The sequence below is a fragment of the Moorella humiferrea genome (assembly GCF_039233145.1).
In the GTDB taxonomy this organism is placed as follows: Bacteria; Bacillota; DSM-521; order Neomoorellales; family Neomoorellaceae; genus Neomoorella; species Neomoorella humiferrea.
The window spans coordinates 2324232-2437964 of sequence record NZ_CP136419.1 but is presented as its reverse complement, the minus strand read 5'-3'; the positions used below and the strand labels follow the sequence as shown (position 1 = coordinate 2437964).

The following is a 113733-nucleotide window of genomic DNA, read 5'->3' as shown; positions in this document are numbered from 1 at the left end:
CGTCCGGGAAGAAACAGAGGCTCCGGAGCCGTCGGTAATCATCGTCCGCCGTCCCTGTGCTCTAATCGTAAAGGGAAAAAAAGGAAGTTATACAGTCTTACCGGACAACTGTCTGGGATGTCGTTATTGTCTAGACCTGGGCTGTCCCGCCCTATCATTCAATGGTATACACGCCGTAATCGACCCCATCCAGTGCAATGGGTGCGGCGTCTGCCGCCAGGTCTGTCCCAGCGAGGCCATCATAAAGGCGGGTGAGGAAGATGCATAACGGGGTGATCAACGTCCTGCTGGTCGGAGTTGGCGGCCAGGGAACGATACTTGCCGGCCGCGTGCTGTCCAGGGCCGCCATTTCCCTGGGAGGAGAAGTCAAAGTCTCCGACATCCACGGCATGGCTCAACGGGGTGGAAGCGTCGTAACCCAGGTCCGCTTCGGTACGCGGGTATATTCCCCTGTAATGGCGCCCGGCACAGCCGACTTTCTGGTGGCCTTTGAAAAGCTGGAAGCCCGGCGCTGGCTTCATTATTTGAAGAACGACGGCTGGCTCATTGTAAACGACCAGGAACTCCCCCCCCTCCCCGTCCTCACCGGGGCCGCTACTTATCCAGAAAACTTAATCGGGGAAATGGGGAAAAAGGTGTCCAATATGGTCGTCCTCGACGCCCTGGAACTAGCCCGCAGGGCCGGGAACGTCAAAGCCGTCAATATGGTTCTCATGGGGGCCCTGGCCAGGCGCTTACCCATGGAGCGCGAGGCCTGGGAAAAAGCCCTGGCGGAATCCGTACCGGAAAGGTTTTTAACGGTAAACAAAAATGCCTTCCAATTGGGCTGGGAGGAAGGACTTTAGGGCCCGGAGCTTATCCGGGCTTTTTTAATCCCTTTTTTAATGGGGAGTGGATATGATATGATGGGTTAAAAGAAGTGGAGGTTGTTTACATAAAATGAACATGCCGGATTTAATACGCCGTAAAAGGGATGGGGAAACTTTACGGCCGCCGGAGATTGAATGGATGATTCGTGAGTACACCGGCGGGGCGATTCCCGATTACCAGATGGCCGCCTTCCTCATGGCCGTTTACTTTCGCGGCCTGAATCGGGAAGAAACGGCCGCCTTAACCAGGGCCATGGTGGCCTCCGGCGAGGAAATGGACTGGAGCGCCATCCCCGGCGTCAAGGTTGACAAGCACAGCACCGGCGGCGTAGCCGATACCACAACCCTGGTCCTGGCGCCATTGGTGGCGGCCGCCGGAGTGCCGGTGGTCAAGATGTCCGGCCGGGGCCTTGGGCACACCGGCGGCACCATCGACAAGCTGGAAGCCATCCCCGGCTTCCGGGTGCACCTTTCCCGGGAAGAAATGGTCCGCCAGGTCAAGGAAATCGGGCTGGCCATCACCGCCCAAACTGGGAACCTGGTGCCGGCCGACGGCAAGCTTTACGCCCTGCGGGACGTGACGGCGACGGTGGAAAGCATCCCCCTTATCGCCAGCAGCGTCATGAGCAAAAAAATCGCTGCCGGCGCCGATGCCATAGTTCTCGATGTTAAGGTTGGCAGCGGTGCCTTTATGCCCGACCTGGCTTCGGCCCGGGAACTGGCCCGGACCATGGTGGATTTGGGCCGGGAGATGGGCCGGCGTACAGTGGCGGTTATTACCAATATGGACGAACCTCTGGGAATGATGGTGGGCAACGCCCTGGAGGTAAAGGAGGCTTTAGCGGTCCTACGCGGCGGCGGGCCAAAGGAACTGCGGGAGGTCTGCCTCACCCTGGGCGCTCGGATGCTTCTGCTTGCCGGTGCGGCCGGCAGTGAAGGGGAGGCCCGCCGGCGCTTGGAAGATCTCCTGGACGGCGGCGAGGCGCTGGCCAAATTCCGGCAGTTTATCGCCGCCCAGGGTGGCAACCCTGAAGTGGCGGACAGGCCGGAACTCCTGCCTGCAACCAGGGAGCAGATAACTATAACCTCACCTGCCGGCGGCTACATCAGCTCCGTCAGGGCGCGCTTGATAGGTGAAGCGGCCATGCTCCTGGGCGCCGGGCGGGCGATCAAGGAAAGCGTTATCGATCCGGCGGTGGGTATTGAATTGAAAAAACGGTACGGAGATTATGTTAACGCCAGCGAGCCCTTGGCCGTCTTCCACGTCAACGACCGAACCAACCTGGAGACGGCCCGGAAGAAGTTCCTGGCCGCCTATACCCTGGCGCCGGAACCGCCCTCCCCCCGGCCGCTGGTGTATGAGGTGATTGATTGAGGTTTTAGAGTATAGAGGTTAGCAAGGAGTACAGGCCGGTAGCAATCACGATTAAAGGTACGCTGTAATAAAAATGTTTTTGGGAAACGCGTGGAAAAAGATATATCCCCAGATAGCTGCCCAAGAAGGCCGGCGGTAGAAGGGAAATGGCGCTGAGAACGATGTGGGTATTGACGTTTCTAAAAAGAATTAGGAGTGCAAGACTGGCACCGTACAACAGGGTGAAGTAGGCGGAAGCCGTAGCGCGGAATTTGTCCTTCCTTAGATCCCGGTAATTTAAAAACAATACTACTGGAGGTCCGGCGATGCCGGTACTCGTACTCAAAAATCCAGAAAGGCTGCCGATAAGGCGTTCTGCCCAAGGGTTTTCTTCTTGGGTTATTTTTTTTATAGATTTTAGCTTGAAGATAACTAGGGCAAAGATAATAGTTAAAATGCTGATTAATATTTTGAGGTCCTTGACGTTAAAATGTGTAAAGACGTATAAACCGATGGGGATGCCCAAAAGGCTGCCTTTAAAGAGATTCATAAGGAGAGAGTGGATTATTTCCTTTCGTACCCGATAACTTAGGGCTAATTGGGTGCAAAAAGAGACGAGAAGGTTTAAAATCACTGCCGTGTGGGCGTCAAAAACCAATAACAATAATGGAACGGCGATCAAGGCGAAGCCAAAACCCGTAATTCCCTGGAGCAAAGCGGCCAGCAAAACGGCCAGGGATGCAGGTACCCATAACAAAAAGCCGGGCAAACTGTAGACCCCCTTTAATCAAATTGAAAAGGAAAAAAGAGGGCTGTGACGAATTATTACTAAGGTAATACAAAGTGAGGTGTATCCCGTGGACAGCCAGCTTCTCACTTTTGTAACCGTGGTCGAGAAGAAAAGTTTTTCCCTTGCTGCCCGGGAACTCCATTTAACGCAACCAGCGGTCACCGCCCAAATCCATAATATGGAAAAACATTATGGGGTTAAGTTATTCAATCGCGACAATAAATATGTCCGGCTTACGCCGGCCGGGCAGAAGCTCTATGAGTATGCGCGCCAGATTATTGATCTTTATAATCATGCCTATGCCGATATTAAAGAGTTGGGAGGTATTATCCATGGCCGTTTAAGCGTCGGCGCGACCTATACCATAGCAGAATATATATTACCACAGATTATCGGCTTTTTTAAGACAGAATATCCTGAAGTCGAAATAGCCATTTGCCTCGGTAATAGAGAAGAAATTTTTCGAGCCCTTAACGAAGAACGTTGCGATATTATTCTGGTAGCTGGGGACTGCCACAGCAAGAAAGTAATTTGCGAAAATTGGCTAACAGATACCCTGGTATTAGTTGTTAATAGCGATCATCCCTGGGCTGAACGGGGGAGGATTGCTCCTGATGAACTTTTTGAAGAAAGATTTATCCTCAGGGAGGTTGGTTCCAGTTCCCGGCAGCTTTGGGAAAACGCCTTGAGAGAAAAAGGCTTTGAACCGGCTAAGTTAAATGTCTTTTTGGAATTAAACAACCATGAAGCCATCAAAAAGTGGGTTGAGCTTAATTTCGGTGTTTCTGTGCTTTCTGAGTGGGTGATAATCAAAGAGGTAGAGTTAAAAACCCTTGCTAAAGTAAACATTGAAGGGCTATCTCTATGTCGCAACATCAACCTAATTTATCCCAAACACCGTCTGCACCCGGTTGCAGAAAAATTTCTTAGGTTTTGCCGGGTAAATAAGACTCGTTTTCTTAGTATGCTTTAAATCCGCATAAATAATAATATGAAAGGGGCATAGCAATGGCCACCATATTTACCGATTTTGATCAAAGCATAATTTGGCGTCATGAACAAGTGGCCGCCAGAGTAATAGAGGCATTAAAAAAGAGGGGCTTTCATGCGAGTTATTGTAAAACAGCCTTGGATGCCAGGGAACAGGTTTTAAACCTTATTCCTAGTGGCGCTACTGTTGGAATAGGTGGGTCGGTAACTATTCGCAAGATGGGGCTGATCGAAGAAATAAAAAACCGGGGACATGAAATATTTGATCATTGGATTCCCGGGATTTCTCAGGAAGAGGACCTGGCCATCCGTCGACGGCAGCTCACCTGCGACGTATTCTTGACCGGTTGCAATGCCATCACTTTGGATGGCCGGTTGATTAACATCGATTTTACCGGTAACCGGGTGGCGGCCATGATCTTTGGCCCTAAAAAGACTATATTGGTTGCCGGCATCAATAAAATCGTACGTGATGTAGAAGCAGGTCTGCGACGGATCAAAGATGTGGCTACCCCCTTGAATTCCCACCGTCGTCACTGGGGCAAGGCCTGTGCCGTGGCCGGTCATTGCGTTGAGTGTAATTTACCGGATAAATCGTGCCGGGTAACGACCATTATTGAGATGTGCCCTAAGGGGAACCCGGAGTTTTATATATTTTTAGTAGGAGAGGAATGCGGCTATTAGCTTATAAAGGATATTTATAGGTTAATAACTTTTATTGATTTGCTTGAAGAAAGAGTAAACGGTAAAATTCAAAATGAGGTATATTAAAATAACATCGGAAAGGGAATGTTACCTCAAGGAACATTGTGAAGGGGAGGGGATAAACCATTTATGCCAAAAGACGTGTAAGTGATTATAATAAGTGATTATAAAGAGAAATTTAGTGAGTTAAGGAGGGAAAAGTAATGACTTCTATTGGAAGACAAACAATGATTAATAAACAAGCGGTTAATAATCAATATACAAAAATTATTATATTTATTATTGCCATATTAGCGATGTTATTTATACATTTTATACCTTCTCCCCAACCCCTTGTGCGCAACGGTCAGGAAATTCCGCTTACAATGGCTGGTAAGACTGCTATTGGAATTTTAATATTTTGCATTATTCTATGGATGACAGAAGCCATTCCCTTCGCGGTAACTGTCTTAATTGCCAACTTGCTTTTACCTGTATATGGAATCTATGACTTTAAAAAAGCAATTCAAACAAGTTTCGGCGATACTCTTTTTGTCTTCTTCTTGGGTGTTTTAGCGCTGGGTGCGGCTTTTGTAAATTCCGGCTTGGGAAGGAGACTAACTTTAATTCTTTTAACAAAGATAGGGACTAAAACAGAACGAGTAGTGTTAGGTTTTATTTTGGTTGGAACTATTATTTCCATGTGGGTTACCGACGTCGCCGTGGCGGCCATGCTTACCCCCCTAGCCGTAGCTTTATTACAAGAAATTGATGCAAAACCCTTGCAAAGCAATTTCGGTCGGGCCCTTCTTATGGGGTGTGCCTGGGGAGCCCTTTTTGGCGGTATTGGGACACCGGTAGGTTGCGGTCCGAATGTAGTGGCTATGACTATGTTGAGGGAGATGACGGGGTATGTGCTCACCTTCCCCGGCTGGATGACAATAGGTGTACCTACTGCCCTCTTATTAGCTATAGTTGGTTGGGTTATTCTCATAAAAATTTATCCTCCAGAAATTAAAGAACTACCCTACGGCGTTCAACATATTAAAGAAGAACTTAACAAATTAGGTCCCCTCACCATAACTGAAAAAAAGACTTTAGTTATTTTTGGAATAGCTGTTTTACTGTGGATAACCCGTCCTTTTATTCAGCCGTATAAGTTTTTAGGCGGCTTTCCTTATGGAGATGAATATATAGCTATTTTGGCCGGAATACTGCTGTTTTTACCAGGCGTTGGTGTGATGAATTGGAAAGAGGCTGAAAAAGATATTTCGTGGGACAGCATTATTTTAATTGTAGGTGGCGTTTCTTTGGGAATGGCCATTTATGATACAGGTGCAGCACGTTGGTTAGCTTGGATTCTTTTAGGTCCGGCCTCGCAAATTAATCCCATTTTGAGAATCGGAGCAATCTCTTTGATAGTAGCCATTCTCCATATCGCTTTTTCGAGTAATAGTGTGACTGGTGTAATTATAATTCCACTAGTTATAACTTTAACTAAAGATCTGGGGGGCAATCCTTGGACACTTGTCGCTCCAGCCGCCTTTACAATGTCCTTGGCGTTTATTTTGGTAACAGAAACGCCTACCAATGTTATTCCATATAGTGCCGGTTACTTTACCATAAAAGAGTTTGCTAAAGTAGGTGTAATTATGACCATTGCAGCGGCTATATGTGTTATGTTAACAGTGGCTGTTATTGGTAGCCTGACTGGGATTTATAAACTATAAAAGAATAAAACCCATTAATATCATTATAAATACAATTTCATTTACAAAGCTTTAAACTAATGTTTAGAATGAAGACGGGAGGTGAAGACAGGTTTTATTAAAATAATCATTTCGTTTCCCTAAAAAATGACAAAGGCTTAAACGATAGAAAGGAGTTGGCAAGAGACTCATGGGAGATTTAAATTGTAAGCTAGCCCCGTGTAAGGAGGCCTGCCCGGCGGGCGTAGATGTACCGCGCTATGTCAGATATATCCGGCAGGGAGAACTTCAAAAGGCGCTGGAAGTCATTAAAGAAAGTATACCGTTTCCAGCTATCTGCGGTTATGCCTGCGTGCATCCTTGCGAAAGCAAGTGCGCTCGCAACCAATTGGATGCTCCGGTAGCCATAAGGTTGCTCAAGCGCTTTGCTGCTGAACAAGGAGCTGTTGAAGCCGGCTGCAAGGAAGGGGCAAACGCCAAGGCGGCAACAGGCAAAAAAGTGGCCGTCATCGGCGCCGGTCCCAGCGGGTTGACGGCAGCCTATTATCTGGCCCGTTGCGGCCATCAGGTTACGGTCTTTGAGGCCAAGCCTGAAGCGGGCGGTATGATGCGTTATGGCATTCCGGCTTACCGCCTGCCGCGGGAAATTTTAGATAAGGAAATTGCGGCTATCAAGGAAGCGGGCGTGGAGATCAGGGTTAACAGCCCGGTTACTTCCCTGGACGAGCTTAAAAAAGATTATGATGCCGTCCTGGTAGCCTGCGGCAGCTGGAAGACCAGTAAACTGGGCATCTCCGGTGAGGATTTGCCTGGTGTTAAGGACGGCCTGGCCTTCCTGGAGGAAGTCAACGGCGGTCAAGCGGTTTCCATTGGGAAAAAGGTTGCCGTTATTGGTGGTGGTAATACGGCCATCGACGCCGCCAGAACCGCCCGGCGCTTGGGGGCCAAGGAAGTAACCATATTCTACCGGCGTACGCGGGCGGAAATGCCGGCCAGTGAGGAAGAAATCAACGGTGCTTTAGAAGAAGGTGTGCGGATTGAGTTCCTGGCCGCTCCGGTTAGCATAGACCAGGTGGGCGGAAGTCTAAACCTTACCTGCCAGAGGATGGAGCTTAAGGGTAAGGACGCCAGCGGCAGGCCAAAACCTGTTCCGGTTGCCGGGAGTGAATTCAGCAACATATTCGATACGGTTATTGTGGCCATCGGTCAGGCTCCGGAAGTGCCGGCAACTTGGGGATTGGAAGTTGCCGAGGGCGGTCAGTTAAAGGCATGTGCAGAAACCCTGGCAACAAATAAAGAAGGTGTATTTGCCGCGGGCGATGTAGTAAGCGGTCCTGCCTCGATTATCGAAGCTATCGCCCAGGGCAAAAGGGCGGCCGTTAGCATCGATAAATTCCTCGGCGGCGAAGGCAAGATCAACGGATATGAATTAGAAAAGTCTGCCGCAAACGAACCGGAAGTAATTCTAACTCCTACCGCGCGGACATATGTACCTGTTATTCCCTTGGGGGATAGGTTGCACAGCTTTGCCGGTGTAGAACTGGGTTTTGATACCGTGGCGGCGCAAAAAGAAGCCAAAAGATGCCTGGCCTGCGATCTGCGTGAATTTTACGTTGAAGTGGATGGTAACGGTTGTAAAGAATGCGGCTATTGCGCCCACGTCTGTACATTGGGTGTCTTTGCACCGGCTAATTACTTTAACGACCGCGGTTATAAGCCCATGGTCGCAGTACACCCCGAGAAATGCATCGGCTGCCTGAAATGCTTCTTTGTTTGCCCTGACTTTTCCATTAGCATAGAGAAAAACGTATAGGGGGAAGGAATGACATGAGACGAACGTTAGATACTGGCAATGCCGCTATCACGGAAGGAGCTATTATAGCCGGGTGCAGGCTTTTCGCCGGTTACCCCATCACCCCGGCTACGGAAATCGCGGAAAATATGTCCCGGCGCTTACCCCAGGTGGGCGGGTATTACGTCCAGGCCGAAGACGAAATGACGGCCCTGCATATCTGTATCGGCGGTTCATTGGGTGGTTTAAAGACCATGACAGCCACCTCTGGGCCGGGTTTTATCCTCTATGCCGATCCCATGGGCTGGGCCCTGGGCAGCGAAATTCCGCTGGTAGTAGTCAATGCCCAGCGGGTCGGTCCTGTGAGCGGGATCACCGGAGCTCCGGGACAGGGCGAATTTTACATGAGCCGTTATCCTACCCAGGGCGGCAATTATGAGACAATTGTCCTGGCCCCCAATAGCGTCCAGGAGGCCTTTTCTATAACCGTCGAGGCCTTCTATCTGGCCGAACGTTTCCGTATGCCGGTTATTATCCTTGCCGATCAGCTGGTTACCGACGGCTGGGAGAGTTTGAGCATCCCGGAGACGCCGGAAGAAGTTGAAGCTATGGGTTTGAAAGTTGTTCCACGCCGTATTAATAAAGGACCGGAATTTTATCCCGCTACCGATGAAATTGACATTCCTCCGGTGGTTCTTGGCCACAACACGGGAGCGGCCTGTTCCGACTGGACACCGACGCCGGAAGGTTACGATACCGAAGAAGTAGATTTCCAACATAAGCATGCCTATCGCTTAATTTATAAAGTAAGAAACCATAAAGACCTAATTACCCGCTATGAATCTTATTTTGTCGACGATAACCCCGAACTAATCTTGGTGGCTTATGGTAGTCCCTCGCGGGTGGTTATCAGCGCCGTCAAACAGGCCCGGGAGAAAGGAATGAAGGTCGGAGCTTTGAGGCTTATCTCCTTGTGGCCCTTCCCGGACGAGATTTTTAAGGTGCAGGCCAAGTATTTAAGTGTGGAATTAAATTATGACGGCCAGCTGGTGCGGGAAGTGCAGCGGGCCATGCCCAAAGGCAGCGAAGTCCATTTCTTTGGTAAATGTGGCGAGTTGCCGACGGTGGCCGAACTGGAAGAAATGATGCAGGCGTTGCTAGCAGGTAAAGAAATTAAAGCGCGCAAATGGGAATGGGAGGCGTGGTAAAATGGATTATTTGGCCACTAAATATCTGCGACCCCGAAAAATACCCAGCACTGCCTGTAGTGGTTGCGGCCTGGGTCAGGCTCATAAAAAAGTCGTCAAGGCCATTGATGAGCTGGGCTTAGACATTGGCGATGTAATTTGGGGAACCGGCATCGGCTGCGCCGGTCGGCAGACCTTTAACACCTGGAAGGGTGACAATTTTGCCGGTACCCACGGTAGGGCCTACGCTATTGCCACAGGGCTCAGAATGGCCCTGCCGCCGGACAAAAAAATTATCATGACCGTCGGTGACGGTGACGCTTTTGGCATTGGGTTCCTTCACTTGCTAAACTGCGCCCGGCGTAATGTCGGCATGACCGTTATAGTTCTGGACAACCTGGGTTACCAGTCTACAGGCGGCCAATACGGATGGACGACGCCCCAGGGATACCGTACCGACAGCAGCCCCTATGGTAATCGCGAGCCCAACTGGACCCAGGAAGGCCGGGACGTGCTCAATATTTTACGCGAGGCCGGCGCTACATTTCTGGCCCGCTATACCAGCCTCCAGGGCCAGGAAGCGGTGGAGGCCATCAAAAAGGCCATCATGAACAACGGTTTTTCCCTGGTGCATATGCCGTATCCTTGCGTTACGAATTTTGCGGAACGGGCACTGGGAACGCGGAAACCGGTAGAGATTTATAAATGGTTTGAAGAGCATACCTGTAGCTTACACGAAAAGGGTCCTGAGGACTTTGCCTTCCGAACTGGAATTTACTATGATGCCAGCAATAGCCGTCCCGAGTTTTCCAATTATATGAGGACATGGGTCGCAGAGATCCAAAGGAGGTATAGCTGATGGCCAAACGGACGGAAGTGCTTGTGAGCGGTTTCGGCGGTCAGGGAGTGGTCCGCATTGGCCAGACCCTCAGCACGGCGGCCGTATACCAGGGTTTAAATACAACCATGCTTGTCAGCCACGGGACGGAAACCCGGGGCGGCTATGTCCGAACCCAGGTGGTTATGGCCTCGGACATTATCGATAGCCCGGTGGTGGAGAACCCGGATTATTTTGTCGCTCTTTCCAAGGCGGCCTATAATCGCTTTATTTCCCTGGTCAAAGAAGGTACGGTAATATACGACCCGGCTTACGTTGAGCCGGATGCTTCTCTGCCGATCAAACAAATACCCCTGGCGGCCCGGGATACCGCCGTAAAGGAGCTGGGGCGGGAACTCTATGCCAATGCCGTCGTTTTAGGTGCCATGGCCAGGATGATGACGGGGCTGGTTGATAAAGAGAATATCTTGAAGGCCATGCTGGAAAGAATACCCCGCTTCCATGAGGAGAACAAAAAGGCCTTTGAGTTAGGTTATGCCCTCATGTCAAAGGAGTAATGCCAAGATGAAATTGTATGAATACGAAGGCAAAGAGCTCTTTAAGAAAATGGGGATCCCTGTTCCCCGGGGAATGATGATAACTTCAGCTGAGGCGGCGGCAGAGGCCGCCGCACAGCTGGGGTCGGAAGTAGTAATTAAATCTCAAATTTTACAGGGAGGGCGGGGCAAGGCCGGCGGCATCAAGTTTGCCGCCACCCCCGAAGCGGCCAGGGAGGCCGCAGCGGCCATTCTGGGCAGCCAGCTCAAAGCCGAGACGGTAAGCAAACTTTTAGTTGAGGAAAAGCTGGCCATTGCCCGGGAACTCTATCTTGCCATTACCATCGACCCGGTTAAGGCTTCGCCCTTGATTATGGCCAGTGCGGCCGGGGGTATGGATATTGAAGAAGTGGCCCGGGAAACGCCGGAGAAAATTGTGCGGGAAACAGTTCCCATTTTCCGCGGCCTAATGCCCTTCCAGGCCCGCCGGATAGCTTACCGGCTTGGTTTGGAAGGCAAGGATGCCAACAATTTTACCGATATTCTCCTTAAACTTTACCGCGTATTCCGGTCCTTTGACGCGGAACTTGCAGAGATCAATCCTTTGGTCGTTACGGGCGACGGTAAGATGGTGGCGGCCGATGCCAAGGTAAATATCTATGATGGCGCCCTTTTCCGCCAGAAGGATATTGTTAAAGGGCCGGAGCGATATGATAACGAGCGGGAATATCGCGCGGCCCAGTACGGTCTGGGTTACGTAAAGCTGGACGGCAATATCGGCGTTCTTTGTACCGGTGCCGGCCTGACAATGACCGTTCTGGATTTGATTAACTATTATGGCGGCAAGCCGGCCAACTTCCTGGAATTCGGCGGCGCCACCTATAAAAATTCCTATTATGCCATGCAGCTCGTGTTAGAAGACCCCGATGTCAAGGTAATTCTGATCAACACCTTCGGGTTGGTGGCCCGGGCCGATGTAATCAGCCAGGGTCTGGCCCAGGCTATTAAAGAACTAAAACCCCCTCAACCGATCATAGCTTCGATACGCGGAACAGGGGAAGAAGAAGCCCGGGAGATTTTACGTAAAGAAGTGGGCCTCGAACCCTATACCAATGTGGAAGAGGCGGTCCGGGCAGCCGTAAAATTAGCAGGAGGTTAAAGAGATGGGAATCCTCTTGTCGAAGGAAACACGGGTTGTAGTGCAGGGCATAACAGGTAATGAAGGCACTTTTTGGACGGAACGGATGCTGGCAGCCGGTACTAACATTGTAGGCGGCGTTACCCCGGGAAAAGGCGGCGCCGTGGTACACGGCGTGCCGGTCTATAATACGGTACGCGAAGTAGTGGATAAACATGGCGCGGAAGCGTCGGTAATTTTCGTACCGCCGCCCTTTGCTAAAGATGCCACCTTTGAGGCCTTAGAGGCCGGTCTGAAGCTGGTGGTTTTATTGGTAGACGGCCTGCCGGTCCAGGACGCCATGGAAGTAAGGACCTATGCCAAGGAGACGGGGGCTTATGTCATCGGCCCCAACAATCCTGGTATGGCTACCATTGGGGAAGCCATGCTAGGTTTTATACCCGTATGGCTGTCTTATGTTTACCAACCCGGCAATATCGGTGTGGTCGCCCGTAGCGGCAGCTTGATTAACGAGGTATGCTCGCATATTGTGGCCGCCGGCCTGGGTATTAGCACGTGTATAGGTCTTGGCGGTGATCCAGTTCCCGGTACCACCCTTACCGAAGTCCTTGACCTTTTCCAGAAAGATGAACATACCAAGGGCATAGTGATTATAGGCGAGGTAGGCGGGAGCATGGAAGAAGATGCAGCCGAATTCATGAAGGCGGGCGGTTTTACCAAACCAGCAGTGGCCTTTATCGCCGGACGCTCGGCACCGCCCGGAAAAAAGATGGGCCATGCCGGCGCCATTATGACCCTGGGCCGCGGTTCGGTCCAGAGCAAAGAAAGTGCCTTAAGTTCAGCAGGCGTAAAAATTGCCCAGAGGCCCTCGGAAGTGGGGCGGCTGCTGCTGGAAGCTATGGCTTAAAATGGTAAGACGGCCCTTTCCCCCCTGGGGTCGAAATTCTTCTGCCAAGGAAGCAATTTTCTTTAGCTGCTTCCTTGGCTTTTTATTTTCCTTACCCGGATACACCGAACAGGTTAATCCAGGTGTGTTCATTATTGATTATCAACCGCTTTATTCTTTATTTAATGAGGAGATCAGTTTTTATGTAAAGCTCGGTTAAGATTACAATTTAATTTTAAGGTTCCATATACAGCCAGTTGCCATCGCCCTAAAATAATGCGATAATAATCTAAAAAAACATACGAGGTAGGGACGATGGAACTGCAGCCAATCAAAACGAAAAAAATTTATGAAGAAATAGTCGAGCAGGTCAAAAAGTCCCTGAGCGAAGGCAAGCTCATGCCCGGGGACCGTTTTTACTCGGAACGGGAGCTGTCGGAGAAGCTGGGGGTCAGCCGGGCCTCCGTCCGGGAGGCCATCCGTGCCCTGACTACCATGGGCGTTTTAGAGGTAAAACCCGGGGAAGGGACCTTCGTCCGTAAAGTGCAGAATTGCGATATAGTACAACCCCTGGTTATGGCCATGCTGCTGGAGGAACAGCAAACGATTTATTTGCTTGAAGCCAGGAAAATCTTAGAAAGGGAATTGGCGTACCTGGCGGCCCAGCGGGCCACGACCGAAGAAAAAGAAAAACTGGTGGAAATAGTTCAGCAGATGAACAGCGAACTGGTCAGGGGTTACCTTCAGGAGGATACGGATGTCAAATTCCACCTGACTATTGCCGGTATGTCCCATAATCCTATACTTTCCCGCCTAATGTACACCATTGCCGACACCATTACCCAGACTCTGGCCAACAAGCGTAATCGCCTTTACTCGGATCCGGAGAACGCCCGTCTTCTTTTTGAGCAGCACCGGGAGATTGTACAGGCCATCGTTTCCGGAGCCGCGGAATCGGCCCGCCGGGCAATGGGTAAGCACCTCAGTTTTGTGGCCAGGCAGTTGCGCTAGGAGGGCAATCTCCCCGCGTTGTAAGAAGAGCGCGGGGCGATTTTTTTGGGCAAAAAACGGCGCGGTATGTGAAGATTTGTCGATTAACCTGGGTATTTGTAAAAAGGGAAACGTTTACCATGTTTTAAAAAACATACGGAAAACGATTGCCAAAAGAAAAAGTTCACGTTTTGATATTTCTTGTTGACATAGGGGGCTAAACCATGATAAATTTAAAGACGAGGAAAACGTTTTCCGAAAGGGGGTAAAGGCCGATGGTGACGATAAAAGACGTAGCAAAACACGCCGGTGTTTCCGTGACAACTGTGTCCCGCGTCCTTAACAACAGCCGGCATCCTATCAGCCCCGAGACAAGGGAGCGCGTTCTGGCAGCCATCAAAGAACTTGGCTTTTACCCCAACGCCATGGCCCGTAGCCTGCAGCTGCATGAAACCAAGACCATCGGTTTAATCCTCCCGGACATTGCCAACCCTTACTATCCTGGGATCGTCCGGGGAGTGGAGGACGTAGCCCATGAAAAGGGCTATACGGTTATCCTATGCAATACCGACCGTTCCCGGGAACGGACGAAGGCGTATCTGCGCGTCCTTAGGGAAAAGAGGGTCGACGGCGTTATTTTTACCGGCGGCGGCGCCGTTGAAGACGCCAGCCGGGAGCACTTTTTCGATCATGGCCAGATAGCCACGGTGGTCATTGGCCGTCATAAAGCCGATCTGCCGGCGGTACAGGTAGACAACGTGCAGTCCGCCCAGGAAGCGGTTGAACATTTAATAAAGCTAGGTCACCGGCGGATTGCTACGATAACCGGACCCGCCGTTTCAACAACGGCCAGGGACCGCCTGGAAGGTTACCGTCGCGCTATGGAGGCCGAAGGAATAGCTATCGAATCCGCTTGGATTGTCGAAGGGGATTTTGAATTTAACAGCGGTTATCAGGCCGTAGGGAAGCTACCTTTGCAGGGGCCGGAAAAGATAACGGCAATTTTTGCGCATAATGATCTTATGGCTATCGGCGCAATTAAAGCCTTGCAGGAAAAAGGCCTAAAAGTACCGGAAGACGTCGCTGTGGTAGGTTTTGATAACATTCCCCTCGCCTCCTTTATAACGCCGGCTTTGTCTACAGTGGCAGTTCCAGTCTATGATCTGGGGGTGACCGCCATGCGGGTACTGGCCGAGCTCCTTGCCGGCCGGAAGGTGCCGCCGGTTACCGTTCTGGCGACCCACCTCGAGGTCAGAGAATCATCTTTATTAAAATAAATACTGGCAGGAGGTTTGCTAAAATGGCCAAACGACACAACCTCTTGGAATGCTCCTTTGTTGACGCCCAGGAATGGTTTAAGGAAACCGACACCGTTCTCGTACCGGTAGGCAGCTGTGAAAAGCACGGCGCCCACGTACCCCTGGGAACGGACAGCTTTACCACCATTTCCGTTACCGAGCGGGCGGCCAAGCTGGCCAATGTTCCTCATACTCCGCTGTTACCCTTCGGTTACTCTCCCCATCACATGGGTGAAGTCGGGGAAGGTTGCGGCACCATCACCCTTGCCGCCGAAACTTTCCGTCGCGTGCTCCATGATATCGCTCGCAGCTTGATTTTCCACGGCGCCAACAAGATCGTCTTTGTATCCCACCATGGTTCTAATACCAAACCCATCGATGAGCTCCTGCGCAAACTCCGTTACCACACCGGGGCTTTTGTAGCCTGGTACAAGACGCCCACCGAGAGGGAATGCGAAGTAGTTAAAGGCATTCTCGAAGGGCCTCCCGAGGAAACCCCGGGCTGGCACGCCGGTGAGATGGAGACGGCTCAGGTAATGGCCTACAACATCGAGCTGGTAGACATGAGCCGGGCGGTAAACGACCGCGCCCATGCCCCGCGGTGGATGGGACCTGAGTTCTCCAAGATCGACGGTACGGCAACCGTTAAGTTCCGCGGTTCCGAAAACATCATCGTCCCCATGGAACACCATGAATACTCCGACCACGCCACCATCGGCAACCCCTTCCGGGGTACTCCCGAGAAAGGCTTGAAACTCTTCGAGAAGGAAGCTGAACACCTGGCCGCGTTTATCGAGGAAGTTAAGAAATTCCCCTTCAAGGTGGAAAATCGCGATTTCCCCGAGAGGGCATAGTACTTGCGTAAACCCTTGGCTCAAGGTACAAGCCGGGCTGAAAGGCCGGCTTGTACCTGTGGGCAAGGTTGGGAGGAAAATAAAATGATTGATTTAGATGCAGTGGCCCGGCTGCGGGAGGAAATGGTACAGGTCGGCAGGCAGATTTTTGCCCGCGGACTTACGTCGGCTACCAGTGGCAACACCAGCGCCCGCGTTCCGGGGCATCCGGACCAAGTCCTTATTAAAACCAGCGGCAAATCCTTGGGCGATGTAGGTCCCGAAGATTTTGTTCTTGTTGATCTTGAAGGCAATATTCTGGCGGGTGAGGGCAAACCCTCAAAGGAAATACGCTTTCATCTGGGAATTATGAAAGTCCGTCCCGACGTTCAGGCCGTAGTCCACGGCCATTCGGCGTATGCAACGGCATATGTTACGGCGAGGGGAGAGCTGCCGGTGGTTACAGCGGCCGCCGAAATGGGCCTGAACCGGGTAGGGATTGTCGAATATGCTGAACCTGGTTCAATAGAGCTGGCGGAGATGGTCATTAACGCCTTTAAGGATAACGATCTCAAAGCCGCCGTCCTTAAGCGCCACGGATTTGTTACTGTCGGCAAGGACATCCATCACGCTTTTTATCTGGCTGATGTGTTAGAAGATAATGCCAAAGTTGCCTTTTTGTTATCCCAGTTAGGTTAAATTTTTTTGCTGGGGTTAGCCAGAATTCATCTACACTTTTGGCGAATGGTGAAAGTGGCGTAAATTTAAGGGGAGGTTAAAAAATGCGGGCTTCCATTTACGAGTTCATGAAGGTCGGGATTGTGCATTTTAAAGCTTTTCCCGAAGTAGTCAACGGTACCGGCCCGGTTGTTGAGACACTACGCCGCATCGCCGAAGACGACTTCTTTACCGCGGTGGAAGTCGGCTGGATCAAGGACATTAAACAGCGTACCGAAGCGGCCCATTTGTTAAAAATTGCCCATATGGAAGTATGTTATGCCTGTCAGCCGGCCATTTTTTCCCAGAAATTAAACCTGAACTCTTTCGATCCTGGCGAAAGGAAAAGGGCCATCAAGCAGGTCTTTAACTGTCTGAAGGAAGCCTCCGATTTAGGTGCTTCCGCTGTACGCATCCCCGCTGGTAAGGATCCCGGCCCGGAAAAGCGCGAGGAAGCCAAGAAGCTGCTAGTAGACTCCCTGGCACAGATCTGCGAGTATGCCAAAGAGATGGGTGACCCGGCCATCACCTTAAAGATTTTTGACCGGGATATTGACAAAGAATCCTTAATCGGCCATTTCAGGGATGCATTTGATATTGCTAAAGAACTCCGGCCCAGCTATCCTAAATTTGGGCTCCTGGCGGATCTGTCCCACTTCCCCCTGCTTCGGGAAAAGCCCGAGGAAGCCCTGCCCCTGGTAAAAGATTATGTAATGGCCTTCCACATCGGCAACTGCGTCATGAAGGACCGGCGACATCCCCTGTACGGCGATCTGCAGCCGCGCTTCGGTGTGGAAGACGGGGAAATAGACACCAAGGATGTCAGCGCCTATTTCCGCCTGCTGGCCAATATGGGCCTCATCGGTCCGGAGAAGCGACCGGTTTTAAGCGCCGAAGTGCGCCCGTTGCTTCCCGGTGAAACCTCAGAATTGATACTGGCCAATGCCAAGAGGGTCATTAAAGAAGCCTGGGCCCTGGCTTAAAACGTCCTGGAGGAGAATAGCGTGCCGCACAAGGCAATTGCCATAGTTGCTACCGTCGATACAAAAGAAGCAGAAACCCGATTTTTACAGGAATTCATCGCTTCCCGGGGATGGGAGGCGCCGGTGCTGGACGTCAGCACCTATCTTCCTCACAGCTTTAAAGCCACCTACCCCAGGGAAGAGATTTGCCGATTGGGCGGAGTGGAATATAAGGAACTTCCCTCATTGCGCCGCGATGCCATGATGCAGACCATGGGAATGGGAGCGGCGCGGGTGCTGCTCGATCTTTACAAGCAGGGCGAACTGGCGGGCGTTCTGGGCATCGGCGGCAACCAGGGCACGGCCATTGCGGCCATCGCCATGCGAGCCCTGCCCATCGGGCTGCCCAAGGTGATCGTCTCGACGGTCGCATCCGGCAACATCCGTCCCTATATCGAGTACAAGGACATCATCATGATGTTCTCGGTGGCCGATCTGCTGGGCGGCCCCAACACTGTCAGCCGGACCATTTTGAGCAACGCCGCGGGAGCGGTCATGGGCATGGCGTCCCACGGAGAACCCTTAAGGCCCGGTAAACAGACGGTTATTGCCACTACCGCCTTCGGCAATACCAATGCGGCGGTCGTCGCCGCCCGGGAAAATCTGGTGGATTTGGGCTACGAAGTCATTGCCTTCCATGCGTCTGGCGCGTGCGGTTCGGCCATGGAAGAGTTGATCGAAGCCGGGTTGATCCAAGGAGTATTAGATTTAACTACCCATGAACTGCTGGCCGAGGTTTTCCCTGAAGCGGGCGACATCTATACGCCCATGCGGCCGCGCCTGAAGGCGGCAGGTGAAAAGGGCATTCCCATGGTGATCTCCCTTGGGGGGCTGGATTACTTCTGTTTTGGCCCGGCGGAGAGCATCCCTCCGGCCTACCGGGGACGGCCGACCCACTACCATAACCCCTACAACACTAACGTCCGGGCTACCAAAGAAGAGTTGACCCGGGTGGGCGAAGAGCTGGCCGCCAGGTTGAACGCGGCCCGGGGACCGGTGGCCGTCATGGTACCCCTCAAGGGCTGGTCGGAAAACGGCCGCGCCGGCGGGCCCCTCCACGACCCGGCGGCCGACGCCGCCCTGGTTGCGGCCCTGGAGGCCAACCTGGAACCCAGGGTGAAGATAATGAAACTGGACGCCAATATCAACGACCCGGTCTTTTCTTCCAGCGCGGCAGCCGTGATGCATCAATTAATGGAAGTCTGGCTGGCAGGCGCGTAACTCTTGAGCGGCGGAGGGACATATCCCCAAGTAGCAGATACAATTTACGGCATAATCATTCGGAGGAGGTTATACGTTAAAATGGACTATAAAATCCCGGAAAAAATGAAGGCCCTGGTTCTATTCGGACCTAACGATGTGCGTTTGGTTGAAAAGCCAGTCCCCAAACCCGGACCGGGCGAGGTGCTGGTGAGGGTGGCGGCCTGCGGCATCTGCGGTACCGATGTGAAAATTATAACCAAAGGTATGCCCAAGATGCCGCCCTACGGCGAGTTTACCTTTGGTCATGAATGGGCCGGTACGGTAGTGGCCGTTGGTGACACGGTAGACGAGTTCAAAGTGGGCGATCGGGTGGCCATTGAGGCCCATAAAGGCTGCGGCCGTTGCGAAAACTGCATCGACGGCAAGTATACCGCCTGCTTGAATTACGGACGCCTGGACAAAGGGCACCGGGCCGCCGGCATGACGGTCGACGGCGGTTTCGCCGAGTACGCCGTCCAACACGTAAATTCTGTTTATAAAATTCCCGATAACATTTCTTTCAACGAGGCCACCTATGTGACGACAGCCGGCTGCGCTCTGTACGCCATCGATAAGAGTGGCGGCTACATCGCCGGCGATACGGTTCTGGTTATCGGTCCCGGTCCCATCGGTTTGTCTGTGGTCCAAGGGGCCCGTGCCTTAGGGGCGGAAAAGATCATCCTTATGGGTACCCGTGAAGACCGTTTAGCCAAGGGTCGCAAGCTCGGCGCAACCCATACCATCAACATCCGCGAGGTTGCCGATCCCGTTGCCGAAGTCATGGCCCTTACCGACGGCAAAGGGGCCGAAAGGGTATTCGAGTGCGGCGGCAATTCCCAGGCCTTTGAATACGGCATCAAGTCGACTAAAAAAGGCGGCGTCATGGTCCTGGTGTCCTTCTATAAAGAGCCTGTCACGGCCAATCTTGACTACGTCGTCATGAACCAGATCAGCCTGTTGACGGTACGCGGTGAAGGCAACCAGAACTGCAAGCGCGCCCTGTCCCTGATGGCCCAGGGCAAAATCGACGCCAAGCCCATCATGACCCACGCCTTCCCGTTAGAGGAGTTCCACAAGGGGTTGGATTACTTCGTCAACCGTAAAGACGGGGCCATGAAGGTAGTTATCAATCCTTAAATTTATCAGGAATGCTTCTGGCTGCCTGTTAACTGGTAGGAGATAAGGGGGGAGAGAAGTGGCTCCTCTCCTCCCCTCTCCATTATCCCGTGTGGCTGCAATAAATTACTATTAATGGAGCGGTGTGTTTATGGCTGTAGCACAACATGCAAATAAAATTCAGACCAAAGTTGCTGAAAAAAGTCTTGGTATCAACCTTGCTTATTTTATCGCAGGAATAGTGGTTCTTGTTTTCTTTCATTTTTTACCTGCTCCGGCGGGAATGAAGCCTGAGGCCATACGTACCTTGGGGGTCATGATCACCACCGTTTTTTGGTGGCTAACAGAGACGTTACCCATTCCGGTAACGGCATTAATGGTACCGGTAATGCTGCATGTAACCGGTATCCTCAGTTTGGACAAATCTATCGGCCAGAGTTTTGGCGACAGTTTTGTACCCTTTTTGATCGGTGTATTGGCCCTGTCGGTGGCCTTTACCAAATCGGGGTTAGGGAAAAGGATCACTTATTTGCTCCTTGCCCTTTCCGGCACCAAAGTAAGCAGGGTAATAGGGATTTACTTCCTAGTTTCATTTGTTATATCGATGTTTGTTACCGACGTCGCCGTGGTGGCTATGATGTTGCCCATTGTAATTGGACTGCTCCAGTCGGTAGATGCCAAACCGGGGGAGAGCAACCTTGGCCGGGGGTTGATGATGGCCATCATGTTCGGATCGACCCTGGGGGGCATCTGCACACCTTCGGGAGTCGCTTCCAACGTGATTACCATGAGTTTTCTTAACAAAGCCAAAATAGGGGTAACGTTTTTAGACTGGACGGCCATAGCTACCCCAATTTTTGCAGTAGTTAGCCTGATTTCCTGGTGGCTGATTCTTAAGCTGTTTCCACCTGAGATTAAAGAGTTGCCCTATGGAAAAGAAGTTATTAAAAAAGAACTCAAAGATATGGGCCCCTGGTCTACGGAAGAAATCACCACCCTGGCGGTTTTCCTGATAGCGGTAGTCCTTTGGCTTACCGGAACATGGAATAAATTACCGATAGCTCTGGTTTCCCTGCTTATACTAGGGCTCCTGGCAATGCCGGGCATCGGTGTGTTTAAAAAATGGAGCGACGTTGAGAAGCATTTGGAATGGGGCGCTTTGATGCTGGTGGTGGGCGGTTTTGCCCTGGGCCTGGCTGCCAGCCAGAGCGGACTGGCCCAGTGGGTGGCCGAACATGCTTTAAAACCCATGGCCAAACTACCACTGGCCTTACAGCCCTTTGCTGTAACCCTATTAGTGGCCGTAGATTCTTTGGGTTTTTCCAGCTTTACGGCGGCGGCATCGGTTAATGTACCCTTTATCATTGCCTATGCCCAGCAAAACGGCCTGCCGGTGCTTGCCTTGGCCATGGCCGCAGGGTTCGCTTCCTCGACCCATTTTATTCTGGTAACCGAGAGCCCTTCCTTTGTCCTGCCCTATGCTTACGGGTACTTCAGCTTTAAAGATCTTTTCAAAATCGGCGTGATATTAACCCTCGTTAGCGCAATAGCCATTGCGTTAGGGCTTATTGTAGCCGGAATGCCGGCGGGTGTACCGCTGCATTAATAAAAACATTATTTTAAGGAGGGTTATCATGAAAAGGTGGAGGTCAAAAGGCTTAGCTGCATTGCTGGTCACGATGCTGGTGCTCAGCCTCACCCTTACCGCCTGCGGCGGCACCAAGCAGACCCAGGAAGGCGCAAAAAGTAGTGGGCAAGGCGAGAACAAGGCGGCAGTCGACTATCCAAATAAACCCATCGAAATGACAGTTCTTTTTGGCGCGGGCAGCGGCGCCGATTTGCTGGCGCGCAAGGTGGCGGAAATAGCCGGTAAGGAATTAGGCCAGCCCATTTCCGTCGTCAACCGTACTGGCGCCGGCGGTGCCACGGGTTACACCTATGTCAAGAGTCAGAAGCCGGACGGCTACAGCATCGTCTGGAACTCCAATTCCATCAACACCGCCTATCATGCTGGCAATATGAATTTTGACTACAAGGCTTTCAGCGGCGTAGCCGAGCTGACCACCGAGCCGGTGAGCATTGCCGTCAGGGCCGATGCCCCCTGGAAAGACATCAATGAGTTCATCGAGTACGCCAAAAAGAATCCGGGTAAAGTAAGAATCGGTAATTCCGGCAACGGCAGCTTTACCCATCTCGTAGCCGTGGCTTTAGAAAACAAAACCGGGGCTAAATTTACCCATGTGCCCTTTGGCCAGGGTTTGGCCGTGTCCAGCCTTTTAGGCGGCCAGATTGAAGCCAGCTCCCAGCTGCCGGCGGAAATCATGTCCCAGGTCAAAGCCGGTCAGGTCAGGATCCTGGCGGTCACCAGCGAGCAGCGGCTGCAGGCCTTACCGGATGTACCCACTTTTAAAGAAAAGGGCATCGATTTGACCCTCTCCCTGTGGCGGGGCATCGCCGTGCCGGCCGGCACTCCGGAAGGCGTAATCAGCAAATTGGAAGCTGCCATGAAGAAAGTTACTGAAAACGAAGAGTTTAAGAAATTCGCCGCCGAAATGGGTGCCAATATCGAGTTCCGCAACGCCAAAGACTTTGATCAGTTTATAGCCAAGCAGGATCAGGAGTTGGCAGCCCTAATGGCCCAAATTAATATGAAAAAACAGTAAGCAGCAGTCTACGTAGCAGCTCAGTTCGTCCCGTGGAGTGCTCCAAGTACGCAGCACTCCACGGGCGGTTTTATAAGCCGTCAAGGAGGAGGAGCATGGCTAAAAAAGATGCTCTTAGCAGCTTAATACTGCTGGGAATAGGGTTATTTTTCTTACTTTATTCCCGCCAGTACGAGCTTGGTACTTTGACCGCACCGGGTGAAGCGGTTTTTCCCATGCTTATTGCAGTGGCCGTCATCGTCCTCGCCGGTTGGCTTTTTATAGTCAGTATATTTAAAACAAAATCACAGGAAGAGGAAAAAAGCGAAAACGCGGCGGAAAATAACATCAGGGTATTATTTTTAACTGTGTTAGTTATTGCCGCCCTCTTATTTATGGGAACTTTGGGCTTCTTTGTCACCAGCTTTCTTTTGATCCTTTTGTGCTGCAAACTGCTGGGTGTGACAGAATGGTCTAAGGCTGTTTTCATTGCCGCAGGTGCCGTACTTGGAGCTTATTTGATTTTCGGGTTTTGGCTTAAAGTATCTTTTCCGACGGGCCTTTTAATTTAGGAGGATGGACAATGCCTTTACTGGAAGGCTTGCAACTGGCTCTAACGCCTTTTAACCTTTTTGCCTGCCTAATCGGAGTTATTGTCGGAACCTTGACCGGTGTACTTCCCGGGTTAGGTCCGGCCGCTGCTATGGCCATGTTATTACCCCTGACGGTGAAAATGGGGCCGACAGCCGGACTTATTATGCTGGCCGGGATTTACTACGGCGCCATGTACGGCGGATCGACAACTTCAATTTTAGTCAACGTTCCCGGCGAACCGGCCAGCGTGGTAACCTGCCTGGAAGGATACAAATTGGCCCGGAAAGGACGGGCCGGGGCGGCCCTTGCCGTCAGCGCCCTGGGTTCGTTTGTTGCAGGAACCCTCGGCGTTATCCTCCTCCAGCTTTTCGCGCCGCCCCTGGCCAAGGTGGCTCTGAAATTCGGCCCGGCTGAATTTTTTGCACTGACTATTGTCAGTATAATCCTTTTATCAAATCTGTCGGGCAAAGGCGGCCTTAAGGCCTTCTTAATGATCGCCTTCGGGTTGTTACTCTCTACAGTAGGTTTGGACCCCCTGGGGGGCGTCAATCGTTTCACCTTTAACTATGCTGGCGCGGGTACTGGGCTGAGTTTCATTGCCATTGCCGCCGGCCTGTTCGGGGTGGGCGAGATTTTCTGGTTGGCCAGCCAGGTCGATCAACCAATGGAAGTAATGAAAGTGGGCCTGCGCGACCTTTACCCGACGAAAGAAGAGCTCCGGCGGGCCTTACCCCCTATATTACGCGGAAGTTTCCTGGGATTTTTAATTGGTCTGGTGCCGGGTCCCGCTTCTACCATAGCTTCCTTTGCTTCCTATAGCCTGGAAAAAGGCGTTTCCAAGCATAAAGAAGAGTTCGGCGAAGGCGCCATTGAGGGCGTGGCCGGGCCGGAATCGGCCAACAACGCCGCCAGCGCCGGTGCCATGGTACCGTTGTTATCCCTGGGGATACCCTTTTCGCCCGCCATTGCCGTCCTTTTAAGCGGCATGCTCTTAATGGGCGTGACGCCCGGTCCCCTTTTCCTGCGGGAGCATCCGGACGCCTTCTGGGGCGTCATAGGCAGCATGTACATCGGCAACATCATGCTGTTAATTTTAAATTTGCCCCTGGTCGGTATCTGGGCGAGCATAACTCGCATACCGCAGAAATACCTGATGCCGGTGGTCCTGCTCTTTTGTATGGTCGGGGCCTATGCAGACAATAACAATATATTTGACGTCTGGGTTATGCTGGGTGCCGGATTGGTTGGTTATTTGATGCGTAAATTTGAATACGACCCTGCCCCCTTGTTAATCGGTCTGGTAATGGGGCCGATAATGGAACGCTCTTTGCGCCAGGCCCTGATAATGGGCCGGGGTGAAATAAGCAGCTTATTTGCCACACCGATTTCTATTTCCCTGTATCTGATGGCTCTGGTTTTTTTGGTAATTACCATCATACGGAGCCTGCAGAAACATAAAAATAGCCAGGTGTGCTAAATGAGGACAAAATGTTCATTCATCAGGCCTTCCCCACGGGGAAGGCTTTTTTATTGCAAAAAATTTTATAGCCGATGCAGGAAATCTGCTATTCTATATCGAATAAAAAAGCATATAGTATAGCACATATATTTTATTTCTGGGTAAGGGGGTTCGTAACTGTGGGTGAAAGGATTACATTAAGCGTCATCAAAGCTGATATTGGCGGCTATGTAGGCCACTCCAGCGTGCACCCGCGCCTGTTAGAGACAGCGGAGCGCTGTCTTGCCGCCAGCAAGCTGCTTATAGATTACCGGGTTACCCATGTGGGCGACGACATCAACCTCATCATGACTCATAAATATGGCGTTGACTGCCCGGAAATTCATCACCTGGCCTGGAACGTTTTTCTGCAGTGCACCGAAGTGGCCCGGGAATTGAAGCTTTACGGTGCCGGTCAGGATCTCCTTTCTGATGCCTTCTCCGGCAACGTCAAGGGTATGGGGCCGGGAGTCGCCGAAATGGAGTTTGAGGAACGCAAGAGCGAGCCGGTAATCGTATTCGCCGCCGACAAGACGGAGCCCGGCGCCTGGAACTTTCCCCTCTACAAGATGTTTGCCGATCCCTTCAACACCATCGGTCTGGTCATCGATCCCAAGATGCACCAGGGATTCCGTTTCGAGGTTTACGACCTCATCAAAAATGAGCGGGTGGAGTTTTCTCTGCCAGAAGAGATGTACGACCTCCTTGTTTTCATCGGTGCGCCGGGGCGCTACTGCATCAAGGCCGTTTATTCTAAATCGACGGGTGAAATTGCCGCCGTGTCCAGCACCCAACGCTTGAACCTCATGGCCGGTCGCTATGTAGGCAAAGACGATCCGGTATGCATCGTCCGCTGCCAGAGCGGCCTGCCGGCCGTGGGCGAAGCCCTGGAGCCCTTCGCCAACCCCCATCTGGTGGCCGGCTGGATGCGCGGTTCCCACATCGGACCTTTAATGCCCGTAGGTTTGAATCAAGCGACGCCGACGCGGTTTGACGGCCCGCCGCGGGTGGTGGCCATGGGGTTCCAGCTGTCCGGTGGGCGCCTGGTGGGTCCCCAGGACCTCTTTGCCGATGTTGCCTTTGACAAAGCCCGGCAGACGGCCAACGAAATAGCCAACTACCTGCGTTCTCTGGGTCCCTTCGAGCCCCACCGCCTGCCCTTAGAGGATATGGAATACACGACAATGCCGGAAGTAATGACCAAGCTCAAGGGCCGTTTTGTAAAGATCGATAGGACCGAAAGGAAGAAAATCGCCGCCGAGCTGGGGGCGAAATAAAGCTTAAAACTTATGAGCCGTCGGTTGACGGCTCTTTGTATTTCCATGTAACCCGGTATGGCCTGCCCCCATAAAAATATAGAGAGAATTATGCTTGCAATACGACGTCATTTATGGTGTAATAAAATCTGTTGCAAGGCGAGATGGGGGGCGTTTGCCATGCTGGACCAAACCAGAACACCGGTGTTTACGGCCATCAAACAGTATATAGATGAAGGTGTCCTGCCCTTTCACGTACCAGGTCATAAACAGGGCCGGGCCCTGGCGGAATTGAAAGAATACGTCGGCGAGCGGGTCCTGGCCATGGACCTCACCTGTGTTCCCGGGTTGGATAATATCTGCAACCCCCGCGACGTTATCCGGGAAGCGGAGGCGCTGGCGGCCGACGCCTACGGGGCGGATTACGCCTTTTTCCTTGTCAACGGCACTACTTCCGGCATTCAGGCGATGATCATGGCCGTCTGCCAGCCGGGGGATAAAATCATCATTCCCCGCAATGCCCACCGTTCCGCCTTGGGCGGACTTATATTGAGCGGAGCCCATCCCGTTTATATTGAACCCGAGATTAACGAGGATTTTGGCATATCTATGGGTGTTACGCCAGAAAAGGTGGAGAGGGCCTTAAAAGAGCACCCCGACGCAAAGGCGGTATTTGTCATCAGCCCCAACTACTATGGCACCGTACCGCCCCTGAAAGAAATAGTGGAAGTGGCCCATAAGTATGACGTACCCGTGCTGGTTGATGAGGCCCATGGGGCCCACCTCCCATTTCACCCGGATCTGCCGCTGTCGGCCATGGCGGCCGGTGCCGATTTGGCCGCGGCGAGCGCCCATAAGTTGGCGGGCTCCATGACGCAAAGCTCTTTCCTTCTCCTGCAGGGAAAAAGGTTGGACCCTAAACACGTGAAGGCCGTTCTCAACCTCAGCCAGACGACGAGCCCCTCGTATATTTTACTGGCCTCCTTGGATGTGGCCAGAAAACAGATGGCCCTTAAAGGCCGGGAGCTCCTGGCGCGCACCCTGGAAATCAGCCGCTGGATTCGCAGGCAGCTTTCCCGTATTGAGGGGCTAAATATAATGGGTGAAGAAGCGGCAACACTACCTGGATGCGTGGCCATCGATCCCACCAAAATTACCGTCAACGTCCAGGGATTGGGCCTTTCGGGCTATGAAATGGAAGCCATCCTGCGCCGGGAGTACAAAATCCAGGTAGAGCTCTCCGATCTCTATAACGTTCTGCTCCTCGTATCTATCGGTGACGATTGGGAAACGGCCGGCCGTTTAGTTGCGGCCTTTGAGGATGTCGCGGGCCGGCATTCCTTGAAAAACGTAGTTAAGTTCTGTCCGCCCCTGCCGGCCATTCCCAGGATGGCCGTGCTGCCGCGGGCCGCTTTTTACAGCCAGACACGCAGTGTAGAGCTCGAGTATGCCGAAGGAGAAATCAGCGCCGAGGCCATTACGGCCTATCCTCCGGGGATTCCCCTTGTCTGCCCGGGAGAGGTTATTACCCGGGAGATTATAGATTATGTTAATCTATTGAAGAAAGAACATGCCGACCTGCAAGGCCCGGAAGACCCGGAGCTGAGATTCATCCGCATTTTAAAGGATACGGTAAGCCTTATCGAACACGAGAAAGTCAGCCGCGCCGGGCTGGCTTGAGGGTCAGTGTATGAGGGGGTGAAGGAAGTGATCTACGGGATCGTGATCCTCGGCGGTGCCCTGGCGGCCCTAATTTATTACCTCTACCGCCAGCAAAAGGATCCGGGTTACGGCATCTTCCCCCACAACCGGCAGGCTTATTAAAGGCGGGCCACCCTAAAGGGTGGTTTATTTTTTAAGATGGTAGATTTAGCGTCGATATTAAATAAAGGAGCCGCGGTTATAATTATTGCAAGATTAAGGGGCGACTGAAGAAGGGAAGTGCCGCCTGTGCGTAAAATAGCGGTCACCGCTTTAAAACCGGGTATGGTGGTGGCCCGGACCATTTATAATGCCGAAGGGCGAGTTTTGCTTAACAAAGGCGTGGTAATAAAACCCAGCTACATAGTGCGCTTAAAGGAGCTGGGCGTGCCGGCGGTATATATTCGCGACGATTTTCTAGAAGATGTGGAAGTAGAAGACATAGTGCGTGAAGAAACGCGCCTGGCTGCCGTCAAGGCAGTCAGGGAGCTTTTCGACAGCTGCCGGGAATGGGAAAGGGGCCACGTGCCGCTGCTGGTCGATTCGGGCCGCATCCAGCGCATTGTTGAGAGCCTCCTCGAAGATCTTTTAGATCGTAAAGAACTGATGGTCAACCTCACCGATATTCGCGCCCTGGATGATTATACCTTCGGCCATTCGGTGAACGTGTGTATTTTGGCTATGGTTACAGGATTAACCCTGCGTTACAGTCGGGAAGCCCTGCTGCTGCTCGGCATTGGCGCCCTGCTCCACGATATCGGTAAGACCTGCGTGCCCCTCCATATCTTGAACAAACCAGGCAAGCTAACGGTGGAGGAATATGAACTCGTATGTAAGCATGCCCGCCAAGGTTTTGAAATACTACGCATGCAGAAGGAAGTGAGCCTCGTTTCCGCACGGGTAGCTCTGGAACACCATGAGCGTTACAACGGCAGCGGCTATCCCCAGGGGCTAAAGGGTAATGAAATCCATGAATTTGCCAGAATTACCGGGGTGGTCGACGTTTACGACGCCTTAACCGCCGACCGGGTGTACCGCCGTGCCTATCCGCCCCACGAGGCTTATGAGATGCTGGCGGCTTCCGGCAATTTTACCCATGATTATGAGATTGTCAAAGCCTTTTTGACCAATGTTGCCGTCTACCCCGTCGGCACCTTGGTGCAGCTCAACAGCGGTGACGTTGGCGTGGTCACCGGGACAGCGTGGGGTCACGCCCTCCGCCCTCGGGTGCGGCTACTTTATTCTCCTTCCGGTGAACCTTATAAGGATAATCCCATCATCGATCTGGTGGAAGCCCTTGATTATTACGTCTGCCGGGTTCTTCCGCCAGACTATTTAACCCCTTCGTCCAGTACACTGAAGGTCGCCGAGGATGACAAAAAGGACTATAGGGTGTTATAATTTTGCCGAGGAAGGAGATGAAACTATGCCGACCTATGACTTTAAATGCAACGAGTGCGGACACCAGTTCAGCCAGTTCGTAGCCATTAAGGATAGAGAGAAAGTCCGCTGCCCTGAGTGCGGCGGTCAGGTCAGCCAGCGCTTTACCGGATTTTTATATGTTCGCAAAGGCGAACCGGGTACTTCTTCCGGCAGCAGCTGCAGCGGCGGCAGCTGCAGTACCTGCAGCGGCTGTCATTAAAAAAGCCCCTTCCCAGGGGCGCATGGCAGTTATAAACGTTTCAGCTCGGTTGCAAGGTTGAACCTTGGCCGAGTTACTTTTTTTTAAGGGCGAGGAGGTAGATATCCAGGTTGCCGGCGGTGTTGATCATCCTTTCCGTCTCCTGCAGCTTTTTTATTTGTTCATCACTTAACTGGGCGATTTCTAGCTCGTTTAATCTGGCCATAACAAAGCCTCCTTTCCACCTCGTGTTCTTTTTTATCATGTGCATAGATGTATCGTTTATGTACGGAAAAAAGTTATAGTAATCACAAGTTTAAAGGCAAATAAAAATTTTCTGCATGATTCAGCAGGAAAATTACATGGTTCGTTGAATATATTAATAATATCACGGTGTGGTCTAACCAGCAGGACATTGGTCCCGAAAAGAAACAACGGGAGGTGATAAAAGGGGAGGAGATCGTATGAACGAATTGTTTTATAAAAAGGGAGCTTTGAAAAATGAGAGGAGGGACTTATTTTGCAATACTTGCAGAATTATAACCCGCTGAATAACGTCTTTTTATCCACGGTTGTAGCCGCTCTGCCCATTGTCGTGTTGCTGTACCTGCTGGCCATCCACCCCCATAAGAACAAGTACGGGCGTATTGAGCGAGGTATATTCGCTCCTTATGCGGCCATTACCGCTGCGGTAGTTGGAATTCTGATTGCTGTGATGGTAATGAAGATGCCCGTTCCTTCGGCCATCAGCGCCTTTGTCATGGGCGCCATGTATGGCCTGCTGCCAATAGGCTGGATCGTTTTTTCGGCAATTTTTCTTTATACGATGACTCTGGTAACAGGGAAATTTGAGATCGTTAAGAACAGCGTGGCCAGCATCTCGCCAGACCGTCGTCTGCAGGCCCTGCTGGTGGCCTTCAGCTTCGGCGCCTTCATGGAAGGTGCGGCCGGTTTCGGCACCCCGGTAGCCGTGGCCGGTGCCCTAATGGTGGGATTGGGCTTCCGTCCCATAACCGCCGCCGTAATCTGCCTGATTGCCAACACAGCGCCGGTGGCGTGGGGTGCAATCGGTACGCCCATTCTCACCCTGGCCAACGTCAGCGGCATCCCCGCCGAGCTGATCACCAAGATGGCGGGGCGCCAGCTGCCCTTTTTCTCCATCATCGTTCCTTTCTGGTTGGTTGCCACTTTGGTCTTTATGGATAAAGGTAAATGGAAGGACGTTTGGGAGGTCTGGCCGGCCACCCTGGTCTGCGGCGCTTCCTTTGCCTTGACCCAGTACGCCATGTCTCAAGCCGGCAATGTCATGCTGGTGGACATCGCCAGCGGCATTGTCAGCATGGTGGTAACGGCCCTCTTCTTGAAGGTGTGGCAGCCCAAACACATTATTGCCACCGAAGACGCCCTTTCCGGCGAAGCGGCGGCGACCAGCGCCGTGGCGGTTAAAAAGCAGCAGCTCCCCAGGTACACCACCGGCGAACTGGTCCAGGCCTGGTTGCCCTGGGTGTTGCTGGCCGGCGCGGTCTTCCTCTGGGGCATGGGCGGTTGGAAGGCATTTTTAAATAGTATTTCTTGCCCTAAATTCAATATGCCTTATCTCCACGGCATAGTTTTCCGTACGCCGCCGGTGGCCCACGGCAATAAGCCCGAACTAGAAGCGGCGGTCTATACCTTTAACTGGCTGTCTGCCGCCGGGACCGGCATCATGGTGGCGGCGTTAATATCCGGCCTCTTTGTCCTGCGCCTTACACCGGCCCAGTGGTCAGAAACCATCCGGCGCACAGTAGTACGTATGAAGGTACCCATCACCGTTATCTCTACCGTCGTGGGCCTGGGTTATGTCACTCGTTATGCCGGTACTGACGCCATCCTGGGCCTGGCCTTTACCAAGACGGGAGCCGCATATCCCTTCTTCGCTTCCATGCTCGGCTGGCTGGGCGTCTTCCTGACCGGTAGCGATACCTCCTCCAACGCCATGTTCGGCAGCCTGCAGCGCATTACCGCCGAGCAGCTAGGCCTGAACCCTGTCCTCATAGTTACCGCCAACAGCACCGGTGGTGTTATGGGTAAGATGATCGACGCCCAGAGCATCGTGGTAGCCACGGTTGCCTGTTATGAGGACCATGAAGAGGGCATGGCGGCCGTCGGCCCAATTTTCCGCAACGTGGTCTGGCACAGCCTGGCCCTGGCCATCCTTTTAAGCGCCCTTATCTGGCTGCAGGCCTACGTCTTTACGGGCATGCAGGTGCCCTTTACACCATAAAAAACTTACTGTTTATCTTTCAGGCTACCCCAATTGCTGGGGGTGGCCTTTTTATTTTGATTAAGCCCGACCTGGTAATTTTTTAAAAATCCTTGACACTTAAATGGCGGTTATTTATACTGAAACTTAAACATATTTTGCGGCATTTGTCGCCCGGCCGCAAACTGCTGCCGACCGATAAAAAGAGGAGGAAGAAGCGTGGGGCTTATTATCTACCTTGACGGGCAGTATGTGGACGAAGAAGAGGCAAAGCTGTCTGTTTTCGATCACGGGCTACTCTATGGCGACGGCGTTTTCGAGGGGATACGCGCCTATCACGGGCGGGTTTTTCGCCTTAAGGCCCATATAGACCGCCTCTATGAATCCGCCCGTTCCATTAACCTCGATCCCGGGCTGACCAGAGAGGAAATGACCCAGGTTGTCCTGGAAACCTGCCGCCGCAATAACCTGCGGGATGCCTATATCCGCCTGGTTGTCACCAGGGGCAAAGGGGATTTGGGCCTTGATCCCCGCAAGTGCCCCCGGCCGTCGGTATTTTGCATCGCCGCGGCCATTGAACTCTACCCGGCGGAGTTATACGAAAAAGGCCTTGAACTGGTCACCGTGGGCACCCGTCGCAACCCTCCCGACGCCCTGGATCCGCGGATTAAATCCCTCAATTACCTGAACAACATCATGGCCAAGATGGAAGCCACGCGGGCTGGTGCCCCGGAAGGGCTGTTCCTCAATAAAGAGGGCTATGTGACCGAAGCAACGGGTGACAACATTTTTATTATCAAAAACGGTCAGTTGATTACCCCGCCCCCCTTTGTCGGGCTCTTGGAAGGCATTACCCGTAATGCCGTCATGGAGCTTGCGATGGAAGCGGGGATACCCGTATTTGAAAAAGTCTTCACCCGCCACGATGTTTACACCGCCGATGAATGCTTTTTAACAGGTACGGCGGCAGAGATCGTGCCGGTAGTTAAAGTGGACGAACGTATTATAGGGGACGGCCGACCTGGCCCCATCACCCGGGACCTCATCCACAGGTTCAGGGAACTGACCAAAGTCGACGGCCCGCAAATTTTTGTTTAGGGTGGGGAACGGAATATGCGCAGCGATGGCATGAAAAAAGGTCTGGCCCGGGCCCCGCACCGGTCGCTCCTTAAGGCCATGGGCCTTACCGATGCCGAAATAGAACGTCCGATCATCGGCATTGTTAACGCTCATAACGAACTCATTCCCGGTCATATCCATTTAAATACTTTGGCTGAAGCGGTCAAAGCGGGGGTACGCCTGGCCGGCGGGACGCCCCTGGAGTTTCCCACCATCGGCGTCTGCGACGGATTGGCCATGAACCATGTGGGGATGAAGTATTCCCTGGCCAGCAGAGAGCTAATAGCAGATATGATTGAAGTAATGGCCATGGCCCACCCCTTTGACGCCCTGGTCTTCATTCCTAACTGCGATAAAATCGTTCCGGGCATGCTCATGGCCGCGGCCCGTTTAAACCTGCCTTCAATTTTTGTTAGCGGCGGCCCCATGCTGGCCGGACGCTTCAAGGGACGCGACGTTTCCCTCAGCACCATGTTCGAGGCCGTAGGCGCCGCCCAGGCCGGCAGGATGACGGAAGCCGAAGTGGCCGAGCTGGAGGAGTGTGCCTGCCCGGGATGCGGTTCGTGCGCGGGGATGTTTACGGCCAACACCATGAACTGCATGACGGAAGCTTTAGGGATGGCCCTGCCGGGCAACGGTACCATCCCGGCCGTAAGCGCCGCCCGCATCCGCCTGGCGAAAGAGGCCGGCATGCGCATTATGGAATTGCTGAAGGAGAACATTCGCCCGCAGGATATAATGACGGCGGCCGCCTTCCACAATGCCGTGGCCGTCGATATGGCTCTGGGCGGTTCCACCAATACCTGCCTCCATTTGCCGGCAGTGGCCAGGGAAGCGGGGGTGGACCTCGATTTATCCACCTTCGACGCCGTAAGCAAGGGAACGCCCCAGATCTGCAAGTTGAGCCCGGCCGGCAGTCAGCACATTCAGGATTTAGATGAAGCCGGCGGCATCCCGGCGGTAATGCTGGAACTTTACCGCCACGGCCTCATCGACGGCAGCGCCCTGACGGTAACCGGTAAAACGGTGGCGGAAAACGTCGCCGGTCGGGAAGTACGGCGGCGGGACGTCATTCGGCCCGTCGAGGATCCCTACAGCCCCGAAGGAGGGCTGGCGGTCCTGTACGGGAATCTCGCCCCGGAAGGTGCAGTGGTAAAGAAGGGCGCCGTCCTGCCGGAGATGATGCGGCATAAAGGACCGGCCCGCGTTTTCAACAGCGAGGAAGAAGCCTTTGCGGCCATAATGGCCCAGAAGATAAAGCCGGGCGACGTTGTCGTCATCCGTTACGAAGGGCCCAAGGGCGGGCCGGGTATGCAGGAAATGCTCAGCCCCACGGCCGCCCTGGCGGGAATGGGCCTGGACAGCTCCGTGGCCCTCATTACCGACGGCCGCTTTTCCGGCGCCAGCCGCGGCGCCTCCATCGGCCACGTTTCACCCGAGGCGGCGGTAGGAGGGCCCATCGCCCTGGTTGAAGAAGGGGACATTATCTCCATCGACATCGAGGCCGGCAAGTTGGAGCTGGAGGTGCCGGAAGAAGAACTGGCCTGCCGCCGGGCCCAGTGGCAGGCGCCGCCGCCCAAAATTAACAGCGGTTACCTGGCCCGCTATGCCCGGATGGTGACTTCCGGGGCTAAAGGCGCGGTATTGGAGTAAATCTATCCCATGCGCAAAGGAGTGCTTAAACCATTGGGGATCGTGCGGAAACGAAAAAATTAACCGGATCGGAAATCATCATCAAAGCCCTGCAGGCAGAAGGCGTGGATACAGTATTTGGTATTCCCGGAGGGGCGGTTTTGCCCCTTTATCATGAACTGGCAGTATCCGGCCTCCGTCATATTTTGACCCGCCATGAGCAGGCGGCCGCCCATGCCGCCGAGGGCTATGCCCGGGCCACGGGTAAACCCGGCGTTTGTATAGCCACCTCCGGCCCCGGCGCTACCAACCTTGTGACGGGCATAGCCAACGCCTACATGGATTCCATTCCCATCGTTGCCATTACCGGACAGGTCGGTGTGGCTATGATCGGCCGGGATTCCTTCCAGGAAGCCGACATTACCGGTATTACCATGCCCATCACCAAAGCCAACTACCTGGTGAAAAACATCAGGGATCTGGCGGCCACCATCCACGAGGCCTTTTACGTGGCAACCACCGGCCGGCCGGGTCCGGTTCTTATAGATATCCCCAAAGACGTGACCACCCAGCGGGCGGCCTTTCAATATCCCCCCAAACTACGCCTTCCTGGTTATCGCAGCCGAGTAGAGCCCCATGTCCTGCAGGTGGCCCAGGCCGCCGCCGCCATTCAAGCCGCCGCCAGGCCCCTGTTGTTTGTCGGAGGTGGGGTGATTACCTCGGGGGCCCATGAAGAAGTGCGGCAGCTGGCCGAAGAACAGGATATTCCCGTCGTCATCAGCATGATGGGTAAAGGGGCTTTTCCGGAAAACCATCCCCTCTTCGTCGGCATGGTGGGAATGCACGGCACCGTAGCCGCCAACTACGCCGTTTGCGAGACGGATCTGATTATCGGCGTCGGCGTCCGCTTTGACGACAGGGTGACGGGGAAGATCGAGGCCTTTGCGCCCCAGGCAAAGATCATCCACATTGATATCGACGCCGCCGAAATCGGCAAGGTTGTCCCGGCCCACATTCCCATCGTCGCCGATGCCCGCCAGGCCCTCCAGGCCATTCTGGCGAAGCTCCCCGAGAGGAAAGAACATCCGGAATGGCGGCAAAGGATTTGGCGCTGGCAGGAAGAAAACCCCCTGCGCTATGATGAGTGTGGCCTCAAACCCCAGTATGTGATCGAAGAGTTGTATCGCTTAACTGAGGGAAGGGCCATCATCAGCACCGACGTCGGCCAGCACCAGATGTGGGCGGTGCAGTACTATCCCGTCGAGCGGCCGCGCTCTTTCCTTTCATCCTGCGGCCTGGGAACCATGGGCTTCGGCGTGCCCGCCGCCATGGGAGCGGCCGTTGCCAGGCCCGGGGAAACGGTGGTGGCCATCACAGGGGACGGCAGCTTTCAGATGAACATCCAGGAATTAGCTACTTTACGGCATTATAACATCCCTGTAAAGATCATCCTTCTCAACAACGGTTATCTGGGTATGGTGCGTCAGTGGCAGGAATTCTTCTTTGAACGGCGCTATGCCTATTCCGAACTCGGCGGCAACCCGGATTTTGTCAAGGTGGCCGAAGCTTATCGCCTACCGGCCCGGCGGGTGGCCAGCAGGGAGGAAGTGGTCCCGGCCCTCCAGGAAGCCCTGGAAACGGAAGGGCCTTTCCTGGTGGAATTCTTAATCGACCGGGAAGAAAATGTCTTCCCCATGGTGCCCCCGGGTGGTACCTTGAACAAGATGGTAACAGGAGGTAGGCAGCAGTGAAACGTACCCTTTCGGTTCTGGTGGAAAATCGCCCCGGAGTTTTGACCCGCGTGGCCGGCCTTTTCAGCCGCCGGGGTTATAACATCGACAGTCTGGCGGTAGGGCGTACGGAAAATCCCTCCATATCCCGCATGACCATAGTGGTGGACGGCGATGAGCAGATTATCGAGCAGGTCTGCAAGCAGTTAAATAAGCTCATCGACGTCATTAAACTCAGCGACATCACCGATGACCCCCATGTGGGGCGGGAACTGATGCTCATTAAGGTCAATGCCGAACCTGCGGTTCGCGGGGAGATCATGCAGATCGTTGACATCTTCCGGGCGCGGATTGTGGACATTGCCCGCAACAGCCTTATTATCGAAGCAACGGGCGACGCCGACAAAATCGACGCCCTGGAAAATGCCCTGCGTCCCTTCGGCATCAGGGAAGTAGTGCGCACGGGTAAAATCGCCATGCTCCGGGGGGCGAAAACGAAGGGAATGGAGGCCAGCGGTGATGGGACAGGAGACTAGGATGCGGACGGGTGCCAGGGCCGTTATGGAAGTGCTGGAAGCCGAAGGGGTGGAACTGGTATTCGGCTATCCCGGCGGCGCCGTCCTGCCCCTCTACCATGAGCTGGCCCAGACGTCCATCCGTCACGTCCTGGTCCGCCATGAACAGAACGCCGTCCACGCCGCCAGCGGTTACGCCCGCACCAGCGGCAGGACGGGCGTCTGTTTTGCCACCTCCGGTCCCGGCGCTACCAACCTGGTAACGGGCATTGCCACGGCGTATATGGATTCCGTACCGGTGGTAATTTTCACCGGCCAGGTGCCCACGAGCATGGTGGGCAGCGACGCCTTCCAGGAAACCGATATAACGGGAATCACTCTGCCCATAACCAAGCATAACTATCTGGTCAAGGATGTCGATGAACTGCCCCGCATTGTTAAAGAGGCCTTTTACATTGCCGGTACGGGCCGCCCCGGACCGGTGTTGATAGATATACCAAAGGATGTGGCCCTGGCTCCCTGTCAGACACCGATTCCGGAAAAGGTCGAATTACGGGGATACAAACCTACCTACCAGGGCCATCCCGGCCAGCTCCGCGCCCTGGCCAGGCTTCTTAAGGAAGCCCGGCGTCCGTTACTGTTTGCCGGCGGCGGAGTGATCGCCTCGGGGGCGGAAGGTTATCTGCGTGAACTGGCAGAAAAGATCCAAGCACCGGTGGCCACCTCCCTTACCGGGCTGGGGGCCTTTCCGGAGGACCATCCCTTATCTTTAGGGATGGTCGGTTTGCACGGCAAGCCGTGCGCCAACCATGCCGTTATGGAATGCGACCTGCTGGTGGGCCTGGGGGTGCGGTTTGACGACCGGGTGACGGGGGCCGTTGAAAAATTCGCGCCCCAGGCTAAAATAGCCCACGTCGACATTGACCCGGCGGAAATTGGCAAAAACGTGCGGGTTGATTTGCCCCTGGTGGGAGATATAGGCTGTGTGCTAAAGGAACTCCTGCCCCTGGTGGAGCCGGCCAGGCACCCGGTGTGGTTGGAGCGGATTAAAACCTTGCGCAATAATTACCCTCTCACCTACGGCCCGGGGGGTGAGGTGCGGCCCCAGTGGGTAATCGAGCGGCTGGGGGAAATGACCCGCGGCCGGGCGATTATCGCCACCGACGTCGGCCAGCACCAGATGTGGGCGGCCCTCTTTTACGGCTATACCGAGCCCCGGACCTTTATCTCTTCCTGCGGTCTGGGAACCATGGGCTACGGCCTGCCGGCGGCCATCGGCGCCGCCCTGGCCTGCCCCGACAAACAGGTGTGGCTGATTACCGGCGACGGTAGCTTCCAGATGGCCATGGCCGAGATTGGTACGGCCGTCGAGCAGGGATTACCTTTAAAAATTCTGTTATTTAACAACGAAAGTCTGGCCATGGTACGCCAGCTGCAGCATTTTTATTATGACAAACGCTACACAGCGGTAAAGTTTACCGGTAATCCCGACTTCGTCCGCTTGGTGGAGTGCTATGGCGCCAAGGGGTTGCGTATTACTAAACAGGAAGAAGTGGTACCGGTACTCGCTCAGGCCATGCAGGAAGAGTGCCTTGTCCTCATCGACTGCCGCATCAGCGAGGAGGAAATGGTTTATCCCATGGTTTTGAATGGCGCCGCTTTAAACGAAATGCTCCTCCCGGAATAGACTGGCCAAGGAAGGTTGATGGTTCGTGACGGAAACGAGCAGAAGGATTTATATCTTTGATACTACCCTGCGCGACGGCGAGCAGTCGCCGGGGGTAAGCCTTAATGTGGAAGAAAAGTTGAAGATCGCCCGCCAGCTGGCCCGCTTGGGGGTGGACGTTATTGAAGCCGGTTTTCCCATAGCCTCGCCCGGTGATTTTGAAGCCGTCAGGGCTATAGCCCGGGAAGTGGAAGGCCCGATCATTGCCGGATTGGCACGCATCAACGACCGGGACATCGACCGCGCCTGGGAAGCTCTGCAAGACGCCAAACGGCCGCGCATCCACGTCTTTATTGCCACCTCCGACATTCATTTAAAATACAAGCTGCGTATGACGCGGGAAGAGGTCCTGGCTGCCGTCCGCAAAGGGGTGGCCCGGGCCAAAAGTTACTGCCAGGACGTGGAGTTTTCCCCGGAGGACGCTTCCCGCAGCGACATCGACTTTCTCTGTCAGGTGCTGGCGACAGCCATCGAGTCCGGGGCCACCGTCCTCAACATCCCGGACACCGTCGGCTATGCCACTCCGGCCGAGTTCGGCCGCCTGATCGCCGAGATCCGCCGGCGGGTACCGGGTATTGACAGGGTGCAGATCAGCGTCCACTGCCACAACGATCTGGGGCTGGCCGTTGCCAATTCCCTGGCGGCCATTGAGAACGGCGCCCTTCAGGTCGAAGGGGCCATTAACGGCATCGGCGAGCGGGCTGGCAATACGGCCCTGGAAGAGTTGATTATGGCCCTCTACACCCGCCGCGATTATTACGGCTGCCATACGGGCATCGTCACCGAGGAGATCTACCGCACCAGCAGGCTGGTGAGCAGTTTGACGGGTATGCCCGTCCAGTACAACAAGGCCATCGTCGGCAAGAATGCCTTCGCCCACGAGGCCGGCATCCACCAGGACGGCGTCCTGAAGGAGCGCACCACCTACGAGATTATGAACCCGGCCATGATCGGCCTGGTGCAGAACAATATCGTCCTGGGCAAGCACTCCGGCCGCCACGCCCTGCGCACCCGCCTGGAAGAGCTGGGCTTCAAACTCAATGAAGCGGAACTGGACAAAGCCTTTGCCCGCTTCAAAGAGCTGGCCGACCGCAAGAAGGAGATCAGCGACCGCGACCTGGAAGCCATCGTCGAGCACGAGATTAAGCAGATACCTGAAAAATTCGTCCTGGAACATATCCATATTTCCACCGGCAACCGGGTCGTGCCCACGGCCACCATCGGCCTGCGGGTGGGCGAGGAATTAATGGAAGAGGCGGCTTGCGGCGAAGGCCCGGTGGACGCCGCCTTCAAGGCCATCGACAAGATCACACGCATACCCGTCTGCCTCAAATCCTACACTTTGAACGCTGTAACCGGCGGCAAAGATGCCGTGGGCGAGGTTACCGTCAAGGTCGAATACGCCGGCCGGGTCTTCATCGGGCGGGGCATTAGCACCGACGTTCTGGAAGCCAGTGCCCGCGCTTACGTGAACGCGATTAATAAAGTCGTCTACGAGATCGGGGAAGAAAACCTGCAGGTTATGGAAGCATGAAACAGTAAGTCTGAAGTCGGAACAGAGCGAACCATGATAGTGTGGGGGTGCATTTGTTTGTAGCGAGCGACTTGGTCTGAGCGGTGAAGCGGCCTTAGTGAAGCCGAGGAGCGAGGGCGGGGCCGAGGACAGGAGGTCCGAGGCCGGCCTTTGAGGCAAGGATGCCGAATAGGCCGGGAACCCCGCCCGAGCCCGAGGCTGAATTGTAGGCCGCTCCGCGAAGACCACGGAGCGAGCGCAAACATAGCCAGCCAAAGATAAGTTATTTTCGGAGGAAGAAGGTAGACTCCATGGGCATGACCATCACCGAAAAAATCCTGGCCGCCCACGCCGGCCTTGAACACGTGGAGCCAGGCCAGCTCATCAACGCCAAGGTAGACCTGGCCCTGGGGAACGACATCACCGCACCGCTAGCCATCCAGGAGTTCAAGAAACTCGGTCTAAAGCAAGTCTTCGATCCGGAACGGGTAGTCCTGGTGCCCGACCACTTCACCCCGGCCAAAGACATCAAATCCGCCGAGCAGGCGAAAATCTTGCGTGATTTCGCCCGGGAGCAGGGGCTTGCCCACTACTTCGAAATCGGCCGCATGGGCATCGAGCACTGCCTGTTGCCCGAGGCGGGGCTGGTCGGCCCCGGGGACCTGGTCATAGGGGCCGACTCCCACACCTGCACCTACGGGGCCCTGGGGGCCTTCGCCACCGGCGTCGGCTCCACGGACCTCGCCGCCGCCATGGCCACCGGCGAGCTGTGGTTTAAAGTACCCGAGACCATCCTCTTCCGCTACCATGGGAAGCTTAAGCCCTGGGTCGGCGGCAAGGACCTCATCCTCTACACCATAGGACAAATCGGCGTCGACGGTGCCCGCTACATGGCCATGGAATTCACCGGCGAAACTATAGCCGAACTATCCATGGACGGCCGCTTCACCATGGCCAACATGGCCATCGAAGCCGGGGCCAAGAACGGCATCTTCCACGTCGACGAAAAGACCATAGACTACATCCAGGGGCGGCTAAAACGGGACTACCACATCTATGAAAGCGACCCTGATGCCAGGTATGCCCGGGAAATAGACATCGACGTAACCGGCATCGAGCCCCAGGTAGCCCTGCCCCACCTGCCCGAGAACGCCAAAAGCGTCAAAGAAATAGGCGAAATAAAGATTGACCAGGTAGTCATCGGTAGCTGCACCAACGGGCGGCTGGAGGACTTAAGAATAGCGGCGCAAATTCTCAAAGGGCAAAAGGTCCATCCCGAAGTGCGCCTCATCATCATCCCCGGCACGCAAAAGATCTACGCCGACGCCCTGGCCGAAGGGCTCATCACCATCTTTATCGAAGCCGGGGCGGCGGTATCCACGCCCACCTGCGGTCCATGTTTAGGCGGGCACATGGGGATCCTGGCCAAAGGCGAGCGGGCCGTGTCCACCACCAACCGCAACTTTGTGGGCCGCATGGGCCATCCGGAAAGCGAAGTCTATCTTGCCGGCCCGGCGGTAGCCGCCGCCAGCGCCGTTAAAGGGCGCATCGCCGCTCCCGAGGAGGTAGTAAAATGATCATCCAGGGTAAATGCCACACCTTCGGCAACGACATCGACACCGACGCCATTATTCCGGCGCGTTACCTGAATACCTCCGACCCCGAAGAACTGGCCCGGCACTGCATGGAGGACGCTGATCCCACCTTTGCCGGGCGGGTGCAAAAAGGAGAGATAATTGTCGCCGGCAAAAACTTCGGCTGCGGCAGTTCTCGGGAACACGCGCCGGTGGCCATTAAGGCCGCCGGGGTGGCGGCGGTCATCGCCGCCTCCTTCGCCCGCATTTTCTACCGCAACGCCATCAACATCGGCCTGCCCATCTTTGAGTCCCCGGCCGCGGCGGCGGGGATAAAGGCGGGGGATGAAGTAAAGATCGATGCCGAGAAGGGCGAGATAGTCAACCTGACCAGGGGAGAAACCTACCCCGTGGCGCCCTTCCCGCCCTTTATGCAGGAACTCATCGCCGCCGGGGGGCTCATGCCCTACGTGGCCAGGAAGGTGAAGGTGCATGTATAAAATCGCCGTTTTGCCCGGTGACGGCATTGGTCCCGAGATTGTCCCCGAGGCCGTAAAGGTCCTGGAGGTCGTCGCAAGGCGTGCCGGAATTGAGTTTAAGTTTACCGAAGCCCTGGTAGGGGGGGCGGCCATTGACGCCTGTGGGCGCGCCCTGCCGCCGGAAACCCTGGAGCTCTGCCGGCAGAGCGATGCGGTGCTTTTGGGGGCCGTCGGCGGTCCAAAATGGGACGCCCTGCCGCCGGAGGAACGTCCGGAAACGGCCGCCCTCTTGCCCCTGCGTAAAGAACTCGGCCTTTATGCCAATTTAAGGCCGGCCTATCTTTTTGAACCCCTGGCCGATGCCTCGCCATTGAAGCGGGAGATAGTCAGCGGCACCGATCTCATCATAATCAGGGAGCTTACCGGTGGCCTCTACTTCGGTCCTAAAAAACGGGAAAAGACGGAAGACGGCGAAGTGGCCTACGACACCATGTTTTATACCCGGGCGGAAATTGAACGTATCGTGCGTCTGGCCTTCCAGATTGCCCGCAGCCGCCGCCGTCATTTAACCAGCGTCGATAAGGCCAACGTCCTTACTAGTTCGCGTTTATGGCGGGATACGGTGGAAAGCCTGAAAGGCGAGTTTCCCGACGTTACGGTGGAACATATGTATGTCGACAACTGCGCCATGCAGCTTGTACGCCGCCCCACCCAGTTTGACGTCATCGTCACCGAAAATACCTTCGGCGATATTTTAAGCGACCAGGCTTCCGTCCTGACCGGTTCCATCGGCATGCTGCCGTCCGCGAGCATTGGGGGCTCCACCGCCCTTTATGAACCGGTCCACGGTTCGGCCCCGGATATTGCCGGGCAGCAGAAGGCCAATCCCTTGGCCACCATCCTTTCGGCCGCCATGATGCTTAAATATTCCTTTAAGATGCACCGGGAGGCGGCGGCCGTGGAAGATGCCGTAGGGCGGGTGCTGGCCAAGGGCTACCGCACCGCGGACATTTATGTACCGGGAACCAAATTGGTCGGCACAGCGGAAATGGGAACCCTGGTAAGGCGGGAACTGCAAGAGGGGTAAACATGGCTGAGAAACTCTATATCTACGACACCACCCTGCGGGACGGCAGCCAGGGTGAAGGTATCAGCCTGTCGGTTGAAGATAAAATAAAAATCGCCGCCTGCCTGGATCGCCTGGGCGTGGATTATATAGAAGGAGGCTGGCCCTGGGCCAACCCCAAAGATATGGAGTTTTTCCGCAGGGCCAGGGAGATGACCTGGCGGCAGGCGAAACTTACGGCCTTTGGCCGCACCCGCAAGCCCGGGGGAAGGGCCGATTCTGACCCCAACTTGCTGGCCATCAAAGAGGCTGGGGTAAAAACGGCGGCCCTCTTCGGCAAGTCGTGGGACCTCCATGTAACGGCCGCCCTGGAGACAACGCTGGAGGAGAACCTGGCCATGATCGCCGACAGCGTTGCCTTTTTGGTGGCGGCGGGGATGGAAGTAATTTATGATGCCGAGCATTTCTTTGACGGCTTTAAAGCCAATCCCGATTATGCCCTGGCGACATTAAAAGCCGCGGCGGCGGCCGGGGCCGGATGGGTGGTGCTGTGCGACACCAACGGCGGCTGCCTGCCCGACGAGGTGGCCGCCATCGTCACTCGGGTGCGCCAGGAAATCCAGGTGCCCCTGGGTATCCATGCCCATAATGACGGCGATCTGGCGGTGGCCAATACCCTGGCCGCCGTCAAGGCCGGCTGTCGTCAGGTCCAGGGGACCGTTAACGGTTTTGGCGAACGCTGCGGCAATGCCAATTTATGTTCGGTTTTACCCAATCTGGAGCTGAAGATGGGATACCAATGCCTCCCCGCAGGGCAGTTGAGCCACCTTACCGAGGTTTCCCGTTATGTGAGCGAAATAGCCAATGTGGTACCCCCCGGCAATCAACCCTTCGTCGGTTACAGCGCCTTTGCCCATAAAGGCGGCATCCACGTCAGCGCCGTCCTGAAGGCCTCCCAAACCTACGAGCATATCAGTCCCCATCTGGTGGGCAACGAACGCCGCATCCTCGTCTCCGATCAGGCCGGGGCCAGTAACCTGCGCTGCAAGGCGGAAGAATTGGGAGTGGAGCTTTCCAAAGAAAAGGAACAGGCCCTGATCAACGGTATCAAGGAGATGGAACGAAGGGGCTACCAGTTTGAAGGGGCCGACGCTTCCCTGGAGCTTTTCCTACGAAAGACGCTGGGCGAGTACCGCCGGCCCTTTGAGGTAGAATACGTCAAGACCCTGGTGGAAAAACGGCCCGGCCGGGAGGCCACGTCGGAAGCCATCGTGAAGCTTAAAGTAGGCGAACAGGTAGTCCATACCGCGGCGGAAGGCAACGGCCCCGTCAACGCCATGGACAATGCCCTGCGTAAGGCCCTGGAAGAAGTCTTTCCCGTCATCGGCCGCATGCGCCTCACCGACTACAAGGTGCGGGTACTCGATGAAAAGGACGCCACCAGCGCCAGGGTGAGGGTGTTGATAGAGTCCCGGGACGGCAGCGGTTCATGGAACACCGTCGGCGTTTCTACCAACATCATCGAGGCCAGCTGGGAAGCCCTCCTGGACAGCATGGAATACGCCTTATTGAAACAGTCCCGTAATTTAAAACCAAATTAAAAGCCAGGCCCTTATTTTGCCTGGCTTTGCTGTGCTGCCGTGCTGGAGGCGGGCAGGGGTTTGGCATGCTGCCAGCGTGGCAGGGACGCCGCCGGCAGGCTCAGGTTTTGCTCTTTTTTAATATCAGGGTATATATTGAACATGGTATTGAGGTTTTCGATAAGGCCGCCGGTAAAGGTGAGCCCCTTTTCCAGGGTGTGGGGGTCGCCGATGGCCTTTATTACAATGGGGTAAAGGAGCTTTTCGCCGTTGACGGTGATGTAAATTCTGGAGCCCTCTTCTTTATCGGCGATGGCCGTGAAGGCGTTGACGCGGTGGTCGTTGATGGCGATGGCCTCTGCCCCCGAGGCCCACAGCTCGTTGACGATGTCCACCAGATCTTCATAAAGGAGGGGCGCGTCGCCGGTAATGGTAACCGTCACCCCGGGTCCTTTGACGGGAGTTGTGCCGGTAATCACCTGCAGCCTGGCCAGATCCTTCTCTAAAGAAATTTTGGCTTCACTGTCCTGATCAGAACCGGTCTGGAGGGTGAAGAGTTGCTGCTGTAGTTGGGCTATTTCATCCTGGAGTTTCGTCCGCTTTTCGTTTAACTTTTTCCACATGGCCACCAGGTCTTCGGTTTTCTGAGCTTCCAGGGAACTGGTCAGAAGCCGCTGGGTGCGGAACTGAAGGGATAAAAGCAGGCCCAGGATTAAGAAAACTACTATCAGGGAGATAGACCAGCCTTTGGTGACCGTCATGGCTGCTCACCTTCCTTATTAACCAAGCGGACGTGTTCTTGCGAAAAACTGCCGTTATACGCCGGCAGGCTTAGGGCGGGGGATCTGGTTACCTTGACCGGAAAATCGCGGCTCTTCAAGAAGTTAAAGTCCACCGACTTTAGTACTGCCGCTTCCAGGGCGTCGGGATTGCCGACGGCCTGAATTTCATATGGCGGCGCCAGACGCGTAGAATTTACTAGGATCACGGTGCCGACGCAACGGATGTCCGAGTTGGTAACTATGCGCTGGCCGTTGACAGCAATGGCCTCAGCGCCGGCAGACCTTAATTCATTGACAAGGTAAAGGATATTTTTATCGTGGATGATATAGTCTTCCGGTTTGTAGGTAGCCGGAGAGCTGTTCTTGGCCGCCTGGGCGCCGGCACTGTTATCATCCAGGGTGACGACGATGCCCGGTCCGGTTACAGAAATCAGGCCAGCGGCAAGTTTTAAGGCGTCGATTTCCTGCTGGATGGCGGTCAGGCGATCTTCGCCCTTAGAACGTGCTTTCTGCAGGGCATCGATTTGGCCGCGCAGATTGGCGATGGTATTTTCCAGGGAGGCGTCTTCTTGTTCCAGGGAATGGATAATATCGATGAGGGCCGGATCCTGCTTTTCTAAGGCGGCGGTCGCCTGATGGGAACGCCACTGCCAGGCTACCAGGAGCCCGGAAAAAAGGCTGATGAGGAGCAGTGAAAAATAAACTTTGCGCACCTGGAACCCCCCTTTAGGCTATTGTATATGAAGCATCGGTCGGTGACAACTAGAAAAAACGGGTGGAATTAAAAAAAGAAGGGATTTACCTTTCCTTTGTCGAATGAAGTGACGGGACCTCCATATACTAACTAGAGCCGGCGGGAAAATTTGGGGTGAATGGTTTGGCGGCCCTGTGGCGCTACATTTTATCGCTGAATATAATTGATTTTTTACGGATAACCCTCGATATCAGCATCGTCGCCTTTGTGATTTATAAATTCATCATGCTTATCAGGGGTACCAGGGCGGTGCAGCTGATTAAAGGACTGGTGGTACTGGTGGTCGCCTCCGTTATTGCCGAGCGGTTGAACCTCACCACCATTAATTGGCTGTTGAGCCAGTTGCGCCTGGTCATTGTGGTGGCCCTGCCGGTTGTCTTTCAGCCGGAACTGCGGCGTGCTTTGGAACAACTCGGACGGGGCAAATTTTTTGCCCGGCCTTTAACCACCCTGGGCGCCGAAGATATGGAAAAACTCATAAGCGAATTAGTCAGGGCTGTCCAGGTCCTTGCCAAAAATCGGACCGGCGCCCTGATAGTTATCGAGCGGGAAACAGGTCTCAATGACTATATCGAGACGGGTATCCGTGTCGATGGCGTCGTTTCCGCCGAGCTGCTGATCAATATTTTTGTTCCCCTGACGCCCTTCCATGATGGGGCAGCCATCATCCGAGGGGACCGGGTGGTTGCCGCAGGTTGTTTTCTACCCCTTTCGGAAAGCCCCTATTTAAGCAAGCAATTAGGGACAAGGCACCGGGCGGCTTTAGGAATAAGTGAAATATCCGATGCTGTTGTCTTGGTGGTTTCCGAAGAAACGGGTGTTATATCCGTGGCCGAAGGAGGAAAACTTACCCGCTTCCTGGAAGAAAAAAGCTTAAGGGAACTACTGCAGAGCTTATTGTTGCCCCAGGTCAACCATAATATATCCCTGTGGCCCTGGAGGTCGTAAAAATGTGGGAGCACTGGCGTCAGGACTGGATATATCGTCTGCTGGCAGTGGGGCTGGCCATTATCCTCTGGATTTATGTTACGGGTGAGCAGAATCCCACAGGGGCTAAAGTGGTGCGGGTGCCCCTGGAGACGGTCAATTTAAAGGAGGGTCTGGTAGTTGCCGATCGTCCGGAAGACGTTCAGGTCCGGGTGGAAGGTCGCAAGGCAGTAATCAACAACCTGCTGCCCCGGGACGTGCACGCCTATGTGGACTTACGCGAGGCTAAAGTAGGCGATAATCTATTGCCTGTTCGCGTCGAGGCACCGGAAGGGATAAATATCATCCATATCAATCCCTCTCAGGTTGCCGTAAAGATTGATAAAATCGAACAAATACAGCTTCCCGTACAGGTGAGCCTTGTCGGCACGCCGGCGGGGGGGTATCGCGCCCTGGAACCGGTCATTAAGCCGTCCCAGGTAATTGTTTCCGGCTCGGCTGCCATCCTGAAAAGCATAGGCCGGGTATATGTAGAGGCCCAAATCGACCAGGCGAGGGGCAATTTCCTAGCCCAGTTGCCGGTCAAGGTTGCTGACAGGGACGGCCACCCCCTGGAGGAATGGCTAAGCCTCAATCCCCAGGTGGTTGAAACCTTTATTCCCGTTGTTCAGGACATGCCCAGTAAAATTGTGGCGGTACGGCCCCAGTTATCCGGGGAAGTGGCCGGAGGCTATACCATCGATAGGGTAATCCTCCAACCGGAAGTGGTGGAAGTCTTTGCGCCATACAAACTTCTGGCATCCTTGGACTATATCAATACTGCCCCCATAAACATTGCCGGGGCCACGAAAAACGTAACGGTGGAAACTAATCTGGAAATTCCTTCGGGGGTACAAGTCGGCAGTTTCCCTCGGGTGCGGGTGGTAGTTGAAATAAAGAAAACCGACGTTCAAGCCGAAGGTACTGTCAATCCCGGCCGGGCGTCATGACAGGCAACAAACTAAAGACCATAACATATGATGCATTATCCAGCATGAGGGTGATAGTGAATGGGAAAGTTATTTGGGACTGACGGGGTCCGCGGGGTGGCCAACGGCGGCCTTACGCCTGAACTGGCCTTCCGCCTGGGACGGGCCGGTGCCGCTGTCCTTACCGGACAGCAGGGTCGTGCCAGGGTGGTGGTGGGTCGGGACACCCGTATATCCGGCGATATGCTGGAAGGGGCCCTGGTAGCCGGCATCTGCTCCGTAGGCGGGGATGTTTTAAAGGTGGGCATTGTACCCACTCCGGCGGTAGCCTGGTTGACCCGGAATCTGGAGGCCGATGCCGGCGTAGTTATTTCCGCCTCCCATAATCCCGTCGCCGATAATGGCATTAAATTCTTCAGCGCCAGCGGCTACAAACTGCCCGACCCGATTGAAGAAGAGATCGAACGGTTAGTTCTGGAGGGCGAAGACACCCTGCCACGGCCGGTAGGTTTAGAGCTGGGTCGGGTAAAGGTAATGGAGGAGGCTGTTGAGCGTTATGTAGCCTTTCTATGCAGTACCGCCACCCGGGGTTTGGCCGGTATGCGGGTGGTTTTGGATTGCGCCTACGGCGCCGCCTACCGGGTCGCCCCTACTGTTTTTCGGCGTCTGGGAGCAGAAATTTACCCCTTGCATAATGACCCCGATGGTACTAAGATAAACGTCGGGTGCGGTTCGACCCATCCGGAAGTTCTTCAGGCCGAAGTCGTCGCCAGGGGAGCCGATGTCGGCCTGGCCTTTGACGGTGATGCCGACCGGGTTATCGCCGTAGATGAAAAGGGACAGGTAGTCGACGGCGATGCCATCATGACCATTCTCGCCCTCGCCCGCCAGGAACAGGGAGGGCTTCCCGGCGGCCAGGTGGTGGTGACGGTTATGAGTAACTTCGGCCTGCATCAGGCCCTGACGGCGGCGGGTCTCAGGGTGCTGCAGACGGCCGTCGGCGACCGTTACGTTTTGGAAGAGATGTTGCGGACCGGGGCCGTGTTGGGGGGCGAGCAGTCGGGCCATATTATCCTTCTTGAATACAATACAACGGGAGACGGTCTGTTAACGGGAGTACAGCTGCTCCAGGTTATGGCCGCGACAGGGCGGCCACTGTCGGAACTGGCGGCGTCCATGCCCCATCTTCCCCAACTGCTGGTCAACGTCAGGGTTACAGACAAAGAGGCGGCCATGGCCAGTCCCGTTCTTCTCGCAGCCGTGGCCTCAGCCCGGGAGCAACTGGCGGGCCGGGGACGGGTCCTGGTCAGGCCTTCGGGTACTGAACCCATTATTCGTTTGATGGTGGAAGGGCCGGACAGGGAGGAGCTGGAGATCATAATGGAAGAGCTGCGGCAGGCCGTCAGCGGGCTATAAAGTTATTTGTATGGGGCAATCACCGAAGTGAAGGGGGGTGATTTACCCGCGACAGGGGGTCCGGGTTAGACGGCAGATTTAAAGGGAGAGATAAAGGACGGAGATTCAGGCAAGCGCCGGGACCGGCCGTTTTGGCGTTACACCACCAGGCAAAGACGGTCGGTTGACGAGGAGGGGGTTTATCGAGGCATCGGCGGGTGCCCCCCGGTTCGGTTACGACCGTCAAAGGCGCTACAAAACCCGGGAGCAATCCCGGGGACAAAGGGCGCCGGGTAACCCTTTATCTCTCCCTGCCTTAATAAAAAGGGAGAGTGAATATTGATGTGTGGTATCGTAGGTTATCTGGGCCCACGCCCGGCAGTTCCCATATTGGTTGAGGGACTAGAAAAATTAGAATATCGGGGTTATGATTCCGCTGGTATAGCGGTAGTGAATGGTGGGGAACTGCAGGTAGAAAAAAGCGCGGGAAAACTCCAGGTTTTGAAGGGCCGGCTTAATGGTAATTTAAACGGGGCGCGGCTGGGCATCGGCCATACGCGTTGGGCCACCCATGGTCGGCCTTCTGACGTTAACGCCCATCCCCACCTGGACTGTACGGGCAAGTTTGCCGTGGTCCACAACGGCATCATCGAGAATTACCTGGAACTGCGGGAAGAGCTTACGACCGCCGGTCACCGCTTTGTTTCTGAAACGGACACGGAAGTTCTAGCCCATCTGGTGGAGCAGTTTTATGAGGGCGACCTCTTTAGCGCGGTTCTTAGGATGCTTCCCCACTTACGCGGCTCCTACGCCCTGGCCGTGGCTAGCGCCTACCACCCCGAGGAGATTGTCGGCGTGCGCCAGGACAGCCCGTTAATCGTAGGTCTTTCTTCTGAGGAGACTTTTCTGGCCTCAGACATTCCGGCTCTGCTGGCTCATACTAGAAATACCTATATCCTGGAAAACGGAGAAGTCGTGCATATAACGACTGAAGGGGCCAGGGTCTATGACTCCCGGGGGATTCCCAGAGATAAAAAGGTATATCATGTAGATTGGGACTTCCAGGCTGCCGAGAAGGGCGGCTATGCCCACTTCATGCTCAAAGAAATTCACGAGCAGCCGCGGGCGCTGCGCGACACCCTGGGCGGCAGATTACAGCCCGACGGCAGGGTAAAGCTGGAAGGCGTGAATATGACGCCGGAGACGGCCGCTTACATTGAAAAGATAGCCGTCATCGCATGCGGCACCGCCCACTACGCTGGTATGGTCGGCAAGTACCTCATGGAGAAGCTGCTGCGCCTGCCGGTGGAAGACGATATAGCCTCGGAGTTTCGTTACCGTGACCCTATAATTAACGAGAAAACTTTGGGATTGGTCATCAGCCAGTCGGGGGAAACGGCTGACACCCTGGCGGGACTGCGAGCGGCCAAAAAGGCGGGGGCCCAGATCCTGGCCATTACCAACGTCGTCGGCAGCTCGGTGGCCCGGGAAGCCGACCACGTCATATATACCTGGGCGGGACCGGAGATCGCCGTGGCCTCCACCAAGGCTTACCTTACCCAGGTCCTTGCCGAGTACCTGTTCACCCTTTACCTGGCCGAAATACGCGGCGGCGCTCCCTGGGCCGCCGATCTGGGCCGGCAGCTCCGTTTGGTGCCCGATAACGTTGCCGAAGTCCTAAAGGCCGAAGGACAGATAAGGGAACTGGCTTCCCGGGTGGCCAAACATGAACACGTGTTTTTCATCGGCCGGGGCATGGACTACGCCGTCTCTTTGGAAGGCGCCCTAAAGCTAAAGGAAATATCTTATATCCATGCCGAGGCTTACGCGGCAGGGGAGCTTAAGCACGGTACCATTGCGCTAATAGAAAAGGGAACGCCGGTCATCGCCCTGGCCACCCAGGTAGAGCTATTAGAGAAAATAATCAGCAACATTAAGGAGGTCAAGGCCCGGGGCGCGTGGGTGCTGGCCCTGACCCAGGAAGGCAACACGGCCATCGAAAAAGAAGTTGACCAGGTTCTTTACCTGCCAGTTGTACCATCGTTGCTGGCTCCAATGGTGACGGTAGTGCCCCTGCAGCTTCTGGCCTACTACGCCGCCGTGGCCCGCGGCTGCGACGTCGACAAGCCGCGCAATCTGGCCAAGAGCGTGACGGTGGAGTAGAAAAATTTGCGGGCGGGTCCCGGAAGAGGAACCGCCCGCTTAATTACTAGTGTTTCGGGAGAATTAACTGTTTAACTCAGATATCTACGTATAACTACTTCCATAAATGGCCTGAAATCTTCGAGATGGTTCTGAATGATATTCCAGATTTCAACAGCATCAATTTCGTCATAAAGATGGACTATCCAGTTGCGGAAGCGGGCCATGGATTTATAGGTATCTTCCAGCTGCTGCGGTATCAAGCCGTTGCGGGCCGCCAGCTCAACCGTTTCGACGTAGGACTTTGGTAAACCCCACCCTTCTCTGGAGATAATATGAGCACAAAGGTCCAGCATAGCTTCGATGGCTACCTGCAGCATTCTTGTGGCCGCGGCTTCGTACAGGCTATTTGATTGGAACTGGCTTAAATCCATACCTTGGAACTTTTTAAGCTCCCTTAGTTGTTGCCGCATAAACTGCAACTTCTGGCGGATTTTTTCCCTATCAACCGTCACAGGAATTCCTCCCGCAGGCCGGCATCAAAGTCCCGGTACAGGCTCTTCAAGTCGGGTTCAAAATCACAATAACGGCGAATGACCATTTCCTTGAAATCGGCCAGCAATATTTCATCTTTAACATACAGGAGGCGTCCTGTTTCTAATACCCGCATTTGCAGGGTCACCGGAACGCGATGCAGGTTGACCACGTTGATATCATCGCTCCGTCCAATATGGCAAAATTCGGCCACCAGCTCCAATTCGCGCTTATAGTCCCACGAGGTTTCCGGCATCGGCAGTATCGCCAGATCAACATCCGATAGAGCTGTTTGCCACTCCGTACCGTAGGAACCATATAAAAACAAGGCCAGGACATCCCCCTGTCGGCCCGCGAAATCCGCCATGCTTTTTAATTGCTTGGGAGAAAGGGTTATTTTTTCTAATTTGCGGCTCAATCTGACCACAATATCACACCCATTTTGCTTTAAGTGAGTTGACACCGGCAGCTTCGTATTCCACATACCTTTCGCCCCTGTCCCGGGCTACATTCAAGAGACGTGTAAACTACCTCGCGAGTGAATTTCCCGCCTGCGACGCGAAGTTGAAAACAAACAGCGGCAGATACATTAATCTACAGCTTGTCAATCAAAAAGTACACCAGGGCAGCAACGAGGGCGGAGGCAGGGGCCGTCAATAACCAGGCTTTTACGATATTTATCGCCACCGTCCACCTTACGGCTGAGAGGCGTTTGGTCGCTCCCACGCCCATGATAGCTGCAGACAGGACGTGGGTGGTGCTTACGGGTTTACCTAAGAGGGAAGCCCCAATAATAACCATGGCTGCCGAAGTTTCTGTGGCAAAACCGTGGATGGGTTCCAGCTTGATGATGCGCGTACCTACGGTTTTGATAATCCGCCATCCGCCCATGGAGGTCCCCAGGGCCATGGCCAGGGCGCAGGCGATGACTACGGAAAAGGGTACATGGAAATAGGGTAATATCCCCGACGCCACCAGGGCGGCGGTGATGATACCCATGGATTTTTGGGCGTCGTTGGAGCCGTGGCTGAAGGCCATAAAAGCCGCCGAAAGAATCTGGAGGAAAGAAAAATACCTGTTGACCCGGCGAGGGGCCATTTTGCCGACGAGGATTAAAATAAACTCCATGACTATGTAAGCGACGATGAAGCCGATAATCGGCGAAGTGATAAGGGGTAAAAATATTTTTTCAATAAGGCCCTTGGCGTTTAAGACGGCAAACCCGTTGCCGGCAATGACCCCGCCGACGATGCCGCCGATTAAGGCGTGGGAAGAGCTGCTAGGCAGACCAATATACCAGGTCAGGAGATTCCAGATGATGGCTCCCAGTAACCCGGCAATGATAATTTCGTTATTGATAAATCGGGGATCGACAATGCCCTGGCCGATGGTATGGGCGACTTCGGTATTAGTCAGGGCACCGAAAAAATTGAGAACAGCGGCCATGATAATGGCCTGATTGGGCGACAGTACCCGGGTGGAAACCGAGGTGGCGATGGCGTTGGCCGTATCATGAAACCCGTTGATAAAGTCGAAAAGGAGGGCCAGGATAATTACCACGATGATCAGCAGCTCAAGCATATTTGACAACTACTCCCCGGATCAGTTTGGCCACCTTTTCGCACCTGTCCAGCGAGGTTTCCAGTTGCTCGAAAACTTCCTTCCACTTAATTACTTCAATGGCGTCCTTGCCGTGCTTAAATAGATCGGCTACTCCCAGGCGATAAACCTTGTCTCCCAGGGATTCGTCTTTGGTTATTTCGTGAAAGAGGTCGATTATGGCCGTGGTGTTATCCTTGATTTTGCGTATACTGTATACCATAGCCTTGACATTATCCGTCGCTCGTACAAAAATATTCACCATTTCTTTAAAACGGGCGCTGGGCCTGCCGGCCTCGTAGATGACCATTTTTTCCACCGTGCTGCAGACGGAATCCATAATTTCATTGAGTTCCCGGGCGATGCTGTAAATATCCTCGCGATCAAAAGGCGTAATAAAGGTCTTGTTTAGTTTATCGATGATCTTGTCGGTAACCTTGTCGCCCTTCTGCTCTAGGGCTACCAGTTCGTCCAGCCGTTTTTCGATGGTTTCGTATTTGTCCATCATGCTCTGCAACAGCGAGGCACCCTGGTAAATAATCTCCGCCGCTTCCTCGAAGAGCTTGAAAAACTGCTCGTCAGACGATTTTAATCCCAGCATTCAGGTTCCTCCAAACGGCGTAGTTTTACTTATATCCTGCAATAATAATTCGCCTGCTTTTGGTCTTTTTCCTTTATTTTTATGTTAAGTTTGTGTTAATTATCTCCCGCCTACCTGTGCCTTCTTAAGTATAGTATTTCACAGAACTAGCAAAGGGTTACCGAAGGACTTAAAAAACCCCTACACCGTCCCTGGCGGTGTAGGGGTTTTAGTAAAATAGGCTATACGTAAAGAATTAACGCCATGTATTCTAGGTCTTCATCGCCGTTATTGGTTATGGAATGCGATTCGCCGTTCTTGGTAAGGACCATATCGCCGGCCTTGACTATCGTTTCCGTTCCGTTGTCGTTAACCAATCCCTGCCCTTTTATGATGTAATAAGCCTCGAAATCGCCGCTGTGCTGGTGCAGTCCTATGGAAGTACCCGGTTTGAGGGTGAAACGGGCGTAAAGACGGCCTTTACCGTTAAATTCGTTTTTATCTTCCTCCAGGATATGGAGGATAGTCACCTCGCCCTGGCCGCCTTTAAAACCCGTTATCTTTTCTTCTTTTAATTCGTGGGCCCTTCTAATCATGAAGACGTTGCCTCCCTTGACAGTTTTTTCTTTATTGTACTTCTAATTTTTAATGAGGACAAGGGTTTTGCAAGTATCCTATTTGCGTGGAAGGTAAAAATATGATACATAATTAAGGAAATAATTCGCTGGCTAAGGAGAACGGTTATGAAACTAAAAGTCAAACCTGAGGATTTCGTGGTCCGGGAAATGGCTCGTTTACCGTTGCGAAAACATGGTCCCTACCGGCTTTATCTTTTGGAGAAAAAAGGTTGGAACACCATCGATCTTTTAATGCGCATCGCCAGAGTGCATAATCTTCCCTACCGTCTTTTCGCCTATGGAGGCTTAAAGGACAGACATGCCCATACTTTCCAGTACGTTACGGTAGAGCACGACGCCGATTTAACTACAGAAGATGAGAATTATACTTTTAAGCCCGTGGGCTATTTAGAACGGCCCATGGGACCTGACCTCCTGGAGGGGAACGAGTTTGCCATTACTCTGCGCTCTTTAAGCGCCGTGGAGACTTCCCGGATCAAACGCCGAATTGATGAAGTGCGGGGCTTCGGTTACCCTAATTATTACGACGACCAGCGTTTCGGCAGCATGGACCGCCAGATGGGGTTTATGGCCGAGAGGCTTTTGAAAAGGCACTATAACGGTAGTCTGCAAATATATCTTACCGGCATTTACCCGGAAGAAAAAAGGGAGGCCAGGGAACGCAAGCTTTTTTTCCGCGAGCACTGGGGCGATTGGGAGACGTGCCTCACCCGGGCGAAAACGGTTATGGAAAATAAAATCTTTTCCCTTCTCGCCGCCAGGCCTAAGGCCTACATCGAAGCACTGCAGATGATCCCCAGGGAAGAGCTCTCCCTTTATTTTTCCGCCTACCAGAGCCACCTCTTTAACGAACTGGTGCGTCGGGTTTTACAGGATATGAAACTTGAGCTTACGGCCGTACCGGGAGCAGCCGGCCCCTATCTTTTTTACCGCCGCCTGGAAAGGAAAGAACTGGCCTACCTGCGTTCCCTTGTATTGCCCCTGGCCGCTACCCATATGGATTTTCCCGACGAACGAATCCGGGGGCTTTTCACTACGATACTGGCCGAAAGGGGTATTCATTACGGCAGTTTTAACCTGCGCCGCGTTCGTCAGGCCTTTTTTAAATCGACGCTTCGGGAGGCGGTGGTCTTTCCTGCCAATTTGCAGTTGCAGTTACCAGAGCCTGATGAGCTTTATCCCGGTAAAGAAAAAGTACGCCTCTTTTTTAGACTTCCCCGGGGAAGCTACGGGACCATGCTTATAAAGCGGTTGACTATGCCCTGAATTTGTAAAAGATATGATCGCAGGAAATCACTGTGCGGCTGTCGAATATACAACCCCGGGAAGGGGTTGGAGACATGAAGTTTTATATACGCACAGCCGTCTTTATTTTATCCCTGCTTATAACGGCCATGGTCGTTATACCTGCCTCGGCGGGGCCAGGGACAGGTGTAAACATTTATATTGATAATACCTTGCTTAAAATTCCAGCGGGGGACCAGGGACCTTTTATAGAGAATGGCAGAACTTATGTACCTATAAGGGTAGTCGCCGAAAACCTGGGCGTAAAGGTGGACTGGCGGGCGGAGACGAACCAGGTGATCATTACTTCCCAGGACAATCCGCCCCCGCCGCCGGCGCGGCTAAATAAAAATACGTATGATGTGGAAATAGTAATCAACGGAACGGTATTGAGCATACCCCCATCTTATGGGAAAGCCCGGATCACCCCGGCTGGGCGTACGGTGGTGCCTCTGCGGGCGGTAGGTGAGGCCCTAGGATGCGATGTCAATTGGGTGGAGGCCACGCGGTCGGTAATGATAGAATCGGCGCCGTACAAGCTCCTGGAGGAACTGGCCTCCTATCGTTCCAACCTGCGGCTCTTAGACGGGAGGGTGGTAAACTCCGCCGACCTCCCGGCCATGGGCGTAAAGGCCTTCGATGCCATCCAGTTGCAGGAATTCCAGAAGGCCAAGGAACTCCTGGCACCGTATAAGCCGGAGATCAAATTACCCGACGGTACTGTAATAAAAACCGCTGAGCTGACTATTATGGGCAAGGCCGTTTTGACCGCCGATCAGCTCAAAGCCTGGATGGCCCGGGAGACGCCGCGTATTGCGGAAAAAATGCGGCGGGAGTACGGCCGGGAGATGCTGCCCATCCCCATTGAATTAGTCGATCTTTATCTAAAAATAGGGGCCGAATACGGCATCCGGGGTGATTTGGCCTTCGCCCAGGCCGTTAAAGAAACGGGGTATTTTCAGTTTACCGGAGGCGTCAAACCAGAGCAGAACAATTACTGCGGCCTGTGGGCCACCAGCCAGCCCTTAACCGGGCAGGAACCTCTTAACGGTGCCGATCCCCAGGCAGTTAAACTGCAGCCTGGTTTCTATGGGGCGAGTTTCGCTACTCCAGCCATAGGCGTCGAGGCTCATATCCAGCATCTTTACGCCTACGCCACCAATGCCCCCCTCCCTGCCGGTAAAAGGCTCTACGACCCGCGCTTTAATTTAGTGCCCCGTGGCACGGCGCCCACGTGGGTGGGGCTGAATGCCCGCTGGGCCGTACCGGGTACTACCTACGGCCAGAGCATCATCCAGGACTACTGGCAGAAGGCTCTGCAGTAAAAAAGGCGGGATTTAGTCATGGCGCCGGTAAAACGGCAGCGGGTGGATAAAATATTGGCCCACATGGGATATGGAACCCGCAAAGAAATTAAAAGGCTGATTAAAGAAGAAAGGGTACAGGTTAACGGTCTGCCGGTAAAGGACCCGGGGCTCAATATTATACCGGGTGAAGATCAGCTGTTTGTTGATGGCGAATATGTGGAATACCGGCCTTATATTTATATAATGCTCAACAAACCCCGGGGCGTGGTGTCCGCCACGGAGGATAGGACGGCAGAAGTTGTTCTTAATCTGCTGCCGCCCTGTTATCGGGCTCGCCGGCCCTTTCCTGTAGGGCGTCTGGACAAGGATACTGAGGGGTTACTGCTTTTAACCAACGACGGACGCCTGGCCCATAACCTTTTATCTCCTAAAAAGCACGTGCCTAAAAAGTACTACGCGGTGGTGCAGGGGACGGTCACCAGGGAAGATGTGGAAGCCTTTCGCCGGGGGGTGCTCCTTGAAGATGGCTACTGCACCCTGCCCGCCGACTTGCAAATCCTGCGGGCCGGCCTTCGTTCAGAAGCAGAAGTTACCATTTATGAAGGGAAATATCACCAAATTAAACGCATGTTCGCCGCCGTCAGCAAAGAGGTGATTTATCTTAAGCGTATTGCCATGGGACCTCTGGTACTTGATGAAACGTTAAAGCCAGGAGAATATAGAGAGCTGACGGATAGAGAGGTTACTGCCTTGAGAGAATTGACCGGCCGGTGATGGGAGATTAAAATATCAATAATGCGAGGAATATTTTGCCTAAAGAAAGGAGCTGATCCGTGGTGAATGGTGAGATAACCCGCGCCCTGGGTAAAATCGCCTGTCCTTGCGGCCTGGTAGGAGTGAAATATGGGGAAAAACATGATGTGACCACGGTAGCCTGGTTTACCCAGGAATCCTCCAATCCTCCCCAGGTTATGGTGGCTCTCCATCCCGATCGCTATGTGTTGGAATTGCTGGACGCCGCGGGGGAATTTGTTTTAACAGTTCTAGCCGACGACCAGGAGAATATTGCCGCCTTTTGCGGCAGCCGTTCGGGGCGCAACGTAGATAAAGTTAAAGAACTGGGTATTGCCACCGAACCGGCGGCGGTAACGGCCACTCCCCGGATAAAAGACGCCCTGGCCAACCTGGAATGCAAGGTGGCCGACCGCTTTACGAGCGGCGATCATGTTATCGTTACCGGACGGGTGGTGGCGGCCGCGGTTAATGAAGGTAAAAAACCCCTTGTCTATTATGAACATAAAATCACTCGTTGGCCCGGGTAAAGCCCGGCAGAAGGAAAAGGGGGAGAGGAAATGGCCCAGTGTAATTTAGAGGCCAACAAAAACAGGTGCACCTGCACCTATGAACCGTGCAGCCGCAAGGGTAAATGCTGCGATTGTATTACTTACCATCGCAAATATAACGAACTACCAGGCTGCCTTTTTCCGCCGGAGGTAGAACGTACCTATGATCGCAGCATCGCCCGTTTCGTAGCTTGTAACAGTCAAACCTAAATAATATTAGGATAGGAAGATGGGACTTCGTTCCCATCTTTTTACTTTTTGAGGGAATCATATCCCCTTGATTAAATTCCTGGGTGTAATTATATTGATGATACGCAATTAACTAAAAGAGGGAGGAAGCTTATGTTCCTTGCCTGCCAGTTGTCTCTATACCCCCTGGGGACGGCCGCCTATACTCCTGTAATAAAGGAGGCGGTGGCGACCCTGGAAGGAAGCGGGGTGGAGGTGGAGGTCAACGCCATGAGCACTATTATCCGCGGCGACGAAGAAGCCGTCTGGCAGGCCGCGCGGCGGCTTTTCCAGGCGGCGGCTGAGCGGGGTGAAGCAGTCCTAGTCATGACTATATCCAACCGCTGCGGCTGTCAGACGGCCGGCGATTAAGGGGGCCTATCCTTCATGGGTAACAGCCGCTCGAAGGTAACTTTACTTCTGGTACTGTTGCTCATTGTTTTACTATTGTCAGGATGCAGCAAAACAGACCGTGAGGGCATAATAAAACTCAACGATCTGCGTAGCGATTACCCGGGGGCCAGTTATAACGGCTCACCTCCGACGGGAGAATTAAAACGCCCCCTGCGCTTGGCCGCCGCACCGGTGATTTCTCCGGAAGAGGGCTATCAAGCATATACCGAACTCGCCAGATATTTAGAGGAGTATCTGGAATCCCCGGTGGAGTTTATCACCCGCCAGACCTATGCTGAAGTAAATCTCCTCATGAATTCCGGTGACATCGATATAGCCTTTGTTTGCACCTATGCCTATGTCAAAGGCCAGCGGGATTTCAGCATGGAACTGGTGGCTGCTTCTGAAGTGGGCGGGCAGGCCAAGTATGCCTCTTATATTATAGTCCCTAAATCCAGCCCGGTGCAGGATTTCGCGGGCCTGAAGGGTCGGCGTTTCGCTTTTTCCGATCCCATGTCCATGAGCGGTCGCCTGGTGCCCCTTTATTATATCCAGCAGATGGGTGAGAGACCGGAAACCTTCTTTCAGAGTTATATTTTTACCTACAGCCATGACAAGTCCATCAGGGCGGTGGCCGACGGCATTGTAGATGGAGCTGCCGTTGACAGCCTGGTATATGAGGCCTTTGCCAAAAAGCACCCGGAAATAGCGGCCAAAGTGAAAATCATTCAGAGCTCCGACGATTTTGCTTCCCCGCCCGTGGTGGTGCGCCCGGGCCTGGAACCGGCCCTGAAGGCGAAGGTCCGGGAAGCTTTTTTGCAAATGGATAAGAAAGAAACCGGGCGTAAAATTTTAAACGAACTGGGAATAGAGCGCTTTATACCTATCAACGACGAGGCCTATAACCCGGTAAGGGAAATAGCCCGTAAGGTGGGGTATCCGTGAACTCCGGCCATGATTTAAGAGAAAAGCTTCGCATTATAGGAGCTAACCTTAGTTTTCGCCATAAAATTTTGGCTTTAGTCTTGGCGATAATTATTTTTATGGGCCTGGCCATGGCCCTTCAGACCAGGGCCGTCCTGGTAACTTCCCTGGGACAGCAATTGGACCAGCGTTCCCTGGCAACAGCAAGGGCCGTGGCCGCCCAGGGTAGCGAGCTGGTGCTCACCGGTAACCTTTATGGACTGCACCAGATGCTCCTTGATATGCAGGCTAGCGGGAGGGATATTCGTTATATTTATATCCAGGACTCCTGGGGCCGTGTCCTCTCCCATACCTTTAACGGCGGTTTCCCCGTAGGTCTGCTGGCTTATAACCAGCTACCGCCGGGCAAAAAAGAAAGCCAGCAGTTATTGTTGACGGATGAGGGGGTAATTCACGACGCTGCTGTACCGGTCTTCGGCGGCCAGTTAGGGGTGGTCCATGTTGGCCTTTCCGAAGTGGGCTTGCGCCAGGCTGTGTTTGCCGCTACAACACGTTTTGTGATAATGATCACCATTTTTTCCATTCTTTTTATAGTAATGGCCTATATGTTAACGACAATTTTAACCAGGCCGATCCGGGAACTGGTGGGGGCCACCAGGGCGGTGGCCAAGGGAAACCTGGACACCACTGTAACTGTTAGCGGGCATGATGAATTCAGCTTTCTAGCCGCCTCCTTTAACCGCATGCTCGACAGCTTGCGCCGATCGCGAGCCGAGATTGAAGAGCTGAGCAATTTACGCTCCGAACTCCTTGACAGGGTAGTTACCGCCCAGGAAGCCGAGCGGCGGCGTATCGCCCGGGAATTACACGATGATACTGGAGGGGCCTTGACGGCTATTCTCTTACGTTTAAAAGCCCTGGAGGATAAAGTGCAAGGGGAGAAGGAAGTAGCCCGGTCCCTGGCCGAAATCAGGGCCGCTTTAGGGGAGGCCATGGCCGGATTGCGGTGCCTAGCCTTGGAACTCCGGCCTGTTGTTTTTGACGAGCTCGGTCTTACTGGCGCCCTGCAACAAATAGCGCGCGATTACAGCGATAAATTTAACCTTAAAATTCATCTGGCTGCCAGGGGGGTGGAGAAACGCCTGCCGCCCAAAGCAGAGCTGGCCATTTACCGTATTGTCCAGGAAGCCCTGAATAACGTTATTAAACACGCTGAAGCCTCGGAAGTCAGTATCCTCCTGGAACCGCGCGGCGAGGCCTTGCGTTTGATTGTCGAGGATAACGGCCGGGGTTTTGATCCTGAAGCAAGCGCCTATAGAAAGGGGCTGGGGCTTTTTAGCATGCGCGAGCGGGCCGCCCTCCTGGGAGGAAAGGTGATTATCGAATCCACGCCTGCCCGGGGAACAACTATTTATGTCGATATCCCTATAACCGCCTGAAGGGTGGGGAGGTGTAAGCATGGAGTATAACGGGAAAATCAGGATTGTCATCGCCGATGATCACAGCGTCGTTAGGGCCGGGCTGCGTTATTTAATCAATGCTGAATCCGATATGCAGGTGGTAGGTGAGGCCGGTGATGGGGATGAGGCCCTCAAATTAACCCGGGAATTGCGGCCCGATATCCTGCTCCTGGATATTAGTATGCCCTTCTGCAACGGGTTTACGGTGGTAGAACGGATTGCGGCCGAGATGCCACTGGTAAAGGTTTTGGTCCTCTCCATGCACGAAGATTGCGAGTATGTTGAGAAGGCCCTGGCCGCGGGAGCGGCGGGTTATATAATTAAGAGGGCTGCTGATAATGACCTGATCACCGCCATCAGGGTGGTTTCCCAGGGGGGTGTGTTTATCCATCCTCTGGTAGCCAGGTTTTTAGTTGATGCCCTGCAGAAGGGGGCTAAGGGTAAGGGGCATCCGGATAAGAATAGTGAAAAAAGGAATACCCATTTAACTTCGCGGGAGACGGAGGTATTGCGCCTGGTGGCACTGGGTTATACCAATCAAGAGATCGCCGAAGCCCTGGGCCTCAGTGTCAAAACAGTGGAAAGCCACAAGGGGAATATTAGCCGGAAGTTGAATTTAACCAGCCGGGCGGAGCTGGTCCGCTATGCCCTCCAGCAGGGATTGATACCCCGGGATTAAGGGTAAAGGGTTATACGTTATACGGAAGAATGCCTAAGGGAAAAACCTTAGGCGTTTTTAATTCCAGGGATAACCCTGATTGGCCGGTGGGTGAAAAGAAGAAATAATTGTGATAGAGGGCGCAGTAACGTCTTTGCCAACTAAAAAAAGAGGAAAGGAGGCACAATGGTGGACAAGGAAGGAAGGGAGATCCGGGAGCCGGTAAGCCGTAGGGAATTTCTCGTTAAAACGGCTACGAGTATGGTTTTGGGAGCTGTCACCCTGGGGGCCCTTTCCAGGACTCCCGCTTATGCTGGCGATACAGCAGCCGTACCTGCGGCCGGTTCCGATTCCCGGGCTACGGCTGTCAAAGAGTGGCCGGTTAACGGCGACTGGGAAAACAGGATCCGCCGCCTGGAGCAGGACCTGGAAAGGGCCCTGGGCAAGCCCGTGGAGCAGCGGAAATGGGGTATGGTAATTGATTTGCGCCGCTGTGTCGGCTGCAGGGCCTGTACGGTAGCCTGTAAGGCCGAAAACCACTTGCCACCGGGGGTCGTCTACCGGCCAGTTATGGAGGAAGAAAGGGGTACCTACCCTGAAGTACAGCGCCGGTTTCTGCCCCGGCCCTGCATGCATTGTGAAAAACCGCCCTGTGTCGCCGTCTGTCCAGTGAAAGCAACCTATAAAAGGCCCGACGGTATTGTAGCTATCGATTATAACCGTTGCATAGGTTGCCGTTACTGCCTGGCGGCCTGCCCCTATGGCGCCCGTTCCTTTGACTCCGGCCGGTTCTATACCCAGGATACGCCGTTGTTAGAACCTTACGAAAGCGAACCGGCGCTGGAATATGGCAAGCAGTGGCCGCGCCAGAAGGGTCGTTCACCCATAGGTAACGCCCGTAAGTGCACCTTTTGTCTGCACCGGTTACAAGCCGGCCAGCTACCGGCCTGTGTCACTACTTGCCTGGGCGGCGCGACCTGCTTTGGCGACCTCAACGACCCCCGGAGCATGGTGCGGGAATGGCTGGCCAGGGAAGGCTTAATGCGTTTGAAAGAGGAACTTGGTACGGAACCCCAGGTTTATTACCTGACCTGACGGGAGGTGAAGTTATGAAAAAAATAAGTTGGATAATTACCATAGCAGCTTTACTGGTCGGCGCCATCGGGGTCTACCAGTATCTGGTTTTTGGCGAACAAGCGGCAGGTTATTCCAGCGCCGTCCCCTGGGGACTGGGAGTGGCCACCTATATGCTTGCCAGTGGTTTATCCGCCGGGATCTATCTCCTCACCAGCCTGGTTTACATTTGCGGCGTAAAAGAGCTGGAGCCGTTCAGGCAGGTGGGTCTCGTGGCGGCCCTGTCGGCTTTACTTGCTGCCCTAGTCGCCATTGGCCTGGACCTGGGACACCTGGGACGGGCCTGGCGGATCTTTATTAGCCCCAATCCCCACTCACCCATGGCCTGGATGGTCTGGTTGTATACTATTTATTTTCTCCTCCTCATACTCCAGCTTTATTTCGACAGTCGCGGCGATTCAGCACCAGCACCAGACGCAGGGACGACAGAGATACCTGGAGATAAGCGGCCGGGGCGTTACCTGGCTATCACCGGCGTGCTGGTAGCGCTGGCCTTCAGCGGCGGCCTGGGCGCTTTGCTAGGTGTGGTCCAGGCCAGGCCCTACTGGAGCAATCCTCTTTTGCCGGTTATGTTTTTAGTTGCCGCCCTGGCTTCCGGTTCCGCCTTGCTTATCTTTGTAGTGGCTGTGGTAAATCCCGACCAGCAGGATGAGGAAACCGGCCGGGCCATCAACCTCCTAGCCCGGATTGTTGTCGGGCTCCTGGTTTTTTACCTCCTCTTTGAACTGGCGGAAATGCTGTTGGGCAGCTACTACCTCTCCCCATCCCATGCCCTACCATACCAGCTCATCTTGACCGGTCCGAACTGGTGGATCTTCTGGGTCGTACATCTGGTGGTGGGAGCCTTAATTCCGGTGCTCTTACTGGTACGAGGCAATATCACAGCTAAAACCGCAGGTTGGGCCGGCTTTTTGATCACCCTGGGTTTCCTGGGAGTACGCTACAACATCGTTGTACCAGGTCTGCTGGCGCCGCCTTTCACAGCCCTGCCGTCCGCCTATAGCGAGCCCGGGCTGGCTTATACCTATGTACCCACTTTGAACGAATGGCTGGTAGTACTTTTTGTCCTGGCCCTGGGTGTATTTATCTTTAAGCTGGGAATAGAGTACCTGCCGTTCAGCCGTCGCCCGGACAACGCGGTAACCCCGCCGGCCCATCACGTGGAAACAGGCGCTGATCTGTCTCGTCGATACTCGTAGAGGAGGTGCAATCCATGACCCTTAAAATCGGACGCAGGGAATTTTTAAAAACCTCAGCCTTGCTGGGCGGAGCAACCTTGCTGGCGGCTGAGGCCCCTTCTATGGCCGGCCAGAAAGGGAGTGCAGCGGCCGGCCCGAAGGGAACCTGGGATAGCCAGTACGACCTGGCCCAGGCCGAGAACATGGTTTACGGTGTCTGCCTGCAGTGTAATACCCAATGCACGCTAAAGGGCAAACTGAGTAATGGCGTCCTGGTCAAGCTGGATGGTAACCCCTACAGCCCGGTCAATTATTACCCCCAGATACCTTACAATACCTCCCCCGATGTAGCGGCCAAAATTGATGGCCGGCTTTGTCCCAAGGGCCAGGCCGGCGTCCAGACCCTCTACGATCCCTACCGCCTGGTCAAAGTGCTTAAACGTAACGGCCCCCGCGGTTCAAATAAATGGAAGACGATTTCCTTTGAGCAGGCCGTTAAAGAGATTGTAAACGGCGGTAAACTATTCGCCGATATCGGCGAAGATCGCGTCGTTCCCGGCTTTAAGGACGTCTTTGTGGCTAAAGACGCTGCCGTCTTTAAAACCCTGGCCGAAGATGCGGCGAAGGTAGCCGGGAAGGAAATGTCCCTGGCTGATTTTAAAAGCAAACACGCTGCCCATCTCGACCTCCTTCTTGACCCCAATCACCCAGACCTGGGGCCAAAAAACAATCAATTTGTTTTCATGGCCGGCCGTATTGAGCCTGGCCGCAGCGATTGGACCAAGCGTTTTGTTCTCAACAGCTTCGGTTCGGTTAACTGGTTCGAGCATACCACCATCTGCGAGCAGAGCCATCACGTCGCATACAAGTGGGCTACGGCCCAGTACAGCGATGGCAAATGGTCGCCGGGTCCGAACCACATGAAACCTGATTTTCGTTGGTCGCGGTTTGTCATCTTCTGGGGTACTGGTGCCTTTGAGGCCAACTTCGGTCCTACGCCTATGGCCGAACAAATTACCCGTGCCCTAACAGAAAAAGGCCTAAAAATAGCCGTAGTCGACCCGCGTTTTTCCAAAACGGCCGCCCACGCCAACTGGTGGATACCTGTTAAACCTGGAGGCGATCTGGCCCTGGCCCTGGGGATGATCCAGTGGATTCTGGCCAACGAGCGTTACGACGCCAGGGCCCTGGCCAATGCCAACCGGGCCGCGGCTGAACAGGACGGGGAAAAGTCGTGGACCAACGCCACCTGGTTGGTAAAAATAAATCAGGACGGCCAACCGGGTGCTTTCCTGCGGGCCGGCGAGGTCGGTCTGGCAGATGGCGATAAAGGCAAGAACCTCTTTGTCGTCTCGCGCAACGGTCGACTGGTGGCCGTTGATCCTGAGGATAAAGATAATCCTGTGGAAGGAGATCTCTTTGTTAGCGCCGAGATAAACGGTATAAAGGTCAAATCGGCCCTGACGATCCTAAAAGAAGAAGCTGCCTCCAAGAACCTGGATGAACTGGCTGCCGAGGCCGGGGTTCCGGTCCAGGCTATTATCGATCTGGCCCGGGAATTTACCAGTTACGGCAAGCAGGCCGCCATTGATTTCTATCGCGGCGCCGTCCAGCATACCAATGGCTATTACACGGCCCAAGCCATCATAATCCTCAATTTGCTTATCGGCAATGTAGACTGGCGCGGGGGCCTCACTACCGGCGGCGGTTCCTGGGCCGCCGGCGGGGGCAAGCCGGGTCAACCCTTTGACCTCGGTAAGATGCACAGCGGGAAGATAACCCCTTGGGGGATCAAGCTTACCCGTGAAGGCGCTTATTACGACCGCAGCACTTTGTTTAACGGTTTCCCGGCGGAAAGGCCATGGTATCCCCTGACTTCCGACGTGTATCAGGAAATAATCCCGGCGGCCGGGGCGGGTTATCCTTATCCCATAAAAATCCTCTGGCTGCATATGGGCACACCGGTCCTGGCGGCGCCGGCCGGGGCGGAACAGATTAAAATTTTATGCGATACCGAGCGCATACCGTTATTTATCGCCGACGATATTGTTATCGGCGAGACTTCCATGTATGCCGATTATATCTTCCCCGACCTCACTTATCTTGAGCGTTGGGCCTTTCTGGGGGCTCCGCCCTCCACGACTACCAAAACCACCAAGCTGCGCCAGCCCATCGCCGCCCCCATACCGGAAACGGTAAGGGTTTTCGGTGAGGAGATGCCGATCTCCGTGGAAGCGGTGATGCTGGCCATAGCGGAGGCTTTAGGGTTGCCGGGTTACGGCAAAGACGGTTTTGCGCCTGGCTGGGACTTTAAAAGACCGGAAGATTATTATCTCAAGGCGGCGGCCAACGTGGCCTACGGCGACAAGCCCGGCGATGAAGTCCCCGACGCCGACGACCGTGAACTGGCAGTTTTTAAAGCGGCACGCCGCCATTTGCCGCCGGCCGTATTTAATGAAGCCGCCTGGCGGCAGGCGGTGGGCGAAGACCGCTGGCGCAAAACCGTTTATGTCCTCAACCGCGGCGGCCGCTTTGAAGAGAGCACTGGCTCTGCCGGCAAATACGTCGAGCATCCCTTCGGCAAACTAATAAACCTTTATGTCGAGCCCGTGGCAACGACGCGGGATAGCATTACGGGCCGCCTATTCGGCGGCGTGCCCCGGTTGGAGCCGGTTAGCAACAGCGACGGAACGCCGGTAAAGGATGCGGATTATCCCCTGCAGCTCATTACCTTTAAAGAAATTTTCGGAGGGCAGTCCCGGACTATTGGCAACTACTGGGGACAGGTGGCCCTTTTACCGGAAAACTTTATCTTGATGCACCGCTCCGACGGTACCAGCCTGGGCCTGCGCGACGGCGACCTGGTAAAACTCGTCTCCCGGACCAACCCCGACGGCAAGCTGGACCTGGGCCCGGGCGGCGTCGAGGCGGTGCAGGGGAAGGTTAAACTGATCGAGGGCATTCGACCGGGTGTAATTGCCGTATCCTGGCATTACGGCCACTGGGCCTACGGCGCCCGGGACGTAGTTATCGACGGGCAGGTCGTCAAGGGCGACGCCCGACGCAGGGGCGGTCTGTGCGCCAATCCAGTGCTGCTCCTCGACACGCGGATGAAAACTACCTGCCTGACCGATCCTATCGGTGGCAGCGCCTCCTTCTACGATACGCGGGTTAAAGTGGAGAAAGTATAAGAAAGTTCCTCATTAAGAAGCGGAGATGGGCGATGAGCCCTTCCCCGCTTTTTTTGTTCCTTCTTGACAAAACCATTAGTTGCTTCTAAACTAATATATAGTTAAATTATAATAAACTAATAGAATAACATAAGAGGAGATGTATTCTATGAGCAAGCAGGCAAAATTGCTATTAATTGTCGCCGTGTTTTTGGCGGCTTACTTCCTGCCCTTCCAACATCCCCGGATGCAGAGCGCTATCCTGGAAGCCTTCTACATGCTGCAGGAGTATGCTCGGGAACACGTGTTGTTCTGCCTGGTACCGGCCCTTTTCATCGCCGGGGCCATGAGCAATTTCCTTTCCTCCCAGGCGGTCATGAAGTACCTGGGACCTGAGAGTAAAAAAATTACGGCCTACGGCGTCGGTGCCGTATCGGGGGCAATCCTAGCCGTCTGCTCCTGTACTGTCTTACCTTTGTTCATGGGCATATATAAGCGCGGCGCCGGGCTGGGACCGGCCATAGCCTTCCTCTATTCTGGGCCGGCGATAAACGTCCTGGCCATCATCTTAACTGCTCGAGTGCTGGGCTGGCAGATCGGCGTGGCCAGGGCCCTGGGAGCCGTCCTGTTTTCGGTAATAATCGGCCTCATCATGGCCCTGCTCTTCAGGGGCGAAGAAAAGGAACGAGCCAAAGGGCTGCTCATGCCGGAAGGAGAAAAACCATCCCGGACTCTCGGGCAGACGGTTCTTTATTTCCTGGTCCTGGTCCTGATCCTTATCTTTGCCGCCTGGGGTAAACCGGCGGAACAAGCGGGCTTCTGGTACGCGGTTTACAGCGTCAAATGGTACATGGTTATAACGCTTCTCTTAGCCCTGGCCGTTATTTTAAAGGCATGGTTCAAGGGGGAAGAACTGTCGGCCTGGGTGGACTCGACATGGGATTTCAGCATTAAAATCCTGCCCCTCCTTTTCGGCGGCGTGCTGGCGGCCGGGTTCCTCATGGGCAGGCCCGGTGTCGATACCGGCATTATCCCTGCTAGATATGTTGCTATGGTGGTAGGGGGTAACAGCCTCCTGGCCAACTTTACCGCTTCTGTTGTCGGCGCTTTCATGTACTTTGCCACCCTTACGGAAGTGCCGATAGTCCAGGGACTAATAGGGTCCGGAATGGGCCAGGGTCCGGCTTTGGCCCTCCTGCTGGCGGGCCCGGCCTTGAGCCTGCCCAGCATGCTCGTAATCAACAGCGTGCTGGGCTTCAAGAAAACCTTTGCCTACGTCTCCCTGGTAGTCATCATGGCTACCTTGACGGGGATGGTTTTTGGCGCTTTAGTTGGCTAAAATTAAAGTAAAAATAAAAAAGGAGATGAAGGTCCATGGTAATTAAAGTCTTAGGTACGGGATGCGCCCGGTGCAAAGCTCTGGAACAAAACGTGATGAATGCCCTGGCGGAAATGGGTGTGGCCGCCGATGTGGAAAAGGTGACGGACCTCAACAAGATAACCGATTACGGCGTTATGATGACACCGGGACTGGTAGTTAACGAAAAGGTTAAAGTGTTCGGCCGGGTGCCCGACAAAGAAGAGATCAAGAAATTGATTCAGGAGGAAATAGGCCAATAAGACGGCAGGGCCACGGGGTTATCTTTTCCTGTGGCCCTGTTCTGTAATAGATTGGGTAGTACCGTATATTAGTTGCAACATCTTGACGCGGGGGAAACACCGCAGCAACTTTCTGTTGCTACCTGTTTACCAATATTTCTGGCAGCGGTTTCTTCTTCTTTTTTGCGTTTGGCGGCAAAGAAGCGCTTTAAATTCTCAGGCAACTCCTTGAGTGGTTCCCTTTCAGCCGGGGCCTCTATCCCACCGCCGTAAACATGTTTCAAGATGGCCTCAATAATCATCCCTTTGGGGGCTTCGGTATATTCCTTGCCCTGGTATACCCAGACGCGGCAGTCGACATCCTCACCGCAGAGGTCGCCGCAGGATTCGCAGAGGCTTTCCCTCACGTCCAGCTGGATATCTTGGCCGTTAATGCGAATGGTAGGCGAACTGACAAACCCCAGAGCTAAGGCCTGTTCTTCCGTTTGCACGTGAATCTTTTTCAAGTTGACCTTAACCCCGGTAGCCTCTAAAACCCCGGCCACTTCGTGGAGGGCCTCATCCAGGTTACGCCCCGTACCCTGGCAGCGGGTGCAGGCATCCAGGTCCAGGTAGAGAAATTCGATGTCAATGGTGCGCTGGTGAGACTCTTTTTCCTCGGGTTTTTCCGGGTCGGCTGACGAAGAAGCGCAGCAGCAAGCGTTATTAGAAGTTTGGTTTTCCCCTTCAGGAATCTCTTCAATTTGAATAGAACAGCAAGAACCTCCCTGCCGGCCAAAGACCATGGACAGCAATCCTTTCTTTTCCACCATTATATATAGCCTCCTCATGCAAAAATTATATTAAATGTATATCCGGCCAGGACGGCGACGGTAAAGATAGTAAGAACGAAGGCCGCTACCAGGCGAGGCTTAAAGATGCTCGCCAGCAAGGTAACTTCGGGAATGCTGGCCCCGGCGCCGCCGATAATTAAAGCAATAAGGGTTCCTAGGCTCATACCTTTCTGGAGCAGGACCATACCGATGGGGATCATGGTTTCGACGCGGATATAAAGGGGGATGCCGATAATTGCCGCCACGGGGACGGCCAGGGGGTTGCCGGGGCCGGCTACGCGGGCAACGAACTCGGCCGGGATAAAGCCGTAGATAAAAGCACCTATCGCCACACCGATTAAGAGATAGGGCAATACACCGATAAACTGGTGCCACGCTCCGTTTAGGGCACGAACTAACCGGGAGCAGAAATCATGTGGTTCCTGGTTGTCGGTGTGGCCGCCGCTGATGCGGACCCTCTTTACCTGGTCGGCAAGACCGAGTTTTTCCCACGCGGCTCCAAGTATGACGCTAAGAATAAAGGTTATAGCCGCGTAGGTTACAGTCGCCTGCCATCCTAGAAAGGCCAGAAATAAACCCAGGATGACGGGATTGAGCAGGGGAGAAGCCAGGAGGAAGGAACTGGCGGCGCCGAAGGGAGCGCCGGCATTTATCAATCCTACCATAATCGGGATAGTGGAACAGGAGCAAAAGGGAGTAATGGCCCCCAGGGCTGCACCCAGGATGTTGCCCTGGCCCCGGCGACCGCTGAGGACCCGCTGGATGGTTGCCGCTGGTATATATTCCTGCAGCAAACCAACCAGGAAGCTGACACTGATGAAGAGGACAACCAGTTCTACGGTAATGGTAAAAAAGAAATGAAATGCCTGGCTTAAGGAGTTGATGCCCATTTGTGCACCTCCATGGGGATAATTATGTTTACCCGCTATAAAAGCTAGCCTTAATACCTAGATGGGCAATGCATTGGCCTATACATATATACTTCACCTCCGTCGAAGCGCCCTATCTTGATTACTCGCGATCTTCTGGGACCTTTATTGCCTGTAAAATATAATTGGTAACCTCCCGCCAGGCATCGACGGCGACGCGGAAGGCTTCCTGTCCTTTTGGAGTAAGGGTATAAACCTTGCGTTCCCGGCCTCCGGCTATCTCAACGGCAGAAGTTACGTAGCCACCCTCTTCGAACTCTCGGAGAACCGGGTAAATCGTACCCTCGGTGGGCGTACAGCAGCCCTTGGTGACTTCAGCTACGGTGCGGGCTATCTCGTAGCCGTGCATAGGCTGGGTGTAGAGGACGCGCAGGATAAAAAAACGCGACAAGCACATCTTGATGATGCCGTTCCAGTATTCGCGAGCGGTATAGTCCACTTGACCTCACCTTTGGCCTCTATACCTAGAGGGGTAATGCTTACGAGCTGTATTATATGGTATGCGTCTGGCAGTGTCAAGGGTATAAGTTGAAAAAACCGGGATGGGCACCGCTATTAGCCTGCTCCCGGTATTTTAAATATCCCTTGTTTTTATAAGTGATTTTTACTTAATTCCCGCAGCCGCTGAAGGAATGAAACGCTTGCTTGGCTCTGGCCCGAACCATTGGTTTGAGGGATAATTTTTCCAGATTTTTAACAACGTAATCCAATTGGTCATAGGGTATTCCCAACAAATTTTCGCTGTCTTCAATGTTGGTCGCTTCCCGGCAACCGAAACAACCTAGGCTGCAATTTATTTTTCCTGTCACAAAGGGGATTACCGTTGCATCAACGCATGTTGCCTGGAATATTGCCGAGTTAAATTCTAGCCGTTCGCCGGTTTCATAAATAGAGGCCAGTGCCAGCCACATGAGATGCTCTGGGAAGGATTCCACTACCACAACATCCGGCTGTATTTCAATATTTGCCAGCGGGCTTAAAATAACGCCACTATATTCTCCTAATTTCAGCCTGGTCATGCTACCCATGGCATTCTTGCCCGCTTCTGGCGTCGCAAAAAGCCCCATGTTGTAAAGCATTTGACCTGTTGCGAGTGCTTCGGCCAGGGGTTTTAAGCCAAAGGCGGCTGCCGATGCCGGGCAGGAGATGTTTTCGGCTGTTATCAGGATCTTTTCGCCATTTCCGGCTCGCATTAAAGCCTGACAGTATCTGGTTTTGGTTTCCCCGTCATATTGATCTTTAAGTACCTGCTTATCCGTATCTTTGATAAATTTAACGCCCACTGGTTCCCTTTTGAGGTTTAAGATTTCTTTCATTTTCGAAGCCAATTCGGCAGGACCGGCCATCATGTTCCCTCCCTTTATAAATTTTTCCTCTCGCACAATCTATTGTTTTTTTCCATTTCCGAAAGCCTTTCCAAATCTTTTGAAGCCAGGGGATACTCATGAATACGGGAAATAATAGTTTTTAAAATTTCTTTTGGTAACGGGTCGTCGATATTTAGATGATAAAAAATCCACTGGCCCTGGCGTTCATCCCTGACATACCCTACATCCCGCAATTTGGCGAGGTGCCTGGAAACTTTAGGTTGAGAAATCTGTAATATATTGGATATTTCACAGACGCATAGTTCTTTGTGGTATAGCAGCAGCAAGATCCTTAATCGTGTTTCATCGGCTAGGATTTTGAATAAATCCTGCAAACGGTCCATAGCTCATTCCCTTAACTTTAGTCTGCGAAAAATTTATCGATACTTGCTTTTACCTTTGCTTCCACTTTGTCCATACCTGTTTCATCGGCGAAATTTTTATTTTTAGCAATACCGAAATCGCCGGTCAGGACAATTTCTTCATAATCGGTAATGCCTACTTTATCAAGGGCTTTAGAGGAACATTTAATGGGACAACCGTTTAAAGCAATAAAATGGTCATTGGCCTTGGCCATATCAATAATTGAAGGAATTGCCAGAGGGAGTCCTAGGGAACATACCATGTTGATTTTTTCGTTGTCTACAAATTTGAGGGCTACTTTATGCGTCATATTTCCCACATTACAGGCGCCCTGACATGGTAGAATACCTAATTTACGCGTAGCCATTTTTAATTCCCCCTATAAAAATATATATACGCATATCCGTATATTAGTATAATAAACTTTAGCTGAGGAATTGTCAAGCAAGAAGTGTAAATGGAATTGATGTTGTTTATAACTCGTCTTTATAGGAAAATAAAAATAAGCCATTTTATTGCATGAAGGAGCTGGTACCATGGGTAAGGTGATAATTGCCCTCAACGAGGAAGAACAGTTAATGCTGCAACGCATCTGCCTGGATAAAGATGCCGAAGAGGCTTTGGAATTCGTATTGCAGAAAATTGCTCCCAAGATACCCAAAAAGATTCCCTGCCTGGCAGGAGTGCTGATGCAACCCGAAAGGTAGGGGGCAAGTTAGAAGTTAATTAATAAGAAGATTGCAACGAAATCCCCTTGACTTTTAAAATCACCATAATATAATATAACAAAAAAATTAATTAGTTATCAACTTATGGAGGGAGGACAATGAAAACGGCTATTTCTTTTTTTGGCGAGGCTTTGGTTAAGCAAGGGCTTAGTTACATTGAACGGGAACCGGAGAAAAACCTTGCCAAGCTGTTAAATTGGGCCGAGCACCTGGCGCCGCATCCGGTACATAAAGATCAGATTCGTAGGGCCAAAGATGTCTTAAGCAACCCTGAGAGCAACTGGCATCAATTAGTCATGCGGGTATTTAAAGAGTTAAATCCCCGGGCCCGCCAGAAAGTGATCACCAACTTTTTATTAAATTCCTGGCTGATTGGTATTCCCAGGCAACGGGCTATATCGGAAAAAGAAGATTTTAATGTTCCTTATGCGATTCTTCTGGATCTTACTGCGCGGTGTAATCTCCGTTGCCGCGGCTGTTGGGCCGGGGATTATGAGCAGGGTTATCAATTAGAGCTGCCTTTAGTGGAACGATTGTTAAAAGAAGCCCAGGAGCTGGGGATCTACTTTTTGGTATTGTCCGGTGGCGAGCCGCTGGTGAGGACGAGGGATGTCCTGTATCTGGCCTCCTGTTTCCCGGAAATGGTCTTTCATGTCTATACCAACGGAACCTTGATAAGTGAGCAATTAGCTGATAACGTAGCGGCCGTGGGCAATATTACTTTTGCCATCAGTTTGGAGGGTTTTGAAGAACAGACGGATAATCGCCGCGGAAAAGGAGTATACAAAAAAGTAATGCGGGCTATGGACATCTTGCGGGAACGGGGTATACCCTTCGGCTTTTCGGCAACGTATACCCGCGAAAACACCGAGGCTATTGCCAGCGATGCCTTCATTGATTTGATGATAGAAAAAGGATGCTTATTCGGCTGGCTTTTTACTTATGTGCCGGTCGGACGCGATGCCGATCTGGAGTTGATGGCTACACCGTGGCAAAGGGCCTTAATGTTCTCCAGGGTCCAGACCTGGCGGCAAACAAAGCCGATAGCTGTTTTTGATTTCTGGAACGACGGCGCCCTTACTGACGGTTGCATAGCCGGCGGGCGGCGCTATTTCCATATCAATGCTGCCGGCGAGGTTGAACCTTGCGCCTTTATTCACTACAGTACGGTTAATATTCGCGACGTATCCATGCGCGATGCGCTGCGTTCACCGTTAATGCGGGCCTATCAAAAACGCCAGCCTTTCAATGCCAATCTGCTGCGGCCTTGCCCGTTGATTGATAATCCCCACTCCCTGGCCGACATCATCGCGGAAACCGGGGCTATTAATACCCAAAGCCATGCTGTAAACGCTAAAACCCTGGCCGATTCCCTTATGGACTATGCCTCTGCCTGGGGAAAGATTGCTGATGAATTGTGGGAGAAATTTATGGGACAACAAGCGGATAAGTGACAATAGTTAAACCTGAAAACGCGGAGGGGCAGGATCGGAGCCATGAAAAAGTACAATATCTTGCTCATTCAACCGCGCCCGGACAAGGGACTAGGATTTAAAGACCTGGCGGTTATTGAACCCCTGGGTCTGGAGATGGTGGCTGCAGCCCTGGAAGGAGAAGGCCATCAGGTAGCCATTGTAGATTTATTTAATCCTGCCGATTTGCCCAAAGCGCTCCAGACTTATCAACCGCAGTTGTGCGGTATTAACTGCTCTTTTACCATCGACGTTTATCGTACCCTGGCCATTGCCCGGGCAATTAAAGATGCGAATCCTGCAATTAAAATTTTTGTCGGGGGGCATCATGCCTCGTTAAACCCGGCAGATTTCAAAGACCCGGCCATAGATTGCTTAGTAATCGGCGAGGGCGAAATAACCACCGTGGAATTAGTTAATTGCTGGGCCGAGGAAGGCGATCTGAACCGGGTAGCCGGACTGGTTATCAATCATTATAATAGACAGTTTGCCACTTGCGCCCGGCCCCTCATTAGCGACTTAGATACCTTACCCCTTCCAGCGCGGCATTTAATAAAACCTTATATTAATAAATATTTTTTAGGTTTGGCTAAACCGGTTAGCGCCGTGGAGACGGCGCGCGGTTGCCCTTTCCGTTGCAATTTTTGTAGTGTGTGGCGTTTTTATCAAGGCAAAAGCCGGCGTAAAAGTGTGGAACGGGCGGTAGAAGAGATAGCGAGCCTACCCGCCCGCAGGGTTTTAATAACAGATGATAATTTTTTGGCTGATGTAAAGCGGGCCATGGCTATCGGTATAAAATTAAAGGAACGGGGTGTGAAGAAAAATTATTTCTTTCAGGCTCGGAGTGATACCATTGTCAATCATCCCGAAGTTATTGACTTGTGGCAGGAAATTGGTTTAACGTCCGTCTTTATCGGTTTTGAAAAGATAACGGAAGCGGCCTTGCAGCAGGTAGAAAAACATAATTCAGTACGTAATAACGAAAAGGCCCTGACCATGCTCCAGAGCCGGGGGATTAATGTTATTGCCTCATTTATCGTTGATCCCGACTTTTCCACAGAAGACTTTGAGCAATTAAAGCAATACATTATAGAAAAACGTATTCAAACGCCATCGTTTTCCATTTTAACTCCCCTACCGGGTACCGAGCTGTATGACCAAGTAAGTAATAAGTTGAGCTTTACGAACTGGGAACAATTCGATCTATTACACGCCGTCCTACCCACCTTGTTGCCGCCGTCCCACTTTTACCAGCAATTTGCCTCTCTTTATGCTACAGCCTACCACCGGTTTGATTTAGTAAGAAACAATGCCTGGGGGGCAATAAAGGCTATTTTAAGGCGAGACATTTCCATCAGTCACCTTATAAAAATATGGCGGTCTTTTCGCCGTTTCGCCAGGGCAGCATCTTATTGGCCATAGGGTTACGGGAGGATAAACTGGTCTAACCATGAGTAAATAATACTGGTATTAAAAGAGAAATACTATGGCTACCCAAAAACATGAGCGTAGACGGTGTCTTTTAGACATTGCCGGGTAGTTAGAGGAGGCAGCATATTCATGCCAAAGAAGCCCGTTATTCTTTTTCTCTGTACCGGCAACTCTTGCCGCAGTCAGATGGCTGAAGGTTTCGCCCGGGCCCTGGGCGGGGACAAAGTGGAAGTTTATAGTGCAGGCATCGAGCCAGCCGGTCTGAACCCTCGCGCCGTTGCGGTTATGGCGGAAGCCGGAATCGATATTTCCCGGCAAACCTCCGCCCCCATCGATCCGGAAATCTTAAGCAAGGCTGACCTGATTGTCACCCTCTGCGGCGATGCCCGTGATAAGTGTCCCGTGACCCCACCGACCATTCGTCGCGAACACTGGCCCCTCCGCGACCCTGCCAAGGCCGAAGGAGATGAGGAGGAAATAATGGCGGTTTTCCGTACCGTTCGGGACGAGATCCGGGAAAGGGTGACCCAGCTCCTGAAAGATATTTTTAATACTTGATTGATTGCACTGTTTTTACTTTTTCGGTTGACAAGAAGTCGTACTAAAGATAGTATATAAGTAATAAAGAATAAAGTAATATAATCTTACGAAACAAGACGGGGTGGGTAAAAAGTGGAGAATCATGAGCATAACAATGATAGGCGTCTGCATCACCATGATCACCATCATCACCACAGCCATCTGGAAACAGGAACGGTAAACGGCCTGAACCTGGTGCTAACGATGCTGTTAAACCTGCTTATTACCGTTGCGGAAATAGCTGGAGGCTTACTGGCGGGAAGCCTTTCCTTGGTTTCCGATGCCCTACACAACTTAAGTGATGCGGCGGCCGTGGCCATCAGCCTGGCGGCGTTACGTTTTTCCCGGCGGGAGGCAACCCTGGAGAAAACCTTCGGTTTTCAGCGTCTGGAGATTCTGGCCGCCCTGTTCAATTCCGCTGTGTTAATAGCGATTTCCCTTTTGCTTTTTAAGGAATCGGCAACCCGCTTACTACATCCCCAGGCTATCAATAGCTCAATGATGATGGTTGTCGGAGCCCTCGGTTTATTAGCCAACACCCTGGCGGCTTTACTCCTGCGGCGCGACGCCGGCAAGAGCCTGAACGTGCGTTCTTCATACCTGCATTTATTCTCCGACGCCTTGTCCTCAGTGGCGGTAGTTGCCGGCGGTATCGCGATCTATTTTTGGCAGATAACCTGGATCGACCCCCTTTTAACCATCTTAATTGGCCTGTATGTCATTAATGAAAGCTATGAAATTGTTGCTGATACAGTCCAGATTCTCATGGAAGGCACACCCAAAGGGATAAAACTGGAGGAAATATATACCTCGATCAAAAGCTTACCGGGTATCCGCGATCTGCATCATGTGCATGTCTGGCAGTTGGGAGAGCGGCAGATTAATTTTGAAGGCCACATCGACCTGGAACAGGATATATCTATCAGTGAATCGGAAAAGCTACGTCGGCAAGTGGAAGCCTTATTGCGGGATAAATTCGGCATCGAGCACATTATGCTCCAAATGGAATACGAAGGCTGCACGGGTAGGGGGTTGCTTTCCTGCATAATTTAAAAGGGGCATTAAGCCCCTTTCAGACTGTTGACAAACCCCTATTTTTTAAAAACTAGTCCCCTGAAACCAAGAGAATTTCGCGGATTTTAAGAAGGCTTTTACCTTAAAAGGGACTTTTTCTACAGCCTGAAAGGGGCATTAAGCCCCTTTTCCCTTTGGCAAAATAGCAGGGATATCAGCCTATTTTTCCCCGGCGAGCATTTCCAGGGCGTTTACTGCAGTGGAAAAGATAGTAGAGGAAGTAGTAAAACGGGCGGTAATTAGGGCCTCGATTATTTCTTCGGCGGTAGCTCCTTTACGACGGGCGATTTTCGCCTGGGTGAGGGTACAGCTCTCAGAACCCAGGGCGGCAGCAACAGCGAAACTGATCAAGGCTTTATACTTTTCCGGGATAGCCTGTCCTGAGGCTGCAAACTGCTTGCTGCGGGCATGTTCCAAAACCATTTCCGGCCGCAGTTGCGCCAAATACTTCATCGGTTTGGGTTCACTGCCGGTTTCTTGGGCCATTTTCGCAAGCAATTCTTCGACATTGAGATTCCCCATGTCTTTACTCATGATTTTCAACCCCCATTTTTAATTAATTTCTTTATATATTTAATTGTTACCGGTTACCGGTCCTACTTAGCATCATAACCTCCCGCATCGCTAACTTCCATCCGGCCCTTTTCGATTTTTTCTACGCTAGCAACAATGGCCTCGGCGACGTTGGTAATAGCGGCGGCGTCCTCCAGGATAAAGGATTTGGGCACATTGCAGTCCCTGGTAACAACCAGGCTCTCGTTAACGTGGAAACCGGCCTTTTCTAGGGTGCGGCGGGCACACTGCATGGGGCAACCGTCTACAGCCACGATACCTTTGGCTTCAGCAGCGGCGCGGCTGACATTTTTCAAACCGGCCGAGATGCTGGCCAGGCAAAGGAGGGCGGCCCGGTCATATCCTAGGCGCCGGGCAGCCGCGTTGCTGCCCAGTACCGTGCTCTGGCCTACATTGGAGGCCCCGGCGCAGTAAAAGATAGCTACCGGTGCCGGACGTTCTACCACTTTAATGCCCTTGACCTTTTGATCCATATATGGAAGGTACCAATTTTCATGTTGTGTCATGAACTATCCCACCTTTTAAATTAATTTATTTACCACGCCGGGAGGAGATAACGGCCCCGGCAAAACTTAAAACGGCTGCCAGGTAATAGACGAAACCCATACTTCTGACGAACGCTTGATTGTACTCAAGGGGCATAGCGGCCATCCGCGAACTGAAGATGGCTACAGAAAATGTGATACCGATGACCATACCCAGATTTTTGATCAATTGACTGATACCGGTGGCGGCACCAAGCTTGTTTTTGGGCACGCTGCCCATAACGCAGCTATTGTTCGGGGACTGGAACATCCCCAGGGAGGCGCCCATTACGGCGATATAAATAATTATCAAGGTTATAGGCGTTTGCAGGCTGATGTTGGCCAGGGCCACCAGGGCTAGGCCGTTCAATACCAGGCCGGTGGTGGTTAAGAGAACATAGCCGATTTTATCGGAAAGCCAGCCGCTGAAAGAGGCGGTAATGGCCATGGCCGCCGGGAAAGCCATCATCAGGAAACCGGCTTTCTGGGGAGTAAAGCCCAGCACTTTCTGGTAGAAAAAAGGTATCAAAACCGTCGGTGAATACATGGTAATAAAAGATACCAGGGCGGCTATAATTGACGAGGTAAAGGTCCAGTTTTTAAAGAGCTGGAAATCGAGGATAGCATTAGCGCGGCGACGTTCGTAAAAAATCAAAAATAGGCTGCTGATTATAAAAAGGAGAATGCTAATAAGAATTATGGGGCTGGTCCAGCCGTAAACATTGGCATTGGAAAAACCGTAGATAAAGGTAACAATAGCGATAATAACAGCCAGCGCCCCGGTGTAATCGAAGTTCAATTTTTCTTTTAAACGCCTGTCCCGGGGTATGGTTACCGCCGAGGCCAGGAAGCCGGCGAGGGCTACCAGGAAGGTTAAAAAGAAGACGGCCCGCCAGCCCATCCAGCCGATTACTAAACCTCCCAGGGGCGGCCCGGCCAAGCTGCCGATGGCCACTACAGTTCCTAAAAACCCCAGGTTTTTACCGCGCTCTTCCGGTGGGTAATTTTCTGTTGCTATCGCCATGCCGTTGGCCATTACCATGGATCCACCTACAGCCTGTAAAACCCGGAAAAAAATGAGCATCCCGATACTGGTGGCCAAAGCGCAAAAGAGGGTGAAAATGGTGATAACAAAGTAACCGGCGTTATAGATACGGCGGCGGCCGTAAGCGTCGGCCATGGTGCCGAAGATCAAGAGAAGGGCGGACATGGCCAACAAATAGACAGAAGTGACCCACTGGACAGTATTGATATTAGTTTTAAAATAGCTGGCGATGGTTGGCAGGCCGACATTAATTACACCGCCATCAAAAGTGGAAATAAAGGCGCCGATGGCTACCGTAGCAAGAATCCATTTGTTTTTGGCATATGTTCTTGTTTCACCTACCAAAGTCTCTACTGCCATTTGTCTCACCCCATTAACTTTTTATTATATTATTATATTAGCAATAAAAAATAAAAAGTCAATAGCCAAATTGGGTTAAACTCATTAATTGAAAATGTCGGTAGGTTTTTGGAATTTTTTACCTCTTTCTCAGCATAGATTTATTATTTACCTTCTAGCTATATTCTTTAATAGAAATTAGTATTTATTCATATAAGATCTTTTTTCATCCCGGATTTTGCCTTTACTTATTGTAAACAGATTAATTTTATGCATCAGCACAGTTGATAAAGGGTTTTACTTGACAAAGGGCAATATAAATTATAGGCTGGATATAGTGATATTCTAATATATAAGAGGTAAGTAACAATGGAACGCATCCATAATTTAAAAGCGGAATTTTTCAAAGCCCTGGCTCACCCCACCAGGGTGCGGATTATAGAACTTTTACGCCATGGTGAGCGCTGCGTTTGTGAGCTGATGGAAGAGCTGGAATTAGAACAGCCCAACATCTCCCAGCACCTGGCCGTCCTGCGCAAACAGGACATTGTCGAGGCCACCAAAGACGGTTTACGGGTGATTTACCGCATCAAGGATCCCCGCATCGTTACTCTACTGGATCTGGCCGGGGAGATTATCGCCAGGGAGATTGCCGAGACTATGGCCCTCATGCAGGGATTCAACAAAGGCAAAACAAAATGAAAGAAACATCGATACGCACATTATAGCACATTATATTAGTAAAATGGAATATAATAACCTTGACAAATAAGTAGAAAGTTATATAATAAACCTATCAAGAACTGAACGGAATATATTTCCGGAGTATCAGGAAAGGGGAAATCAATATGCTTCAAGAAAGGCCGGGTTTGATCATGTGCGTCTGCACCGGCAAATGCCCGGGGTTTGCCAAGATGGACATCTGGGACTTTATTAACCGCGTACGGGTTGAGTTACCGGTGGAGTATGGGTTTATCCATCCCCAGTTATGCGAGGAGGACGGCGACCGCTTCCTGGCCGACTTCCTCAAGGCCCACCGCAGGGTCATGATTGCCGCCTGTGCCCCCAACATGCAGAATAAAATGTTCCGGGACGCCTTGACGGCAGCCGGGATGGATATGAAGACCGATTTTTACCCCCTGGATATCCGCGATTTGACCACCGAAGAAGCCTTCCAGAAAGTTGCCGACGCCCTTAAAGATTGGGAGGCGCGAGCCAATGGCTGAAACTACCTTTATGGGCGTCCCGCGGGATAAGATCACCTGGGCGCCGGTGATTGATTATACCAGGTGCAACTACTGCCTGGAGTGCGCTAAATTCTGTCCCCACCAGGTATATGAAATCCGTGAGGAAGAGCCCCGGCTTATCGTGGCCAATCCCAACAATTGTGTCGTCTTCTGTCGCGCCTGCGCCAAGACCTGCGGACCCGACGCCATTTCCTTTCCCGAAAAATCCCGCGTCCTGGAAACAATCAAGGCCCTGCGCCAGCAAGAAGGGGGTAAATAGCCGTGGCGGCAAAGTATGTTATCTTACCCTGTAACGGCCTGGATAAAGAAGCCGGCTGCCTGGCCCGGGAACTGGCCCTCAAAATGGCGGCAGCTATGGACGGCGAGATCATCTGCCCGGTGCTTTACCAGACGGCGCCGTCCCGTTATGCCTCCCTCCTCCAGGAAGGAAACCTCATAGTTATCGACGGCTGCGCCACCCGCTGCGCCAGCCGCATTGCCGCCAATAATAACCTGAAGATTTCCCGCAAGATAACCATGGCCGAAGAAGCTAAAAAGAGGGACTATAATCCCGGCCCGGACTGGCGGCTGGGGGCAGGGGCGGCGGCCTTTGTAGAGGATGTCTGGCGCTCCTGGCAGCCTGTATTCATGGAACAGGGAGCCGGCCGGGCATCGGAAGAAAACACCGGTCTTTTTGCCGGCCCTGTGGAATACGCTATCCATCGCCACGATAAGTTTATCTTCCGGGTCCCCCTGGAAGGCTTTTACTTCAACGAGAACGACTGCTGGGTGCAGGTAGAGGGGAACAGGGGCCGCGTAGGCATCAGCGACTACCTGCAGCAGAACCTTTCCGATATCACCTTTGTCACGCCCCCCGACCCAGGTACGGAAGTGGAGCAATTCGGCGAGATGGGAACCATCGAATCGGCCAAGGCGGTGTATGAGCTGGTTTCCCCGGTTACCGGTAGAGTGGTGGCCATTAATGAAGCCGTCCTGGAGGCGCCGGAACTCATCAATGAAAACCCCTATGAAAAGGGCTGGATTGCCGAACTGGAACTGACCAATTTTGAGGCTGACCGCGAATTTTTACTGGACGGGCGGCGCTATCTGGAAGTATTGAAGGAAAAGGTGGCTGATTTCAATGCCGGGAAATAGCTTCCGCAAAGTTTACGTCATCCCCTGTAGCGGCATCGGCAAGATGTACGGCCTCCTGGGCCGGGAAGCAGTTTTAAAGACCGTAAAAGAGCTGCGGCCCGATAAAGCGGCGACCATGTGCCTGGCCCTTCTGGTTTACGGCGACGATGAGGCCAGGAAGGAGATCAACGGGGCCAGGTGCATTACCGTGGACGGCTGCCCAAAGCTCTGCGCGGCCAAGAACGTCGAACAGGCCGGCGGCGTGGTGGTGGAAAGGGTCCGCGCCGTGGATGCCTTCCGCAACCACCGAGGTGTCGATGCCGGTACCGCCGCTCACTTGACGGCGGCAGGGTGGCAGATTGCCGACGAGCTGGCTGCCGACCTGGCCGGTAAAGTCGACCGCTGGTATGACGCCAGCGAGGAGAAATAAACGCCTGTGGGGGAGGAGAAAGCATGAGCGAAGAAGGAAGATTATCGGTGGGCCTGATTTCCTGCAGCGGCGAGGCCTGCCCCGGGGGGACCATTTCCCGCCTGGCCACCCAGAAAGTGCTGCGCTCCATCAGGCCGGGCTATAATTTCGTAACTATATGCCTGCCGCTGTTTATGGCCGGCGGCGAGGAAGAACGCAACTTCGCCCGCGATTATCCCACGATAACCATTGACGGGTGCGAAAAATGTTGCGCTTTAAAGGCCACCGAAGCCTTGAGCGGGCCGGTGAGCGGCAAGGTGGTTGTTACCGATCTTATTGCCAAAGAAGACATCGGCGAAGGCACTTTATCCATTAGGGAGCTTACAGGGGAGCAGAAGGCCATGGTGGATCATGTGGCGGCCGCTATCCTGGAGCAGGTGACAAAAATTAAGCAGGAGGGTTAAAGTTAAAAATGGCTAAAGTGAAAGTGGAGATTTATGATTACCCGAGTAGCGGGGGTGGCTGCGGTTGCGGTTGTGGCGGCGGTGCGGCCATGACCACGGCAGCGATTAAAAAGCAGGTCGGCGAGTTGCAGCAGCAGCTTGAGGAAAAGTTCGTCGGGCAGGCGGAGGCGGTTTACATCGACCTCCGGGCAGTACCCCGGAATCAGGTGCCGTCAGAGCTGCGGGCCCTTACTAACGGCCCTTACCCGGCGCCCCTGGTAGTGGTCGACGGCACGCCGCGTTATGCCGGAGATATCCCCTTTGACGAAATTATAAAAGAGGTTGAAGGGCTTCTGGCTTAATTGGCCGGGAGCGGGCAGGGAGGATAAACGAGATCCTCCCTTTTTCCGTTGCTGGAGATGTTTAGAGGACGGGCAGGGGGTGTAAACAGTGGCCATTTACCTGGATAACGCCGCTACCACCTTTCCCAAGCCGCCGGCGGTCTGGCAGGCCATGGAGCATTTTATGAAGAATATCGGGGCTAGCGCCGGTCGTGGCGGTTACCGCCGCGCCCTGGCGGCGGAAGAGATAGTCTTCCAGTGCCGGCGGCTACTGGGGAAGTTATTTAACATTAATGACGCCACTCGCATCGTCTTTACGGCCAACGCCACCGAGGCAATCAACCTGGTCCTCAAGGGCTGGTTGAACCCCGGCGATCATGTCATTACTACGGCTATGGAACATAATGCCGTCTGGCGCTGTTTGAAAACCCTGGAGAAGGAACGCGGTATAAGCATTACCGTGGTGCCCTGCCGGGAAGACGGCGAACTGTTAATGCCAGAGTTGGATGCGGCCTTCCGGGAGGAAACGCGCCTGCTGGTCTGCACCCACGCCTCCAATGTTACGGGAACGGTGATGCCGGTACAGGCAATTACGGCCGCGGCCCACCGGTACGGGGTGCCGGTTCTGCTGGACGCCGCCCAGACGGCCGGGGCATATCCCATCGATGTCCGGGAACTAGATATCGATTTCCTGGCCTTCACCGGTCATAAAGGCTTACTCGGCCCTACGGGTACCGGCGGTCTCTATATACGTCCCGGTTTGGATTTGCGTTCCTTGAAGGAAGGGGGGACCGGGTCGGTGTCCCGCCTGGAGTATATGCCGGAGAATTTGCCGGACCGCTTTGAGGCCGGGACATTGAATATGGTAGGTATCGCCGGCCTTAAAGCGGCGGTGGAATATATACTTAACCAGGGGATCGACCGTATCCGTGCCCACGAGGAAGAGCTGACGGCCAGGATGCTGGCGGGGCTGGCAGGCTTACCTGGGGTGACCGTCTATGGCCCCCGGGAAACGGAGCGCAAGGTGGGCGTGGTGTCCTTCAACCTAAAAGAGCTAGCCCCGGAAGAGGTGGCCTACGCCCTGGACGAGGGCCACGATATTATGGTCCGGGTGGGCCTGCACTGCGCGCCCCTAGCCCATAAAACCATCGGCACCCTGGAGCGGGGAACGGTGCGGGCCAGCGTGGGTTATTTCAATACCGCGGAAGAGATAGATGCCTTTTTAGCGGCGATAAAGGAGATTATTGAAATATCAAGCTGAAGCGTTTGAGAAACTTCGCTATTTTAGACCATTTTCATGATGGTTGTGTTTGACACTCATGAGAGTAGCGGACAGAGGGGAGGTACTGCCTGTGTTTCTGGAAAAAATAGACATCACCAAAGTGGAAACTTGCCTGGCCGATGCAGAGAAGATCCGCCTGCAGGCGGTTTTGAGCCGGGACATTGAGGAGTTATTACCTTATCTTAATACCGTGATTAAGAATGCCGTATATAACCATTACGGCAAAAACCTGACTTTTATGAAAGAGTTCAGGTTGATTACCCTCTACCCCCGCAAGCTTACAATGGCCAAGGCCGTCAATATGACGGACGCCCTCCAGGTGCTGGACTGGCTCAAAGATTTAATCAACGATACCCACCGGCGGCAAAAGGAAATCCCGCCCACTTTCGTCAAAAAGGAAAGGCCCACAGCCCTGCAAATATACAAATGGCTGCCCGGGACCAATTGCCGCCGGTGCGGCCAGTTGACCTGCCTGGCCTTTGCCGCCAGGTTGCTGAGCGGTGAGAACGCCCTGGCGGATTGCCCGCCCCTGGCAGAGCCGGACAATAGTGAACGCTTTAACGCCCTGCAGGGGCTGCTGGAATAAACTATGGATTTGCCATCTGGCGCCGGTAGAATTCCGCTTTGTCTTCCGCGTCTATAAGGCGATCGATAAAATAAGCAATGGCCAGTATCCCGGGGACGTTGACCAGCCAGCGGGTAAGGGCGAACTTTATGCCCAAGGCTGACATTTCAAAGAGAAACATGGGGATTTTTAAAGTCGCCCAGGAACAGAGAAAAATAATAATGTTCCTGTATTTAGTACCCTTCTTTGCCATGACGGCGGCCACCGGGAAGGCGCCGTAGAGGGGCCCGGCGGCGGCCGCCCCCAGCACTATGCTTAAGACAATACCCTTTAAGCCGGAACCTTCACCCAGGTAGCGGATAATAGTTTCCCGCGGCACCCAGACATCCAGCAGGCCCAGGAGGAGAAAAATCGGCGGGATGATGGCGAGCATCTCGGCAAAGTTGCCGGCGGTGTATTTGAAAATTGTTAAGCCGGTGTCTGGATGAAAGATTGTTATTATCAAATCAAAGAGGATAATTAATAAAAAGTAGCGGTAAGTTTTAATTAAGTTAAGTAAGTTCACGATCCCACCACCATCCCGATGATAATAGCCACGATAAAGGAAAAGACATAGCTTAAAGAATTACGGAGGATAGTTTCTTTTTTACCGAAATACCTGCTTTCCAGGGGAGCGGTGACGACGCCCACCATCATCAAGGTGGAGACAAAGACGGCCATCTGCATGATACCGGCGCCCCGGTCGAGGAGGGATTTGGCCAGGGGGAAGGCGACGAAACCGGGGATGAGGGTGATGGAGCCGACTATGGAGCTAGCCAGCATGCCCCAAAAACCGCTGCTTTTGCCTACCAGGGTGGCAATGGTGTGAGGTGACAGGTAAGTGAGCATGATACCTATCAGGGCCAGCACGACGGCAAAATCGGGTAAGATGTTGGTAAAGGCCTTCCATCCTTTCATCACGGCCATTTTTGTTTTTTGCCGGTCTTTGATGAAGGAAAACACCAGCCCCCCCAAGGCCAAGAGATAGAGAAAGAGGGTAAACACAGCTCTGCTCCTTTCTGCCTTCCTTAGTTTTTACTGAGTTTTTACTGGGGATTAAGATTTTTTACAGCTTGCTGTCCCTTATGTTGACAGCAGAGAATTAATGTTTTATCTTTAAATTGTGTTAGCAACATACATATGTAAATAACAGATAGGAAGTGGTCCCATGTGCGGTCACGGTCCCGGCGGCCACCATGGCCGCTGCGATTGTCGCGGCGCCCGCATGGAAGGTTTTATGCAGCCCTGCTTGTTATTATTACTGTATGAGAAACCCACCCATGGTTACGAACTGATGGAAAGCATGAACCGCCTGGGATTATGGGAAGGCGTTCCCGATGCCGGGGCGGTCTACCGCCATTTACGCCGCCTGGAGGAAGAAGGTTTGGTGCGGTCCCACTGGTCGACAGTTGGCCCTGGACCGGCCCGGCGGAGGTATGAGATAACCCCGGAAGGGATAGATTACCTTCACGACTGGGCGGTGACCATCCGGCGCAATAAAGCCGCCCTGGACACCTTCCTTCGCCGTTACGAAGCTATTTTTGGTCAGGACAAAGACATGGAGAAGGGGAATTAAGCCCCTTCTCCCAGTTCCTTCAGCTTTTCCTCCACGGCCTTCACTTCGGCCTGTAGCTCTTTAAGATACTCTTCCAGGCGGGACTTTTTCTCCGCGGTGGTAAAAAAGCGACGGTGGAAGCTCCCGTGGTGATGACCGCGGCAGCAACTTCCCCAACGCGGTCCGCAGCCATGACCACCAATAGGACCGTGCCCGGCATAGTTACACAATGTTTCTTTCCCCTTTTATTTTTTTGAGTAGCTTATATATGCTTTTAACATATATAAGCTACAAACATCATACTACTAATTGGTATCCAAGTCAAGGGGACTTCCACCATTTAGCGTGTATCGCCGGCCGGTTCCATACCTGTCGAGGCGGCAGTATCGCCGCGCACCACCAGGGACGCTAGGATGATTAAAAGGAACAGGCAGAGGGCATAAAGGGCAAAGAAACGGCTGAAATTAAAAGCATGGATAAGGCGGCCGCCGATGGCCGTCCCAACGCCGCCGCCACCCATAAAGGCGAAGGCTACCAGGGACATGGCCGTACCCCGCGCCCGGGCGGCGAATTCCGTAGCTATGGTAAGGAGGGTAGAGTGGGCGAGCATGAAACCCAAGCCCAGCAGGGCCACTCCTGCTATTAACGTCGGAAGCTGGTGACCGTAAACCCAAAAGAGGAGGTCTGCTGCGGCGGCCGCCAGCAGGCCCGCCATTAGTACCGGGCGCCGGCCGTTCCGGGCCGCCAGCGGACCGCTGAGACGCCCGGCCACAACGGCGGCGATACCAAAGGCGGTCATAATCAGGCCGATGACAAAGTTATTATAATGATAGGTTTGGGCGATATAGGCTCCGAGATAAGAGAAAGAACCGACGATAAGGATACCTTCGAGGAGCACTACCAGGTAGACGGACGCACTCTTGGTGTTCCCCAAAAGGCGCAGGTAGGGGGCGAAGAACTGGCTTCGGGGATTGCGGACCGAAGGTATCCTGCGGCCGATGGTGTAAAGCAACAGGGTGGACACCAGAGCAAGGACGGCGTAGGCGGCAAAAACCCCGCGCCAGCTCAGGAAATAGGCTATAGTACCGCCGATAGCCATACTTAGGCCCTGGCCAAGGAAGGATATGCCCATAAAAGTACCGATGGCGGACTGGCGCTCCTGGATAGGGAATACATCGCCGATAAGGGCCAGGGAGATGGGCATTACCGAGGCGGCAAAGATGCCGGTCAAGGCACGATAAAAGGCAAGGCCGGTGAGGCTGAAGCCCAGTGCGCTGAGGCCTGTACCCAAGGTAAATAAGGCCATGGAGAAATTGATTACCTGGCGCTTACCGTAACGGTCGGCCAAAGGGCCAAAAATTAGTTGGAACAGGCCGAAGGGGATCATGTAGGCCGTAATCAACAGGCCGGCCCGGACGGTTTCAACATTTAAAGAGCGGGCTATGGCCGGCAGGATGGGTGAAACCACCCAGTTGTCGGCCATAACGGTAAAACCGGCCAGACCTAAGATGAGAATAAGGGTGTTACGTTGCATTTGCATATATCCTCCTAAAAAATAATATAGAAATAAACGCATATATAACATAGCAAGCTCCATGTCATTTGTCAAGAAAAATTTCGCGAAAAATAAATTAAGCGAAAAGAAGATAAAGCATAGACCAACCTGTAAAACTTAAGGCGAACTCTTAAATATTGTTGACAAAGTCCCTGAACTTCAATATTATATAATTAATGACTTATATAAGGAGGTGAAGGGGGTGACATTAAAGGAATGGGAAAAGGCCTTTAAAGCTTTGGGCCAGCACCTGCGTCTCAGGATTATCGCCTTATTGGCCGAAGAGGAGCTGTGCGTCTGCGAGCTGGAAGAGATCCTGGGCATCACCCAGCCGGCCATCTCCCAGCACCTGCGGGTCCTGAAAGAAGCGAACCTGGTTTGGGAGGAAAAAGTGAGCCAGTGGGTGTTCTACCACCTCAATAAAGAAAAATTAGCCGCGGTTCTCCAGGGATGGCTGGCCTATCTGGAGGTACCCCTGGGAGACAAAGAGGAGTTTGCTGCCGACTATGAAAAGCTGCAACAGCTATTGGAAAATCCCAAGGTTGCCTGTCGTCCCCTCCGGAAGATGGGTAGTAAGGAGAGGGATGGTTAGGAATTGTTGGTGCGAAGAAGCGTTTCCGCCCGGAAGGCACAACAAAGGCAATAAAGAGGAATGTTGGCGTAATGTAACAGAGAAAGACCGGCGAGGAGGTTTATAGTTAATGGCAACTGCAGACAACAGTCAACCTGTGGCCAGGTTATCCCTGCTGGACCGCTTTTTGACCCTGTGGATCTTCCTGGCCATGGCCTTCGGTGTATCCCTGGGTTATCTTGTGCCCGGGGTGGCGGATGCCCTGAATAAGATGTCGGTCGGTACAACCTCAATTCCCATCGCCATCGGCCTGATCGTCATGATGTACCCGCCCCTGGCCAAAGTGAAATACGAGGAACTGGGTAAGGTGTTCCGCAACGGTAAAGTAATGGCCTTATCCCTTATCCAGAACTGGATTATCGGTCCCATCCTGATGTTTATCCTGGCCATCATCTTTTTGCACAATTACCCGGAATACATGGCCGGCCTCATATTAATCGGCCTGGCGCGCTGCATCGCCATGGTCATCGTCTGGAACAGCCTGGCCCGGGGTGATGCCGAGTACGCCGCCGCCCTGGTGGCCCTGAACTCCATCTTTCAGGTTATTTTTTATTCAATTTATGCCTATATTTTCATTACCTTGCTGCCGGCGTGGCTGGGCTTTCAGGGGATGAAAGTCCATGTCTCCATCGGCGAGGTGGCGACCAGCGTGGCCATTTACCTGGGTATCCCCTTCCTGGCCGGCGTAATCACCCGCTTCACCCTGATGCCTGCCCGGGGCAAAGAATGGTACGAGAAGACCTTTGTCCCTAAGATCAGTCCCCTGGCCCTGATTGCTCTATTGTTTACTATTGTGGTTATGTTTTCCCTTAAGGGCCAGTATATCGTTTCCCTACCCATGGATGTGGTAAGGGTCGCCATTCCCTTGATTTGTTACTTTGTCCTCATGTTCTTAATTTCCTTTTTCCTCAGCATGCGCCTGGGTGTAAATTACGAACAGACAACAACCCTTTCCTTTACCGCCGCCAGCAACAACTTTGAGCTGGCCATCGCCGTGGCCGTAGCCGTCTTCGGCATCAATTCCGGACAGGCCTTCGCGGCTGTCATCGGTCCTCTTATTGAAGTACCGGTAATGATCGGCCTGGTGAACGTGGCCTTAAGCTTCCAGCGGCGGTATTATGGAGCGGTACCGAGCAGGAAGTAAGCAGGAAAGGCGGGAAATCGGACGGGAAAAGGGAGGCCGCAAGCCTCCCTTTTGCTATTACATCGTAGGGGAATAGACAGGTAAGTTTTACTTGTTGGCCCCTCCGGGAAGTGTTAAAATATTGGCAGAAAGGAGAGGGGAAGGGGATGGCCATGTCGGAAAAAGAAATAATAGAAGGCGCTCGGAAAGAGATTGCTGCGGCTTCGGAATTTTGTTATTATCATTTGGCCCAGCGTACGGATAACCTCTCCTTGCGGATAGATAATTTATCCCAACGTATTGATGGCCTTAAAGATAGTTTAGAGGGAAAAATAGCAACCCTGGACCAAAGAATAGATAATTTACGCCAGGAGATGAAAGAAGATCTTAACAAACTGCGGCAGGAGACGAAAGCAGAGATTGACAGGTCGAACCGTGAGCTAAAAGAAGAACTTGAAAGAGTGCGGCAGGAGACGAAGGCGGAGGTTGACAAGTCGAGCCGCGAGATGAAAGAAGAGCTCGACAAACTGAACCGGGAGACGAAGGAAGATCTTAACGGCTTGGAAGGCAAGTTAAACCTATTACGTGATGAAATGAAAGAAGCGTATAACAGGTTGGAGGAAAAATTCAATTTACTGCATCAAGAATTACATGAGTACAGCAGGAGTCAAAGGAATACTTTAGCCGGTGTGATTCTCAGCGCCCTGGCCATAATAATAACCGTATTGTTAACAGGAAAGTATGGTTTTTGAGATATTAAAATGTAATTTATGGCATGTAAAAGAAAAGGGCAGGAATCTTCAATAATGGCGTTGAAGCTTTTTGTAGCGTTTCAATGCCATTATTTTTTAATGCGGGGTGTGTCCATGAAAAAATTAATGGCAGGTATGATTTTAACTATGTTAACCTTTCTCCTGATTACAGGCTGCGGACAGGAAGAGGTGGCCAGGATAAACCTAACGTCTATCCAGGCCAATACTGAAAAAATAGTTGAGCAACCGGTTTCCCGGGACCCGGAAACGATATATTTCGGCTTTGATCGCCGCCTGGAGATTAAAGAGGACGTAAAAATGTACGTTCCCTTTCTCCGTTATTTGGAAAGTCAAACAGGGTATAAGTTCAAGTTGCATGTAACCCCTAAAAACAGAAGCATAGTTGAAGAATTGGGAGCAGGTGTCGTCCAGATAGCTGCGGTGGGAACGGTGAGTTACCTCCAGGCCCATGAAAAGTATGGAGTGGAGTTAATTGTTCGGGGGCGCTGTGCCAATGACGGCCTTTATCAATCTTTGATTATTACCAGACCATCGAGCGATATTTACAATTTGGCCGACCTGCCCGGCCATAGTTTTGCCTTTGGCGCCCGCAACTCCACCCAGGGTAATTTAATTGCCAGGATCATGCTTGCCGAAGCAGGAATTTCTCTGGAGCAATTTTCCCGTTATGATTACCTGACCTCCCATGCTGAAGTGGCCAACGCCGTCATGAGTGGAGAGTTTGATGCCGGTGCCATCCAGGACACTTTGGGTCGTTTCCTGGCCGGCCGGGGCCTCGTCCGGATCGTAGCCCAATCCAAATATTACCCTAGCAGTGGCATTGCCGTTAACGCTAATATCCAGCCGGAGGTAATAAGAAAGATCCGGGATGCCCTTCTGGCTTTTGACCCCCAGGGTAAAGAACGCGATATGCTGTACAACTGGGATCAATCAGAAATGCCCAATGGTTTTATGCCCACAAGTAATGAAGAGTATAGTGAGTTGCGGCGATGGGCCGAACAGTTCGGTTTATTAAAGTAAAGTAGTCGGTCGGGGGTTTTAAACATTGCGTTTACGAACTAAAATTTTGCTGACGGTTTTTGGGATAGTTGTTTTTTTAGGACTGTTGATGGTCTTAGGTACCCGTCAGGTGATTGAAAGGGCTCTAAATAATCAGGTGGCAGATAAAGAACTTTCTCTGGTGCAGGTAGTAGCTGAAGATATTGCCAATCCATTGTTGGATGGGGACGTTCTGGTGGTCCAACGCATGTTGGAAGCGGTTGTACGTATGAACCCTAATAACATTTATGCATTTGTAACCGGTCTGCCCTCCGGGATGGTCATTCATACATTCCCTAAAGGTTTTCCCGCCGGCCTTATTAATATTAACCCGGTACCTCCCGGGGAACGTTCCAGCATGCGGATTTTGGACAGCGAACAGGGACTTATTCGGGATGTGGGGTACAAAATACTTGATGGCCTTGATGCCGAACTGCATATAGGTTTTAGCCAGCAGGAAGTTCGGCAGGCCACCGGTAAATTGGCCAGGACCGTAATTTTATTAACGATAATCGGCATGTTAACAGCGCTGGTGGTGGCTTCATTTTTAAGTCGGCGGATTCTTAAACCCCTGGAGAAATTGACCCTTTCCCTGCGTCGCCTGGGGGAGGGTTACCTGGGAGAAACGATTAAAGTAGCGGGTAATGATGAATTAGGGGAACTGGCTGTATGTTTTAATGAGATGTCCAGCCGGTTAAAGGAAAGCATAGACGGCCTGAGAACTTCCGAGGCTAATTACCGTTTGCTTCACTAGCGTTGCATAAAAATTTTTAGCACAGTGCAAGGCAATATATGGAAGGCAGAATATGTTATATAATAACATTAATGGTGTATACAACCATGCATTTTCTTCCTTCACTGGCCAAAGGACTTAGGTTATCAGGGGTAGTCCTTATCCACATATTGCCATATAAAGTTGCTTAAAGAACTAAGGGGTCATAAGTTACGTCGTTTAAATAATCAGCTTCGCCAGCTAAAACTTGCTTTACTAAATCCTGATAGATGCCTTCATAGTCTATCTTGTGCCGCCCATAAGACCTTCGTTTGGGTTTACGGTGCAGGCTTTGGACGAAGAAGGTAAAGGGCTCATATAGACAGGTGCGGATTAAACGTTTAATAGTGAGCAATGGTCCTTGATAGCCGGCCTTTAATTGCAGCATAACCATCAGGCAGTAGGTTATTAGCGCTATGAAGAGCTGGTTTTCTACAGCCTGTTCGCTTTTACCATAAAAATGTTTCACCTGCAGGTGTTGTTTCATCCATTTGAAGAAGAGTTCTATCTGCCAGCGCTTACGATAAATCTCGCTTAATTCTTCCGCCGGTAACTCGAAATCATTGGTGACTATAATTACCGGTTGCCCTTGGGTATCTTCGGTTGTTATCAGCCGTAAAGGGTGCTTCATTTTGGTAACTCCATCTTTGCCAAGGTAAACAAGCTGTTCCTTTTTAACCTTGCTGTCAGGGTTTACCGGCAACTCGGCGATTATTTCTACCAGAGCATTACCCTTTAAGCGGCTGGCAAAGCGGACGCCTTCTTCACAGTATCTGTCAAACTTCTTGTAATCGACATAGCCGCGGTCAAAGACGTTTAAGGCTTCTTCTTCCTCTACTACGAGGGTATCCATCTGGGTTTTATCTGCCTTCCGGGCCGGGGTGACAATTGCTTTATCAGGTAGAACCTCTTCTTCACAGAACTTTAAGCGCAGGTGGAGTTTTATCCCGCTTTTAGTCCTACGAAACTCGGCCCAGAGGTACTGGGTAAAACAGAGACTAATGATAGTGGAATCGATGAGGTAAATACGTCCTGCGGTATTTCTTAAGTTTTCAAAGCCGATTTCCCGGCCTATCCGGGTGGTGAGATGGCTGAATAATAGCCGGATGAATTGCGGCGATAAATCCCTTAAACGGCGCGCTATCTGGGAGAAACTGATACTCTCTAAATTGATAGCCAGGCTAAATTGCGGGTCATTGAAGCTATTGCTGATATCCCGCAAGCCATTAAGTTGTTCCAGCTGAGCGAAGGCTATTAGTTTAATGAGTTGAAGGGAATTTAGCTTCTTAGCGTACTTATCGACCCCCATACCGGCGGTTAACTGCCAAAAATAGTCGTTAGAAACTGGAGCAAACAGTTGATGAAATGTGGATAATGTGGTATCCTTACCTTGCATTTGGGCCTCCTTATGTTAGAGGTTGGGGCAAGGACTACCCTCAATCTCTAGTATAAGGAGTTTTTTCTTGCAAGGCTAGGTTATTTCAGGAATTTGGCTGTTTTTTGGGCGTTATTTCCCTTGACAAGTTTATTTTTTCTTTATGCAACGCTAGTGTTTTGCACTAATAAATTATAAAAAAAGCCGCGTCTCCTTCTAACTTCCCAAGAGACCGGCTTTTACTTAGGTAAAAACCCTGAATTTACATCAGGTAAATACCCTGGTTTGGTTTTAAGGTTTTACCAGGCCACGGCGCCAGGCATATTTAGTTAACTCGATGCGGTTATGCAAATTAAGTTTACGCATTAGATTGGTGCGGTGAAAATCTACAGTCTTACTGCTGATATGCAGCAATCCGGCAATTTCCCGGTTAGTACGGCCCTGGGCCAGCAGAATCAAGATTTCCCGCTCCCGTTCTGTCAGGGTATCAAGTTCATCTGTCTCTTCCATCATCCCGCCATAACGGTAGTCGGCCAGGACCGTTTCCGTTATGGCGGGGTCCAGGAAGGCCTTGCCGGCATAGAGGGAGCGGATGGCAGCTACCAGCTCGTCGGCAGCCGCCCTCTTCAACACGTAACCGGAAGCGCCCATTTTTAGTGCCGGAAGCAAATACTCCCTGTTTTCATGCTGGGTCAGGATTAATACTTTTATCCCTTCATTGTAATCTTTAATCTGGCGGGTTACGGCCAGGCCGTCAAGGCCTGGCATGGCAATATCCAGCAACACGACATCCGGATTTAAGCAACGAATTAATTTTAAAGCTTCTTCGCCGTTACCTGCCTCCCCTATTACCCGGATATCTTCCTGGAAAGACAGCAATGCCTTCAGGCCGGCCCTAAAGAGGGTATGATCATCAACAATCAAAACCTTGATGGCCATTATAACCTTCCTCCTTGCTAACAGGTAAGGTTACGTTGATTTCCGTACCCTGCCCGGCGGCGGTCCGCACTTCCAGGTCTCCCCCCAGCAATCTTGCCCTTTCTTTCATGCCCAGGATCCCTAGAGGTCTGCGTGCATTCCGTGGATTCATCACCGCCTCCATATCAAAGCCGCAACCGTCATCTTTAACCTGAAGCTTAATCTCATCTTGAAAGAAATGCAATTCTACGGCAACCTGCCGCGCAGAAGCGTATTTAATAATATTGGTAACGGCCTCCTGGGTAATCCGGAAAATAGCTATCTCTATTTCCGCCGGTAGGCGCCCGGGATTTCCTCCAATATTAAAGTTTAGGCAGATACCGGTAGGCTTTAGTTTCGTTTCCAAATACCAGCGAAGGGCCGGAATGAGCCCCAGGTCATCAAGTAAACTGGGGCGCAGGTCATAAATAATACGGTGGAGTTCCTTTAAGGCCTGGTTAACGCCTTCCTTTAACTCCTCCAAAATATTCTCCACTCCTTCCTCCTTTTGGCCGGCCATGGTGGCAGCCGTTTTAAGGCCGACCAGGAGGGCCGATAGGGACTGGCTTGTTTCATCATGTAGTTCGCGGGCGATACGCTGGCGTTCGCTTTCCTGGGCGGTTATAATTTTATTTAAAAGCAAACGCACTAGCGTTGCATAAAGAAAAAATAAACTTGTCAAGGGAAATAACGCCCAAAAAACAGCCAAATTCCTGAAATAACCTAGCCTTGCAAGAAAAAACTCCTTATACTAGAGATTGAGGGTAGTCCTTGCCCCAACCTCTAACATAAGGAGGCCCAAATGCAAGGTAAGGATACCACATTATCCACATTTCATCAACTGTTTGCTCCAGTTTCTAACGACTATTTTTGGCAGTTAACCGCCGGTATGGGGGTCGATAAGTACGCTAAGAAGCTAAATTCCCTTCAACTCATTAAACTAATAGCCTTCGCTCAGCTGGAACAACTTAATGGCTTGCGGGATATCAGCAATAGCTTCAATGACCCGCAATTTAGCCTGGCTATCAATTTAGAGAGTATCAGTTTCTCCCAGATAGCGCGCCGTTTAAGGGATTTATCGCCGCAATTCATCCGGCTATTATTCAGCCATCTCACCACCCGGATAGGCCGGGAAATCGGCTTTGAAAACTTAAGAAATACCGCAGGACGTATTTACCTCATCGATTCCACTATCATTAGTCTCTGTTTTACCCAGTACCTCTGGGCCGAGTTTCGTAGGACTAAAAGCGGGATAAAACTCCACCTGCGCTTAAAGTTCTGTGAAGAAGAGGTTCTACCTGATAAAGCAATTGTCACCCCGGCCCGGAAGGCAGATAAAACCCAGATGGATACCCTCGTAGTAGAGGAAGAAGAAGCCTTAAACGTCTTTGACCGCGGCTATGTCGATTACAAGAAGTTTGACAGATACTGTGAAGAAGGCGTCCGCTTTGCCAGCCGCTTAAAGGGTAATGCTCTGGTAGAAATAATCGCCGAGTTGCCGGTAAACCCTGACAGCAAGGTTAAAAAGGAACAGCTTGTTTACCTTGGCAAAGATGGAGTTACCAAAATGAAGCACCCTTTACGGCTGATAACAACCGAAGATACCCAAGGGCAACCGGTAATTATAGTCACCAATGATTTCGAGTTACCGGCGGAAGAATTAAGCGAGATTTATCGTAAGCGCTGGCAGATAGAACTCTTCTTCAAATGGATGAAACAACACCTGCAGGTGAAACATTTTTATGGTAAAAGCGAACAGGCTGTAGAAAACCAGCTCTTCATAGCGCTAATAACCTACTGCCTGATGGTTATGCTGCAATTAAAGGCCGGCTATCAAGGACCATTGCTCACTATTAAACGTTTAATCCGCACCTGTCTATATGAGCCCTTTACCTTCTTCGTCCAAAGCCTGCACCGTAAACCCAAACGAAGGTCTTATGGGCGGCACAAGATAGACTATGAAGGCATCTATCAGGATTTAGTAAAGCAAGTTTTAGCTGGCGAAGCTGATTATTTAAACGACGTAACTTATGACCCCTTAGTTCTTTAAGCAACTTTATATGGCAATATGTGGATAAGGACTACCCCTGATAACCTAAGTCCTTTGGCCAGTGAAGGAAGAAAATGCATGGTTGTATACACCATTAATGTTATTATATAACATATTCTGCCTTCCATATATTGCCTTGCACTGTGCTAAAAATTTTTATGCAACGCTAGTGAGTGCAAAATATATTTTTCACTGTGGAGGTGAAAAAGGATACGTGATGCAAAGGTTAAAAAACTGAAAAGATAGCATAAAAGTAACTTTTTAGAAAAAGGAGGTTAGTCCTGTGCCCGATGCTAAACCTAAAAAGTACGGGATGGTTATCGACCTGCGTCGCTGTGTAGGCTGCATGTCCTGCACCATAAGCTGTAAAATGGAAAATGGAATTCCTTTGGGTTTTTTTCGCTCCTGGGTAAATATGGCGGAAAAAGGCAAATTTCCCGAAGTACGGCGCTATTTCCAACCGCGACTCTGCAATCATTGTGAAAAGGCGCCATGTGTCCGGGTATGCCCGGTGAAGGCTTCTTACCGGCGCGAAGACGGTGTGGTTTTAATTGATCGTGACCGTTGTATTGGGTGTGGATATTGCGTGGAAGCATGTCCTTACCATGCCCGATTTATTAACCCCAATACGAAAGTGGCCGAAAAGTGTGATTTTTGCCGGGAAAGAATGGAAAAAGGGTTACCCCCGGCATGTGTGCACAACTGTATGGGTAAAGCCCGTATTTTTGGTGACTTGAATGATCCCCAAAGCGATATCGCCCGGCTGCTGGCGGTTAACCCGGCCCGGCAACTGAAGGTAGAATTGGGTACAATGCCCCATGTTTATTATATAGGTCTCGACGAATTCCTGGTTATGGTTAAGGAGGGGGCATAAATGATAGTTAATATGACCTATACGGTAATGAATGCTGCTCCCTGGAATGTACTTGTTCCCATATACCTGTTTCTTCTTAGCATTAGTGCCGGCACAATTATGATAACTGGCGGGAGCCGGTTGCTGGGCGGACAGATTGACCAATTGTGGCAACGCCGCGCCGGTTATTTAAGCCTGGTGACTCTTGCCCTGGCGGCCTTTATCTTGCTTTTGGACCTGCATCGCCCGTTACGCTTCTGGCATTTATTCAATCCCGCCAATTTTAATGTCAACTCGCCGATGGCCTGGGGGGCCTGGCTGTTACTCTTTTTCGGCCTGGCCTTAATCTTTAGCCTGCGTCCTTTTACCTTCCATCTATCCGGTTCTGCCGGAGCAGAAACGGCTGCCACGGGGGAAGGAGCCACACACCGATCGACCTTGTTTATCATGTTTATCCTGTCTTTGCTGCTGGCAGTATATCCTGGTTTCGAGCTTGGTGTGCTGCAAGGTAAAGCCCTCTGGCAGAGCGAAATTCTGCCGGCATATTTCTTAACCACTACTTTTCTCGCCGGCCTGGCGGTGACGATGCTGATCGGTCCGGGCGAGGGGATAAACGTAAGGGCAAGGGGATTAATGCTGGGGGGTATTATTGCCAGCCTGGTCTGGATTATCTCCCGCACCTTGCTCCTGGCAGCCGGAGGAGAGGCAGGGATACTCGCCCTGCGCACCTGGTGGAGTAATCCTTTCTTTTACCTGGGCGAGATTCTTCTTGGCCTTATCCTGCCCATGGGTTTGCTTCTTGCAGCTAAAAAACCGGATATTGCCAGGTTAAAGTTTGCCGCCATACTGGTTTTAATCGGCGTTTTCTGTATGCGCTATGCCTTGCTTACAGCCGGAAACCTGGCGGTATTACCATAGGTAGTCAGGAGGGTGGATTTTATGGAAAACAAAACCGGATTTACCCTTTCCCGGAGAACCTTTCTAAAATTATCCAGTACCCTGGCCGCCGGGGCGAGTCTGGGGCTGGGGAGCAATTACCTCTGGGGTTTGAGGCCCGCCCGGGCGATCGGCGAACCGGTTCCTGATGGTGTCCAGGTTAAATATACTGCCTGTGCCATGTGCCCTTCAGAGTGCGGCCTGGAAATGTGGGTAAAGGACGGTAAACTTATTAAGATTTATGGCAATGAAGCTTGTCCCTATAATAACGGCGCCTGCTGTGCCAAAGGAGCAGCCAGCGCTCAGCTGGTCTATTCGCCGGAGAGGGTCAAATACCCCATGATCCGTGAAGGTGAGCGGGGCGAGGGCAAGTTCCGTCGCGCCACCTGGGAAGAGGCAATTGATTATATTGCCAGGAAGATGGTGGCTATAAAAAAAGAATACGGCGCCGAAGCCATTATCATGGATACCGGCGACGTTACCGACCGTGACCAGTACTGGCGGTTGTTTTTCGCCTTCGGTACGCCCAACTGTGTGGAACACGGCTCGATCTGCGATACTCCCAGGCGCCATGGCCCAAAGCTGATGCTGGGCGGGAAGCGCATTGAACCCGACGTCATGCGGCCGGTGCTGGTACGCCAGCCTGACGGCGGCCTGCAGAAAGATTATCGTTATTATACCAAATTAATTATCTATGTAGGGTGGAATCCCTTTGTTGCGACCCGGATTAATTACGAAAGTAGAGGTACGGTAGGGGCCAAGGTAGAAAACGGCTGCAAGGTTATTGTCGTAGACCCGGCCCATACCAATACGGCCGCCCAGGCCGATATGTGGCTGCCTATCCGGCCCGGGACCGATCCCGACCTCTTTGCTGCTATGCTACGCTATATTTTGGAGAACGACAATCCCCATGATCCCAACCGGCGTTATATCGACTGGCAGTTCAAGAATTATAGCCTTGGCTGGGAAGAATTTGAGGCGGCCTTCAAATCCTGGTGGAGCAGGCTGGATCCCATTAATAATTTACCTTACTACAGCCTGGAATGGGCGGCAAATCGGACCGGCTTACCCAAAGAAAAGATCGCCGAGGTAGCCCACCTTTTCGGTATAACCAAACCGGCGGCCCTGGTGTGGGGCATGCAGAGCCCCGGACACCATTATAACGGCTACGTGGCTTCGATCCTGGGAACGGCCCTCAACATCATTACCGGCAATTTTGACGTGCCCGGCGGGGCCATCGATACTGAAATAACTAAAGCCAGCAAGGGCGGTAAAGCTACCGGCAAAGATTTCAAAAAGCGTAAAGTTAAACGCCTGGTTAACGGTCAGGAAATTGAAGCTGAAATCGAAAAGCTGCATATGGATGCCTACGGCGACTGGCCGGCGGCCTGGGATGATGTGGTGGGCGATTATCCGCGGCGATTTTTAGAGGGAGTAACAATAAATTACGGTCCCTTTAAAGGCTATAAGTATCCAATCAAAGGCTTTTTCATCCGGACGGGAAATCCGGTTATAACCGGTTCAGCCACCTGGAAATGGCAGGAGGCGCTGACCGCTAAAGACGGCAACGGGGAATACAAAGTATCCCTGGTGGTGGCCATTGATTCCCTGTTTTTAGAGACCGGTCTTTATGCCGACGTAATTTTACCTGAAGCCAGTTTTGTAGAGCGGATGAGCTTAAGTGATATTTATCCTTCCCACCCGGTACTCTACCTCCGGGATGAAGTCATTAAACCCCTGCATGAGTGCAAGACGCCGACGGAGATTATGAATATGCTGGCCAGGCGCCTGGCCGAACTGGGAGACCCCGATATTAAGGGCAGTGACTTCTGGGAGAAGTATCGCACCCAGGAGGATTTCGTCAACGAGATGCTGGCCCCGGCGCCGGGTTATTACAACATCGGTGAGCCTTTACCTTATCCCAATCTACCTTACGGCTATAAATTAATTGGTACACCGGATTCATTAGAAGCAGGGCGGGTAAAAATCGATCATGAAAAGAAAGAAGTTACCGGTGAATTATTAACCGTAAAGTGGCTGCGGGAACACCAGGGCGTTGCCGTCTGGCCCATGAGCTGGTACCGCTACCGCAAATTTGACCCAGAAAAAGGCTATGTTCCCAATGGGATCTGGCCACCCACAGATTCCAAACTTATTGAATTCAAATTTAAACGTTACGAGCAGTATAACAAACTTATTGATGAAAGTGGTATCATCCCTCTGGGCTTAAAGCAAGTAGGTTTTGACCGCTATCCTTCCAGCTTCTACTGGTTTGAGACGAAATGGAATCCGTATACCAATCCTAAATACCAGAAGTATGCCGCGGAGTATCCTTTCCAGCTTATCTGCGGTCGGGTCCATCACGCCATGTCCGGAACCCACATGGTGCCCTGGCTCGGCGAAACTCCCGTGGAAGGTACCTGGATGCCCCTAAATAATAGTTTTCAGTATAATATCGTTGATACTAAAAACGGTCAATATATGACGGTACCCCATACTTTTAAACCCGGTACCTGGTGTGTGGGAACCATAATGATGAATATTGAGGATGGGAAAAAATTGGGTTTAAAGACGGGCGATATGGTGGTAGTAGCCAACCCTCTGGGTAAAGAGGTGCGGGGTAAAGTATTCCTGACGGAAGGCATACGGCCTGGGGTTATCAAGATGGGTTTTGGTACCGGCGGTCGTTTTTCCTCCGGGTTAGGGACCACCTACCATCAGCGGGAATATACCCCCAATCATAATGAATTGGTAGATCCTGATAATCTTACCCCGATTATGGGCATGCCAACGTATGCCGATATGATAGTAAAAATAACCAGGGCCTAAAAGGCTTAAAAAAGGCCGGGGAAATCGCCTTACCGATTTCCCCGGCCTTTTTAATTAATCCCCAGGAGGCTTTTTAGTTTCCGGGCCTGATTGCGGCTAACGGGCACCTCGCTCTGCTGCTTGTCGGCCATGATCAGGGTATAGGTGCCGTTAAAGAAGGGAACGATTTCCCGCACCCTGGTCAGGTTGACTATATAGCAGCGGTGGCAGCGGAAGAAAGTGCGGGGGTCCAGACGGTTTTCCAGCTCTTTAAGGGTAAAACGGGTGAGGTATTGTTCGTTTACCGTTTTTAAATAGACATTATCCCCCTGGGTGCAGGCATAAATAAGGTCGTTTTGGTCCAGGAGGATGGTCTTGCCGTCCTTTTCCACCGGCAGGCGGTTGAGGCGTCCCTTGCCGTCCCCGGCAGCGAGGGTTTCTTGATGGGGCTGCTGCTGACGCTGCTCCACCAGACGGCGGATCTTTTCTATGGCCTGGCCCAGACGTTTTTCGTCGAAGGGCTTTAAGAGGTAATCTACGGCGTTTACTTCAAAGGCCTGCAGGGCGTATTCTTCATAGGCCGTGACAAAGATAATGAAGGGCGGGTTGGGGCGTTTTTGAATGGCCCGGGAGAGTTCCAGACCGTTCATCCCGGGCATGTTGATGTCCAGGAAAAGTACGGTGTAATCAAGGGCGCTGACGAGGTTTAAAGCTTCCCTGGCGTTGGTGGCCTCGCCCACCACTTCTATATCTTTAAACTCCTGGAGCATAAAGCGCAGTTCCTGCCGTGCCGGGTATTCGTCATCGACTATTAAGGCTTTAAGCTTCATTGAGCAGCAACTCCTTTGCCGTGGCGTCTTTAACGATAGCCGGCCGGAGGACCGGTACCCGGAGGTAAACGGTCGTACCTTGTACGCCGCTTTCCACGCGCAGCCCGTACTCCGGGCCGTAAAGGTTCTGGAAACGCAGGTTGACGTTGCTTAAACCGACACCGTTGCCCGAGCCGTACCCCGGCTGAAGGACCAGGGGTATTTTTTCCGCCGGGATACCGATCCCGTCATCCTGCACGGTTAAATGGAGCTCGTTTTCACTCAGGCGGCCGGAGATTTTAATCATGCCGGGGCCTTCTTTAGGTAGCAGGCCGTGGTTGATGGCGTTCTCCACCAGGGGCTGCAGGCTGAGGACGGGGATGTGATAATCCAGCAGGTTTATAGGGACATCCTGGAAGTAACGAAATTTATTGCCGAAACGGGCCTTTTCCAATACCAGGTAGGTGCGAACGCATTCCAGCTCTTCCCGCAGGGTGGTCAGGCTGCCGCGGCGGTTCAACGTCCGGCGGAAGAGGCTGGCCAGGCGGATCAGCAGGCGGCGCGCCCGCTCCGGATCGGTCCGGCTGAAGCTGATAATGGTATTTAAGGTGTTAAAGAAGAAGTGGGGATTGATCTGGGCGTTCAATGCCTCCAGCCGGGCTTCGGTCAAAAGCTGGCGCTGGCGATCCAGCTCGGCCAGTTCGATCTGCAGACTTAAAAGATCGGCCAGGCCGATGGCCAGGCGGATGATCTGGGGCGGGAAGACGCCCTCCCGGGTCTGGTAGAGTTTTAACGCGCCGACTATTTCTTCCCGGCATTTTAAGGGTACGATAACAGCGGCCTTCAACGGGCAGTTACAACCCATGTTATAACGTGGGCAACAAAGCCCCTGGGGGGTATGGACAACCTTCAATTTTCCCGTGGCGATGACTTCTTTGGTGGCCTCCGTTAAAATGCGGTCACCGGCCCGGTGCTGATCGCAGCCCACCCCCAGAAACGTCAGGACGTTTTCCCGATCGGTTATGGCGATGGCCGGAACTTCGGTGATGTTTTGGATGATCTCCGCCGTTTTGGCGGCCGTAACTTCATTCAATCCGGCACGTAACACCGGCAGGGTTTCGTGGGCTATCTGCAGGGTGGAGGCAAAAATGCCTTCCGTAGCGTCGTTTTCCTCTTCCTGCTCTACCGGCGACTGGGTCAGGGAACACGGCGGCCCCTGCAGAACCTTCAGCAGCCCTCCTCCCAGGGCGTTTATACCTGCCAGGGCAAGAAGGGCGGGGAGGGTAGGGACATGAAAGAGGAGACGGCTGACCAAAGTCTCCGCCAGGGTCAGGGCTAAGAAAAGGAGGTAGTATCTATAGGGCATGGTATATTTCCCCCGATCAGGTGACGAAAAATTAAGAAAGAAGATGCCGGCTTTTATTACTTTCATGCTACAACGAACCGGCCTTTTTGTCAATCAGGGGCATCTATATCCTCATGCCCAAAATAAAAGGGAGAACCCCTTTCGGCGGGTTCTCTCCTTAAGATTAGGCTTCTTCGGCATAAGCGGCCTTGAGTCTGGCCACCGTCGCCGGGTCGGCCAGGGTGGAGGTATCTCCCAAGGCCCGGCCTTCGGCGATGTCCCTGAGGAGACGGCGCATGATCTTACCGCTTCTGGTTTTGGGCAGCTCGGCGGTGAAGTAAACTGCTTCCGGCCTGGCTAGGGCGCCGATTTTTTGCACCACGTGCTCCTTCAGTTCCTGGGCCAGGGCGGGGGAAGTTTCAATTCCGTCCTTGACCGTGACAAAGGCTACTATGGTTTGCCCTTTGATCTCATGTTCCCGGCTGATAACGGCGGCTTCGGCGACGGCGGGATGGTCCACCAGGGCGCTTTCCACTTCCATGGTGCCGATGCGGTGGCCGGAGACGTTGATGACGTCGTCGACGCGGCCGAGGAGCCAGAAGTAGCCGTCTTCATCCACGCGGGCGCCGTCGCCGGTAAAGTAATAGCCGGGTATGCGGTTCCAGTACTGGTTGACGTAGCGGTCGGGGTCGTTGTAGATGGTGCGCATCATGGCCGGCCAGGGTTTTTTAATCACCAGGTAGCCACCTTTACCCGGCGGTACCGGTTCGCCTCGATCGTCGACAACGGCGGCCTCCACTCCGGGGAAGGGACGACAGGCCGAGCCGGGTTTTAAAGGCGTCAGCCCCGGCAGGGGAGATATGATGATCATCCCCGTTTCCGTCTGCCACCAGGTATCGACGATGGGGCAGCGGCGGTGGCCGATATAGGTGTAGTACCACATCCATGCTTCGGGATTAATGGGTTCCCCCACCGTTCCTAAGAGCCTCAAGGAAGAAAGGTCGTGCCGGGCCGGATAGGACGGACCGGAGCGCATAAAGGAACGGATGGCTGTAGGCGCGGTGTAAAAAATGGTCACCCCGTATTTTTCGATGATTTGCCAGTAACGGTCGGGTTGAGGATAATCGGGGCTGCCCTCGTACATGAGGACCGTGGCCCCGTTGGCCAGGGGGCCGTAAACTACGTAGCTGTGGCCGGTAATCCAACCGATGTCGGCGGTACACCAGTAGACATCTTCGTCCTTGAGATCGAAGATGTAACGGGAAGTGGTGGTGACGCCGACGAGATAACCGCCCGTGGTGTGGACTATCCCCTTGGGTTTGCCGGTGGTGCCGCTGGTATGGAGGATAAAGAGGGGATCTTCCGCTTCCATGTGTTCCGGCGGGGTGTAGAGGGGGGCGGCGGCCATGAGCTCGTGCCACCAGAGGTCGCGTCCCCGCTGCATGTTGACCGCCTGTCCCGTGCGCTTGGTGACGATGACCTTTTCAATAGTCGGCGTTCCGGCCAGGGCAGTATCGGCGTTTTCCTTCAGGGCAACTATTTTTCCTTTACGGAAACCGCCGTCGGCGGTGATCAATACCTTGGCGCCGATGTCGTTGATCCGCTCCCTTAAGGCGGCGGCGCTGAAACCGCCGAAGACTACGTTATGAACGGCGCCGATGCGGGTACAGGCCAGCATGGCGATGGGCAGCTCCGGGATCATGGGAAGATAGATGGTGACCCGGTCGTTGCGTTTTATTCCCAGGGAGCGGAGGACTGCGGCGAACTTGTTGACTTCCCGGTACAGGTCGCGGTAAGTGAGGACGACAGAATCCCCCGGTTCGCCTTCCCAGATGATGGCCGCCTTGTTGCGACGCCAGGTTTCCAGGTGCCTGTCCAGGCAGTTGTATGAAACGTTCAGGGTGCCGCCGTTGAACCACCAGGCCAGGGGATATTCCCATTCCAGCACCCGGTCCCATGGACGGAACCAGTGGAGTTTGGCAGCTTCCCGCGCCCAGAACTCTTCTATATTTTCGCCTTCTTTGTAGATGCCGGTATCCTTGACGTTAGCTGCGGCGGTAAAGGCCGGCGGAGGCGGAAAAGTGCGGTTTTCCTTTAGCAATGCTTCAAAAGTCCTGACGTCCTTATTCACGGTTCCCACTCCCTTCCTGTAGTTTTATCTTAATCAGGAAAGGGAGAAAAATAAAGGCTTATGGCGCCAAAGGTCGCAGTACGGGCTTTAACGGTTGGTCAAAGGCCTCAAACTGCCTTGACTACCACTGACGCCTGCCGATCGACTTTTTACTCCCGAGGAGGTTTTTCATGTTTATTGCCGAATTAAGCAAAGAGAAAGGGTTAAAAAACAATCAACCCGGTAAGGATGGAAATATGGCCCAGATTGGTATTGACATCATTGAAATAGACCGCCTGGAAAGGGCTTTAAAGCGCCACCCGCGGTTATTGTCGCGGCTGTTTACGCCTGCAGAGCTGGAATACTGTATGGGACGAGGCCGGCCGGCGGCGTCCCTGGCGGCCCGGTTTGCCGCCAAGGAGGCGGTGATGAAAGTCCTCGGGGTGGGGTTGGGTGGTTGTTCCTTCCGGGACATTGAGATTGGCAGGGAAGATGGGGGGCGGCCTCGGGTCGTACTCCATGGTCGGGCCGAGAAACTGGCTCGCAAAGCGGGGGGCGGCACCATTACCGTTAGCCTGTCCCACTGCCGCTCTTTTGCCGCGGCGGTAGCCATTGCTTTGTTTGACGGAATAGATCTGTAAAAGAAGCTGCAGGCTTCGACGAAAGAACTATATTTGGCAGAACCTTTTTTCGGAAGAGGGATGCGCCATGTATCTGGTAACGGCCGCGGAAATGGGGCAGCTGGATCGCCTGGCCTCAAGTGAATATCTAATCCCCAGCATTGTCTTGATGGAAAATGCGGGATTGAGGGTAGTAGAATCCATTCGACGCCACTTTCAAGAACGGGTGAAGAACCGCCGTATCTTGATCTTCTGCGGTAAAGGCAACAACGGCGGCGATGGACTGGTGGTGGCCCGGCATCTGTTGAACCAGGGGGCCGAGGTAAAAGTCTTCCTCCTCGCCCGTCCCGAAGACATGCGGGGCGACGCCCGGACGAACCTGGAGATTTATCAAAAGATGGGCGGGAGGCTTTATCCCATCCTTGGCGAAAACCATCTCCAGCGGGCAGATATCGCCCTCCTTTATGCCGATCTGGTGGTCGATGCCATTTTCGGTACTGGTTTTAAAGGGGCTGCCCTGGGCCTGCCGGCGTCCGTCATTACCATGATCAACAAGGCCAACCGCCATACGGTGGCCGTCGACGTTCCCTCGGGCCTGGAAGCTGATACCGGCCGGATTTTTGGTCCCTGCATCCAGGCCACCTGGACGGTAACCTTCGCCCTGCCCAAACTGGGGCTGGTCGTCGAACCGGGGGCCAGCTTCACCGGGCGTCTGGAAGTGGCCGACATCGGTATTCCCCGAAAACTCGTTGAAGATCAGGGTTTGAAAACCCATCTGCTGACGGCAGACTGGTGCCGGGCCAACCTGCCCGGGCGTAAAACCGACGCCCACAAAGGCGTCTACGGCCACGTTCTGGCCGTGGGCGGTTCGCCGGGCCTCACGGGTGCCATTACTTTAACGGCCACGGCGGCTTTAAGGGCGGGCGCCGGCTTGGTCACGGCGGCCGTGCCTAAAAGCCTCCATGAAATTTTAGAAACGAAGACTACGGAAGTGATGACCTGTCCCCTGCCGGAGACGGCGGCGGGGACTTTAAGCCGGGAAGCACTGAATCCCATCCTGGAGCGTTTGGACCAATGTAACGTGCTGGCCCTGGGCCCCGGCCTTTCCCGGGAACCGGCCACGGTGGAGCTGGTGAAAGAATTGCTGCCGCATCTCAAAGTCCCGGCGGTGGTGGATGCCGATGCCCTCAACGCCCTGGCAACGGACCCCGGTATACTTGCCGGCAATCACGGGCCCCTGGTGTTGACCCCCCATCCGGGTGAAATGGCCCGCCTTATTGGCACGACTGCGGCCAGGGTCCAGGAGGAACGCCTGGAAACGGCCAGGAGATACGCCCGGGAATGGCGGGTGGCCCTCCTCCTTAAAGGAGCCCGCACTATAGTCGCCTGGCCCGACGGGCAGACCTTTATTAATCCTACCGGCAATCCCGGGATGGCCACCGCCGGCAGCGGCGACGTCTTGACGGGCATTATTGCCGGCCTTATAGCCCAGGGACTGGAGCCGGGGACGGCCGCAGCCCTGGGGGCTTACCTGCATGGAGTGGCCGGGGATCTGGGGCGGGCGGCCCTTGGCCAGCATGCCCTCATGGCGGGAGATTTGTTGAACTTTTTACCGGCGGCTTTTCGCAATTTGGAGGTGGATGCCGGTGACGCGGCCGGTTTGGGCCGAGGTTGATCTCGAAGCCATTGCCCATAACGTCCGGGCTATAAAAAAGATATTGTCTCCCCATACCGAACTCATGGCGGTGGTCAAAGCCAACGCTTACGGCCACGGGGCCGTGCCGGTGGCCAGGACGGCCCTGGCCAACGGCGTGACCTGGCTGGGGGTGGCCACCCTGGACGAAGCTCTGGCATTACGGGAGGAGGGGATTACCGCCCCCCTCCTTATTTTAGGTTACACCCCGGCCGAAGACGCCGGACGGGTGGTGGCCGCCGACCTTTCCCAGACGGTTTTTAGCCGGGAACAGGCCCGGGCTTTGGATGCGGCCGCCGCTGTTGCCGGTACAAAGGCGCGGCTGCATATAAAAATCGACACCGGCATGGGGCGGCTGGGCTTTTTGCCGGAGCGGGCGGTTGAAGAAGTTCTGGCCATCGCCGGGCTGCCGAATGTTTTGCTGGAAGGCATTTTTACCCACTTTGCCGCCGCTGACGCGGCCGACAAGACCTACACCTTAAGGCAGCTGCAGTTGTTCCGCAAGGTAGTCGGCGAGTTGGAAGAAAAGGGAGTAACTTTTCCCTGGTGCCACGCGGCCAACAGCGGCGCCATCATCGACCTGCCGGAAACCCATTTCAACCTGGTACGGGCGGGTATTATCCTGTACGGCCATTATCCCTCGCCGGAAGTTGACAAAAAGCGCATCGAACTCCGGCCGGCCATGGCGTTGAAGACTAGGGTCGTTCTGGTAAAGGAGGTACCGGCTGGAACCTATATTAGCTACGGCTGCACCTACCGCACGCCGGCACCCGCCAGAATAGCCACTTTGCCGGTGGGCTACGCCGACGGCTATTCACGCCTTCTTTCCAACCGGGCCGAGGTACTGATCCGAGGACGTAGGGCGCCAGTGGTCGGCCGGGTCTGCATGGATCAATGTATGATAGACGTCAGTGCTATACCGGATGTGCGGGTCGGTGATGAAGTAGTCCTCTTCGGCAGCCAGGACGGAGAGGTTTTGTCCGTGGAGGAAGTGGCCGCCTGGATGGGTACGATAAACTACGAAATCCTTTGCCTTATTTCCGGGAGGGTGCCGCGGGTATATAGATAAAAGCTTTCTTTTGGCCTTGCGTTGGTAATCTATTACCGCTATAATTAGTTATATCATGACGGCAATATTGTTACCCCCCAGTAGGAGGTGCCTTTTCTTGCCGGGTGTCAAAAGAATCATGATCAGCTTACCCGAGAGCCTCCTGGCCGAGGTCGACGGCCTGGCGACCATGGAAAGGCGTAATAGGAGTGAATTTATTCGCGAGGCCATGAAGTTGTATATTACCGAACGCAAACGCCGCAGTATCCGGGAACAGATGAAGCGTGGTTACCAGGAAATGGCTTCAATTAACCTGGCCCTTGCCGTGGAACACTATGAGGTAGAAAATGAAGCCCAAAAACATTACGACGACAGGTTGGCGGAGTGCAAATAAAATGCTGGTACGACGCGGAGACGTCTTTTACGCCCATCTAAATCCGGTTGTCGGCTCCGAGCAGGGGGGAACCCGGCCGGTGCTCATCATTCAAAACGACATCGGCAACCAATACAGCCCCACCACCATCGTTGCCGCTATAACTTCCCAAATCGCCAAGGCGAAATTGCCCACCCATGTAGAAATAAGCGCGGCCAAGAGCGGCCTGGAACGGGATTCGGTCATCCTTTTAGAACAGATCCGTACAATTGATAAAAGCCGTCTTAAACAAAAGATTGCCGTCCTTGATGAAGAAACCCTGGAAAAGGTCAACCGCGCCATCGAGATCAGCCTCGGATTAGTAGAGATATGAGCTGAGGAGCTGGTATCACCGGGTTCGGCCATTCGACGGTTTCTATTAGAAAATTATGTCGATACCTTTTGCAGGTTAGCGTTTTCCTGTATATTTTTTTCCTGAGTTACAAGGAAATGGTCAACGGATGTCGAATAAGAATATTGTACCGGGGAAATTTTAATTGCTGTAGAAGCCGGAGGATGTAAAAGAGTGGCAAGAATGCTGGTGGTGGATGATCAGCGCGGTGTCCGGACCTTGTTGCAGCTGGCCTTTCAAGAAGAAGGATATCAGGTGGCAACGGCGGTTAATGGGAGGGATGCCCTGCGCCAGGTGGAACGCTGGCGGCCCGATGTGGTATTGATGGATGTGAGGATGCCCGTAATGGGCGGACTGGAAACCCTGCCCCGCATCAAAACCATAGCGCCGCAAACGGCTGTAATTATCATGTCGGCCTATGTGGAAGTGGAGGCGGTAGATGAAATTCGCCGTATGGGGGCCGACGACTTTATCTATAAACCCTTCGACCTTGAGGAGTTAAAGGCCAAGGTAAAGGCCGTCCTGCCGGAAGAGGTGTTTGACGGTAGAAAAGCGGTGCGGTGATTACATTAAGGAGGAGAAAGGCCGCCTGAACTACACGGCAGGTGGCTTTTATACTTTCTGGAAGGAGAAAGGACCATGGCTTCATGGGATCTGTATGTGGTCATTACGACCAAACTCGGAGGAGGCCGGCCGACACTGGAGCTGGTGCGCCAGGCCCTGGCCGGCGGAGCGACGGCCATCCAGCTGCGGGAAAAGGATATGCCTGCCCGAGAAATGGTGGAACTGGGCCGGGAAATCCGGACCCTCACCCGGGCCGCAGGAGCGGCCTTTATCGTCAACGATCGACTGGATGTGGCCCTGGCGGTGGATGCCGACGGCCTGCATATCGGCCAGGAGGATTTGCCGGCACAGGTGGCGCGGAAGCTCCTGGGTCCCGGGAAAATCCTGGGGGTGTCGACGGGGACGGTGCTTGAGGCCCGTCAGGCGGTGGCCGACGGAGCGGATTACCTGGGTGTCGGCAGCATCTTCGCCACCAAAAGCAAGGGAGACGCCGGCGAACCCATCGGCCTGGCGGGACTGAAGGCCATACGCGCGGCTGTAGACGTACCCATAGTAGCCATAGGGGGTATAGATGCAGGGAACGTCGCCGAGGTTATCGCGGCCGGAGCCGACGGCGTGGCCGTCGTCTCGGCGGTGATCGGCGCCCCGGACGTTGCCGCCGCCGCAAGGGAATTGTTGTCCGCCGTCCGGCGGGCGCGGCGTTAGTTTGGCAGGAATATGGCATTATAAGTAGAAGTAACCTATAAGGTGTTGTTTTATGGATCTGGATACCCTGTGCCGCAGAACCCTGGCCTGCCGGGGTTGTGCCTTAAGACAGGGGGCCCGGAGGGTGGTCTTTGGTGAAGGCAACCCCCGGGCAGCTATAATGCTGGTCGGCGAAGGGCCCGGGGCCCGGGAAGACGAACTGGGCCGGCCCTTTGTAGGCGCGGCAGGTGAGCTCCTCGACCGCATCCTGGTTGCCGCAGGCTTTAAAAGGGAAGAATTATATATAACAAATGTCGTCAAGTGCCGGCCGCCGGGCAACCGCCAGCCCCTTCCCGGTGAAGTGCAGACCTGTCTGCCGATTCTAAAGGCCCAGATTAAACTTATAAAGCCCCAAATCATCGTCTGCCTGGGGGCGGTGGCCACCAGGGCGCTCATCGCCCCAGGGGCCAGCATTACCAGGCTGCGGGGAAGATGGATCATGAGGGAGGGCATTCGCTATTTGCCCACCTTTCATCCGGCGGCGCTGCTCAGGGATGCGGCGAAGAAACGACCTGTGTGGGAGGATTTTAAAAAACTGCGGGCAGTATATTGCGCCTTGCAAAGGGAACAGCTGTCCCTGGAATTTGAGGTTTAACGGTGACGTTCGTGCGGATATGGCTGAAGGACGAAATGGCTACGCGGGAACTGGGCCGGGTTCTCGGCGGACTTTTGGAACCGGGCGATGTAGTGATCCTCACCGGCGAACTGGGCGCCGGCAAGACCACCCTGGCCCAGGGCCTAGCCCGGGGCCTGGAAGTAAAGGGAAGGATCACCAGTCCCTCTTTTACCCTCATCCAGGAGTATGAAGGACGAATTCCCTTTTTCCACGTCGACGTTTACCGCCTGGAGGATCCCGAAGCCGCTCTGGAACTGGGATTAGATGAATATTTTTACGGGGGCGGAGTGACGGCGGTCGAGTGGGGAAGGCTGTTAGGGGAGGAGCTTTTGCCTCCCGAATACCTGGAGGTTTCCCTGGAGTACGGGCCTGAAGGGGGGCGTTACGCCGTGCTAACGGGCCGGGGCGCGCGTTATGTCCGCATTCTGGAGGAGTTGAAAAAACTTGCTGGTCCTGGGGCTTGACAGCGCCACCCAGGTTGCCGGGGTGGCCTTAATAGACGACAACCGGCTGGTGGCCGAGACGTTTTTTAATACCCGGAAAAATCACTCCCAGCGTCTACTCCCCATGATCGCCGCCCTCCTCCAGGAAGCAGGGGTAAAACCGGCCGAACTCGACGGCTTGGCCGTAGCCCTAGGACCGGGCTCCTTCACCGGCCTGCGTATCGGTTTGGCCACCATTAAAGGTCTGGCCCACGCCTTGCAAAAACCGGTGGCCGGCGTACCCACCCTGGATGGCCTGGCCTGGAACGCCTGGGAGGTGCCGGGCCTTGTCTGCCCGGTCCTTTATGCCCGCCGCCGGGAGGTGTATACGGCCCTTTAT

118 protein-coding genes (2 of these 118 running past the window's edge) are annotated in these 113733 nt (G+C 53.1%); 90 read left to right on the top strand and 28 right to left on the bottom strand.

Annotated elements, in window-relative coordinates; translation table 11 throughout:
- The 3 genes from iorA to MHFGQ_RS12575 form a co-directional block, all read left to right on the top strand.
- Positions 1-268, top strand: the end of a protein-coding gene (iorA, locus tag MHFGQ_RS12585) for an indolepyruvate ferredoxin oxidoreductase subunit alpha (RefSeq protein ID WP_106005385.1). Its footprint begins 1562 nt before the window's first position; the window shows 268 of its 1830 coding nt (coding positions 1563-1830); the start codon falls outside the window, past its left edge; it ends in the stop codon at positions 266-268.
- Positions 261-845: an indolepyruvate oxidoreductase subunit beta gene (locus MHFGQ_RS12580; RefSeq protein ID WP_106005386.1), complete on the top strand. Its 585-nt coding sequence runs from the start codon at positions 261-263 to the stop codon at positions 843-845. Before iorA ends, MHFGQ_RS12580 begins: the two co-directional genes overlap by 8 nt.
- Before the next feature lie 94 nt (positions 846-939).
- Positions 940-2244: a pyrimidine-nucleoside phosphorylase gene (locus MHFGQ_RS12575; RefSeq protein ID WP_106005387.1), complete on the top strand. Its 1305-nt coding sequence runs from the start codon at positions 940-942 to the stop codon at positions 2242-2244.
- 4 nt (positions 2245-2248) lie between these two features.
- Here the strand turns inward: MHFGQ_RS12575 and MHFGQ_RS12570 are convergent, their stop codons facing one another.
- Positions 2249-2992: a sulfite exporter TauE/SafE family protein gene (locus tag MHFGQ_RS12570; protein WP_106005388.1), complete on the bottom strand. Its 744-nt coding sequence runs from the start codon at positions 2990-2992 to the stop codon at positions 2249-2251.
- An 88-nt stretch (positions 2993-3080) separates the two neighbouring features.
- On the opposite strand from MHFGQ_RS12570, the gene MHFGQ_RS12565 reads away from it, so the two are divergent.
- The 24 genes from MHFGQ_RS12565 (at position 3081) to MHFGQ_RS12450 (ending at position 29324) form a co-directional block, all read left to right on the top strand.
- A complete protein-coding gene (locus tag MHFGQ_RS12565; RefSeq protein ID WP_146127134.1) occupies positions 3081-3986 on the top strand; it encodes a LysR family transcriptional regulator in 906 nt (301 codons plus the stop codon).
- A 35-nt stretch (positions 3987-4021) separates the two neighbouring features.
- The gene (locus tag MHFGQ_RS12560) at positions 4022-4687 is read left to right on the top strand and encodes a lactate utilization protein (RefSeq protein ID WP_106005390.1); all 666 of its coding nucleotides are present in this window, start codon (positions 4022-4024) and stop codon (positions 4685-4687) included.
- Positions 4688-4911: 224 nt separating this feature from the next.
- Positions 4912-6417, top strand: a complete 1506-nt coding sequence (locus MHFGQ_RS12555) for an SLC13 family permease (RefSeq protein ID WP_106005391.1) — start codon at positions 4912-4914, stop codon at positions 6415-6417.
- Positions 6418-6586: 169 nt separating this feature from the next.
- Positions 6587-8209, top strand: coding sequence for an FAD-dependent oxidoreductase (locus MHFGQ_RS12550; protein ID WP_106005392.1), 1623 nt, complete (start codon positions 6587-6589; stop codon positions 8207-8209).
- A 14-nt stretch (positions 8210-8223) separates the two neighbouring features.
- Positions 8224-9396: a 2-oxoglutarate ferredoxin oxidoreductase subunit alpha gene (locus MHFGQ_RS12545; protein ID WP_106005393.1), complete on the top strand. Its 1173-nt coding sequence runs from the start codon at positions 8224-8226 to the stop codon at positions 9394-9396.
- A 1-nt stretch (position 9397) separates the two neighbouring features.
- Entirely contained in the window at positions 9398-10234 is an 837-nt protein-coding gene (locus MHFGQ_RS12540) for a thiamine pyrophosphate-dependent enzyme (protein WP_106005394.1), read from the top strand.
- Positions 10234-10770, top strand: a complete 537-nt coding sequence (locus MHFGQ_RS12535; RefSeq protein WP_106005395.1) for a 2-oxoacid:acceptor oxidoreductase family protein — start codon at positions 10234-10236, stop codon at positions 10768-10770. The genes MHFGQ_RS12540 and MHFGQ_RS12535 overlap by 1 nt, the downstream gene beginning before the upstream one ends.
- A 7-nt stretch (positions 10771-10777) precedes the next feature.
- On the top strand, positions 10778-11908 hold the full coding sequence (gene sucC / locus MHFGQ_RS12530; RefSeq protein WP_106005396.1) for an ADP-forming succinate--CoA ligase subunit beta: 1131 nt from the start codon (positions 10778-10780) through the stop codon (positions 11906-11908).
- A 4-nt stretch (positions 11909-11912) separates the two neighbouring features.
- A complete protein-coding gene (sucD, locus tag MHFGQ_RS12525; protein ID WP_106005397.1) occupies positions 11913-12794 on the top strand; it encodes a succinate--CoA ligase subunit alpha in 882 nt (293 codons plus the stop codon).
- Between the two features lie 294 nt (positions 12795-13088).
- A complete protein-coding gene (locus tag MHFGQ_RS12520; RefSeq protein WP_106005399.1) occupies positions 13089-13784 on the top strand; it encodes a FadR/GntR family transcriptional regulator in 696 nt (231 codons plus the stop codon).
- Positions 13785-14038: 254 nt separating this feature from the next.
- The gene (locus MHFGQ_RS12515; protein ID WP_106005400.1) at positions 14039-15040 is read left to right on the top strand and encodes a LacI family DNA-binding transcriptional regulator; all 1002 of its coding nucleotides are present in this window, start codon (positions 14039-14041) and stop codon (positions 15038-15040) included.
- A 23-nt stretch (positions 15041-15063) separates the two neighbouring features.
- Complete coding sequence (locus tag MHFGQ_RS12510) at positions 15064-15915, top strand: creatininase family protein (RefSeq protein WP_106005401.1); 852 nt, start codon at positions 15064-15066, stop codon at positions 15913-15915.
- Between the two features lie 84 nt (positions 15916-15999).
- Positions 16000-16593 carry a class II aldolase/adducin family protein gene (locus MHFGQ_RS12505; RefSeq protein ID WP_106005402.1) on the top strand — a complete coding sequence of 198 codons (594 nt, stop codon included), beginning with the start codon at positions 16000-16002 and terminating at the stop codon, positions 16591-16593.
- 83 nt (positions 16594-16676) lie between these two features.
- Positions 16677-17594, top strand: a complete 918-nt coding sequence (locus tag MHFGQ_RS12500) for a sugar phosphate isomerase/epimerase family protein (RefSeq protein ID WP_106005403.1) — start codon at positions 16677-16679, stop codon at positions 17592-17594.
- A 21-nt stretch (positions 17595-17615) separates the two neighbouring features.
- Positions 17616-18854: a Tm-1-like ATP-binding domain-containing protein gene (locus MHFGQ_RS12495; RefSeq protein ID WP_106005404.1), complete on the top strand. Its 1239-nt coding sequence runs from the start codon at positions 17616-17618 to the stop codon at positions 18852-18854.
- An 81-nt stretch (positions 18855-18935) separates the two neighbouring features.
- A complete protein-coding gene (locus tag MHFGQ_RS12490) occupies positions 18936-20012 on the top strand; it encodes a zinc-dependent alcohol dehydrogenase (protein ID WP_106005405.1) in 1077 nt (358 codons plus the stop codon).
- A gap of 130 nt (positions 20013-20142) precedes the next feature.
- On the top strand, positions 20143-21597 hold the full coding sequence (locus MHFGQ_RS12485) for an SLC13 family permease (protein ID WP_106005406.1): 1455 nt from the start codon (positions 20143-20145) through the stop codon (positions 21595-21597).
- A gap of 28 nt (positions 21598-21625) precedes the next feature.
- Positions 21626-22654: a tripartite tricarboxylate transporter substrate binding protein gene (locus MHFGQ_RS12480; RefSeq protein WP_106005407.1), complete on the top strand. Its 1029-nt coding sequence runs from the start codon at positions 21626-21628 to the stop codon at positions 22652-22654.
- A 95-nt stretch (positions 22655-22749) separates the two neighbouring features.
- Entirely contained in the window at positions 22750-23205 is a 456-nt protein-coding gene (locus MHFGQ_RS12475) for a tripartite tricarboxylate transporter TctB family protein (protein WP_106005408.1), read from the top strand.
- Positions 23206-23216: 11 nt separating this feature from the next.
- Positions 23217-24704, top strand: a complete 1488-nt coding sequence (locus tag MHFGQ_RS12470) for a tripartite tricarboxylate transporter permease (RefSeq protein WP_106005409.1) — start codon at positions 23217-23219, stop codon at positions 24702-24704.
- A gap of 161 nt (positions 24705-24865) precedes the next feature.
- Entirely contained in the window at positions 24866-26002 is a 1137-nt protein-coding gene (gene fbp / locus MHFGQ_RS12465) for a fructose-1,6-bisphosphate aldolase/phosphatase (RefSeq protein WP_106005410.1), read from the top strand.
- A gap of 159 nt (positions 26003-26161) precedes the next feature.
- Positions 26162-27661, top strand: a complete 1500-nt coding sequence (locus tag MHFGQ_RS12460) for an aminotransferase class I/II-fold pyridoxal phosphate-dependent enzyme (RefSeq protein ID WP_106005411.1) — start codon at positions 26162-26164, stop codon at positions 27659-27661.
- Between the two features lie 270 nt (positions 27662-27931).
- Positions 27932-29083, top strand: a complete 1152-nt coding sequence (locus tag MHFGQ_RS12455) for an HD-GYP domain-containing protein (RefSeq protein ID WP_106005412.1) — start codon at positions 27932-27934, stop codon at positions 29081-29083.
- A 25-nt stretch (positions 29084-29108) separates the two neighbouring features.
- Complete coding sequence (locus MHFGQ_RS12450) at positions 29109-29324, top strand: FmdB family zinc ribbon protein (protein ID WP_170066265.1); 216 nt, start codon at positions 29109-29111, stop codon at positions 29322-29324.
- A gap of 73 nt (positions 29325-29397) precedes the next feature.
- On the opposite strand, the gene MHFGQ_RS12445 is transcribed toward MHFGQ_RS12450, so the two are convergent.
- Entirely contained in the window at positions 29398-29529 is a 132-nt protein-coding gene (locus MHFGQ_RS12445; RefSeq protein ID WP_106005414.1) for a polynucleotide phosphorylase, read from the bottom strand.
- Positions 29530-29820: 291 nt separating this feature from the next.
- On the opposite strand from MHFGQ_RS12445, the gene MHFGQ_RS12440 reads away from it, so the two are divergent.
- The 11 genes from MHFGQ_RS12440 to cimA all read left to right on the top strand — a co-directional run bounded on the left by MHFGQ_RS12440 (position 29821) and on the right by cimA (position 44500).
- On the top strand, positions 29821-31566 hold the full coding sequence (locus tag MHFGQ_RS12440) for a lactate permease LctP family transporter (RefSeq protein WP_106005415.1): 1746 nt from the start codon (positions 29821-29823) through the stop codon (positions 31564-31566).
- A gap of 198 nt (positions 31567-31764) precedes the next feature.
- Complete coding sequence (ilvE, locus tag MHFGQ_RS12435) at positions 31765-32643, top strand: branched-chain-amino-acid transaminase (protein WP_106005416.1); 879 nt, start codon at positions 31765-31767, stop codon at positions 32641-32643.
- A 15-nt stretch (positions 32644-32658) separates the two neighbouring features.
- A complete protein-coding gene (gene ilvD, locus MHFGQ_RS12430; RefSeq protein WP_106005417.1) occupies positions 32659-34317 on the top strand; it encodes a dihydroxy-acid dehydratase in 1659 nt (552 codons plus the stop codon).
- A gap of 104 nt (positions 34318-34421) precedes the next feature.
- Positions 34422-36047, top strand: a complete 1626-nt coding sequence (gene ilvB / locus MHFGQ_RS12425; protein WP_245907832.1) for a biosynthetic-type acetolactate synthase large subunit — start codon at positions 34422-34424, stop codon at positions 36045-36047.
- Complete coding sequence (gene ilvN / locus MHFGQ_RS12420) at positions 36044-36562, top strand: acetolactate synthase small subunit (RefSeq protein WP_106005419.1); 519 nt, start codon at positions 36044-36046, stop codon at positions 36560-36562. Before ilvB (MHFGQ_RS12425) ends, ilvN begins: the two co-directional genes overlap by 4 nt.
- On the top strand, positions 36546-38228 hold the full coding sequence (gene ilvB / locus MHFGQ_RS12415; RefSeq protein ID WP_106005420.1) for a biosynthetic-type acetolactate synthase large subunit: 1683 nt from the start codon (positions 36546-36548) through the stop codon (positions 38226-38228). The genes ilvN and ilvB (MHFGQ_RS12415) overlap by 17 nt, the downstream gene beginning before the upstream one ends.
- A gap of 25 nt (positions 38229-38253) precedes the next feature.
- Positions 38254-39801 (top strand): 2-isopropylmalate synthase, encoded by a 1548-nt coding sequence (locus MHFGQ_RS12410; protein ID WP_106005421.1) that lies wholly within the window; start codon positions 38254-38256, stop codon positions 39799-39801.
- A 290-nt stretch (positions 39802-40091) separates the two neighbouring features.
- The gene (gene leuC / locus MHFGQ_RS12405; protein ID WP_106005422.1) at positions 40092-41357 is read left to right on the top strand and encodes a 3-isopropylmalate dehydratase large subunit; all 1266 of its coding nucleotides are present in this window, start codon (positions 40092-40094) and stop codon (positions 41355-41357) included.
- On the top strand, positions 41354-41854 hold the full coding sequence (locus MHFGQ_RS12400) for a 3-isopropylmalate dehydratase small subunit (protein ID WP_106005423.1): 501 nt from the start codon (positions 41354-41356) through the stop codon (positions 41852-41854). The genes leuC and MHFGQ_RS12400 overlap by 4 nt, the downstream gene beginning before the upstream one ends.
- On the top strand, positions 41847-42920 hold the full coding sequence (leuB, locus tag MHFGQ_RS12395; protein WP_106005424.1) for a 3-isopropylmalate dehydrogenase: 1074 nt from the start codon (positions 41847-41849) through the stop codon (positions 42918-42920). Before MHFGQ_RS12400 ends, leuB begins: the two co-directional genes overlap by 8 nt.
- Before the next feature lie 2 nt (positions 42921-42922).
- Positions 42923-44500, top strand: a complete 1578-nt coding sequence (cimA, locus tag MHFGQ_RS12390) for a citramalate synthase (protein WP_106005425.1) — start codon at positions 42923-42925, stop codon at positions 44498-44500.
- A gap of 11 nt (positions 44501-44511) precedes the next feature.
- On the opposite strand, the gene MHFGQ_RS12385 is transcribed toward cimA, so the two are convergent.
- Positions 44512-45240: a DUF881 domain-containing protein gene (locus MHFGQ_RS12385; protein ID WP_106005426.1), complete on the bottom strand. Its 729-nt coding sequence runs from the start codon at positions 45238-45240 to the stop codon at positions 44512-44514.
- Positions 45237-45974 carry a DUF881 domain-containing protein gene (locus MHFGQ_RS12380; RefSeq protein ID WP_106005427.1) on the bottom strand — a complete coding sequence of 246 codons (738 nt, stop codon included), beginning with the start codon at positions 45972-45974 and terminating at the stop codon, positions 45237-45239. The genes MHFGQ_RS12385 and MHFGQ_RS12380 overlap by 4 nt, the downstream gene beginning before the upstream one ends.
- A 155-nt stretch (positions 45975-46129) precedes the next feature.
- On the opposite strand from MHFGQ_RS12380, the gene cdaA reads away from it, so the two are divergent.
- The 4 genes from cdaA to glmS all read left to right on the top strand — a co-directional run bounded on the left by cdaA (position 46130) and on the right by glmS (position 51468).
- Positions 46130-46963, top strand: a complete 834-nt coding sequence (gene cdaA, locus MHFGQ_RS12375; protein ID WP_106005428.1) for a diadenylate cyclase CdaA — start codon at positions 46130-46132, stop codon at positions 46961-46963.
- Positions 46964-46965: 2 nt separating this feature from the next.
- Positions 46966-47931: a CdaR family protein gene (locus MHFGQ_RS12370; protein ID WP_106005429.1), complete on the top strand. Its 966-nt coding sequence runs from the start codon at positions 46966-46968 to the stop codon at positions 47929-47931.
- Between the two features lie 60 nt (positions 47932-47991).
- A complete protein-coding gene (gene glmM / locus MHFGQ_RS12365) occupies positions 47992-49326 on the top strand; it encodes a phosphoglucosamine mutase (protein WP_106005430.1) in 1335 nt (444 codons plus the stop codon).
- Between the two features lie 321 nt (positions 49327-49647).
- Positions 49648-51468: a glutamine--fructose-6-phosphate transaminase (isomerizing) gene (glmS, locus tag MHFGQ_RS12360; protein WP_106005431.1), complete on the top strand. Its 1821-nt coding sequence runs from the start codon at positions 49648-49650 to the stop codon at positions 51466-51468.
- A gap of 71 nt (positions 51469-51539) precedes the next feature.
- Here glmS and hepT read toward each other — a convergent pair whose 3' ends face one another.
- From hepT to MHFGQ_RS12335, 5 genes are all read right to left on the bottom strand, one after another.
- Positions 51540-51962, bottom strand: coding sequence for a type VII toxin-antitoxin system HepT family RNase toxin (hepT, locus tag MHFGQ_RS12355; RefSeq protein WP_106005432.1), 423 nt, complete (start codon positions 51960-51962; stop codon positions 51540-51542).
- Positions 51959-52465: a type VII toxin-antitoxin system MntA family adenylyltransferase antitoxin gene (mntA, locus tag MHFGQ_RS12350; RefSeq protein WP_146127135.1), complete on the bottom strand. Its 507-nt coding sequence runs from the start codon at positions 52463-52465 to the stop codon at positions 51959-51961. The genes hepT and mntA overlap by 4 nt, the downstream gene beginning before the upstream one ends.
- Before the next feature lie 110 nt (positions 52466-52575).
- Positions 52576-53562 (bottom strand): inorganic phosphate transporter, encoded by a 987-nt coding sequence (locus tag MHFGQ_RS12345; protein ID WP_106005434.1) that lies wholly within the window; start codon positions 53560-53562, stop codon positions 52576-52578.
- Positions 53555-54181 (bottom strand): DUF47 domain-containing protein, encoded by a 627-nt coding sequence (locus MHFGQ_RS12340; protein ID WP_106005435.1) that lies wholly within the window; start codon positions 54179-54181, stop codon positions 53555-53557. The genes MHFGQ_RS12345 and MHFGQ_RS12340 overlap by 8 nt, the downstream gene beginning before the upstream one ends.
- A gap of 221 nt (positions 54182-54402) precedes the next feature.
- Complete coding sequence (locus tag MHFGQ_RS12335; protein WP_106005436.1) at positions 54403-54756, bottom strand: cupin domain-containing protein; 354 nt, start codon at positions 54754-54756, stop codon at positions 54403-54405.
- 147 nt (positions 54757-54903) lie between these two features.
- Between MHFGQ_RS12335 and truD the strand changes: the two genes are divergently transcribed.
- The 14 genes from truD (at position 54904) to MHFGQ_RS12265 (ending at position 69497) form a co-directional block, all read left to right on the top strand.
- Entirely contained in the window at positions 54904-56064 is a 1161-nt protein-coding gene (gene truD / locus MHFGQ_RS12330) for a tRNA pseudouridine(13) synthase TruD (RefSeq protein WP_106005437.1), read from the top strand.
- A 74-nt stretch (positions 56065-56138) separates the two neighbouring features.
- Complete coding sequence (locus tag MHFGQ_RS12325) at positions 56139-57407, top strand: stalk domain-containing protein (protein ID WP_106005438.1); 1269 nt, start codon at positions 56139-56141, stop codon at positions 57405-57407.
- Positions 57408-57425: 18 nt separating this feature from the next.
- Complete coding sequence (locus tag MHFGQ_RS12320) at positions 57426-58163, top strand: pseudouridine synthase (RefSeq protein ID WP_106005439.1); 738 nt, start codon at positions 57426-57428, stop codon at positions 58161-58163.
- A gap of 62 nt (positions 58164-58225) precedes the next feature.
- Positions 58226-58711, top strand: a complete 486-nt coding sequence (locus MHFGQ_RS12315) for a flavin reductase family protein (protein ID WP_245907833.1) — start codon at positions 58226-58228, stop codon at positions 58709-58711.
- Positions 58712-58741: 30 nt separating this feature from the next.
- A complete protein-coding gene (locus MHFGQ_RS12310) occupies positions 58742-58942 on the top strand; it encodes a DUF6485 family protein (protein WP_106005441.1) in 201 nt (66 codons plus the stop codon).
- A 132-nt stretch (positions 58943-59074) separates the two neighbouring features.
- Positions 59075-59332, top strand: coding sequence for a thiamine-binding protein (locus MHFGQ_RS12305; protein ID WP_106005442.1), 258 nt, complete (start codon positions 59075-59077; stop codon positions 59330-59332).
- A gap of 15 nt (positions 59333-59347) precedes the next feature.
- Positions 59348-60298 carry a phosphate/phosphite/phosphonate ABC transporter substrate-binding protein gene (phnD, locus tag MHFGQ_RS12300; protein ID WP_106005443.1) on the top strand — a complete coding sequence of 317 codons (951 nt, stop codon included), beginning with the start codon at positions 59348-59350 and terminating at the stop codon, positions 60296-60298.
- Positions 60295-61716: a HAMP domain-containing sensor histidine kinase gene (locus tag MHFGQ_RS12295; protein WP_106005444.1), complete on the top strand. Its 1422-nt coding sequence runs from the start codon at positions 60295-60297 to the stop codon at positions 61714-61716. The genes phnD (MHFGQ_RS12300) and MHFGQ_RS12295 overlap by 4 nt, the downstream gene beginning before the upstream one ends.
- A 19-nt stretch (positions 61717-61735) precedes the next feature.
- Complete coding sequence (locus MHFGQ_RS12290) at positions 61736-62416, top strand: response regulator transcription factor (RefSeq protein ID WP_106005445.1); 681 nt, start codon at positions 61736-61738, stop codon at positions 62414-62416.
- Between the two features lie 165 nt (positions 62417-62581).
- Complete coding sequence (locus MHFGQ_RS12285) at positions 62582-63490, top strand: 4Fe-4S dicluster domain-containing protein (RefSeq protein ID WP_106005446.1); 909 nt, start codon at positions 62582-62584, stop codon at positions 63488-63490.
- A 14-nt stretch (positions 63491-63504) separates the two neighbouring features.
- Entirely contained in the window at positions 63505-64728 is a 1224-nt protein-coding gene (nrfD, locus tag MHFGQ_RS12280) for an NrfD/PsrC family molybdoenzyme membrane anchor subunit (RefSeq protein WP_170066266.1), read from the top strand.
- 14 nt (positions 64729-64742) lie between these two features.
- Positions 64743-67898, top strand: a complete 3156-nt coding sequence (locus MHFGQ_RS12275) for a molybdopterin-dependent oxidoreductase (RefSeq protein ID WP_106005448.1) — start codon at positions 64743-64745, stop codon at positions 67896-67898.
- 148 nt (positions 67899-68046) lie between these two features.
- Entirely contained in the window at positions 68047-69216 is a 1170-nt protein-coding gene (locus MHFGQ_RS12270) for a permease (RefSeq protein ID WP_106005449.1), read from the top strand.
- 35 nt (positions 69217-69251) lie between these two features.
- Complete coding sequence (locus MHFGQ_RS12265) at positions 69252-69497, top strand: thioredoxin family protein (protein ID WP_106005450.1); 246 nt, start codon at positions 69252-69254, stop codon at positions 69495-69497.
- Between the two features lie 68 nt (positions 69498-69565).
- Here the strand turns inward: MHFGQ_RS12265 and MHFGQ_RS12260 are convergent, their stop codons facing one another.
- The 6 genes from MHFGQ_RS12260 to MHFGQ_RS12235 form a co-directional block, all read right to left on the bottom strand.
- The gene (locus MHFGQ_RS12260) at positions 69566-70288 is read right to left on the bottom strand and encodes a DUF2703 domain-containing protein (RefSeq protein ID WP_211292889.1); all 723 of its coding nucleotides are present in this window, start codon (positions 70286-70288) and stop codon (positions 69566-69568) included.
- A 14-nt stretch (positions 70289-70302) separates the two neighbouring features.
- A complete protein-coding gene (locus MHFGQ_RS12255) occupies positions 70303-71199 on the bottom strand; it encodes a permease (RefSeq protein ID WP_106005451.1) in 897 nt (298 codons plus the stop codon).
- Positions 71200-71320: 121 nt separating this feature from the next.
- The gene (locus MHFGQ_RS12250) at positions 71321-71677 is read right to left on the bottom strand and encodes a PadR family transcriptional regulator (RefSeq protein WP_211292890.1); all 357 of its coding nucleotides are present in this window, start codon (positions 71675-71677) and stop codon (positions 71321-71323) included.
- Positions 71678-71846: 169 nt separating this feature from the next.
- Positions 71847-72554, bottom strand: a complete 708-nt coding sequence (locus MHFGQ_RS12245) for a DUF169 domain-containing protein (protein WP_211292891.1) — start codon at positions 72552-72554, stop codon at positions 71847-71849.
- Positions 72555-72598: 44 nt separating this feature from the next.
- On the bottom strand, positions 72599-72949 hold the full coding sequence (locus tag MHFGQ_RS12240; RefSeq protein WP_106005453.1) for an ArsR/SmtB family transcription factor: 351 nt from the start codon (positions 72947-72949) through the stop codon (positions 72599-72601).
- A 17-nt stretch (positions 72950-72966) separates the two neighbouring features.
- A complete protein-coding gene (locus MHFGQ_RS12235; RefSeq protein WP_106005454.1) occupies positions 72967-73335 on the bottom strand; it encodes a putative zinc-binding protein in 369 nt (122 codons plus the stop codon).
- Between the two features lie 169 nt (positions 73336-73504).
- On the opposite strand from MHFGQ_RS12235, the gene MHFGQ_RS12230 reads away from it, so the two are divergent.
- From MHFGQ_RS12230 to MHFGQ_RS12210, 5 genes are all read left to right on the top strand, one after another.
- Positions 73505-73675 (top strand): hypothetical protein, encoded by a 171-nt coding sequence (locus MHFGQ_RS12230; protein ID WP_170066267.1) that lies wholly within the window; start codon positions 73505-73507, stop codon positions 73673-73675.
- Between the two features lie 119 nt (positions 73676-73794).
- A complete protein-coding gene (locus MHFGQ_RS12225; protein WP_106005455.1) occupies positions 73795-75150 on the top strand; it encodes a radical SAM protein in 1356 nt (451 codons plus the stop codon).
- Between the two features lie 42 nt (positions 75151-75192).
- Positions 75193-76590: a B12-binding domain-containing radical SAM protein gene (locus MHFGQ_RS12220; protein WP_106005456.1), complete on the top strand. Its 1398-nt coding sequence runs from the start codon at positions 75193-75195 to the stop codon at positions 76588-76590.
- A gap of 138 nt (positions 76591-76728) precedes the next feature.
- Positions 76729-77157, top strand: a complete 429-nt coding sequence (gene arsC / locus MHFGQ_RS12215) for an arsenate reductase (thioredoxin) (protein WP_106005457.1) — start codon at positions 76729-76731, stop codon at positions 77155-77157.
- 114 nt (positions 77158-77271) lie between these two features.
- Entirely contained in the window at positions 77272-78231 is a 960-nt protein-coding gene (locus MHFGQ_RS12210) for a cation diffusion facilitator family transporter (protein WP_245907835.1), read from the top strand.
- Between the two features lie 180 nt (positions 78232-78411).
- Here MHFGQ_RS12210 and MHFGQ_RS12205 read toward each other — a convergent pair whose 3' ends face one another.
- The 3 genes from MHFGQ_RS12205 to MHFGQ_RS12195 all read right to left on the bottom strand — a co-directional run bounded on the left by MHFGQ_RS12205 (position 78412) and on the right by MHFGQ_RS12195 (position 80754).
- Positions 78412-78786, bottom strand: a complete 375-nt coding sequence (locus tag MHFGQ_RS12205; protein ID WP_211292892.1) for a carboxymuconolactone decarboxylase family protein — start codon at positions 78784-78786, stop codon at positions 78412-78414.
- Between the two features lie 62 nt (positions 78787-78848).
- A complete protein-coding gene (locus MHFGQ_RS12200; protein WP_106005458.1) occupies positions 78849-79331 on the bottom strand; it encodes a putative zinc-binding protein in 483 nt (160 codons plus the stop codon).
- Between the two features lie 25 nt (positions 79332-79356).
- Positions 79357-80754, bottom strand: coding sequence for an MFS transporter (locus MHFGQ_RS12195; protein WP_106005459.1), 1398 nt, complete (start codon positions 80752-80754; stop codon positions 79357-79359).
- A 348-nt stretch (positions 80755-81102) separates the two neighbouring features.
- On the opposite strand from MHFGQ_RS12195, the gene MHFGQ_RS12190 reads away from it, so the two are divergent.
- From MHFGQ_RS12190 to MHFGQ_RS12150, 9 genes are all read left to right on the top strand, one after another.
- On the top strand, positions 81103-81435 hold the full coding sequence (locus MHFGQ_RS12190; protein WP_106005460.1) for an ArsR/SmtB family transcription factor: 333 nt from the start codon (positions 81103-81105) through the stop codon (positions 81433-81435).
- Positions 81436-81581: 146 nt separating this feature from the next.
- A complete protein-coding gene (locus MHFGQ_RS12185) occupies positions 81582-81959 on the top strand; it encodes a hypothetical protein (RefSeq protein WP_106005461.1) in 378 nt (125 codons plus the stop codon).
- Positions 81952-82239, top strand: coding sequence for a 4Fe-4S dicluster domain-containing protein (locus MHFGQ_RS12180; RefSeq protein ID WP_106005462.1), 288 nt, complete (start codon positions 81952-81954; stop codon positions 82237-82239). Before MHFGQ_RS12185 ends, MHFGQ_RS12180 begins: the two co-directional genes overlap by 8 nt.
- 2 nt (positions 82240-82241) lie before the next feature.
- Entirely contained in the window at positions 82242-83114 is an 873-nt protein-coding gene (gene gcvH / locus MHFGQ_RS12175; protein ID WP_106005463.1) for a glycine cleavage system protein GcvH, read from the top strand.
- Positions 83101-83523 (top strand): putative zinc-binding protein, encoded by a 423-nt coding sequence (locus tag MHFGQ_RS12170; protein WP_106005464.1) that lies wholly within the window; start codon positions 83101-83103, stop codon positions 83521-83523. Before gcvH ends, MHFGQ_RS12170 begins: the two co-directional genes overlap by 14 nt.
- 23 nt (positions 83524-83546) lie before the next feature.
- Positions 83547-83966, top strand: a complete 420-nt coding sequence (locus MHFGQ_RS12165) for a putative zinc-binding protein (RefSeq protein WP_106005465.1) — start codon at positions 83547-83549, stop codon at positions 83964-83966.
- An 8-nt stretch (positions 83967-83974) separates the two neighbouring features.
- Positions 83975-84307: a hypothetical protein gene (locus MHFGQ_RS12160; RefSeq protein ID WP_106005466.1), complete on the top strand. Its 333-nt coding sequence runs from the start codon at positions 83975-83977 to the stop codon at positions 84305-84307.
- Positions 84308-84395: 88 nt separating this feature from the next.
- Positions 84396-85547 carry a cysteine desulfurase gene (locus MHFGQ_RS12155; protein WP_106005467.1) on the top strand — a complete coding sequence of 384 codons (1152 nt, stop codon included), beginning with the start codon at positions 84396-84398 and terminating at the stop codon, positions 85545-85547.
- A gap of 91 nt (positions 85548-85638) precedes the next feature.
- A complete protein-coding gene (locus MHFGQ_RS12150; protein ID WP_106005468.1) occupies positions 85639-86154 on the top strand; it encodes a (Fe-S)-binding protein in 516 nt (171 codons plus the stop codon).
- A gap of 1 nt (position 86155) precedes the next feature.
- Here MHFGQ_RS12150 and MHFGQ_RS12145 read toward each other — a convergent pair whose 3' ends face one another.
- The gene (locus MHFGQ_RS12145; RefSeq protein ID WP_106005469.1) at positions 86156-86698 is read right to left on the bottom strand and encodes a permease; all 543 of its coding nucleotides are present in this window, start codon (positions 86696-86698) and stop codon (positions 86156-86158) included.
- Complete coding sequence (locus MHFGQ_RS12140) at positions 86695-87177, bottom strand: permease (protein WP_106005470.1); 483 nt, start codon at positions 87175-87177, stop codon at positions 86695-86697. Before MHFGQ_RS12140 ends, MHFGQ_RS12145 begins: the two co-directional genes overlap by 4 nt.
- A gap of 163 nt (positions 87178-87340) precedes the next feature.
- Here MHFGQ_RS12140 and MHFGQ_RS12135 point away from each other — a divergent pair, with 163 nt between their 5' ends.
- Complete coding sequence (locus MHFGQ_RS12135; RefSeq protein ID WP_106005471.1) at positions 87341-87748, top strand: PadR family transcriptional regulator; 408 nt, start codon at positions 87341-87343, stop codon at positions 87746-87748.
- Here the strand turns inward: MHFGQ_RS12135 and MHFGQ_RS12130 are convergent.
- Complete coding sequence (locus tag MHFGQ_RS12130; RefSeq protein WP_106005472.1) at positions 87745-87957, bottom strand: DUF5320 domain-containing protein; 213 nt, start codon at positions 87955-87957, stop codon at positions 87745-87747. The two genes, MHFGQ_RS12135 and MHFGQ_RS12130, sit on opposite strands and share 4 nt — an antisense overlap.
- A gap of 110 nt (positions 87958-88067) precedes the next feature.
- A complete protein-coding gene (locus MHFGQ_RS12125) occupies positions 88068-89261 on the bottom strand; it encodes an MFS transporter (RefSeq protein ID WP_106005473.1) in 1194 nt (397 codons plus the stop codon).
- A 223-nt stretch (positions 89262-89484) separates the two neighbouring features.
- On the opposite strand from MHFGQ_RS12125, the gene MHFGQ_RS12120 reads away from it, so the two are divergent.
- From MHFGQ_RS12120 to MHFGQ_RS12100, 5 genes are all read left to right on the top strand, one after another.
- Complete coding sequence (locus MHFGQ_RS12120; RefSeq protein WP_106005474.1) at positions 89485-89874, top strand: ArsR/SmtB family transcription factor; 390 nt, start codon at positions 89485-89487, stop codon at positions 89872-89874.
- A 109-nt stretch (positions 89875-89983) separates the two neighbouring features.
- Positions 89984-91057 carry an ACR3 family arsenite efflux transporter gene (arsB, locus tag MHFGQ_RS12115; RefSeq protein ID WP_106005475.1) on the top strand — a complete coding sequence of 358 codons (1074 nt, stop codon included), beginning with the start codon at positions 89984-89986 and terminating at the stop codon, positions 91055-91057.
- A gap of 152 nt (positions 91058-91209) precedes the next feature.
- Positions 91210-91788, top strand: coding sequence for a hypothetical protein (locus MHFGQ_RS12110; protein ID WP_146127137.1), 579 nt, complete (start codon positions 91210-91212; stop codon positions 91786-91788).
- A 114-nt stretch (positions 91789-91902) separates the two neighbouring features.
- On the top strand, positions 91903-92829 hold the full coding sequence (phnD, locus tag MHFGQ_RS12105; RefSeq protein WP_211292893.1) for a phosphate/phosphite/phosphonate ABC transporter substrate-binding protein: 927 nt from the start codon (positions 91903-91905) through the stop codon (positions 92827-92829).
- 25 nt (positions 92830-92854) lie between these two features.
- Positions 92855-93601 carry a HAMP domain-containing protein gene (locus MHFGQ_RS12100; RefSeq protein ID WP_106005477.1) on the top strand — a complete coding sequence of 249 codons (747 nt, stop codon included), beginning with the start codon at positions 92855-92857 and terminating at the stop codon, positions 93599-93601.
- Positions 93602-93767: 166 nt separating this feature from the next.
- On the opposite strand, the gene MHFGQ_RS12095 is transcribed toward MHFGQ_RS12100, so the two are convergent.
- The 3 genes from MHFGQ_RS12095 to MHFGQ_RS12085 all read right to left on the bottom strand — a co-directional run bounded on the left by MHFGQ_RS12095 (position 93768) and on the right by MHFGQ_RS12085 (position 96633).
- Complete coding sequence (locus MHFGQ_RS12095) at positions 93768-95015, bottom strand: IS4 family transposase (RefSeq protein ID WP_106005600.1); 1248 nt, start codon at positions 95013-95015, stop codon at positions 93768-93770.
- A gap of 270 nt (positions 95016-95285) precedes the next feature.
- Positions 95286-95933, bottom strand: coding sequence for a response regulator (locus MHFGQ_RS12090; RefSeq protein WP_146127125.1), 648 nt, complete (start codon positions 95931-95933; stop codon positions 95286-95288).
- Entirely contained in the window at positions 95908-96633 is a 726-nt protein-coding gene (locus tag MHFGQ_RS12085) for a sensor histidine kinase (protein ID WP_170066191.1), read from the bottom strand. Before MHFGQ_RS12085 ends, MHFGQ_RS12090 begins: the two co-directional genes overlap by 26 nt.
- Before the next feature lie 120 nt (positions 96634-96753).
- On the opposite strand from MHFGQ_RS12085, the gene MHFGQ_RS12080 reads away from it, so the two are divergent.
- The 4 genes from MHFGQ_RS12080 to MHFGQ_RS12065 all read left to right on the top strand — a co-directional run bounded on the left by MHFGQ_RS12080 (position 96754) and on the right by MHFGQ_RS12065 (position 102619).
- Positions 96754-98001 carry an IS4 family transposase gene (locus tag MHFGQ_RS12080; protein ID WP_106005600.1) on the top strand — a complete coding sequence of 416 codons (1248 nt, stop codon included), beginning with the start codon at positions 96754-96756 and terminating at the stop codon, positions 97999-98001.
- Positions 98002-98314: 313 nt separating this feature from the next.
- Positions 98315-98875 carry a 4Fe-4S dicluster domain-containing protein gene (locus MHFGQ_RS12075; RefSeq protein WP_170066424.1) on the top strand — a complete coding sequence of 187 codons (561 nt, stop codon included), beginning with the start codon at positions 98315-98317 and terminating at the stop codon, positions 98873-98875.
- Positions 98876-99772, top strand: a complete 897-nt coding sequence (gene nrfD / locus MHFGQ_RS12070; protein ID WP_106006567.1) for an NrfD/PsrC family molybdoenzyme membrane anchor subunit — start codon at positions 98876-98878, stop codon at positions 99770-99772.
- 21 nt (positions 99773-99793) lie between these two features.
- Positions 99794-102619: a molybdopterin-containing oxidoreductase family protein gene (locus MHFGQ_RS12065; protein WP_106006566.1), complete on the top strand. Its 2826-nt coding sequence runs from the start codon at positions 99794-99796 to the stop codon at positions 102617-102619.
- 50 nt (positions 102620-102669) lie between these two features.
- Here MHFGQ_RS12065 and MHFGQ_RS12060 read toward each other — a convergent pair whose 3' ends face one another.
- From MHFGQ_RS12060 to acs, 3 genes are all read right to left on the bottom strand, one after another.
- A complete protein-coding gene (locus MHFGQ_RS12060; protein WP_106006565.1) occupies positions 102670-103428 on the bottom strand; it encodes a LytR/AlgR family response regulator transcription factor in 759 nt (252 codons plus the stop codon).
- Positions 103418-104773, bottom strand: coding sequence for a histidine kinase (locus MHFGQ_RS12055; RefSeq protein ID WP_106006564.1), 1356 nt, complete (start codon positions 104771-104773; stop codon positions 103418-103420). The genes MHFGQ_RS12060 and MHFGQ_RS12055 overlap by 11 nt, the downstream gene beginning before the upstream one ends.
- A 163-nt stretch (positions 104774-104936) precedes the next feature.
- Positions 104937-106883, bottom strand: coding sequence for an acetate--CoA ligase (gene acs, locus MHFGQ_RS12050; RefSeq protein ID WP_106006563.1), 1947 nt, complete (start codon positions 106881-106883; stop codon positions 104937-104939).
- A gap of 170 nt (positions 106884-107053) precedes the next feature.
- Between acs and MHFGQ_RS12045 the strand changes: the two genes are divergently transcribed.
- The 10 genes from MHFGQ_RS12045 to tsaB all read left to right on the top strand — a co-directional run.
- Complete coding sequence (locus MHFGQ_RS12045; protein ID WP_211292954.1) at positions 107054-107503, top strand: holo-ACP synthase; 450 nt, start codon at positions 107054-107056, stop codon at positions 107501-107503.
- A gap of 67 nt (positions 107504-107570) precedes the next feature.
- Positions 107571-109157 (top strand): NAD(P)H-hydrate dehydratase, encoded by a 1587-nt coding sequence (locus MHFGQ_RS12040; RefSeq protein ID WP_106006562.1) that lies wholly within the window; start codon positions 107571-107573, stop codon positions 109155-109157.
- The gene (gene alr, locus MHFGQ_RS12035) at positions 109123-110244 is read left to right on the top strand and encodes an alanine racemase (protein WP_211292953.1); all 1122 of its coding nucleotides are present in this window, start codon (positions 109123-109125) and stop codon (positions 110242-110244) included. The genes MHFGQ_RS12040 and alr overlap by 35 nt, the downstream gene beginning before the upstream one ends.
- Before the next feature lie 118 nt (positions 110245-110362).
- Positions 110363-110617, top strand: coding sequence for a CopG family ribbon-helix-helix protein (locus MHFGQ_RS12030; RefSeq protein ID WP_422393071.1), 255 nt, complete (start codon positions 110363-110365; stop codon positions 110615-110617).
- 1 nt (position 110618) lies between these two features.
- On the top strand, positions 110619-110969 hold the full coding sequence (locus MHFGQ_RS12025) for a type II toxin-antitoxin system PemK/MazF family toxin (protein ID WP_106006559.1): 351 nt from the start codon (positions 110619-110621) through the stop codon (positions 110967-110969).
- Positions 110970-111170: 201 nt separating this feature from the next.
- Positions 111171-111551 carry a response regulator gene (locus MHFGQ_RS12020; protein WP_106006558.1) on the top strand — a complete coding sequence of 127 codons (381 nt, stop codon included), beginning with the start codon at positions 111171-111173 and terminating at the stop codon, positions 111549-111551.
- A 75-nt stretch (positions 111552-111626) separates the two neighbouring features.
- Positions 111627-112256, top strand: a complete 630-nt coding sequence (gene thiE, locus MHFGQ_RS12015) for a thiamine phosphate synthase (protein WP_106006557.1) — start codon at positions 111627-111629, stop codon at positions 112254-112256.
- Between the two features lie 52 nt (positions 112257-112308).
- Positions 112309-112890 (top strand): uracil-DNA glycosylase, encoded by a 582-nt coding sequence (locus tag MHFGQ_RS12010; RefSeq protein ID WP_106006556.1) that lies wholly within the window; start codon positions 112309-112311, stop codon positions 112888-112890.
- A gap of 2 nt (positions 112891-112892) precedes the next feature.
- Positions 112893-113375 carry a tRNA (adenosine(37)-N6)-threonylcarbamoyltransferase complex ATPase subunit type 1 TsaE gene (gene tsaE, locus MHFGQ_RS12005; protein ID WP_245907922.1) on the top strand — a complete coding sequence of 161 codons (483 nt, stop codon included), beginning with the start codon at positions 112893-112895 and terminating at the stop codon, positions 113373-113375.
- Positions 113356-113733, top strand: partial view of a tRNA (adenosine(37)-N6)-threonylcarbamoyltransferase complex dimerization subunit type 1 TsaB gene (tsaB, locus tag MHFGQ_RS12000; RefSeq protein WP_106006554.1) — the 5' portion only. It continues 309 nt past the right edge of the window; the window shows 378 of its 687 coding nt (coding positions 1-378); it begins with the start codon at positions 113356-113358; its stop codon lies beyond the right edge, outside the window. Before tsaE ends, tsaB begins: the two co-directional genes overlap by 20 nt.

What these genes read in the sequence shown, in the direction of transcription:
- MHFGQ_RS12025 (WP_106006559.1), top strand. Translation starts at nt 110,619, where the DNA reads ATGCTGGTACGACGCGGAGACGTCTTTTACGCCCATCTAAATCCGGTT.
- MHFGQ_RS12030 (WP_422393071.1), top strand. Translation starts at nt 110,363, where the DNA reads ATGATCAGCTTACCCGAGAGCCTCCTGGCCGAGGTCGACGGCCTGGCG.
- MHFGQ_RS12255 (WP_106005451.1), bottom strand. Translation starts at nt 71,199, where the DNA reads ATGGGCATCAACTCCTTAAGCCAGGCATTTCATTTCTTTTTTACCATT.
- MHFGQ_RS12200 (WP_106005458.1), bottom strand. Translation starts at nt 79,331, where the DNA reads ATGACACAACATGAAAATTGGTACCTTCCATATATGGATCAAAAGGTC.
- MHFGQ_RS12160 (WP_106005466.1), top strand. Translation starts at nt 83,975, where the DNA reads ATGGCTAAAGTGAAAGTGGAGATTTATGATTACCCGAGTAGCGGGGGT.
- sucD (WP_106005397.1), top strand. Translation starts at nt 11,913, where the DNA reads ATGGGAATCCTCTTGTCGAAGGAAACACGGGTTGTAGTGCAGGGCATA.
- MHFGQ_RS12110 (WP_146127137.1), top strand. Translation starts at nt 91,210, where the DNA reads ATGTCGGAAAAAGAAATAATAGAAGGCGCTCGGAAAGAGATTGCTGCG.
- ilvB (WP_106005420.1), top strand. Translation starts at nt 36,546, where the DNA reads ATGGGACAGGAGACTAGGATGCGGACGGGTGCCAGGGCCGTTATGGAA.
- MHFGQ_RS12485 (WP_106005406.1), top strand. Translation starts at nt 20,143, where the DNA reads ATGGCTGTAGCACAACATGCAAATAAAATTCAGACCAAAGTTGCTGAA.
- MHFGQ_RS12135 (WP_106005471.1), top strand. Translation starts at nt 87,341, where the DNA reads ATGTGCGGTCACGGTCCCGGCGGCCACCATGGCCGCTGCGATTGTCGC.
- MHFGQ_RS12555 (WP_106005391.1), top strand. Translation starts at nt 4,912, where the DNA reads ATGACTTCTATTGGAAGACAAACAATGATTAATAAACAAGCGGTTAAT.
- MHFGQ_RS12490 (WP_106005405.1), top strand. Translation starts at nt 18,936, where the DNA reads ATGGACTATAAAATCCCGGAAAAAATGAAGGCCCTGGTTCTATTCGGA.
- MHFGQ_RS12470 (WP_106005409.1), top strand. Translation starts at nt 23,217, where the DNA reads ATGCCTTTACTGGAAGGCTTGCAACTGGCTCTAACGCCTTTTAACCTT.
- MHFGQ_RS12060 (WP_106006565.1), bottom strand. Translation starts at nt 103,428, where the DNA reads ATGAAGCTTAAAGCCTTAATAGTCGATGACGAATACCCGGCACGGCAG.
- sucC (WP_106005396.1), top strand. Translation starts at nt 10,778, where the DNA reads ATGAAATTGTATGAATACGAAGGCAAAGAGCTCTTTAAGAAAATGGGG.
- MHFGQ_RS12065 (WP_106006566.1), top strand. Translation starts at nt 99,794, where the DNA reads ATGGAAAACAAAACCGGATTTACCCTTTCCCGGAGAACCTTTCTAAAA.
- nrfD (WP_170066266.1), top strand. Translation starts at nt 63,505, where the DNA reads ATGAAAAAAATAAGTTGGATAATTACCATAGCAGCTTTACTGGTCGGC.
- MHFGQ_RS12340 (WP_106005435.1), bottom strand. Translation starts at nt 54,181, where the DNA reads ATGCTGGGATTAAAATCGTCTGACGAGCAGTTTTTCAAGCTCTTCGAG.
- MHFGQ_RS12190 (WP_106005460.1), top strand. Translation starts at nt 81,103, where the DNA reads ATGGAACGCATCCATAATTTAAAAGCGGAATTTTTCAAAGCCCTGGCT.
- MHFGQ_RS12520 (WP_106005399.1), top strand. Translation starts at nt 13,089, where the DNA reads ATGGAACTGCAGCCAATCAAAACGAAAAAAATTTATGAAGAAATAGTC.
- MHFGQ_RS12185 (WP_106005461.1), top strand. Translation starts at nt 81,582, where the DNA reads ATGCTTCAAGAAAGGCCGGGTTTGATCATGTGCGTCTGCACCGGCAAA.
- leuB (WP_106005424.1), top strand. Translation starts at nt 41,847, where the DNA reads ATGTATAAAATCGCCGTTTTGCCCGGTGACGGCATTGGTCCCGAGATT.
- MHFGQ_RS12095 (WP_106005600.1), bottom strand. Translation starts at nt 95,015, where the DNA reads ATGCAAGGTAAGGATACCACATTATCCACATTTCATCAACTGTTTGCT.
- MHFGQ_RS12080 (WP_106005600.1), top strand. Translation starts at nt 96,754, where the DNA reads ATGCAAGGTAAGGATACCACATTATCCACATTTCATCAACTGTTTGCT.
- glmS (WP_106005431.1), top strand. Translation starts at nt 49,648, where the DNA reads ATGTGTGGTATCGTAGGTTATCTGGGCCCACGCCCGGCAGTTCCCATA.
- MHFGQ_RS12125 (WP_106005473.1), bottom strand. Translation starts at nt 89,261, where the DNA reads ATGCAACGTAACACCCTTATTCTCATCTTAGGTCTGGCCGGTTTTACC.
- MHFGQ_RS12505 (WP_106005402.1), top strand. Translation starts at nt 16,000, where the DNA reads ATGATTGATTTAGATGCAGTGGCCCGGCTGCGGGAGGAAATGGTACAG.
- MHFGQ_RS12345 (WP_106005434.1), bottom strand. Translation starts at nt 53,562, where the DNA reads ATGCTTGAGCTGCTGATCATCGTGGTAATTATCCTGGCCCTCCTTTTC.
- MHFGQ_RS12220 (WP_106005456.1), top strand. Translation starts at nt 75,193, where the DNA reads ATGAAAAAGTACAATATCTTGCTCATTCAACCGCGCCCGGACAAGGGA.
- nrfD (WP_106006567.1), top strand. Translation starts at nt 98,876, where the DNA reads ATGATAGTTAATATGACCTATACGGTAATGAATGCTGCTCCCTGGAAT.
- glmM (WP_106005430.1), top strand. Translation starts at nt 47,992, where the DNA reads ATGGGAAAGTTATTTGGGACTGACGGGGTCCGCGGGGTGGCCAACGGC.
- truD (WP_106005437.1), top strand. Translation starts at nt 54,904, where the DNA reads ATGAAACTAAAAGTCAAACCTGAGGATTTCGTGGTCCGGGAAATGGCT.
- alr (WP_211292953.1), top strand. Translation starts at nt 109,123, where the DNA reads ATGCCGGTGACGCGGCCGGTTTGGGCCGAGGTTGATCTCGAAGCCATT.
- MHFGQ_RS12225 (WP_106005455.1), top strand. Translation starts at nt 73,795, where the DNA reads ATGAAAACGGCTATTTCTTTTTTTGGCGAGGCTTTGGTTAAGCAAGGG.
- MHFGQ_RS12170 (WP_106005464.1), top strand. Translation starts at nt 83,101, where the DNA reads ATGCCGGGAAATAGCTTCCGCAAAGTTTACGTCATCCCCTGTAGCGGC.
- MHFGQ_RS12010 (WP_106006556.1), top strand. Translation starts at nt 112,309, where the DNA reads ATGGATCTGGATACCCTGTGCCGCAGAACCCTGGCCTGCCGGGGTTGT.
- MHFGQ_RS12240 (WP_106005453.1), bottom strand. Translation starts at nt 72,949, where the DNA reads ATGGACCGTTTGCAGGATTTATTCAAAATCCTAGCCGATGAAACACGA.
- MHFGQ_RS12460 (WP_106005411.1), top strand. Translation starts at nt 26,162, where the DNA reads ATGCTGGACCAAACCAGAACACCGGTGTTTACGGCCATCAAACAGTAT.
- arsB (WP_106005475.1), top strand. Translation starts at nt 89,984, where the DNA reads ATGGCAACTGCAGACAACAGTCAACCTGTGGCCAGGTTATCCCTGCTG.
- thiE (WP_106006557.1), top strand. Translation starts at nt 111,627, where the DNA reads ATGGCTTCATGGGATCTGTATGTGGTCATTACGACCAAACTCGGAGGA.
- MHFGQ_RS12515 (WP_106005400.1), top strand. Translation starts at nt 14,039, where the DNA reads ATGGTGACGATAAAAGACGTAGCAAAACACGCCGGTGTTTCCGTGACA.
- MHFGQ_RS12535 (WP_106005395.1), top strand. Translation starts at nt 10,234, where the DNA reads ATGGCCAAACGGACGGAAGTGCTTGTGAGCGGTTTCGGCGGTCAGGGA.
- MHFGQ_RS12075 (WP_170066424.1), top strand. Translation starts at nt 98,315, where the DNA reads ATGGTTATCGACCTGCGTCGCTGTGTAGGCTGCATGTCCTGCACCATA.
- MHFGQ_RS12510 (WP_106005401.1), top strand. Translation starts at nt 15,064, where the DNA reads ATGGCCAAACGACACAACCTCTTGGAATGCTCCTTTGTTGACGCCCAG.
- MHFGQ_RS12325 (WP_106005438.1), top strand. Translation starts at nt 56,139, where the DNA reads ATGAAGTTTTATATACGCACAGCCGTCTTTATTTTATCCCTGCTTATA.
- MHFGQ_RS12285 (WP_106005446.1), top strand. Translation starts at nt 62,582, where the DNA reads ATGGTGGACAAGGAAGGAAGGGAGATCCGGGAGCCGGTAAGCCGTAGG.
- MHFGQ_RS12265 (WP_106005450.1), top strand. Translation starts at nt 69,252, where the DNA reads ATGGTAATTAAAGTCTTAGGTACGGGATGCGCCCGGTGCAAAGCTCTG.
- MHFGQ_RS12275 (WP_106005448.1), top strand. Translation starts at nt 64,743, where the DNA reads ATGACCCTTAAAATCGGACGCAGGGAATTTTTAAAAACCTCAGCCTTG.
- mntA (WP_146127135.1), bottom strand. Translation starts at nt 52,465, where the DNA reads ATGTGGAATACGAAGCTGCCGGTGTCAACTCACTTAAAGCAAAATGGG.
- MHFGQ_RS12575 (WP_106005387.1), top strand. Translation starts at nt 940, where the DNA reads ATGAACATGCCGGATTTAATACGCCGTAAAAGGGATGGGGAAACTTTA.
- MHFGQ_RS12550 (WP_106005392.1), top strand. Translation starts at nt 6,587, where the DNA reads ATGGGAGATTTAAATTGTAAGCTAGCCCCGTGTAAGGAGGCCTGCCCG.
- MHFGQ_RS12090 (WP_146127125.1), bottom strand. Translation starts at nt 95,933, where the DNA reads ATGGCCATCAAGGTTTTGATTGTTGATGATCATACCCTCTTTAGGGCC.
- MHFGQ_RS12040 (WP_106006562.1), top strand. Translation starts at nt 107,571, where the DNA reads ATGTATCTGGTAACGGCCGCGGAAATGGGGCAGCTGGATCGCCTGGCC.
- MHFGQ_RS12335 (WP_106005436.1), bottom strand. Translation starts at nt 54,756, where the DNA reads ATGATTAGAAGGGCCCACGAATTAAAAGAAGAAAAGATAACGGGTTTT.
- MHFGQ_RS12205 (WP_211292892.1), bottom strand. Translation starts at nt 78,786, where the DNA reads ATGAGTAAAGACATGGGGAATCTCAATGTCGAAGAATTGCTTGCGAAA.
- MHFGQ_RS12445 (WP_106005414.1), bottom strand. Translation starts at nt 29,529, where the DNA reads ATGGCCAGATTAAACGAGCTAGAAATCGCCCAGTTAAGTGATGAACAA.
- MHFGQ_RS12500 (WP_106005403.1), top strand. Translation starts at nt 16,677, where the DNA reads ATGCGGGCTTCCATTTACGAGTTCATGAAGGTCGGGATTGTGCATTTT.
- MHFGQ_RS12230 (WP_170066267.1), top strand. Translation starts at nt 73,505, where the DNA reads ATGGGTAAGGTGATAATTGCCCTCAACGAGGAAGAACAGTTAATGCTG.
- MHFGQ_RS12545 (WP_106005393.1), top strand. Translation starts at nt 8,224, where the DNA reads ATGAGACGAACGTTAGATACTGGCAATGCCGCTATCACGGAAGGAGCT.
- MHFGQ_RS12310 (WP_106005441.1), top strand. Translation starts at nt 58,742, where the DNA reads ATGGCCCAGTGTAATTTAGAGGCCAACAAAAACAGGTGCACCTGCACC.
- ilvD (WP_106005417.1), top strand. Translation starts at nt 32,659, where the DNA reads ATGCGCAGCGATGGCATGAAAAAAGGTCTGGCCCGGGCCCCGCACCGG.
- MHFGQ_RS12320 (WP_106005439.1), top strand. Translation starts at nt 57,426, where the DNA reads ATGGCGCCGGTAAAACGGCAGCGGGTGGATAAAATATTGGCCCACATG.
- MHFGQ_RS12475 (WP_106005408.1), top strand. Translation starts at nt 22,750, where the DNA reads ATGGCTAAAAAAGATGCTCTTAGCAGCTTAATACTGCTGGGAATAGGG.
- MHFGQ_RS12245 (WP_211292891.1), bottom strand. Translation starts at nt 72,554, where the DNA reads ATGAAAGAAATCTTAAACCTCAAAAGGGAACCAGTGGGCGTTAAATTT.
- MHFGQ_RS12385 (WP_106005426.1), bottom strand. Translation starts at nt 45,240, where the DNA reads ATGACGGTCACCAAAGGCTGGTCTATCTCCCTGATAGTAGTTTTCTTA.
- MHFGQ_RS12400 (WP_106005423.1), top strand. Translation starts at nt 41,354, where the DNA reads ATGATCATCCAGGGTAAATGCCACACCTTCGGCAACGACATCGACACC.
- cimA (WP_106005425.1), top strand. Translation starts at nt 42,923, where the DNA reads ATGGCTGAGAAACTCTATATCTACGACACCACCCTGCGGGACGGCAGC.
- MHFGQ_RS12580 (WP_106005386.1), top strand. Translation starts at nt 261, where the DNA reads ATGCATAACGGGGTGATCAACGTCCTGCTGGTCGGAGTTGGCGGCCAG.
- MHFGQ_RS12235 (WP_106005454.1), bottom strand. Translation starts at nt 73,335, where the DNA reads ATGGCTACGCGTAAATTAGGTATTCTACCATGTCAGGGCGCCTGTAAT.
- MHFGQ_RS12165 (WP_106005465.1), top strand. Translation starts at nt 83,547, where the DNA reads ATGAGCGAAGAAGGAAGATTATCGGTGGGCCTGATTTCCTGCAGCGGC.
- MHFGQ_RS12305 (WP_106005442.1), top strand. Translation starts at nt 59,075, where the DNA reads ATGTTCCTTGCCTGCCAGTTGTCTCTATACCCCCTGGGGACGGCCGCC.
- leuC (WP_106005422.1), top strand. Translation starts at nt 40,092, where the DNA reads ATGGGCATGACCATCACCGAAAAAATCCTGGCCGCCCACGCCGGCCTT.
- MHFGQ_RS12020 (WP_106006558.1), top strand. Translation starts at nt 111,171, where the DNA reads ATGCTGGTGGTGGATGATCAGCGCGGTGTCCGGACCTTGTTGCAGCTG.
- MHFGQ_RS12055 (WP_106006564.1), bottom strand. Translation starts at nt 104,773, where the DNA reads ATGCCCTATAGATACTACCTCCTTTTCTTAGCCCTGACCCTGGCGGAG.
- MHFGQ_RS12370 (WP_106005429.1), top strand. Translation starts at nt 46,966, where the DNA reads ATGTGGGAGCACTGGCGTCAGGACTGGATATATCGTCTGCTGGCAGTG.
- phnD (WP_211292893.1), top strand. Translation starts at nt 91,903, where the DNA reads ATGAAAAAATTAATGGCAGGTATGATTTTAACTATGTTAACCTTTCTC.
- MHFGQ_RS12180 (WP_106005462.1), top strand. Translation starts at nt 81,952, where the DNA reads ATGGCTGAAACTACCTTTATGGGCGTCCCGCGGGATAAGATCACCTGG.
- MHFGQ_RS12540 (WP_106005394.1), top strand. Translation starts at nt 9,398, where the DNA reads ATGGATTATTTGGCCACTAAATATCTGCGACCCCGAAAAATACCCAGC.
- MHFGQ_RS12290 (WP_106005445.1), top strand. Translation starts at nt 61,736, where the DNA reads ATGGAGTATAACGGGAAAATCAGGATTGTCATCGCCGATGATCACAGC.
- MHFGQ_RS12560 (WP_106005390.1), top strand. Translation starts at nt 4,022, where the DNA reads ATGGCCACCATATTTACCGATTTTGATCAAAGCATAATTTGGCGTCAT.
- MHFGQ_RS12450 (WP_170066265.1), top strand. Translation starts at nt 29,109, where the DNA reads ATGCCGACCTATGACTTTAAATGCAACGAGTGCGGACACCAGTTCAGC.
- MHFGQ_RS12270 (WP_106005449.1), top strand. Translation starts at nt 68,047, where the DNA reads ATGAGCAAGCAGGCAAAATTGCTATTAATTGTCGCCGTGTTTTTGGCG.
- MHFGQ_RS12260 (WP_211292889.1), bottom strand. Translation starts at nt 70,288, where the DNA reads ATGGTGGAAAAGAAAGGATTGCTGTCCATGGTCTTTGGCCGGCAGGGA.
- MHFGQ_RS12480 (WP_106005407.1), top strand. Translation starts at nt 21,626, where the DNA reads ATGAAAAGGTGGAGGTCAAAAGGCTTAGCTGCATTGCTGGTCACGATG.
- arsC (WP_106005457.1), top strand. Translation starts at nt 76,729, where the DNA reads ATGCCAAAGAAGCCCGTTATTCTTTTTCTCTGTACCGGCAACTCTTGC.
- MHFGQ_RS12195 (WP_106005459.1), bottom strand. Translation starts at nt 80,754, where the DNA reads ATGGCAGTAGAGACTTTGGTAGGTGAAACAAGAACATATGCCAAAAAC.
- phnD (WP_106005443.1), top strand. Translation starts at nt 59,348, where the DNA reads ATGGGTAACAGCCGCTCGAAGGTAACTTTACTTCTGGTACTGTTGCTC.
- MHFGQ_RS12045 (WP_211292954.1), top strand. Translation starts at nt 107,054, where the DNA reads ATGTTTATTGCCGAATTAAGCAAAGAGAAAGGGTTAAAAAACAATCAA.